The organism is Novosphingobium sp. GV079 (assembly GCF_003058045.1).
Taxonomy (GTDB): domain Bacteria; phylum Pseudomonadota; class Alphaproteobacteria; order Sphingomonadales; family Sphingomonadaceae; genus Novosphingobium; species Novosphingobium capsulatum.
Genome location: NZ_QBUE01000001.1, coordinates 288,358 through 403,700, shown reverse-complemented (window position 1 = coordinate 403,700; position 115,343 = coordinate 288,358). Strand labels below are relative to the sequence as shown.

The 115,343-nt window shown below is 66.9% G+C and carries 81 protein-coding genes (2 of these 81 only partly in view); 32 read left to right on the top strand and 49 right to left on the bottom strand.

Going from position 1 to position 115,343, the window contains the following annotated elements:
- The 3 genes from uca to C8K14_RS01550 all read left to right on the top strand — a co-directional run.
- Positions 1–2,463 carry the 3' portion of an urea carboxylase gene (gene uca / locus C8K14_RS01560; protein ID WP_107715410.1) on the top strand. The gene continues 1,137 nt to the left of window position 1, outside the view, so 2,463 of the gene's 3,600 nt are visible here — the last part of the coding sequence; its start codon lies beyond the left edge, outside the window; its stop codon occupies positions 2,461–2,463.
- Positions 2,460–4,235, top strand: coding sequence for an allophanate hydrolase (gene atzF, locus C8K14_RS01555; RefSeq protein ID WP_107715409.1), 1,776 nt, complete (start codon positions 2,460–2,462; stop codon positions 4,233–4,235). Before uca ends, atzF begins: the two co-directional genes overlap by 4 nt.
- Positions 4,236–4,353: 118 nt before the next feature.
- Positions 4,354–5,286, top strand: coding sequence for a YncE family protein (locus C8K14_RS01550; RefSeq protein WP_107715408.1), 933 nt, complete (start codon positions 4,354–4,356; stop codon positions 5,284–5,286).
- A 122-nt stretch (positions 5,287–5,408) separates the two neighbouring features.
- Here the strand turns inward: C8K14_RS01550 and C8K14_RS01545 are convergent, their stop codons facing one another.
- From C8K14_RS01545 to C8K14_RS01535, 3 genes are read right to left on the bottom strand one after another with little or no spacing between them, the layout of a single operon-like run.
- On the bottom strand, positions 5,409–6,866 hold the full coding sequence (locus tag C8K14_RS01545) for an efflux transporter outer membrane subunit (RefSeq protein ID WP_107715407.1): 1,458 nt from the start codon (positions 6,864–6,866) through the stop codon (positions 5,409–5,411).
- A 3-nt stretch (positions 6,867–6,869) separates the two neighbouring features.
- Positions 6,870–8,399 carry a DHA2 family efflux MFS transporter permease subunit gene (locus tag C8K14_RS01540; RefSeq protein ID WP_054131538.1) on the bottom strand — a complete coding sequence of 510 codons (1,530 nt, stop codon included), beginning with the start codon at positions 8,397–8,399 and terminating at the stop codon, positions 6,870–6,872.
- Positions 8,399–9,490, bottom strand: coding sequence for an HlyD family secretion protein (locus C8K14_RS01535; RefSeq protein WP_107715406.1), 1,092 nt, complete (start codon positions 9,488–9,490; stop codon positions 8,399–8,401). Before C8K14_RS01535 ends, C8K14_RS01540 begins: the two co-directional genes overlap by 1 nt.
- 112 nt (positions 9,491–9,602) lie before the next feature.
- Here C8K14_RS01535 and C8K14_RS01530 point away from each other — a divergent pair, with 112 nt between their 5' ends.
- Positions 9,603–10,517, top strand: a complete 915-nt coding sequence (locus tag C8K14_RS01530; RefSeq protein WP_107715405.1) for a LysR family transcriptional regulator — start codon at positions 9,603–9,605, stop codon at positions 10,515–10,517.
- 1 nt (position 10,518) lies between these two features.
- On the opposite strand, the gene C8K14_RS01525 is transcribed toward C8K14_RS01530, so the two are convergent.
- The 4 genes from C8K14_RS01525 to C8K14_RS01510 all read right to left on the bottom strand — a co-directional run bounded on the left by C8K14_RS01525 (position 10,519) and on the right by C8K14_RS01510 (position 14,608).
- Positions 10,519–11,682 carry an acetyl-CoA C-acetyltransferase gene (locus C8K14_RS01525; protein ID WP_054131314.1) on the bottom strand — a complete coding sequence of 388 codons (1,164 nt, stop codon included), beginning with the start codon at positions 11,680–11,682 and terminating at the stop codon, positions 10,519–10,521.
- Positions 11,683–11,724: 42 nt separating this feature from the next.
- The gene (locus tag C8K14_RS01520) at positions 11,725–12,507 is read right to left on the bottom strand and encodes an SDR family NAD(P)-dependent oxidoreductase (RefSeq protein WP_107715404.1); all 783 of its coding nucleotides are present in this window, start codon (positions 12,505–12,507) and stop codon (positions 11,725–11,727) included.
- 19 nt (positions 12,508–12,526) lie between these two features.
- The gene (locus C8K14_RS01515; protein ID WP_107715403.1) at positions 12,527–13,792 is read right to left on the bottom strand and encodes an acetyl-CoA C-acetyltransferase; all 1,266 of its coding nucleotides are present in this window, start codon (positions 13,790–13,792) and stop codon (positions 12,527–12,529) included.
- Positions 13,793–13,951: 159 nt separating this feature from the next.
- Positions 13,952–14,608, bottom strand: a complete 657-nt coding sequence (locus C8K14_RS01510) for a TetR family transcriptional regulator (RefSeq protein WP_158271847.1) — start codon at positions 14,606–14,608, stop codon at positions 13,952–13,954.
- A gap of 262 nt (positions 14,609–14,870) precedes the next feature.
- Here C8K14_RS01510 and C8K14_RS01505 point away from each other — a divergent pair, with 262 nt between their 5' ends.
- Together C8K14_RS01505 and C8K14_RS01500 are read left to right on the top strand one after the other, a co-directional pair.
- A complete protein-coding gene (locus C8K14_RS01505) occupies positions 14,871–17,054 on the top strand; it encodes a TonB-dependent receptor (RefSeq protein ID WP_233250844.1) in 2,184 nt (727 codons plus the stop codon).
- Positions 17,055–17,074: 20 nt separating this feature from the next.
- Positions 17,075–18,217: an acyl-CoA dehydrogenase family protein gene (locus tag C8K14_RS01500; RefSeq protein ID WP_107715400.1), complete on the top strand. Its 1,143-nt coding sequence runs from the start codon at positions 17,075–17,077 to the stop codon at positions 18,215–18,217.
- 66 nt (positions 18,218–18,283) lie between these two features.
- On the opposite strand, the gene C8K14_RS01495 is transcribed toward C8K14_RS01500, so the two are convergent.
- Positions 18,284–20,344, bottom strand: coding sequence for a 3-hydroxyacyl-CoA dehydrogenase NAD-binding domain-containing protein (locus C8K14_RS01495; protein WP_107715399.1), 2,061 nt, complete (start codon positions 20,342–20,344; stop codon positions 18,284–18,286).
- Positions 20,345–20,570: 226 nt separating this feature from the next.
- Here C8K14_RS01495 and C8K14_RS01490 point away from each other — a divergent pair, with 226 nt between their 5' ends.
- Genes C8K14_RS01490 through C8K14_RS01480 form a run of 3 tightly spaced genes read left to right on the top strand, consistent with a single transcriptional unit; the run spans position 20,571 to position 24,298 of the window.
- A complete protein-coding gene (locus C8K14_RS01490; protein WP_107715398.1) occupies positions 20,571–22,115 on the top strand; it encodes an acyl-CoA synthetase in 1,545 nt (514 codons plus the stop codon).
- A 42-nt stretch (positions 22,116–22,157) separates the two neighbouring features.
- Complete coding sequence (locus tag C8K14_RS01485; RefSeq protein WP_107715397.1) at positions 22,158–23,423, top strand: cytochrome P450; 1,266 nt, start codon at positions 22,158–22,160, stop codon at positions 23,421–23,423.
- Positions 23,420–24,298: a crotonase/enoyl-CoA hydratase family protein gene (locus C8K14_RS01480; RefSeq protein WP_107715396.1), complete on the top strand. Its 879-nt coding sequence runs from the start codon at positions 23,420–23,422 to the stop codon at positions 24,296–24,298. Before C8K14_RS01485 ends, C8K14_RS01480 begins: the two co-directional genes overlap by 4 nt.
- Here C8K14_RS01480 and C8K14_RS01475 read toward each other — a convergent pair.
- The 6 genes from C8K14_RS01475 to C8K14_RS01450 are packed head-to-tail and all read right to left on the bottom strand — an operon-like array spanning position 24,289 to position 31,714.
- Complete coding sequence (locus C8K14_RS01475) at positions 24,289–24,924, bottom strand: N-carbamoylsarcosine amidohydrolase (protein ID WP_107715395.1); 636 nt, start codon at positions 24,922–24,924, stop codon at positions 24,289–24,291. The genes C8K14_RS01480 and C8K14_RS01475 overlap by 10 nt on opposite strands.
- 4 nt (positions 24,925–24,928) lie before the next feature.
- Complete coding sequence (locus C8K14_RS01470; protein WP_107715394.1) at positions 24,929–26,116, bottom strand: CaiB/BaiF CoA-transferase family protein; 1,188 nt, start codon at positions 26,114–26,116, stop codon at positions 24,929–24,931.
- 2 nt (positions 26,117–26,118) lie between these two features.
- The gene (locus C8K14_RS01465; RefSeq protein ID WP_107715393.1) at positions 26,119–28,008 is read right to left on the bottom strand and encodes a hydantoinase B/oxoprolinase family protein; all 1,890 of its coding nucleotides are present in this window, start codon (positions 28,006–28,008) and stop codon (positions 26,119–26,121) included.
- A 15-nt stretch (positions 28,009–28,023) separates the two neighbouring features.
- A complete protein-coding gene (locus tag C8K14_RS01460; protein WP_107715392.1) occupies positions 28,024–30,072 on the bottom strand; it encodes a hydantoinase/oxoprolinase family protein in 2,049 nt (682 codons plus the stop codon).
- Positions 30,073–30,125: 53 nt separating this feature from the next.
- The gene (locus tag C8K14_RS01455) at positions 30,126–31,040 is read right to left on the bottom strand and encodes a hydroxymethylglutaryl-CoA lyase (RefSeq protein ID WP_107715391.1); all 915 of its coding nucleotides are present in this window, start codon (positions 31,038–31,040) and stop codon (positions 30,126–30,128) included.
- Complete coding sequence (locus C8K14_RS01450) at positions 31,040–31,714, bottom strand: GntR family transcriptional regulator (RefSeq protein WP_054131539.1); 675 nt, start codon at positions 31,712–31,714, stop codon at positions 31,040–31,042. The genes C8K14_RS01455 and C8K14_RS01450 overlap by 1 nt, the downstream gene beginning before the upstream one ends.
- Before the next feature lie 150 nt (positions 31,715–31,864).
- Between C8K14_RS01450 and C8K14_RS01445 the strand changes: the two genes are divergently transcribed.
- A complete protein-coding gene (locus C8K14_RS01445) occupies positions 31,865–34,375 on the top strand; it encodes a TonB-dependent receptor (protein ID WP_233250843.1) in 2,511 nt (836 codons plus the stop codon).
- Between the two features lie 79 nt (positions 34,376–34,454).
- Here the strand turns inward: C8K14_RS01445 and C8K14_RS01440 are convergent, their stop codons facing one another.
- The 5 genes from C8K14_RS01440 to C8K14_RS01420 form a co-directional block, all read right to left on the bottom strand.
- On the bottom strand, positions 34,455–35,951 hold the full coding sequence (locus C8K14_RS01440; RefSeq protein WP_233250842.1) for a diguanylate cyclase domain-containing protein: 1,497 nt from the start codon (positions 35,949–35,951) through the stop codon (positions 34,455–34,457).
- A 215-nt stretch (positions 35,952–36,166) separates the two neighbouring features.
- Complete coding sequence (locus C8K14_RS01435) at positions 36,167–37,666, bottom strand: MDR family MFS transporter (protein ID WP_054131323.1); 1,500 nt, start codon at positions 37,664–37,666, stop codon at positions 36,167–36,169.
- Positions 37,667–37,884: 218 nt separating this feature from the next.
- Entirely contained in the window at positions 37,885–39,543 is a 1,659-nt protein-coding gene (locus tag C8K14_RS01430; RefSeq protein ID WP_107715390.1) for a M20/M25/M40 family metallo-hydrolase, read from the bottom strand.
- An 87-nt stretch (positions 39,544–39,630) separates the two neighbouring features.
- Positions 39,631–41,115: an alginate export family protein gene (locus tag C8K14_RS01425; RefSeq protein ID WP_107715389.1), complete on the bottom strand. Its 1,485-nt coding sequence runs from the start codon at positions 41,113–41,115 to the stop codon at positions 39,631–39,633.
- 30 nt (positions 41,116–41,145) lie between these two features.
- Positions 41,146–42,489: a dicarboxylate/amino acid:cation symporter gene (locus C8K14_RS01420; protein WP_107715388.1), complete on the bottom strand. Its 1,344-nt coding sequence runs from the start codon at positions 42,487–42,489 to the stop codon at positions 41,146–41,148.
- Between the two features lie 229 nt (positions 42,490–42,718).
- On the opposite strand from C8K14_RS01420, the gene C8K14_RS01415 reads away from it, so the two are divergent.
- Together C8K14_RS01415 and C8K14_RS01410 are read left to right on the top strand one after the other, a co-directional pair.
- Positions 42,719–44,452 (top strand): ATP-binding protein, encoded by a 1,734-nt coding sequence (locus C8K14_RS01415; protein WP_369974024.1) that lies wholly within the window; start codon positions 42,719–42,721, stop codon positions 44,450–44,452.
- A 3-nt stretch (positions 44,453–44,455) separates the two neighbouring features.
- Positions 44,456–45,760: a sigma-54 dependent transcriptional regulator gene (locus tag C8K14_RS01410; RefSeq protein WP_107715387.1), complete on the top strand. Its 1,305-nt coding sequence runs from the start codon at positions 44,456–44,458 to the stop codon at positions 45,758–45,760.
- A gap of 30 nt (positions 45,761–45,790) precedes the next feature.
- Here the strand turns inward: C8K14_RS01410 and C8K14_RS01405 are convergent, their stop codons facing one another.
- Positions 45,791–47,692, bottom strand: a complete 1,902-nt coding sequence (locus C8K14_RS01405) for an NPCBM/NEW2 domain-containing protein (protein ID WP_107715386.1) — start codon at positions 47,690–47,692, stop codon at positions 45,791–45,793.
- A gap of 107 nt (positions 47,693–47,799) precedes the next feature.
- Positions 47,800–49,749 carry a methyl-accepting chemotaxis protein gene (locus C8K14_RS01400; protein ID WP_107715385.1) on the bottom strand — a complete coding sequence of 650 codons (1,950 nt, stop codon included), beginning with the start codon at positions 49,747–49,749 and terminating at the stop codon, positions 47,800–47,802.
- Between the two features lie 744 nt (positions 49,750–50,493).
- On the opposite strand from C8K14_RS01400, the gene C8K14_RS01395 reads away from it, so the two are divergent.
- The 4 genes from C8K14_RS01395 to nagE all read left to right on the top strand — a co-directional run bounded on the left by C8K14_RS01395 (position 50,494) and on the right by nagE (position 57,028).
- The gene (locus C8K14_RS01395; RefSeq protein WP_107715485.1) at positions 50,494–51,528 is read left to right on the top strand and encodes an SIS domain-containing protein; all 1,035 of its coding nucleotides are present in this window, start codon (positions 50,494–50,496) and stop codon (positions 51,526–51,528) included.
- A complete protein-coding gene (gene nagA / locus C8K14_RS01390) occupies positions 51,525–52,661 on the top strand; it encodes an N-acetylglucosamine-6-phosphate deacetylase (RefSeq protein WP_107715384.1) in 1,137 nt (378 codons plus the stop codon). Before C8K14_RS01395 ends, nagA begins: the two co-directional genes overlap by 4 nt.
- Positions 52,662–52,748: 87 nt before the next feature.
- Positions 52,749–55,298 (top strand): phosphoenolpyruvate--protein phosphotransferase, encoded by a 2,550-nt coding sequence (gene ptsP, locus C8K14_RS01385; RefSeq protein ID WP_107715484.1) that lies wholly within the window; start codon positions 52,749–52,751, stop codon positions 55,296–55,298.
- Entirely contained in the window at positions 55,295–57,028 is a 1,734-nt protein-coding gene (gene nagE, locus C8K14_RS01380) for an N-acetylglucosamine-specific PTS transporter subunit IIBC (RefSeq protein WP_199223633.1), read from the top strand. The genes ptsP and nagE overlap by 4 nt, the downstream gene beginning before the upstream one ends.
- 6 nt (positions 57,029–57,034) lie before the next feature.
- On the opposite strand, the gene C8K14_RS01375 is transcribed toward nagE, so the two are convergent.
- The 9 genes from C8K14_RS01375 to C8K14_RS01335 form a co-directional block, all read right to left on the bottom strand.
- Positions 57,035–57,766 carry a YoaK family protein gene (locus tag C8K14_RS01375; RefSeq protein WP_054131333.1) on the bottom strand — a complete coding sequence of 244 codons (732 nt, stop codon included), beginning with the start codon at positions 57,764–57,766 and terminating at the stop codon, positions 57,035–57,037.
- 13 nt (positions 57,767–57,779) lie between these two features.
- Positions 57,780–59,225 carry an alginate export family protein gene (locus tag C8K14_RS01370; protein ID WP_107715383.1) on the bottom strand — a complete coding sequence of 482 codons (1,446 nt, stop codon included), beginning with the start codon at positions 59,223–59,225 and terminating at the stop codon, positions 57,780–57,782.
- Positions 59,222–59,677: a DoxX family protein gene (locus tag C8K14_RS01365; RefSeq protein WP_107715382.1), complete on the bottom strand. Its 456-nt coding sequence runs from the start codon at positions 59,675–59,677 to the stop codon at positions 59,222–59,224. The genes C8K14_RS01370 and C8K14_RS01365 overlap by 4 nt, the downstream gene beginning before the upstream one ends.
- Positions 59,678–59,682: 5 nt before the next feature.
- The gene (locus C8K14_RS01360) at positions 59,683–60,573 is read right to left on the bottom strand and encodes a glyoxalase (protein WP_107715381.1); all 891 of its coding nucleotides are present in this window, start codon (positions 60,571–60,573) and stop codon (positions 59,683–59,685) included.
- A 14-nt stretch (positions 60,574–60,587) separates the two neighbouring features.
- Complete coding sequence (locus C8K14_RS01355; RefSeq protein WP_107715380.1) at positions 60,588–62,435, bottom strand: amidohydrolase; 1,848 nt, start codon at positions 62,433–62,435, stop codon at positions 60,588–60,590.
- A gap of 4 nt (positions 62,436–62,439) precedes the next feature.
- Positions 62,440–62,694 carry a XapX domain-containing protein gene (locus C8K14_RS01350; protein WP_022677548.1) on the bottom strand — a complete coding sequence of 85 codons (255 nt, stop codon included), beginning with the start codon at positions 62,692–62,694 and terminating at the stop codon, positions 62,440–62,442.
- 190 nt (positions 62,695–62,884) lie between these two features.
- A complete protein-coding gene (locus C8K14_RS01345) occupies positions 62,885–63,562 on the bottom strand; it encodes a hydrolase (RefSeq protein WP_107715379.1) in 678 nt (225 codons plus the stop codon).
- A 32-nt stretch (positions 63,563–63,594) separates the two neighbouring features.
- On the bottom strand, positions 63,595–64,077 hold the full coding sequence (dps, locus tag C8K14_RS01340) for a DNA starvation/stationary phase protection protein Dps (protein WP_107715378.1): 483 nt from the start codon (positions 64,075–64,077) through the stop codon (positions 63,595–63,597).
- Between the two features lie 4 nt (positions 64,078–64,081).
- A complete protein-coding gene (locus tag C8K14_RS01335) occupies positions 64,082–64,912 on the bottom strand; it encodes an alpha/beta fold hydrolase (RefSeq protein ID WP_107715377.1) in 831 nt (276 codons plus the stop codon).
- 183 nt (positions 64,913–65,095) lie between these two features.
- On the opposite strand from C8K14_RS01335, the gene C8K14_RS01330 reads away from it, so the two are divergent.
- Positions 65,096–65,731 (top strand): response regulator transcription factor, encoded by a 636-nt coding sequence (locus C8K14_RS01330; protein WP_054131341.1) that lies wholly within the window; start codon positions 65,096–65,098, stop codon positions 65,729–65,731.
- Positions 65,721–68,780 (top strand): sensor histidine kinase, encoded by a 3,060-nt coding sequence (locus tag C8K14_RS01325; RefSeq protein WP_133726739.1) that lies wholly within the window; start codon positions 65,721–65,723, stop codon positions 68,778–68,780. Before C8K14_RS01330 ends, C8K14_RS01325 begins: the two co-directional genes overlap by 11 nt.
- Positions 68,781–68,786: 6 nt before the next feature.
- Here C8K14_RS01325 and C8K14_RS01320 read toward each other — a convergent pair whose 3' ends face one another.
- Positions 68,787–69,782 (bottom strand): VacJ family lipoprotein, encoded by a 996-nt coding sequence (locus C8K14_RS01320; RefSeq protein WP_158271846.1) that lies wholly within the window; start codon positions 69,780–69,782, stop codon positions 68,787–68,789.
- Positions 69,783–70,073: 291 nt separating this feature from the next.
- Between C8K14_RS01320 and C8K14_RS01310 the strand changes: the two genes are divergently transcribed.
- A complete protein-coding gene (locus C8K14_RS01310) occupies positions 70,074–71,894 on the top strand; it encodes a bifunctional diguanylate cyclase/phosphodiesterase (protein WP_107715374.1) in 1,821 nt (606 codons plus the stop codon).
- 7 nt (positions 71,895–71,901) lie between these two features.
- On the opposite strand, the gene C8K14_RS01305 is transcribed toward C8K14_RS01310, so the two are convergent.
- The 3 genes from C8K14_RS01305 to C8K14_RS01295 are packed head-to-tail and all read right to left on the bottom strand — an operon-like array spanning position 71,902 to position 76,400.
- Positions 71,902–73,476, bottom strand: a complete 1,575-nt coding sequence (locus tag C8K14_RS01305; RefSeq protein ID WP_107715373.1) for a carboxylesterase/lipase family protein — start codon at positions 73,474–73,476, stop codon at positions 71,902–71,904.
- Positions 73,473–74,459 carry an alpha/beta hydrolase gene (locus C8K14_RS01300; protein ID WP_107715372.1) on the bottom strand — a complete coding sequence of 329 codons (987 nt, stop codon included), beginning with the start codon at positions 74,457–74,459 and terminating at the stop codon, positions 73,473–73,475. Before C8K14_RS01300 ends, C8K14_RS01305 begins: the two co-directional genes overlap by 4 nt.
- A gap of 57 nt (positions 74,460–74,516) precedes the next feature.
- Entirely contained in the window at positions 74,517–76,400 is a 1,884-nt protein-coding gene (locus C8K14_RS01295; protein ID WP_107715482.1) for a bifunctional sugar phosphate isomerase/epimerase/4-hydroxyphenylpyruvate dioxygenase family protein, read from the bottom strand.
- A 209-nt stretch (positions 76,401–76,609) separates the two neighbouring features.
- Between C8K14_RS01295 and C8K14_RS01290 the strand changes: the two genes are divergently transcribed.
- From C8K14_RS01290 to C8K14_RS01275, 4 genes are all read left to right on the top strand, one after another.
- Entirely contained in the window at positions 76,610–77,344 is a 735-nt protein-coding gene (locus C8K14_RS01290; RefSeq protein WP_233250840.1) for a TetR/AcrR family transcriptional regulator, read from the top strand.
- A 77-nt stretch (positions 77,345–77,421) separates the two neighbouring features.
- Complete coding sequence (locus tag C8K14_RS01285) at positions 77,422–78,660, top strand: MFS transporter (protein WP_107715371.1); 1,239 nt, start codon at positions 77,422–77,424, stop codon at positions 78,658–78,660.
- A gap of 76 nt (positions 78,661–78,736) precedes the next feature.
- The gene (locus tag C8K14_RS01280; RefSeq protein ID WP_233250839.1) at positions 78,737–81,697 is read left to right on the top strand and encodes a TonB-dependent receptor domain-containing protein; all 2,961 of its coding nucleotides are present in this window, start codon (positions 78,737–78,739) and stop codon (positions 81,695–81,697) included.
- Positions 81,698–81,767: 70 nt separating this feature from the next.
- On the top strand, positions 81,768–82,595 hold the full coding sequence (locus C8K14_RS01275; protein WP_107715369.1) for a shikimate dehydrogenase: 828 nt from the start codon (positions 81,768–81,770) through the stop codon (positions 82,593–82,595).
- 8 nt (positions 82,596–82,603) lie between these two features.
- Here the strand turns inward: C8K14_RS01275 and C8K14_RS01270 are convergent, their stop codons facing one another.
- The 10 genes from C8K14_RS01270 to C8K14_RS01225 all read right to left on the bottom strand — a co-directional run bounded on the left by C8K14_RS01270 (position 82,604) and on the right by C8K14_RS01225 (position 96,278).
- Complete coding sequence (locus C8K14_RS01270) at positions 82,604–85,051, bottom strand: MHYT domain-containing protein (protein ID WP_158271845.1); 2,448 nt, start codon at positions 85,049–85,051, stop codon at positions 82,604–82,606.
- A gap of 119 nt (positions 85,052–85,170) precedes the next feature.
- Positions 85,171–86,250, bottom strand: coding sequence for a sulfotransferase (locus C8K14_RS01265; RefSeq protein ID WP_107715367.1), 1,080 nt, complete (start codon positions 86,248–86,250; stop codon positions 85,171–85,173).
- On the bottom strand, positions 86,195–86,614 hold the full coding sequence (locus C8K14_RS01260; RefSeq protein ID WP_107715366.1) for a hypothetical protein: 420 nt from the start codon (positions 86,612–86,614) through the stop codon (positions 86,195–86,197). Before C8K14_RS01260 ends, C8K14_RS01265 begins: the two co-directional genes overlap by 56 nt.
- Positions 86,611–86,862, bottom strand: coding sequence for a hypothetical protein (locus C8K14_RS01255; RefSeq protein ID WP_199223629.1), 252 nt, complete (start codon positions 86,860–86,862; stop codon positions 86,611–86,613). The genes C8K14_RS01260 and C8K14_RS01255 overlap by 4 nt, the downstream gene beginning before the upstream one ends.
- On the bottom strand, positions 86,853–88,178 hold the full coding sequence (locus C8K14_RS01250) for an arylsulfotransferase family protein (RefSeq protein WP_022675177.1): 1,326 nt from the start codon (positions 88,176–88,178) through the stop codon (positions 86,853–86,855). Before C8K14_RS01250 ends, C8K14_RS01255 begins: the two co-directional genes overlap by 10 nt.
- 313 nt (positions 88,179–88,491) lie before the next feature.
- Positions 88,492–89,907 (bottom strand): aldehyde dehydrogenase family protein, encoded by a 1,416-nt coding sequence (locus tag C8K14_RS01245; protein WP_107715365.1) that lies wholly within the window; start codon positions 89,905–89,907, stop codon positions 88,492–88,494.
- A 41-nt stretch (positions 89,908–89,948) separates the two neighbouring features.
- Entirely contained in the window at positions 89,949–91,058 is a 1,110-nt protein-coding gene (locus C8K14_RS01240; RefSeq protein WP_022675175.1) for an NAD(P)-dependent alcohol dehydrogenase, read from the bottom strand.
- Positions 91,059–91,163: 105 nt separating this feature from the next.
- The gene (locus C8K14_RS01235) at positions 91,164–93,776 is read right to left on the bottom strand and encodes a TonB-dependent receptor (protein ID WP_107715364.1); all 2,613 of its coding nucleotides are present in this window, start codon (positions 93,774–93,776) and stop codon (positions 91,164–91,166) included.
- Between the two features lie 134 nt (positions 93,777–93,910).
- Positions 93,911–94,840: a helix-turn-helix domain-containing protein gene (locus C8K14_RS01230; protein WP_158271844.1), complete on the bottom strand. Its 930-nt coding sequence runs from the start codon at positions 94,838–94,840 to the stop codon at positions 93,911–93,913.
- 142 nt (positions 94,841–94,982) lie between these two features.
- On the bottom strand, positions 94,983–96,278 hold the full coding sequence (locus C8K14_RS01225) for a glycerate kinase (RefSeq protein WP_166643323.1): 1,296 nt from the start codon (positions 96,276–96,278) through the stop codon (positions 94,983–94,985).
- Between the two features lie 94 nt (positions 96,279–96,372).
- Here C8K14_RS01225 and C8K14_RS01220 point away from each other — a divergent pair, with 94 nt between their 5' ends.
- Positions 96,373–96,891 carry a hypothetical protein gene (locus C8K14_RS01220; RefSeq protein WP_107715362.1) on the top strand — a complete coding sequence of 173 codons (519 nt, stop codon included), beginning with the start codon at positions 96,373–96,375 and terminating at the stop codon, positions 96,889–96,891.
- Between the two features lie 34 nt (positions 96,892–96,925).
- Positions 96,926–97,474, top strand: a complete 549-nt coding sequence (locus C8K14_RS01215; RefSeq protein WP_233250838.1) for a DUF3237 domain-containing protein — start codon at positions 96,926–96,928, stop codon at positions 97,472–97,474.
- An 11-nt stretch (positions 97,475–97,485) separates the two neighbouring features.
- Here the strand turns inward: C8K14_RS01215 and C8K14_RS01210 are convergent, their stop codons facing one another.
- The 5 genes from C8K14_RS01210 to C8K14_RS01190 form a co-directional block, all read right to left on the bottom strand.
- A complete protein-coding gene (locus C8K14_RS01210) occupies positions 97,486–98,169 on the bottom strand; it encodes a LamG domain-containing protein (protein WP_233250837.1) in 684 nt (227 codons plus the stop codon).
- Complete coding sequence (locus C8K14_RS01205; RefSeq protein ID WP_233250836.1) at positions 98,166–101,996, bottom strand: LamG domain-containing protein; 3,831 nt, start codon at positions 101,994–101,996, stop codon at positions 98,166–98,168. Before C8K14_RS01205 ends, C8K14_RS01210 begins: the two co-directional genes overlap by 4 nt.
- Before the next feature lie 89 nt (positions 101,997–102,085).
- On the bottom strand, positions 102,086–103,684 hold the full coding sequence (locus C8K14_RS01200; protein ID WP_107715359.1) for a family 43 glycosylhydrolase: 1,599 nt from the start codon (positions 103,682–103,684) through the stop codon (positions 102,086–102,088).
- A complete protein-coding gene (locus C8K14_RS01195; RefSeq protein ID WP_107715358.1) occupies positions 103,681–104,979 on the bottom strand; it encodes an MFS transporter in 1,299 nt (432 codons plus the stop codon). Before C8K14_RS01195 ends, C8K14_RS01200 begins: the two co-directional genes overlap by 4 nt.
- Positions 104,980–105,053: 74 nt before the next feature.
- Positions 105,054–105,878 carry a 2-keto-4-pentenoate hydratase gene (locus C8K14_RS01190; protein ID WP_107715357.1) on the bottom strand — a complete coding sequence of 275 codons (825 nt, stop codon included), beginning with the start codon at positions 105,876–105,878 and terminating at the stop codon, positions 105,054–105,056.
- Between the two features lie 213 nt (positions 105,879–106,091).
- Here C8K14_RS01190 and C8K14_RS01185 point away from each other — a divergent pair, with 213 nt between their 5' ends.
- The 7 genes from C8K14_RS01185 to C8K14_RS01155 all read left to right on the top strand — a co-directional run.
- Positions 106,092–107,108, top strand: coding sequence for a LacI family DNA-binding transcriptional regulator (locus C8K14_RS01185; RefSeq protein WP_022677926.1), 1,017 nt, complete (start codon positions 106,092–106,094; stop codon positions 107,106–107,108).
- Between the two features lie 104 nt (positions 107,109–107,212).
- Positions 107,213–108,049, top strand: coding sequence for a 5-dehydro-4-deoxy-D-glucuronate isomerase (gene kduI, locus C8K14_RS01180; RefSeq protein ID WP_062784042.1), 837 nt, complete (start codon positions 107,213–107,215; stop codon positions 108,047–108,049).
- A 6-nt stretch (positions 108,050–108,055) separates the two neighbouring features.
- Positions 108,056–108,811, top strand: a complete 756-nt coding sequence (gene kduD / locus C8K14_RS01175; protein ID WP_062784047.1) for a 2-dehydro-3-deoxy-D-gluconate 5-dehydrogenase KduD — start codon at positions 108,056–108,058, stop codon at positions 108,809–108,811.
- 71 nt (positions 108,812–108,882) lie between these two features.
- Positions 108,883–109,827: a sugar kinase gene (locus tag C8K14_RS01170; RefSeq protein WP_062784300.1), complete on the top strand. Its 945-nt coding sequence runs from the start codon at positions 108,883–108,885 to the stop codon at positions 109,825–109,827.
- Between the two features lie 44 nt (positions 109,828–109,871).
- A complete protein-coding gene (locus C8K14_RS01165; protein WP_062784049.1) occupies positions 109,872–111,434 on the top strand; it encodes a carboxylesterase/lipase family protein in 1,563 nt (520 codons plus the stop codon).
- A gap of 359 nt (positions 111,435–111,793) precedes the next feature.
- Positions 111,794–114,691: a TonB-dependent receptor gene (locus C8K14_RS01160; RefSeq protein ID WP_062784051.1), complete on the top strand. Its 2,898-nt coding sequence runs from the start codon at positions 111,794–111,796 to the stop codon at positions 114,689–114,691.
- 100 nt (positions 114,692–114,791) lie between these two features.
- A protein-coding gene (locus tag C8K14_RS01155; RefSeq protein ID WP_107715356.1) for an alpha/beta hydrolase crosses the window boundary here: on the top strand, positions 114,792–115,343 show its 5' portion. Its footprint extends 465 nt past the window's final position; 552 of the gene's 1,017 nt are visible here — the first part of the coding sequence; the start codon lies at positions 114,792–114,794; its stop codon lies beyond the right edge, outside the window.

The window sequence follows — 115,343 nt, the reverse complement described above, 5'->3', positions numbered from 1 at the left end:
TGGTACGATCCGATGCTGGCCAAGCTGATCGTGCATGCCCCCACGCGCGAGGCGGCGGTGGCAGCGATGCAGCAGGCGCTGGCCGCCACGCGCATCGACGGCATCGAAACCAACCTGCGCTGGCTGCGCCAGGTGGTGGCGAGCCCCGCGTTTACCAGCGGCGAGGTTTCCACCCGCGTGCTCGACACGATCAGCTTCGTGCCCGCCAGCCTGCGCGTGATCGCCGGCGGCACGGCCACCACGGTGCAGGACTGGCCCGGCCGCCAGCATCTGTGGGCCGTGGGCGTGCCGCCGTCGGGGCCGATGGACGATCAATCGTTCCGCCTGGGCAACCGCCTGCTCGGCAATCCCGAAGGCATGGCTGGCCTCGAAATGACGCACACCGGGCCCACCCTGGCGTTCACCGCGCCGGCGCGCATCTGCCTGACCGGGGCCGATTTTGGCGCGACGCTCGATGGCGTGGCGGTGCCGCTGGGCGAAGTTATTGCCGTGGCTGCGGGGCAAACCCTGGCCACCGGACGCACGCGGGGCGGCGGCATGCGCGGCTATCTGCTGATCGGCGGTGGTCTCGATATCGCGCCCTACCTGGGCAGCCGCGCCACGTTCGAACTGGGCCAGTTCGGCGGCCATGCCGCGCGGCGCCTGGTGGCGGGCGATGTGCTGCACCTGGGCGACGAGGAAACCGCTGCGCCACTTCCCGCCGTGGCCTTGCCCGCGATGGGCAGCGAATGGACGCTGCGCGTGCTCTATGGCCCGCACGGCGCTCCCGATTTCTTCACCGATGAAGACATCGCCATGGTGGTCGGCGCCGATTGGCAGGTGCACTACAACTCCAACCGCACCGGGGTGCGCCTGATCGGCCCCAAGCCGCAATGGGCGCGCGCCGATGGGGGCGAAGCCGGACTGCATCCCTCGAACATCCACGACAATCCTTATGCCATCGGCGCGGTGGATTTCACCGGCGACATGCCGATCATCCTTGGCCCTGATGGCCCCTCGCTCGGCGGCTTCGTCTGCCCCTTCGTGGTGATCGCGGCCGATCGCTGGAAGATCGGGCAACTCGTGCCGGGCGATCGCCTGCGCTTCGTGCCGGTATCCATCGCCGATGCGCAAGCGGCCGATGCGGCGCAGCGCGCGCTGGTGGCAGACGGCACGCCGCCGGCGCCGCGCCCCGCGCGCGAGATCGAGACGCTTTCGCCGATCCTGGCGGAGATCGCCGGCCACGGCACGCGCCCGCGCACGGTCTATCGCCAGCAGGGCGATCGCAATATCCTGGTCGAATACGGCCCGATCACGCTGGATATCGAGCTGCGCATCCGTGTGCACGCCTTGATGACCGAGCTGGAACGCATGGCGCTGCCCGGCGTGATCGACGTTGTGCCGGGCATCCGCTCGCTGCAGGTCCATTTCGACGGGCAAAGCCTTGATCAGCAGGCCATGCTCGCCGCGCTGGTAGAGGCGGAGGAGCGCCTGGGCGATCTGGAAGATTTCACCATCCCCTCACGCATCGTCCACCTGCCGTTGAGCTGGCGCGATCCGGCCACGCTCGAAACCATCCAGAAGTACATGGGCGCGGTGCGCGATGATGCGCCGTGGTGCCCTGACAACATCGAGTTCATCCGCCGCGTCAACGGCTTGCCCGATGCCGCCGCGGTGGAGAACCTGATCTTCGAGGCCAACTACCTCGTCATGGGCCTGGGTGACGTGTACCTGGGCGCGCCGGTTGCCACGCCGGTCGATCCGCGCCACCGCCTGGTCACCACCAAGTACAATCCCGCCCGCACCTGGACCCCGCCCAACGTGGTCGGCATCGGCGGCGCTTATATGTGCATCTATGGCATGGAAGGGCCGGGCGGATACCAGCTGTTTGGCCGCACCATCCAGGTGTGGAACACCCACCGCCAGACCGACGCCTTTATCGAGGGCAAGCCCTGGCTGCTGCGCTTCTTCGACCAGATCCGCTTCTATCCGGTGAGTGCCGAGGAACTGGTGGAATGGCGCCGCGATTTTCCCACCGGGCGCCGGTCGATCCGGATCGAACCATCGGAGTTTCGCCTGGCCGATTATCGCCAGTTCCTGGCCGACAATGCCGCTGAAATCGCGGCGTTCGAAGCCCAGCGCGTGGCCGCGTTCGACGCGGAACGCGCCGAGTGGCAGCGCCGTGGCGAGTTTGACCGGGTAACCGACCTGGCCGATGCCGATGCCCCCGTGGCCGGCACGGTAGACGTGCCCGATGGCGCCGATCTGGTGGAAGCGCCCTTTGGCGGCAGCGTGTGGAAGCTGCTCGTGGCCGAAGGGGACGAGGTCAAGGCTGGCGATACCATCGCCGTGCTGGAGGCCATGAAGATGGAGTGCGCGGTGGAAAGCCCCGGCAGCGGCGTGGTCGCCGCGCTCTACATGCAAGAGAAACAGGCCCTGCAACCCGGCGCGCCGATGCTCGCCCTGCGCCGGCACGCGGCATGAGCGGGGCGGCACCGCGCCTGCCGGCAGCCGCATTGGCCCACGCGGTCAGCAGTGGGCAGAGCACCGCCGTTGCGGCCATGGAGCAGGCGCTGGCGCGCATCGCGGCCTATGATGCCGTGCAGCCGCAGATCTGGATCAGCCGCCCGGCCGATGCCGCCCTGCTGGACGCTGCCCGCGCCGTCGATGCGCGCGTGGCGGCGGGCGAACATCTGCCGCTGGCCGGCGTGCCCTTTGCGGTGAAAGACAATATCGACGTGGCGGGGCTCGATACCACCGCCGCCTGCCCGGCCTTTGCCTATAGCCCGCCAGGATCGGCGACAGTCGTGGCGCGGCTTGAGGCGGCCGGCGCGATCTGCGTGGGCAAGACCAACCTCGATCAGTTTGCCACCGGCCTGGTCGGCACGCGCAGCCCCTATGGCATTCCGCGCAATGCCAGCAACCTGGCTTATGTGTCCGGGGGGTCCAGTTCGGGCTCGTCGATCGCAGTGGCCGCCGGCCTGGTGCCGTTCGCGCTCGGCACCGATACCGCCGGATCGGGCCGCGTGCCCGCCGCGTTCAACCATCTCGTCGGCATGAAGCCCAGCAAGGGGCGCTGGTCCACCTCTGGCCTGGTGCCAGCCTGCCGCTCGCTCGATTGCATCTCGGTGTTCACCGGCGATACCGCCGATGCGCGGCTGATCGATCATGTCGTCGCCGGCTATGACGCCGCCGATCCATGGTCTAAATCGCTGGCCGACAAGCCGATCGCCGGCCGCGTGATCGGCGTGCCCAGGCGCGCTCAGCGCCAGTGGTTTGGTGACGCGGAATCCGAATATTTCTATGACCGTGCGCTGGCCCAGCTGGCCGAAATCGGCACCTTGGTCGAAATCGACTATGCCCCGCTGCAAGAGGCAGCGCTGCTGCTCTATGGCGGGCCGTGGGTGGCGGAACGCACCGCCGCGCTGGCGCCGCTACTGGCCAGCAACCCCGGCGCGATCGATCCCACCGTGCGCGCCGTGGTCGAACCCGGCCTGGAAAAAAGCGCGGTCGAGCTGTTCAACGGCATCTATCGCCTGGCCGAATTGAAACGCCATGCCGACCAGCTGTGGGATGAGATCGACGCGCTGGCGTTCCCCACCACCGGCACGGCCTATCGCGTCGCCGAATTGCAGGCGGCGCCGATCGCGCTCAACAGCAACCTTGGCGCCTATACCAATTTCGTCAATCTGCTCGACATGGCCGCGCTCGCCGTGCCGGCCGGGGTGCGCCACAACGCCACCGGCTTTGGCATCACGCTGATCGGCCCGGCCGACAGCGACCGCGCGCTGCTCGATCTGGCCGATGCCTATCTTTCGGTGGCGCAGCTGCCACCCCCACCCCCGCTCGATCTGGAGGGCAAGATGCAGACCGTGAAACTCGCCGTGGTTGGCGCCCATTTGAAGGACATGCCGCTGCACTGGCAGCTGACCAGCCGCAACGCCACGTTCGTGGAAGCGACCACCACCGCGCCCAGCTATCGCCTTTATGCCATGGCCGACAGCGTGCCGCCCAAGCCCGCGCTGATCCATGCCGGAGACGAAGGCGCGGCGATTGCGGTGGAAGTCTACGAGTTGGGCGTGGCCGAGTTCGGCAGCTTTACGGTGGAAGTGCCCGCGCCGCTGGCGATCGGCACGGTGACCCTGGCCGATGGCAGCAGCGTCAAAGGCTTCGTCGCCGAACCACGCGCGATCACCGGCGCGCAAGACATTACCGACCTCGGTGGCTGGCGCGCCTTCATTGCGCAGAAGGCCTGACCACCATCATATTTCGTCACCCCGGGCTTGATCCGGGGTCCCGCTTCCTTTGAGCGGCGGGAGAGCAAGCAAGCTGGACCCCGGACCAAGTCCGGGGTGACGAAGAGGAGGAAAGCCGATGAAGCGCTTTGTTGCCGCCACGCTCTTGGCGCTCGCCCCATTTGCGGCCCCAATTGCCGCCCACGCCGCTCCCAAGCCCAAGGTTATCGCCGTGCCCGGCTTTGCCGATTTTCTTGCGGTTGACGGCGACACCGTCTGGGCCACCAATCGCGGCCGAGTGGAGCAATGGTCGCTCACCGGCATGAAGGCGACAGTGCCGCTGGCCCATCCGTGCGGGGGGATGGCTGTTGCCGATGGCGCACTGTGGGTGGCCAATTGCGCCGATCGCACCGTCAACCGCATCGACACCGCCACCGGCAAGCTTGTCGCCACGATTGCCAGCGGCATCGCCAACGACAAGGAAGGCGAACTCAATGTCGTGGCGGGCGCTGGCTCGATCTGGGTGGCGAGCGATGCCAAGGGCGTGGTCTCGCGCATCGATCCGGCGACCAACGCGGTGATCGCCACCGTGCCGGTCGATCCCGGCAGCTGGTACATGGCCGCTGGCGAAGGCGCGATCTGGGTGGTCAGCGCCGCCCAGCAGAGCCTGCAACGCATCGACCCGGCCACCAACACCGTCACCGCGCGCACCCCGCTGGGCAAGGCGCCGGGTTTCCTCGCCGCGGGCGAAGGCAGTGTCTGGGTGCAGGAACAGGGCGATGGCACGCTCGCGCGCATCGACCCCAAAAGCGGCGCGCTGCTTGGCCGGGTAAAGGTGGGCGAAAACCTCAAGTGGGGGGATATCGATACCGGCGCGGGCAAAGTCTGGCTGCGCACCACCGATGACCAGGTCTTTGCCGTGATCGACGCCCAGACCATGGTGATCGACGCGCGCGTGGGCAAGCCCGCTGGCAGTGGCGGCCTGCGATTCAGCCCAGCCGGCATCTGGACCTCGGCGCATGATGCCCACACGCTGACATGGTGGCCAGAGCCGGGTAGTTATGGGAAGTAGGCGCTAGGGTTCCACCACCCCCCGCCCCCCTCCTCTGAAGAGGAGGGGGAGTTAACATCCTGTTTTTAAGCCCCATCCTCTTTAGAGGAGGGGGTTTGGGGGTGGTGGAAGCCTGACACCCATCACTCCGTCACCCACCCCCCAGCCGTCGCCACATAAAGCCGCGCGACATTCAGAAACTGCTGCGCGCGCGCCTGCACCAGCGCGGTGCTGGCGCGTTGCCAGGTGCGCTGGCTGTCGATCACCTGCAACACGCCGCTGTTGCCCACGTCAAAGCTCTTGCGCGACAGCGTGCGGGCGCGATCGGCCACGGCCAGGGCATCCTGCTGCATCGCGACGCCTTGCGCATCGTTGTCGAGCGCGTGGAGCAGTTCGGCCACTTGGGCAAAGGCGGTGAGGACGGTCTGGCGATAGGTGTGGTCGGCCGCCCGCGCCCGCGCCACGGCCGCCTCGCGCTGCGCCTTGAGCGTGCCGCCGTGAAAGATCGGCGCAGTCAGCCCGGCGAAGATATCATATCCGCGAAAGGCATTGGCGGTAAGATCGCCCAGCCCCGGCGCCGCTTGTTCCAGCGTCGCGCCCAGGGTGATGTTGGGATAGAGCCGCGCCGTGGCCACCCCAATCTCGGCCGTCGCGGCATGCAACTGCGCCTCGGCCGCGAGGATATCGGGCCGCTTGTGCACCAGTGCCGATGGCAGCGAGACCGGCACTTGCGCGGGCAGGGCAAACTGTTCCAGCGTGAAATCGGTCTTCCCCAGCGTATCGGGCGTCATGCCCAACAGCGTGGCGAGCGTCGCCCGCGCCTGGGCCAGTTGCTGCTGCAAGGCAGGCAAGGCCGGCCGGTCTGCGGCAAGCTGCGCCTGCGCGCTCAGGACTTCTACCGCCGTGCCCTCGCCGCCCTGCTGCCGCTTTTGCATGAGGTCGAGATTGCGCGCGTCATCGCTGAGCAGCGCCTGCTGCGCGGCCATCTGGCTGCGGATCGCGGCAATCGTCAGCACCTGGTTCACCACCTGGCCGGCCAGCGCCAGATGCGCGGCCTCGGTCTGGCGCTGCTGCGCCAGGGCCAGCGAGCCGCTTTGTTCGGCCTGGCGCTTGAGGCCGCCGAACAGATCGAGATCATAGCTGATCCCGCCGCCCACCGAATAGAGATGGAAATCGGGATTGCCATCCAGCCCCAGCGCGGGCGACGCGCCAAAACCGAAGGCCGCCAGGTTCACCTGCTGCTGTTCCGCGCGGGCATTGGCATCGATTTGCGGCGCGCGGCGGCCCAGCACGGCGCGCCATTGCGCCTGCGCCGCCGCCAATGTGGCATCGCTGGCGGCAAGGCTCTCGTTATGGGCCAGCGCCTGATCGACCAGTTGGTCGAGCGCATCCGAACCAAACGCGCGCCACCATTGCGCCTGCGGCCCTTCGCCCAGGCTGGCCTGCGGCGCGGCGCCCGCAGCAGGCGCGACATCGTCGGCCGCGCGGTAGGTCGGGGCCACAGGGGCGGCCGGGCGATGGAAATCGGGGCCGACCGTGCATCCGGCAACCAGTGCAGCCGGGAAGAAAGCCAACGGAACAAGGCATCGTCTGGCGCGCATCGGTCAATCCATGTGCAGATGAAGATCGTCACCATCCCGGCTGCGGCGTGGCCCACGCAGGAACAGCAGCAGCGGAATGGCCAGCAGCGTGACCAGGAACAGTGCCCAGAACGCATCGATATAGCCGACCATGGCCGCCTGGTTGGTGATTGCCGCGTTGATCCGCGCCACCTGGTCTGCGGCATGGAAATCCAGCCCCGGCGCTGTCCAGGCCAGCACGGGATTGTCGGGCCGCACGCCTTCGATCAGGCGGGCATGCACCGTGGCGGTGTTGCGCACGGTCATCGCCTGCAGCACCGAAATGCCGATGGCCGAGCCGATGTTGCGGATCAGCGTGAACATCGCCGCGCCTTCGTTGCGGAACCGGGGATCGAGCGTGGCAAACGTGATGGTGGACAGCGGCACAAAGATCATGCCGGTCCCCAGACCCTGGATGAAGCCCGACCAGATCATCAGGCTTTCATCCATGCCCAGCGAAAACGCGCTCATCCGATACATCGACCAGGCGCTCAGGATAAACCCGATCAGGATCAGCAGCCGCGCATCGACACGCTTGATCAGCCGGCCGGCCAGCATCATCGCGATCAGCGAACCCACCCCGCGCGGCGCGGTGACGAGGCCGGTCAGCACCACCGGATAGTGCATCAGCCCTTCCAGCATGGGCGGCAGCAGGGCGAGCACCGAAAAGATCAGCACGCCCAGGAAAAAACCGAAGATCGAACCCAGCGTGAAATTGCGGTTGGCAAACAAGGCCAGATCGATGAACGGGCGCCGCGCTGTCAGGATGTGCACCACGAACAGATAGGCAAAGAGCAGCGCGAGCATGGCCTCGACCACGATCTCGGTGGCGCTGAACCAGTCCTTGGTCTGTCCGCGATCGAGCATCAGTTGCAGCGAACCTACCGCCAAGCCCAGCATGGCAAAGCCGAACAGGTCGAGCCGGGTCTGCGTACGTTGCGGGCTTTCCTTGAGGAACAGCGACAAGCCGGCAAAGGCCAGCGCGCCGATCGGCAGGTTGATGAAAAACACCCATCGCCACGTCAGGTTATCGGTCAGCCAGCCACCCAGCGCCGGGCCCACGATCGGCCCCAGCACCGCGCCCATCGACCACACCGACATGGCCGGGCCATGGCGTTCGGGCGGGTTGATATCGAGCAGGATGGCCTGGCTCATCGGCACCAGCGCCGCGCCGAACACGCCCTGCAACAGGCGGAATCCCACGATTTCGGTAAGATTGGTGGCCATGCCACACAGGCCCGAGGCGATGGTGAACCCCACGATCGACCACAGCATCAGCCGCCGCCGGCCAAACCGCCCGGCCAGCCACCCGGTCAGCGGCGTGCAGATCGCGGCGGCGACGATGTACGAGGTCAGGACCCAGGTGATCTCGTCGGCCGAGGCCGAGACGCTGCCCTGGATATGCGGCAGGGCGACGTTGGCGATCGTGCTGTCGAGCGAGTTCATCACCGTCGCGGCCATGACCGAGGCGGTGACCATGCGCCGCACCCCGGCCGGCGGATAGCCCGCGGTCATCAGTGCGCCGCCTGCCCGCTGCCGGCACCCCTGGTATTGACCGTCACTTCCGCGCTCAAACCGGCATGGAGCGGCACCCCGGCGGGCGGGTTCTCGATCTCGAACTCCACCGGCAGGCGCTGCACCACCTTTACCCAGTTGCCCGTGGCGTTTTCGGCCGGCAGCAGGGCAAAGCTGTTGCCCGTGCCAGGGCTGAAGCTGGCCAGGCGCGCGCGCAGGTGGAGCGAGGGAAAGGCATCGAGCCGGACCGTCGCCCGCTGCCCGATGCGCATCTGATCAAGCTGGTTTTCCTTGAAATTCGCCTCGATCCATAGATGCGTGCCGGCCAGGGTAAACACCGGCTTGGCCGCCGTGACATAGCTGCCCACCTGCAATTGCGGCACCTTGGTCACCACGCCATCCTGCGCGGCGCGCACCACCGTGTAAGACAGGTTGAGCCGCGCTTGATCGAGGGCCGCCTGCGCGCGGCGGACGGCAGGTTGGTCGGCGATCGGCGCATCGACCTTGCCCGAAAGCGCGGCCGCCAGGCTGGCATTGTGCTGTTGCGCGGCGGCCACGGCGGCGCGCGCGGTGCGCTCGGCCAGCACGGCCTGATCGGCCTGGTTCTGCGAGGAAATGCTCTGCGCCAGCAAGGCCTTCTGCCGCGCCGCCTCGCGCATGGCATAGTCCAGCTGGGCGCGCGCCGTCGTCAGTTCCGATTGGCCTTGGGCATAGGTGGCGCGCTGCGCCTCTACCTGGGTGCGGGCATTGGCCAGGTCTGCCTCGGCCGCCGCCACGGCCACCTGGAACGGCGCGGGATCGATGCGGAACAGCACGTCGCCTTTCTTGACGCGGCTGTTTTCGTGCACCTCCACCGCGATCACCGGCCCGCTGACATTGGCGCTGACGGCGACAAGGCCGGCCTGGATATAGGCGTTGTCGGTGGTTTCGTGCCCCTGGCTGCCCAGATAGAGCCAGGTTCCCACCGCCGCTGTGATTACCACCCCGCCGATCAACAGGGGCAGGCGCCACCGCTGCCGCCGTGCCGGCGGTGCCGGATCTGCCACCACGCTGGCGTTCGGGCCACTGCCCGCCACATCATCTCGTGCCATTCTTTTGCCCACATCGCGCCCCGGCGCGCAAAGACGCCGTTTCGGGGCTCTCGTATCGCTGCATGCCCATAAGTCGAATGATTATTTGGCGATTTAGATATAAACAGTGTGCATGATTGCCCTCGACCTCAACCTGCTGCGCGTGTTCGATGCGCTGATGGAAACCCGCAGCGTGACCCGCGCCGCGCGCCAGCTCGGGCTGACCCAGCCCGCGGTCAGCCATGCCCTGGCGCGCCTGCGCCGCGCGATGGACGATCCGCTGTTCCTGCGTCAGCAAAGCGGCTTGCAACCCACTGCGCGCGCAGAGGAAATTGCCGGCGGCGTGCGGCGCGGCCTGGTCCAGTTCCAGGCCGCCCTGGCCCCCACTGCGTTCGAACCGGCGCGCGCCGATCGCACGTTCACCTTGGCGGCCAGCCCCTATTTCTGCCACCTGATGGTGCCGGCCCTGGTGGCGCATGTGCGGCAGGTCGCGCCCGGCGTCAGCCTGCGGATCGTCCCTTCCGGGGAGGCGGTGGTCACCCTGCTGGACCACGGCACGGCTGATCTGGCCCTGGGCGCCGCGATGAGCCTGCCCGAACGGATCGTGGTCGAACCGTTTTACGAAGAACAGATGGTGTGGATCGCCGCGCCGGATAATCCCGTGGTGACCCAGCGCCTGCCACTGGCCGCGATCGATCCGGCGGCGCGGATCACCATTACGCCCGGCGGCCCGGCGCCGCTGCCAGGCTTTCCCGCCGGGATCGGCGCCACGGCGCAGGCGGATCTGGGCGATTGGCGCACCACCCCCACCGTACCCAGCCGCATCACCGTCTATGAATCGCAGACCGCCGTGGCCCTGGTGGCACGCACCGATCTGGTCGCGCGCGTTTCCGCGCGCATCGCCGCGCCGGCGGTGGCGCGCGGCGATGTCGTCGTGCTCGATGGTGTGGATGAGGAAGTGCGCATTCCCATCGCGCTGATCTGGCACGCCCGCCAGCGCGCAGACCAGGGCCTCGCCTGGCTGCGCGCGACGATCCGCGCCTTATAGCTTAGACCAGGCGCTCCACGATGGTGACGTTTGCCACCCCGCCCCCTTCGCACATGGTCTGAAGGCCATAGCGGCCACCCGTGGCCGACAGGGCGTGCAGCAGCGTGGTCATCAGCTTGGTGCCCGACGCCCCCAGCGGATGGCCCAGGGCAATCGCGCCGCCGCGCACGTTGAGGCGCGCCGGATCGGCCCCGAGCGCGGCCAGCCAGGCCATCGGGATGGAGGCAAACGCCTCGTTCACCTCGAACAGGTCGATATCGCCCAGCGCCATGCCGGCGCGTTGCAGGGCGCGGCGCGTGGCCGGGATCGGTTCTTCCAGCATGATCACCGGATCGCCGGCGGTCACCGTCAGGTTGACGATCCGCGCGATAGGCGAAAGGTTGTAGCGCTTGAGCGCCGCCTCGCTTGCCACCAGCACACCCGATGCGCCATCGGTCATCTGGCTGGCATTGCCCGCCGTGAGCGAGCCGCCTTCGGTCAAGGGCTTGAGGCCGGCCAGCGCATCCAGCGAGGCATCGGCGCGGACGCCTTCATCGCGTGCAAACGGGCCCTCTGCCGTCATCACCGGCACGATTTCAGCGTCGAAATGCCCTGCCGCGATCGCGGCGGCGGCCTTCTCGTGGCTGGCCAGGGCATAGGCGTCCATCGCCTCGCGGCTGAAGCCATACTTGTCGGCAATCGCCTGGGCGCCATGGAACTGGTTGAAGGCCGGCACGCCAAAGCGGGTCTGCACCGATTCCGGCCAGGGGCCCTGGCCCAGCCCCGCCGCTGTGTGCAGCGCCACGTTCGACCCCATCGGCACGCGCGTCATGCTTTCCACGCCGGCGGCGATGACCACGTCCTGGGTTCCGCTCATCACCGCCTGCGCGGCAAAGTGCAGTGCCTGTTGCGACGATCCGCACTGGCGATCGATCGTCACGCCCGGCACCGATTGCGGCAGGTTGGATGCCAGCACCACGTTGCGGCCCAGGGCCGAACCCTGCTCGCCCGCCTGGGTAACGCAGCCCAGGATCACGTCATCCACGCCGGCCGGGTCCATCCCCGCGCGCGCGATCAGGGCATTGAGCACCACGGCGCCAAGATCGGCCGGATGCACGCCAGACAGCGCGCCCTTGCGCCGGCCGCCGGCAGTGCGCGCGGCGGCCACGATATAGGCTTCAGGCATAAGTCATCTGTCCTTGTTGCTCGGGAAAAGGCACGCCGCCACTCAGCGCGGCGCCATGCGGATGCCGCCATCGAGGCGCACATCCTCACCATTGAAATAGCTGTTTTCGATCAGCCCGATCGCCGCCGCGGCGTATTCGGCCGGCAGGCCAAAGCGCTTGGGAAACGGCACCGATGCCGCCAGCGTTTCCTTCACCGCGTCGGGCGCGGCATTCATCAGCGGGGTATCGAAAATGCCCGGCAGGATAGTGTTGATCCGCACGCCATCGCCCATAAGATCGCGTGCAATGGGTAGGGTCATGCCGACGATGCCACCCTTGGACGCGGAATAGGCGGCCTGGCCCACCTGGCCATCCTCGGCCGCGACCGAGGCGGTCATCACGATTGCGCCGCGCTCGCCATCCTCGCCAGGTTCCAGCGTAAGCATGCCGGCTGCCGCCTTGGCAACGCAGCGGAACGTGCCGACCAGGTTTACCTGAATAACCGAATTGAACGCATCGAGCGGGAAATGCCCGATCGTGCCATCCTTGCGCGATCGTGCGGCGGTCTTGGCGGGAAAGCCGATGCCGGCGCAGCACACCAGCACGTTTTCCTGGCCATGGGCGGCGCGTGCGGCGGCAAACCCGGCATCGACCGATGCTTCGTTGGTCACGTCAACCTGCGCGAAATGGCCGTCGATTTCCGCCGCCAGGCTGCTGCCCAGGGTTGCATTGAGATCGAACAGCGTCACCTTGGCGCCGCGTGCTGCCAAGGCGCGCGCAGTCGCGGCGCCCAGGCCCGATGCGCCGCCGGTGACCACGGCAACAGTGGATGGTCCAATTTTCATCTGATCGACTTCCTCTCGATTAGGCGTAAGCGGTAATGCGCTCGATGATGATCGCCGGGGCCATGCCGCCGGCCGCGCACATCGTGGCGAGGCCCAGGCGCTGGCCGGTGCGCTCCAGTTCGTCCAGCAACGTGCCCACCAGGATAGCGCCGGTCGCGCCGATTGGGTGGCCCAGCGCGATCGCCCCGCCGTTGACGTTGACCTTGTCGCGATCGAGCCCCAGGTCGCGGATGACCTTTTCCGGCACCACGGCAAACGCCTCGTTGATTTCCCACAGATCGATGTCCGCCACGCCCAGGCCGGCACGGGCCAGGGCCTTGCGGGCTGCGGGCACCGGCGCGTTGAGCATCAGCGTGGGATCATCGCCCGCGTTCACTGCCGCCACCACCCGGGCGCGGGGCACCAGGCCATGACGCTCGCCAAATTCGCGCGAGCCGACCAGAACGGCTGCGGCGCCATCGACCACGCCCGAACTGCTACCGGCGTGATGCACCGGCACGATCTCAAGGTCGGGATAGCGCCGCGCGATCTGCCGGCGAAAGGTATCGCCGGCCTCATTGTAGGGCATGTCCATCAAGTCGGCGAAGGCAGGCTTGAGCTGTGCCAGGCTTTCGGCCGTGGTCTGCGGGCGGGGAAACTCCTCGTGGTCGAGCACCATAGCCCCGGCGTCGTCGAGCACGGACACGACCGAACGGGCAAAGCGCTTTTCGGCGATGGCAATCGCCGCGCGACGCTGGCTTTCGGCAGCAAATGCGTCAAGCGCCTCGCGCGTGATCCCCTCCATGCTGGCGACCGCATCGGCACACACGCCCTGGTGTGATTGCGGATGCCGCTGGTCGAGCCGGTCATTACCCGCCCCCATCATCGTCGGGCCAAGCCCGGCCGCCACTTCGGCGCGCTCGCGATCGGCGGTGAAGCTCATCATTTCGGTGCCGCCGGCGATCACCGCGTCTTCCAGACCGGCCATCACCTGCCCGGCGGCGAGCGCGATGGCGGTGATCCCCCCACCGCAGAACCGATCGAGCGTCATGCCCGAGGTCTGCACGTCCATCCCGGCGTCGAGCAGGGCCATGCGGGCAAGGTCGCCGCCCTGCTTGCCGCGCTGCGAGGAGGTGGACCAGATCACGTCGTCGATCACGGCGCCCGCGAGACCGTTGCGGGCGACGAGAGCCTCAAGCACGGTTGCCGCGAGGTGCTGCGGGTGAAGATGGGCGAGTGCGCCCTTGCCCGACTTACCGATGCCGCGCGGCGTCCGCACCGCGTCAAAGATATACGCATTGCCCATGGCGAGTCGGTCTCCTCTGGCTGCATCGATCTTTATTAATCGATTGATTGGTTTTGTAGAGCGCCTTTTACGCAAACCGCGTCGCTTGTAAACCGCCTTGACGCGCGCATTCGCTCCCGACGCGCGCAGTCGAGGAAAAAAGATCAACTTCTCAGCGGTTCAGTCTTTGTCCGGGCGCAGTCCGCGCAGGAACAGGTCGCGCAGCAGCGTGGCGTAGGCCTGCTTGATTTCCACGTCTACCTTGGCCACACCCAGCGTGGTGGGCACCGAATAAGCGGCGAAGAAGATATGATCGGCCGCGCCGACCAGCGCGTAATAGAGCAAGGCCGGATCGACATCGACCATTGTGCCTTCGCGCACGCCCTGGGCCACGATCTGGCGATAGGCGGCCATCATCGGCATGATGAACATGTCCGACACGCGCGCGCTGGCTTCCGGGCCGCCGGCTTCGACCATGTAATGCACCAGCCGATTGAGATAGGGCGAGCGGTAATAGGCATTGACGATCCCCTCGACGTGGATCGTCATCTTGCGCTCGGCCGAGACATCCATCGCCACCAGTGCGTCGAGACCGCTCATCTCCCGTTCGGCCTCGCGCTCCAGCAAGGCCATCAGCAGTCCCTGCTTGTCGCCGAAATAATACTTGATCATCGCGGAGTTGACGCCGGATCGCCGCGAGATTTCGCTCAGCGAGGCTTCGATCTGGGTGGCTTCGGACAGGATTTCTGCCGTGGCATTGAGCAGCGCGGTACGTGCCGTCTCGCGCCGGGCGGCACGCAGGGTTCCTTCGCGGGCGATTTCGGATGCCGTCGTCATTCCAGCAGTCATAAACCGATCAATTAACATCGCAAGGGGGGATGCAGGCGGGCGCGGCGGAGAATTCTCCGAAGCAGGCGTATTGACACCGCCGCGCGACCACCGATAGAAGTTAGCCAATCGATCGATTAACTTTGACGAACGGGCGCGCCGGACTTCCTGCCGATCAGACGCCCGCCATACCGAGAGAGGATACCCCATGAGGCTTCAGGTGGTTACTGCGCGACTCGCATTCCTGCTAGGATGTGCATGGTCCCCCGCTTTGGTTCACGCGCAAGCTACGCCTGATGCGTCGGCCGAAGCCACGCCCGCAGCCGCGCCCGGCGACATTATCGTCACCGCGCAGCGGCGCTCGCAGTCGATCCAGACCGTGCCGATTGCGATCACTGCGCTCAGCGGCGACCAGTTGGGCAACAAGGGCGTGACCAACGCCAACCAGCTTGGCCAGATCGTGCCCAACCTGCAGATCAACAGCGCCATGGGCGATACCCAGCCCAACTTTGCGCTGCGCGGGGTCAGCGTGGCCAACGAATATAACCCGAACCAGGTCTCGCCGATTGGCGTCTATATCGATGACGTCAACATGGTGAACCGCGTGGGCCAGGGCGGCGGGCTCTATGATCTTCAGCGCGTGGAAGTGTTGCGCGGGCCACAGGGCACGCTGTTTGGCCGCAATACCACAGGTGGTGCGATCAACTTCATCACCAACACCCCGACGCTGTCGGGCAATCGCGGCTATGCCGAAGCCGGATATGGCAATTTCAACACGTTCACGGCGCAAGGCGCGCTCGAAACCACGATGGTGGAAGACGAACTCGGCTTCCGCGTGGCCGCCACTTATGAAAAGGGCGACGGCAAGTTCCGCAACATCTATCCCGGCCAGCCCGACGCCGGCTCGGTCGATAGCCTTCAGGTGCGCGGCACGCTGCACATCCGCCCCGGCGCAGGCCCGCTGGATATCGTGATCAAGGCCTATGCCAGCCGCGCCAACGGCACGCAGCAGCCGATCAAGGGCCTTGCCGCCACCGCCGCGCCCGGTTTCTTTGAAATCAACGAAAATCGCATCGGTCAAAACCGCACGCGGCAATACGGCACCTCGGCCAAGATGTCCTACGAACTGTCGCCGCGCCTCTCGTTCACGTCGATCACCGCCATCGGCAATGGCCTGCTCGACGCCGCATTCGATGCCGACGGTTCGCCACTCGATATCCTCGATCTTCAACAGAAGGCCAAGTTCGACCAGTTCAGCGAGGAAGCCCGCTTCAACTACGAAGGCAAGGCGGTCAAGGCCGTGGCCGGCGTGTTCTATGGCTGGGACAAAACCGTCTCTGACAACGGCTTCGATATCGGCAGCGCCATCGCGCCAGGCGTGGACGGTGGGTTCTTCCAGCATTTCCGCCAGGTGCGGCGTACTTATGCGGTGTTCGGGCAGACCGACGTGAACCTGACGCCCAGGCTCGTGGCTACGATCGGCCTGCGCTACAGCGCCGATCGCTCGGCCTATGACGATGGCTATGCCTATCTCTTCATGGGCGCTTTCGGCGGCGCCCGGACGCCGCTGTTCACCACGGTGCCCTGCACCACCGGCGTCGGCACCTGCCCTTATGACGCCAACGCGCGCTATGCCATCAAGGGGCGCAACAACGCGCTCACCGGCCGCGCCGCGCTGACCTATACGTTCGACAGCGGTACGCTGCTCTATGCCAGCTATAACCGCGGCTATCGTTCCGGCGCGTTCAACGGCGGTGGCTACACCAATTCGGCCGGGATTACCTATATCAAGCCGGAATACGTCAACGCCTATGAAATCGGCGCCAAGGGGCGTTTCCTCGATCGCCGGCTGTCCCTCGCCCTCGCCGCCTTCTATTACGATTACCAGAACCAGCAGTTGCAGGATACGCGGCCCGGTCCGGTCTCGTTCCTGCTCAACGCGCCCAAGTCGGAAAGCTATGGCTTCGAAGGCGAGGCGACCTATCGCGCCTCTTCGCGCTTCTCGGTCAATGCGTCGGTCGGCCATCTCCACGCCACCTACAAGGAACTCACGCTTTCCGGCACGAACCTTGCCGGCAACGACCTGCCTTTCGCGCCGCGCTGGACCGCGCAGGGTGGGTTCGACTGGGCACCGTTCGACATTGCCGGCGGGCCGCTGACCTTCTCTCCCAACCTCAACTACGTCAGCCGCCAGTTCTTCTCGCCGTTCAACGCCGTCAACGCCGCTGGCGGTGCCCAGGTCAATTCCGAATTGCAGCAAGGCGCCTACATCAAGGTCAACGGCGCGATCACCTGGACGCGCGGCAACGTCACGCTGCGGGCTTGGGTGCAGAACCTGTTACAGGAAAAAACCCTGGCCTACGGCCTCGATCTGCGCGGCGCCGGCTTCCCGTTCAACTATCTCGTCCCGGCCCAGCCCCGTACCTATGGCGGGTCGGTTCGTTTCACGTTCTGATCCCGGCACCAGGAGCCTTCATGATCCCTATCGAGACCCGGCCCACCGCCAGCGACGAACTCGCGCTGTTCCGTGATGCCGTGCGCAAGTTCTTCGCCGCCCACTTGCTGCCCAACCTTGACCGTTGGGAGGAGCAGGGCATTGTCGACCGCGCCTTCTGGCACGCTGCCGGGGAAGCGGGCCTGCTCTGCCCCACCGCGCCCGAGGACCATGGCGGGCTGGGTCTCGATTACCGCTACAACGCCGTCATCGGCGAGGAACTGGCCTATACCGGCAGTTCGGCGGGCCTGGTCCTGCAATCGGACATCGTGCTGGACTACATCGTCCACTATGCATCCGACGAGCTCAAGGCACGCTGGCTGCCGCGCATGATCACCGGAGAGGCGATCGTCGCCATCGCCATGACCGAGCCGGGCACGGGCAGCGATCTTCAGGGCATCCGCACCACGGCGGTGCGGGATGGCGACGCCTATGTGATCAACGGCAACAAGACCTACATCACCAACGGTCAGCTCGCCGATCTGGTAATCGTGGTGGCCAAGACCGATCCGGCTGCCGGGGGCAAGGGCATTTCCCTGATCCTGGTGGAGGCCGATCGGCCCGGTTTTGCCCGTGGGCGCAATCTCGACAAGATCGGCCAGCACTCGGCCGATACCTCGGAACTGTTCTTCAGCGATGTGCGTGTGCCGATCGAAAACCGGCTGGGCGAGGAAGGCGCCGGCTTTGTCTATCTCATGGCACAATTGCCGCAGGAACGCCTGTCGATCGCCATCAGCGCGCAGGCCCTGGCGCAGCGCGCGTTTGACGAGGCCGTGGCGTTCACCAAGGATCGCAAGGCTTTCGGCAAGACGGTGTTCGATTTCCAGAACACCCGGTTTCAGCTGGCAGCGCTTCAGGCAGAGCTGCAGGTGGGCTGGAGCCATATCGACTGGGCGCTGGAACGCCACGTGGCGGGGAAGCTGACCACTGCCGAGGCTTCTGCGGCCAAGCTCTATCACACCGAATTGCTCGGCCGCGTCGCGGACGAGGCGCTGCAACTGCATGGCGGCGCCGGCTACATGAACGAGTATCCGATCGCCCGGATCTGGCGCGACGCGCGCGTGATGCGGATCTACGGCGGCACGTCGGAAATCATGAAGGAAGTGATTGCCCGCAGTCTCTGACGGCTGTTCGGCAATCCAGGAAACTGGCGCCGCCCGATCGTTGGATCGGGCGGCGCCTTATTGCGTTCAGAGGAAAGTTTCGCCGGCCGCCGCCTTGGTGCGCAGCAGGTTGGACACCGTGATCGGCGCGCCTTGGGCAATCTGCTCATCCAGCGCGGCCACGATCCGCACCAGGCCGCAGTGGTCGCCCCAGATCATCGGCCCACCGGTATAGACCGGCCAGGCATAGCCCGCGACGAGCGCCATATCGATGTCTGACGCACGCAGCGCGATGCCTTCTTCCAGCAGCTTGGCCCCTTCGTTTACCACCGGGAAGAGCAGGCTCTCGATGATATCCTGCGCCGACAGCGTGGGTACAGGCTGGCCCGAGCGCGCGGCAAAATCGCGGATCGTGGCTTCGGCGAAAGCCGAGGGCGTGCCACGCCGCTGCGCGTCATAGTCGTAATAGCCGCTGCCCGATTTCTGGCCCAGGCGTCCGGCTTCGCACAGCACTTCCTGCACCGTGCGCCCGGCGGTGTTTTCCTTGTCCCAGCCGATCACATCCAGGCCAACAAGGTCCATCATCTGGAACGGCCCCATCGGAAAGCCATAGCCGACCATGGCCGCGTCCACGTCCCACGGCATCACGCCCTGCTCCAGCAGGCGATCGGCCGCTTCGCTGCGCCGCGCCATCGCCCGGTTGGCAATGAAGCCATCACACACACCCGACAGCACCGCCACCTTGCCCAGCTTGCGGCCCAGGGTCATGGCGGTCTGGATCACGCGGTCGCTGGTCCCGGCCCCGCGCACCACTTCGAGCAGGCGCATGATGTTCGCCGGCGCAAAGAAGTGCAGCCCGATCACGTCCGCGGGGCGGGCGGTGACAGCGGCAATCGCGTCAAGATCGAGGAACGAGGTGTTGGAGGCCAGCACCGCGCCCGGCTTGGCCAGCGTATCGATCTGGCGGAACACCTGCTGTTTGAGATCGAGCCGTTCGAACACGGCTTCCACCACCAGATCGGCCTGCGCCACGGCATCGAGCGCGGCGGCCGTGGCAAAGGCGGCCAGGCGCGCGTCGCGCACGCTTGGCGTGATCCGGCCCTTGCTGGCCAGCGCCTCCAGCGTGGAGCGCACATGCGCGGCGCCGCGCTCCAGCGCTGCCGGGTTCACGTCGATCATCGTCACCGGAAAGCCGGCGTTGAGGAACGCCAGGGTGATGCCGCTGCCCATCGTGCCCGCGCCCACCACCGCGACCGAAGCGATCGCCACTTCGCCGCAATCGCGCGCCACCGGCACTTTGGCGGCGGCGCGTTCGGCGAAGAAGATGTGGCGCTGTGCGGCCGATTCCGGGCTGGCCATCAGTTCATCAAACAGTTCCCATTCGCGGGTCAGCCCAGCCTCGAATGGGCGGTCGGTGGCCGCCTCGATCGCGCGCACGATGTTGCCTGGCGCCTTGAAGCCGACGAAACTCTTCGCATTTCGGGCGCGATAGTCGGCGATCGTGGCGGCGGCCTCCTGCGGGGTAAGGTCGGCCGGCAAGTCGCGCGTGCGGCGCAGCGGGGCGCCGCTTGCCACCAGTTCGCGGGCATAGGCCACGGCCTCGGCGCGCATGTCCTGGCCTTCCAGCACGCGATCGATCAAGCCGATGCGCAAGGCCTGCGCCGCACCGACCGGTTTGCCCCCCACGATCAGGTCCAGCGCATGGGCCACGCCGACCAGGCGCGGGGCGCGCTGCGTGCCGCCGGCGCCAGGCAACAGGCCCAGCGCCACTTCGGGCAGCCCGAGCTTGGCGGTGGGCACGGCGACGCGATAATGGCAGGCCAGCGCCAGTTCCAGCCCGCCACCCAGCGCCGTGCCATGGATCGCGGCGACGATCGGCTTGCTCGCGCCGTCAAACCGATCGAACATGTCATGCAGGCCAGGCGCGGCAAAGGGCTTGCCGAACTCGGTGATATCGGCCCCGGCAAAGAACGTGCGCGCCGCACACAGGATCACCACGGCGGTCACTGCCGGATCGGCCAGAGCCTTGCCCATGGTTTCGTGGATCGCCTGGCGCACCGCCTGGCCCAGCGCATTGACCGGGGGCGAATCGATGGCGAGCACGGCCACGCCGTCCTCGTGCGTCAGGGTGCAAAGCGGATTGGTCATCGATCGGAAAGCCTCTCACCATGGCGCCCGGAAACAGCCCCGGCCTGCCTTGATGGCTGGCTTAAAAACTCCACATGACGAAGTCAATTGATCGATCAGTTAAGTTCAGTGTTGCGCCGCGCGTCCGGTCGTGGCTATGCTGCTGGCCAGACGATCGCCGGCCACGGCGCGCGTCCGCAACGGCGCTCCTGCAAGAAACCGCGCCGCCCGAAACGAGAGGTTGTCGATGCACCCCAGCGAGTTTGCCCGCGCCACGCCGGACAAGGCAGCCATCATCATGGCCGGCTCGGGCCAGACCATCACCTTCGCGCAGCTGGAAGCCCGTTCCAACCAGGGCGCGCATCTGTTGCGCGGCGCCGGGCTGCAACCGGGCGCGGTGGTGGCGATCATGCTGGAAAACGACGCGCGCTATCTCGAGATAACCTGTGCGGCCCATCGCGCCGGGCTCTATTTCGTGTGCCTGTCCACCCGCCTCGCCCCTGCCGAGATTGCCTATATCCTGCAGGACAGCGGCGCCCAGCTGCTGATCGCCTCAGGCACGCTGGCGCCGCTACTGCAGACGCTGGATGATGCCGCGCCGGCCTTGCGCTATACGCTCGGCCCGGCCGTTCCCGGCTGGCAGGCGTGGGAAGACGCTACCGCCTCGCTGCCGACCACGCCGATCGCGGACGAGCGCGCCGGGATCGACATGCTCTATTCCTCGGGCACCACCGGCCGTCCCAAGGGCATCAAGCCGCCCCTGCCGAGCGATCCCGCCATCACCACGCCCTCTCCGCTGGGCACCGTCTGCGCGCGGCTGGGGTTCGGGGCCGAGACGATCTATCTCAATCCCGCGCCGCTCTATCATGCCGCGCCGCTGCGCTGGTGCCGCGAAGTGCTCGCGCTGGGCGGCACGGTGGTGATCATGGAAAAGTTCGATCCCGAAGCGGCCCTGGCGCTGATCGCGCGCTATCGCGTCACGCACAGCCAGTGGGTGCCCACCCATTTCGTGCGCATGCTCAAGCTGCCGGATGAAGCACGCGCGCGCCACGATTGCTCGGCGCTGCGCCTCGCGATCCACGCCGCTGCGCCCTGCCCGGTGCCGGTCAAGCAGGCGATGATCGACTGGTGGGGCCCGATCCTGATGGAATACTATTCCGGCACCGAGGCGATCGGCATGACACTGATCACCGCGCCCGAATGGCTGGCCCATCCCGGTTCGGTGGGACGCGCGATGATCGGCACGCTGCACATCTGCGATGAGGACGACACCCCCCTGCCCCCGCGCCAAGAAGGGCTGGTGTGCTTTGCCGATGGCCCGGCCTTTTCCTATCACAACGATCCCGAAAAGACCGCCGCAGCCCACAATCGCCATGGCTGGGCCACGTTTGGCGACGTGGGCTGGCTTGACGAGCACGGCTATCTCTATCTCACCGATCGCAAGAGCTTCATGATCATCTCGGGCGGGGTCAACATCTATCCGCAGGAAATCGAGAACGCCCTGGTGGTCCACCCGCGCATCGCCGATGCTGCCGTGGTTGGCGCGCCCGATGCGGAAATGGGCGAATGCGTGGTCGCGGTGATCCAGCCCATGGACATGGCCGATGCCACCCCGGCTTTTGCCCGCGCGCTGATCGACTGGCTGCGGCCACAGCTTTCCGGGGTCAAGATCCCGCGCCGCGTGGAATTCATGGCCGAACTGCCGCGCCATCCCACCGGCAAGCTCTACAAGCGCCTGCTACACGATCGCTATCGCCAGCCTGACGCCGCACTGCCGGCGCTGCTGGCATAGCGCCTGCCAATTTGACCAGACACAAGACCGGAGAGTGCCAAGATGAGCGGGTTTGTCGTCAACCAGATCGCCGATCCCACGTTGTATGGAGACCCGCAGCGGCTGCACCGGTTCTATGACTGGCTGCGCAGCGAACATCCGGTCGCCTGGGCCGATCCCGAGGGGTTCCGCCCGTTCTGGGTGGTCTCGCGCCACGCCGATATCCGCGAACTGGAACGCCAGCCCGAAATCTTCAACGCCGGCCCGCGCATGACTCTGCTGCCGATCCCGGTGGAGCAGGCCAACGTCGCGATCTTCGGCGTCGAATCCGGGGTTTTCCCACTCACCGCGATGGACGGCGCCCACCACCAGGCGATGCGCGCGCTGACCCAGGATTTCTTCCTGCCCAAGAACATCCGCAAGCTGGAAAGCGCCATCGCGCAGCATGCTGCCGCGTTTGTGGCGCGCATGGCGCAGGATGAAGGGCAATGCGACCTCGCCACCGATATCGCCTTCTGGTATCCGCTGCGCGTCGCCATGGCGATCCTGGGCATCGACGAACAAGACGAAGCGCGCATGCTGCGCCTCACCCACGAGTTGTTCGGCGCGTCCGATCCTGCAGTACGCCGTCCCGGCCTGACCGAGGCGGAGCATATCGTCGCGGTCAAGCAGGACTACATCGCCTTCTTCGATGCGATCACGCGCGATCGCCAGGCCAACCCGCGCGAAGACGTGGCGACGCTGATCGCCACCGGCATGCCCGGCGGCGCCGAGATGAGCGCGGAAGAGCGCTTGGGCTATTACGTGATCGTTGCCACGGCCGGGCACGATACCACCGCTGCCTCGATCGTGGGCGGCATGCAGGCGCTGCTCGACAACTCCGAACAGATGGCCCTGCTCAAGGCCCATCCCGAACTGTTGAAGACTTTCGTCAACGAGGCGATCCGCTGGACCGCGCCGGTCAAGCATTTCATGCGCAATGTGACGCAGGACTATACGCTGCACGGCCAAACCTTGCGCGCGGGCGATCACGTCTTGCTCTCGTTCGGCGCGGCAACGCGCGATCCCGAGGCCTTTGGCGACGCCGACCAGTTCCGCATCGATCGCGCGCTCAACAACCACCTCGCTTTCGGACACGGCCCGCACACCTGCCTTGGCCAATATCTTGCCAAGCTGGAGATCGAGGCGTTCTTCACCGCCTTCTTCGCGCAGATCGCCACGATCGAGCCGGCCGGCCCGCCGATCTATACCGAGGGCTCGTTCGTCAGCGGCATCCGCGCCATGCCGGTGCGCTATTCCCGCCTGCCGCAGCCGGTGGAACCGGCATGACCGCCGCCGCATTCCAACAGATCACGCTCGAGGTTGACCAGGGCGTCGCCACGCTGGCCTTGCACCGGCCAGACAAGCTCAACGCCTTCACCACGCAGATGATGCGCGAGATGGTGGCGGCGTTCGACGCGATCGATGCCGATGACGCGATCCGCGCGGTGATCGTCACCGGCAGCGGCCGCGCATTCTGCGCCGGGGCAGACATTTCCGGCGGTGCCGCCAACTTCCGGGTCGACACCAGCGCGCCCAGCGCGCCCGACTACAGCGATCCAGCCACGCGCGATGGCGGCGGCATCCTCGCCCTGCGCATCTTTCAACTGAAGAAGCCGATCATCGCCGCGATCAACGGCCCGGCGATCGGCATTGGCGCCACCATGCTGCTGCCGATGGACCTGCGCATTGCCAGCGACACTGCGCGCTTCGGTTTCGTCTTTGCGCGGCGTGGCATCGTACCCGAAGCGGCATCGAGCTATTTCCTCCCCCGCTTGGTCGGCATCAGCCGCGCGCTGCGCTGGTGCTATACCGGCGCGGTGTTCGGCGCTGATGAGGCGCTGGCAGGCGGCTTGGTGGAACGGGTCGTCCCGCCCGCAGACCTCTTGCCCACGGCCCAGGCCCTGGCGCGCGAGATTGCCGACAACGCCGCGCCGGTCTCGGTCGCGCTCACCCGGCAGATGCTATGGCGTGGCCTGGGGATGAGCGATCCGATGGAAGCCCATCGCATCGAAAGCCGTGGCATTCTCACCCGTAGCCAGAGCGCCGACGCCCAGGAGGGTGTCGCCGCCTTCCTCGAAAAGCGCCCGGCCCGCTTCCCCGATCGCGTCTCGGCCGACATGCCGGACTATTTTCCGTGGTGGGAAGAAATGCCCTATGGCTGAGGCGCGATAAGCGCGAGCGCCTGCGCTTCGTTCACCACCTCGGCATACTTCGCCTGCAGATCGAACAGGTTGGCTTCGTGCGGCGCGGGGTGGCGGTCGCCGCAGGCATCGGCCACCACAAACGGCAGGAAACCATGCTGGCACGCATCGAGCGCCGTGGCGCGGATGCAGCCGGAGGTGGAGGTGCCGCAGATCAGCACCGTATCCACGCCCATCGCCGTCAGCGTGGCGGCAAGATGGGTGGCGAAAAACGCCGAGGCATAGCGCTTGGTGATCACCACATCGCCCGCCTGAGGCGACAGCACGGCGGGAAAGGCGCCCAGCGGAGAGCCCTTTTCGAACACCTTGAGCGCGGGCACCTTGCGATAGAAGACCCCGCCATCGGCCCCGCCGGGCTGATATTCCACATTGGTGAAAATCACCGGCAGCCCGGCAGCGCGCGCGGCGGCGGTGATCCGCACGGCGCTGGCCAGTGCTGCCTCGATCCCGGCATAGAGCGGTGATCCAGGCTGGAGATAGGCCTCCACCAGATCGACCAGCAGCAGCGCCGGGCGCTGCCCGAACGGCAGGCGCCCATCAAACGCGCCGGCATAGTTGGCATCGAGATCGCCGGCGTCGTGGGCCATCGCCTCAGATCACCCCGCGCGCGGCCAGGTCAGCCAGGTCATCAGTGCCCAGGCCCAGCAATTCGCCATAGATTTCCGCATTGTGCTGCCCCACCGCCGATGGCGCGGGGCGGCGCACGCCGCCCGGCGTGGCGGAAAACTTGGGGAACGTCGATTGCATCTTGAGCGGGCCGAACCGCTCGGTCTCCACCTCGATGATCGCCTCGCGCGCCTGGAAATGCGGGTCTGCCAGCATGTCGGGCGCGCGATAGACGCGGCCGGCCGGGATCGAATGGGCAATCATCAGCGCGTCGACCTCGTCCATGGTCAGCGTGCTGGTCCAGGCGTTGATCAGCGCGTCCAGCTCGGTCTGGTTCTCGCCCCGCGCCAGATGCGTGGCATAGCGCGGGTCATCGCCCAATTCTGGTCGGTCCATCGCCGTGGCCAGCCGCTTCCACAGCGAATCCTTGTTGGCGCCGATCATGAACTCGCCGTCCTTGCAGGAATAGACGTTGGACGGCGCAATGCCCTTGAGGATGGAGCCCGAGCGTTCGCGGATCAGGCCCATGCGATCGTATTCTGGCACCAGGCCTTCCATCACCTGCAGCACGCTTTCATAGAGCGCGGTGTCGATCACCTGGCCCTGCCCGGTCTTGTCCTTCACGTGCAGCGCGGCCAGCACGCCCATGCAGCCATACGTGGCGGTCAGCGTATCGCCAATCGACACGCCCATGCGGCTGGGCGGCCGATCGGGTTCACCCACGATATAGCGCCACCCGCCCATCGCCTCGCCAATCCCGCCAAAACCGGCGCGATCGGAATAGGGGCCGGTCTGGCCATAGCCAGACATGCGCGCGATGATCAGATGCGGAAATTCGGCCAGCAGCACGTCAGGCCCCATGCCCCACTTTTCCAGCGTGCCGGGCTTGAAGTTCTCGATCACGACATCGGCATGGGCGATCAGCCGCCTGACCAGCGCCTGGCCTTCGGGCACGCGCAAGTTGGCGCTGACCGAGCGCTTGTTGCGCGCGATCACTTCCCACTGCACCTTTTCGTTGCCCTGGCCCCACTCGCGCATGGGATCGCCGGTGACCGGCGGTTCCACCTTGATCACGTCTGCGCCCATGTCGCCCAGCAACTGGCCGCAGAACGGCCCGGCCAGGAGCTGGCCCAGTTCGACAACGCGGATATCCTGCAAAGCACCTTTGGTCATGTTCACTCCGCCGCTTCTGCTTGCGGCCACACCGGCGGGATGGGCGCCGGCAGCCCGGTTTCCGCCTGGCAGGCCGCGCGCAGGGCATCAAGCCCCGGCCCGGTGTTGAACACCGGCAAGGCGCCGCCACGGTCGGCCATCATCGCGTCACGCAGGGCTTGGGTCGCTGCCGCGTCAACCACGCCGGCGTCATCGGCCACCACGCCATAGGCGCGCGCGCCCTGCGGCGTGACCAGCCCCTGGACGATCTCCTTGCCCACCAGCGCCGGATCGCGCGCCAGCGGATCGCCCCAGCCACCGCCGCCCCAGGTGATGAAGTGCAACTGGTCGCCTTCCTCCACCGCCAGGTCTTCCACCTTGTTGCCCACGATCACCTGGCTGCCATCGGCCTTTTCCAGGATCTTGCGCGCGCGCTTGCCCGGATCGCCGCCGTTCACGCCCCAGGGTGGCACGAACCAGCGATCGTCATGGATGGCGATCGTGCCCGCGCTCAGGAAACGGTAGGTCATGTGAATGCCATTGCCGCCGCGATGCAGCCCCGCCCCGCCCGAATCCGGTTCGGTGGAATAGCGCTCGATCATCATCGGGAAATAGCGTTCGAGGAACTCGTTGGGCACGTTGGTAAAGCCCGGCCACAGCGAATGGCCATCCGGCCCATCGCCCAGCGGCCGGCCCGGAATGCCGCCAAAGCCGATCTGGAACAGCTGAAACCAGGCATGCCCCTTGCCCGGCCGCGTATCGTTGCCAGCATAGAACAGGTGCGGCGACGAAGAAAACCCGGCGGCGTTGAGAAACTCCGGCGTCTTCTGCCCCAGCAGACCGCCGAGGATATCGAAAATCCGGCCCAGCGCATGGGTGCGGCCCGATAGCGCGGCGGGAAAGCGCGGCTTGAGCAGGCTGCCTTCGGGAATGCGCACATCGATCAGGTCATAGAACCCGTCGTTGAACAGGATCTGCGGATCGAACACCATGATCATGTAGATGCCGAAGAACATCTTGAACATGTTTTCATTGAGATAGAAATTGATCGAGGCCACGCTCTGCGGATCGGTGCCATCGAAATCGAGCACCACGGTTTCGCCCTCGCGCCACATCGTGCACTTGATGCGGTAGGGGCCAAAGCCCATGCCATCGTCGCAGATATAGTCTTCAAAGCTGACCGGCTCTTCGCTCACCGCCTGGCCCAGCAGGGTCTTCATCGCGCGGTGGTTGCGGGCCAAGAGTTCCTGCGTCGCCGAAACATAGACATCGTCGCCAAACCGCTCGGCCATTTCCACCACGCGGCGCGCGGCCACGCGGCAACTGGCGATCAAGGCATTGAGATCGGCCGCGCACCAATCGGGCTTGCGCGTCTGGTGCATCACCAGCTTCATCAGGTCGGCGTTGTATTCGCCTTTCTTCCAGATCTTGACCGGCGGAATGCGCACCCCTTCTTCATAGATGGAGCGGGCGTTGATCGGCATCGATCCCACCACTTTGCCGCCGATGTCGCTCTGGTGCCCGAACATCGAGGTATAGGCGATTAGGCGCCCGTCCTTGAACACCGGCAGCAGCACCAGCCAATCGTTGGAATGGCTGATCGCGCCATCCACCGAATAGGGATCGGACAGAAAGATCATGTCGCCATCTTCCAGCGTCCCGTCATAGTTGGACAGGAACCCGCCGATGAAGCTGCCGAACTGGCCCACGATCATCTTGCCGGTATGATCGGCAGTCAGCGGAAAGGCATCGCCCTGCTCGCGAATGCCCGGTGACATCGCGGTGCGCACCAGGGTGGCATCCATTTCCACGCGGGCATTGCGCAGCGCGTTCTCGATGATGTCGAGCGTGACCGGATCGATCGCCACCTTGGCAAACGGGGTGTGGTTGGTCTGGACGATTGTTGCAGGCATCGGGCTTCCCTTTCGTCAGGCCAGGGTGATGAGGATATTGCCGACGGTATCGACCGTGGCGATGCAGCCGGTCTCGATCAGCGTGGTCGAATCCATTTCGCACACGATCGCCGGGCCAGGGATCACGTCACCGGCCTTGAGCCGCGCGCGGTCATAGATCACCGCGGCCTGCTCGGCCCCGTCCATCCACAGCACGTGGTCGCGGATCTTGGCCGCGGCGGGATCGCCATTGCCCTGCTCGAGCGGCGCTGCCGGCAGATCGAGCGCGCGGCCCAGCGCCACGGCGCGCAGGTTCACGATCTCGTGCGGGGTATCCATGTTGAACGTGAACAGTCGCTTGTGCTCTTCGTCAAAGCGGGCGAGCACGCCGGCAATGCCATCATCGGCCAGGGTCTGCGCGGTGATCGACAGCGGCACTTCAAAGGCCTGGCCGGCATAGCGCACGTCGATTTCAAAGCTGGTGGTGATTTCCGCCTCGGGCACGCCATCGGCCAGCAGTTCGCCGCGCACGTGGGTGGCCATTTCTTCCAGCACGGCCACGAGATCGGCCGGCGCGGTATCGCGCGCCAGGCGCGACCACGATCGCGCGGTTTCGGTGCGCATCCGCGTGGTGGCATCGCCCAGCGCGCACAGCACGCCGGGGCTGACCGGCGAGACGGCGGGCCACGATCCCATCAGCCGCGCCACGGCATTGACATGCAGCGGCCCCGCCCCGCCAAAGCCCATCAGCGCAAAATCGCGCGGGTCATAGCCCTGCTGCACCGAAATCATGCGCAATGCGCCAAACATGTTCTCGTTGACGATATCGATGATGCCGCGCGCCGCTTCCATCAGGCCGATGCCCAGCGCATCGGCAATGGTCTGCACCGCTGCCTTGGCGCCTTCCCGATCGAGCTGAAACGTGCCGCCCAACAGGTTTTCCGGCAGATAGCCCAGCACCACGTTGGCATCGGTTACGGTGGGGGCCGTGCCGCCTTTTCCATAGGCGACCGGCCCCGGCACCGCTCCTGCGCTCTGTGGCCCGACCCGAAGGGCTCTGGTCAGCGCGGGAACATAAGCGATCGAGCCACCCCCGGCGCCCACCGTCTTGACGTCCAGCGCCGAGGCGCGGACGGACAGGTGGCCCACTTCGGTGGTCCGCTGGCGGCGCGGCTCGAGGTTTTCGATCAGGGCAACGTCGGTGCTGGTGCCGCCCACATCGAGCGTTAGGATATTGCGGATGCCGGCATTGCGCCCCACCCAGATCGCCCCGGTCACGCCGCCCGCCGGGCCGGACATGAGAATGTTGACCGGATGCTCCTCGGCCTTTTGCGCGCTCATCAGCCCGCCGTCCGAGCGCAGCAGCGAGAGCTTGCCGGTCATCCCCTCGGCCGCCAGACGATTGCGCAGGTTGGACACATACTTGCCCACCACCGGGCGCACGCTGGCATTGGCCACCGTGGTCAGCGTGCGTTCGTACTCCTGCATTTCGGGCAGCACTTCGTGGCTGAGCGACACCGGCACGCCGGGCAGCACCTGCGCGGCCAGTTCGCCGATCCGCGCCTCGTGCGCGCCATTGGCATAGGCGTTGATCAGGCTGACCGTCACCGCCTCCACGCCTTGCGCCTTGAGTCTGGCCAGCTGCGTGCGCACGTCGGCCTCATCCAGCGGGCGCACTTCGTGGCCCTCTGCGTTCATGCGGCCTTTCACCGTCACGGTGTCTTCCAGCGCGGCGAGCGGCTGTGGCTTGGGCCAGATGATCCAGCCCGCCAGGCCGCCGGGCACATAGCTGCGCGCGATCTGCATGATATCGCGATAGCCTTCGGTGGTGACCAGGCCGACGCGGGCGCCCTTGCCTTCCAGCACGGCATTGGTGGCAACAGTGGTGCCGTGCAGGAAATAGTCGATCGCCCCGGCGGTGATCCCCGCCTTGGCGCACACTGCCGTCACACCGTTGAGAATGCCTTCGGAACTGTCGTGCGGGGTCGATGGCGTCTTGTGCCGCCAGAACGCGCCGCTGTCGGTGTCGAACAGCAAGAGGTCGGTAAACGTGCCGCCAACGTCGACGCCAAGCCGGTAACCCATCGATCAACCACCCTTTCCAAAAAGCGTTCGTGCGTGCCAGTGCATCCTGCGGTTCAGGCTTGCGCCGGCCGGGGGAACGGCGGCGCCTTGGCCACCATGCCCGGAAGCGTGCGATCCATCACCGAGCCCAGCCAGTGATTGGCCTCGACCAGCGCGGCCAGGTCCAGCCCCGTGCGCACTCCGGCGCGTTCGAGCATATAGACCACGTCCTCGGTCGAAACGTTGCCGGCCGCGCCGGGCGCAAACGGGCAACCGCCCAGGCCACCGATCGCGGCATCGACCGTCACGGCGCCCGCGCCGATCGCCGCCCAGACATTGGCCAGGCCGGTGCCGCGCGTATTGTGGAAATGCACCCGCACCGGAATGGCCGGCACCGCCGCGCGCACTTTGCCCACCAGCGTGGCGACATGCGCCGGGTTGGCCACGCCGATCGTATCGGCCAAGCCGATTTCAACGGGATTGGCCTGGGCCAGTGCCACGGCCATGGCCACCACGCGGTCCTCGCTCACTTCGCCTTCGAACGGGCAGCCGAATGCCGCGGCAATGGTCACCTGGCCCGTCTTGCCCGCCTGGCGTGCCATGGCGATGATCTCGCTGGCGGCCGCCACCGAGCCGTCGCTGGTCTGGCCCTGGTTGGCCTTGGCAAAGGTGTCGGTCGCCACCGAGACCGCGCCCAGCTGGTCGATCCGCCCAGTCTCGATCGCGCGGGCCGCGCCGCGCGCGTTCATCACCAGGCCGATGTAGGTCACGTCGTCGCGGCGCGGCAGGCCGGCGCAGACCGCCTCGGCATCGGCCATTTGCGGCACCGCCTTGGGATTGACGAAACTGGTCACCTCGATCCGCCGCGCGCCGGCGGCAATGGCGCGCTCCACCAGCGCGATCTTGTCGGCGGTGGAAATCATGGTCTTTTCGTTCTGCAACCCGTCGCGCGGGGCAACCTCGACCATTTCGATGGATTCTGTATACATTACTCGGCAGCCTCCCGCTGGCTCTGCTCGGCCAGCCCGCGGTGTGCATCGGCATAGGCGTGATAAGCGCGCAGGATGTGGCCGGTCATGATCGCTTCGGCCCAGGCGCCGTCCCGCCGGGCAAAGGCGGCGATCAGTTCCTCGTGCTCGCCATAAGAGCGGTGCAGCGCCTCGCGCCCGTAATGGTGCGCCGTGCGCCACACCACCGGCTGCTCGATCAGCGTGGCGAGAAGCGCGGCCAGACGGCGCGATCCGGCCACGTCCAGGATCGCCGCGTGGAAATCGCGATTGCCTTCGAGGAACCCGGCGACATCGGGCACGGGCTTGCGAATCGCCTCGCCCAGCCGGCGATTCGCGGCGCGGATGCGCTCCAGCGCTTCATCGCTCATCCGCTCGGCGGCGCGGCGCGCGGCCTTGCCTTCCAGCATCGCGCGCAGTTCGAACGCATCGGCCACATCGTCGATCGACCAATCCGCCACAAAGCTGCGCTGGGTATCGGTGCGCGTCACCAAAAGGTCGGATTCCAGCCGGCGCAGCGCCTCGCGCACCGGGGTGCGCGATACGCCGCAGCGTTCGGCCAGCGCCTCTTCCGCCAATTGCGCGCCGGCGGGCAGTTCGCCCGACAGGATCATGCTGCGGATCGCCTCATAGGCGCGGTCAGAAGCGCGTGACACATCCTTCTCCAAAGACCTTGACCTGAGATTTGTATACAATACTATTTGTATCCATCAAGCCGCGTCAGCCATGGGGGCACGAAAAAGACCGGCGGGTGATATCGGCGCCAGGCCCTGGGTGGGGCCGCGCCAGCGAACAGGGAGAATGCAATGCGACTTTCCCACTCGAGCTTCCTTGCCACTGTTTCGGTGCTGGCCGCCATGGCCACCACAACGCCCGCTTTTGCGCAAGAGGCGCCACAGTCTGGCGCCGCGTCTGGCGACGATAGCAGCATCATCGTCACCGCACGCCGCCAGAACGAGCGGTTGCAGGATGTGCCCGCCTCGGTCGCCGTGCTCACCGCCGATGCCCTGCAACGCACCGGCGCGGTCAAGGCAGAGGATTTCGTCAAGCTGACGCCCGGCGTCACCATCGTCACCGGCACGGCCGAGGCCGGCGATACCCAGATCAACATCCGCGGCATGAACGGCGCACGCGACGCGGAAAGCTCGGTCGCGCTGGTGGTCGATGGCATTCTCAAGACCAATACCGCCCATCTCAACCAGCCGCAGGGCACATTGCAGCAGGTCGAACTGCTCAAGGGCCCGCAAGGCGCGCTCTATGGCCGCAATGCCGCCGCCGGCGCCATCGTGATCCAGTCGCTTAAGCCCACCGACACGATGACCGGCGCGGCCAAGCTGTCTTATGCCGATTACAACACCTGGGAAGCGAGCGCGCACATCGCCGGCCCGGTGGCAGACAATGTCGGCTTCGTGCTGGCAGGCTATTACTACAAGACCGACGGGTTCTACAAAAACACCTTCACCAATTCCAAGACGGTGGACGACAAGGAAAACTGGGCCGTCGATGGCCGCGTGATGGTGGGCCAGGGCGGCCCCACCCAGCTGGATATCAAGGCGCGCTACAGCGAGTTTCACGGCGCCTCCCTGCCCTTCAACGCCGCGTTCCACCTGCCCAATTTCGGTGGGGCGTTCTATGAGAACGTCAACACCCACCCGTTCCATTTCTACAACAACATCCGCCCCACCAATGACCAGACCAGCTTTGACGCCTCGATCAAGCTGGACCACCAGCTGACCGACAAGATCAAGCTGGTGGGCTGGGCGCTCTATTCCAACGTAAACCAGGATCTGGTCGCCGATGGCACCTCGGCCGATTTCGGCCGCTTCCTCAGCGCCGCCAACCCCCAGGCGCAGGCCGCAGTCAATTCCTGCTTTTCCAGCACGGCGGCGCTCACCGGCTATCCGGTCAACCCGCCCGGCTTCATCGGGCAGACCCCGGTGCCGTTCATCTTTGCGCCGACCACCGGCTCCACGTTTGGTCCCTACAGCCCGACCACCTGCGATGGCACGCAGTACCAGGTGCGCAAGCAGCAGGATTTCAGCACCGAATGGCGCCTGATCGGCGATGCCGGCGCGATCAACTGGCAGCTCGGCGGCTATTACCTGCACATCAAGCGCACGGTCGGCGTCAGCCTGGGTGCCGATACCGGCAACGGCGTGATCAAGCAGCTCTACAACGCGCCCAATTCCACTAACCCCACCACGCTGCTGCTGGCCGATCGCTTCAAGACCAATGTCTATGCCGCATTCGGCTCGGTGGAGTGGAAGCCCAATGACAAGTTCGATGCCGGCCTCGCGCTGCGCTATGATATCGAGGATCGCAAGTCGTCCTCGCTGGTGCCCACCGCCACCGATCCCTTCACCGGCGGCCCGATCAACCCCGGCCAGGCGTTCGGCCCGTTGACCGACAAGCATGCCCGCTTCGAACAGTTCGAGCCCAAGGTCACGCTCAGCTACAAGCCCACCCGCGAATTCAACCTCTATGCCAACTGGGGCATCGGCTTCAAATCGGGCGGCTTCAACAACCAGGGTTCGGCGCAGATCATCAAGGACAACTTCGTCAACGCCTTTGGCGCCAATGTCACGGTCAACGACCAGTATCGCAAGGAATGGTCGAGCGCGTGGGAAGCCGGCCTCAAGGGCAACCTGCTCAATGGCGCGCTCACGTTCGACCTCGCCGGGTATTACACCCAGGTCCACGACATGCAGTTCTTTGAATTCTTCGTCGGCAGCTTCGGTCTGCTGCGTGTGGTCTCGAATATCGATCGGGTGGACCTGAAAGGCATCGAGGCGAGCGTTACGGTCAAGCCGGTCAAGGGCGTCAAGCTGTTCGGATCGTTCAACTATACCGACAGCGAGATCAAGAAAAACTCCTCGCGGCCCTATACCGTGGGCAACAAGTCTCCCTATACCGCCGATTACACGCTCAACGTGGGGGGAGAGTTCGAGCAGGCAATCAGCGGTGACCTGCGCTTCTTTACCCGCGCCGATTATCGCCTGACCGGGCCCACCTGGTTCCACACCGTGCAGAACCAGTCGGTGCCCACGGTGTTTTCGGGGCTGCTGCCGATTTCGGCGCTGCAGCTGCCGGCCTTTGTCGGCGATGGCAAGTATGACGTGGCGCGGCGCGATGCCTTTGGCATCGTCAACCTGCGCGCCGGCATCCAGACCGATCGCTTCAGCCTGGCGGTCTTCGCCAACAACCTGCTCGACAAGCAATATCTCAATGAAGTGATCACGGCGGTGGAATTTGGCGGGTCGTTCATCACGCCCGGCACCCGCCGCCTGGTCGGCGTGGAAGGCAGCGTGAAGTTCTAAGGTTTCCCCAACCCTTCATGCCTGCCAACCATGAACCCGGCCGCATCCGGATCGGTGCGGCCGGGTTTTTCCTGCATGATCAGCCCTGGCGCGCGATGGCGACCGGCGCGACATCGCTTTGGCCCGGCGCGATCGGCACGGCCTGGCCGGCAATCACCGCCGTTCCGCGCTCGCGGCGCTTGGCGGCATAGAGCGCGGCATCGGCATTGCGCAGCAGGTCACTGCGGCTCGCGGTCTGCGCATCGAGCCAGGCAGCACCGATCGTTGCGGAAACACGGAATGTCTGCTTGTCGGCGCGGATCGAATAGCGCAGGTCAAGCAACAGGCGGCGCAACAGACCGCGCAGATCGCGCAGCAGGGCCTGGTCGGTGATCAGCAGCACGAATTCATCGCCGCCCAGCCGCGCGGCAAAGCTGCCGGCCAGATAGGGCGCCTGCAGGCGCGAGGCGATCACGCGCAGCACATCGTCACCCGCCTGGTGGCCCAGGCGATCGTTCACCGCCTTGAAGTGATCGAGATCGATCAGCAGCAGCGCACAGCGTTGCCCGGCGGCCGCAGTCGTCTTGATGCTGTCATCGATCACCTGGTTGCACCGCCCACGGCTGGCGATCCGGGTCAGATCGTCGGTATGGGCGGCGTGGCGCAGCGCCTCTTCCATCTTGTGGCGCTCGGTAATGTCCTGGAAAACGCCAATCAGCGCAACCGGCTTGCCGTTTTCCAGTTCCAATTCACCCATGCTGCGCACGCGGCGATAGTTGCCACGTGCGGTGGTGAAATCGGCTTCGACATCGAATGGCTCGCCCGTCACCAGCGTCTGCTCGATCGTGCTCACCAGGATTTCACGCGACTTTTCGGCATAAAAATCGAGTGCGGCTTTCAGCGATATCTCCGCGCCACACTCCATCTCATGAATGGCATAGGTCTGGTCGGACCATTCCAGCTGGTTGTCCCCCAGCGTCAGCCGCCACGAGCCGATGTTGGCAATGCGCTCGGCCTGGCGCAGTTGCCGGTGCTTGCGGCTCAGATCGCGCAAGTTGTGCCCGCGCTCTTCGGCCATCTGTACGGCCAGCGCGGCCGTGCGCCGCGCCGAAATGAGCGTTTCCACCAAGGTGGCCAAATGCCCAAGCATCTTGAGTGAGGCCGGATCGATCGTGCGCGGCTGGTCATCGATCACGCACAACGTGCCCAGCGGCAGGCGCGGCGATGTGTCATCGCTTGCGTCCTCGGCGGCATGGATCGGCACGCCCGCGTAGAACCGGATATCGGGCGCACCGGTGACCAGCGGATTGTCCGCAAAGCGGTCATCCTGCCGCGCATCGGGAACGACAAGCACGTCGTCAGCAGCCACGGCGTGGGCGCAAAAGGCGATGTCGCGCGGGGTTTCGTTCACGTCCAGGCCGGCCTTGGCCTTGAACCACTGCCGGTGTGCATCGACCAACGAAACCAGCGCGATCTTGCAGCCCGTCAGCTGCTGCGCCAGTTGCACCACCGCGTCGAATTCCTGCTCTGGCGCGCTGTCGAGCAGTTCCAGGCGTTCCAGCAGCGCAAGCCGTGCCTCTTCCGATGTGTCTACCACATCCCGTCCCTTTCCTGTCCCGACCCTTTGCCAAGAAATTAACGAACCAGGGTAAACTTTTCCCTAATCCCTGCACTTCGGGTGACAGCATAGGGCCGGTCGTATTGCTATTTATTGTTATAAGTCAAAGCGTTGTGGCAAAGGGGAAAATCTGTCCGCCTGGCCGGGCAAAACCCGATATCTTAAGGTGCGCGCCTAACCCCAACCGGTTCGGCTCATTCGGAATGTCCGCTGATTTCCGCCCCGGCATCGGGCGCGAAGCGGCGGTTCCAGATCGTGGCGCACAGCGATATGGCGGTCACCGTCCAGAACGCCGCGGCAAAATCGTCGAGCAGCGGCCGCGCATGGCCGTGCAGCAGCATCGCCACGTGCAGCGCTGCCGCCGCCAGGCAGATGCCCAAGGACAGCATCAGCTGCTGGAACGTGGCATAGAACGCGGTGGCGCTGCTCATCTGCTGCGGGGCGATGCCGTCATAGGCGATGGTGTTATAGGCGGTGAACTGCAACGACATGAAAAAGCCCGAGAGCACCAGCACGCCAAACATCGCCCATACCGGCCAGCCCGGCCCGAACAGCCCGCAGATGGCATAACCCGCCGTGCCGATCACGCCATTCCACACCAGGGTGCGGCGAAAGCCCAGCGCCCGCAGCACGCGCGGGGCAGCGGCCTTCATCGCCAGCGAGCCGATCGCCGTCGCCACCGTGATCATCCCGCTGCGCGCTGCGGAAAAGCCGAAACCCACCTGCATCATCAAGGGCAACAAAAATGGCTGCGCCCCTTGCGTGATCCGCGTGACCGAGCCGGCAATCACCGACAGGCGGAATGTGCGATCCTGCAACAGCGCGAGGTTGAGGATCGCCCCTTCCCGCCCGCGCGCATGGCGGACATAGAACACACCGGCGACGGCGCCGACCGCGAGCAGGCTGCCGGCCAGTGTCCCCTGGCCAGCACGGCTGGCCATTTCGAAGCCGAATAGCAGGCAACCCAGCGATACGCCGCTGAGCACGAAGCCGGCCCAATCGATCGTGGCCGGCACGTCTTCGCGAAAGTTGGCGATATAACGGCCAACCAGCCAGAGGCCGAGCACGCCGACCGGCAGGTTAAGGTAGAAAATCCAGCGCCAATCGAGATAGGTCACGATGAAACCGCCCAGCGGCGGCCCGATCACCGGCCCGATCAAGGCCGGCACCAGCAGCCACGACATGGCATTGACCATATCCTGCTTGGCCACGCTGCGCAGCAGCACGAGCCGGCCAACCGGGATCATCATCGCCCCGCCCATCCCCTGGAGAAAGCGCGCGGCGACCATCAAGGAAAGGCTGGGTGCCTGGCCACAGGCAAAGCTGCCCGCCATGAACAACGCGATCGCGGCGCGAAACACGGTGCGCGATCCGAACCGGTCTGCCAGCAGGCCCGACGCGGGAATGAACACCGCCAGCGCCAAGAGGTACGAGGTCAGCGCAATGCTCATTTCCGCCGGCCGCACGCCGAAATCGCGCGCCATTGTCGGCAGCGCGGTGGCGAGCACGGTGGCGTCGACGAATTCCATGAACAACGCCGAAGCGACGATCAGCGCAACCAGGCGATAGTTTGCGCCCGATGCCTCCGGCCCGCCAGGATCGCGCGCCGGGGTGAGCGCGTGGGCGGCCGGCACGATGCCATCGCGGATCTCGGCGTTGACAGTGGCAATCCCCCGGCGGCGCGGCGCTAGCATGGGCAGCCCCACGGGCCGAGCCGGGTGCAGGCAGGAAAGATCATGGGCAAACGTTCACTTCTGGTCTGACGAGACAGCGCACCACCATCGCCGGGAAGCGGGGCGCGCAGCAACGGGAAAGGCCACGGGCAACCCCGCCAGCCTTATGCTTGCCCGCGATATAGGCACCATGGCCGGATTTGAAACCCCGCCCCTTTGGCTGGCTTTGGGCTTGCCGATCAACGCTTGCCGGGCGGATCGGCGACGAAGGCGGGCGGCGTCGCCTCGTCGGCAAAACGCCAGGCAGAAAGATAGGTCAGCTTGAGGATGCGCGTCATTTTGCCGTAGTTGATCTTGTCGGCCGTGTCAGTGGTGTGGTGATAATCGGGATGGAAACCGGTGAAGAACCAGAACGCGGGAATGTTGTTGAGCACGAAGGGAAACTGGTCGCTGCGGAAAAACACGTTGAGCGCGTTTTCGTGGTCGAACCGATCATCGAGCACCAGCCCGACACTGCGGTTGGCCTCGGCCACGGTGCGGGCGTAATCCGGGCTATAGGCCGCGCCGATCAGGTTGAGGCGGTTGGTGGTATCGGCGGGAATGTCGATCAGCCCGGTAGTCTGGTCGCTTGGCGCCTCGTTGCGGCCGATCATGTCGAAATTGATCATCGCGCGCGTCGTCGCCAGCGGGCGCAGCGGATGGGCGGCCATGTAATAGGCACCAAGCAGCCCGCGCTCTTCGGCGGCAAACACCGTGAACAGGATCGATCGGCGCGGCCGCGCGCCATTGGCCATGAACGCGCGCGCCAGTTCGACCACGCCCACCGTGCCCGAGCCGTTGTCATCGGCGCCGTGCCAGATTTCCGGACCGCTGGACCCGTCGTGATCGTGATGCGCGCTGATGATCACGGTTTCGGGCGCCAGCGTGGGGTCCGATCCCTTGAGCAGCCCGGCCACGTTCCAGGTGGTCCCACGCGAGCGCACGGTGTTTTCCAGGTGGAGCGTTACCTCAGCCCCGGGCACGGCGCGCGATTGCGGCACCAGCGCGCGGTCGATCGCGGCCTGCAGCGCACTGGCACTTTGCCCCGTGCCGGCCAGCAGCGCGGCCCCGGCCTCATCATCCACGGTGATCACCGGAATATGCAGCGCGTCGTCAACCAGGGCCTGCGCCGGGATCGGCGGCGTGCGCTTGGCGCTGCCGCCAATGCGCATCATGCGGTCGAAATTCGAGGGATGCTTGCGGTTGGGCTCGGCCATCACGACCAGCGCCAGCGCGCCATGGGCCTGGGCGTTCAAGGCCTTGACCCGGTTGGTGGCATAGCGGGTGTTGCCCGTGCCGCCAAAGCGCGAGGCCGGATCGTTTTCCTGCGGCTCGTGCTCGAACACCACCACGATCCGCCCCTTGGCGTCAATCCCGCGATAATCGTCATAGCTCACGCCAGGGGCGGTGATGCCATAGCCGGCAAAAACCAGGGGCGCGGTGATATCGACGTCATCGCGATAGCCGCCCACCAGATGCGGCGCCTGCCAGCGGCGCGTGGCATTGCCGCTGCGCAGCGCCACGAAATTGGCCGCCGCATTGGGCCGGTATTCCACCAGCGGCACGCTTTGCAGGAAGCTCGGCGCGCCAGCGGCGTCCTGCGCCGCCGGTTCGAGGCCCGCCTTGGCAAATTCGGCCGCGACCCACTGCACCGTGGCATCGTCACCGGGCTGCAACGACATGCGCCCCTGCAATGCATCCGACGCCACCAGGCCCAGATCGGCGCGCAGATCGCCCTCGCGAATGCGGTCAAACCCGGCGGCCTGGTTGGCCGGAACCGGCACGCCGGCGCCATCCTGGGCCAGGGCGGCAGCGGGCAGGGCCACTGACAGCAAAAGGGTGAGTGCGGCCTGTTTCATGGGGGGCATGCTCCACGAAGATTGGGGAATATGGCCCAGCTATACCCCCTGATCATCGCTGGCAATCATGCCCGCCAACGCAGCGGTTCAAAACCGGTAGCTGATCCAGCCAGCAATGAAATCCGAACTGCGATAGCCGGCATCGGTCAATGCCGCGCGCGCCATCAGGTGCTCATAGCGGCCGGTCAGCGTCAGGCGCGGCGTGGCGTTCCACACCATCTGCGCGCGCACCACATCGGCAATCTTGCGCCCGCGCCCGTTCTGCGTGCCGGCAAAGGGCTGGCCATTGGCGCGATAGACCGCGTCGTGCACATCATCGCGCCAGGCCAGTTCGTATTCCGCGCTGATCCGCGCATTGCGAAACGGGGTGAAGCTGGCGTTCGGCGTCACCGCCACCAGGTTCGACGGGGTGAGATAGAGCTGATAGCTGAAATAGATGTTGTTGCCGAACGGGGCATAGGCATTGCGCAGCTTGCCCTGGCCATAGCCACCGCCGCCGCTGGCATAGTCGACATGCACGCCAATGCGCGGCGCGGTCTTGGCCGGGCCGTTGCCGATCCGCCAGGTCTGCGCCAGGAACGCCTGCCAGGCATCGATGCCCTGGTTCATGAACGTGCCCCACTGGTGGTTGACCGACCAGTCCAGCCCCAGCCGCCCGACATCGCCGCGCAGCTGCGCCCCGGCGTAATAGCGCGTGGCCGGGCCGATCCGCCCGCCCCAGGTGCCCACCAGGTTGCGCCGCCGCCAGGCAAACAGATCGAGATAGAGCTGCGAGCCGCCCAGCGTGGTCTTGGGCAGGACAAACCCCGCCGTCACCCCGGAGAAACGCCGCGCGGGATCGATCACGTCATCATCGGTGCCCAGGTCGCCATAGGCCGTGGGCTTGAGATCGAACACCGTCAGCCGCGCCTTGGCCCCGCGCACCCAGCCGCGAAAGCCGTTGAGGGTATAGCGGATGGTGTTGTTGTCGCGCTGGGAAACCAGGATATTGGGCCCGTCGGTAAATTCCTGCCGGCCATAGCGCGCGCCAACCTCGGCGCTGCCGATGTCTGCCCCCACTTCGACGAAATGCTGGAGCAGAACCAGGTCGTTGCGCAGCGTGGCCGCCGGAACGCCCAGGTTACGCCCACCGATGCCGCCATGCGAAATCTCGCCATAGAAGCGCAGGTGTGGCCCGATATGCAGATCGGCGCCCAGCGTTTCGCGGTTGATATCCTGCCGCTGCGCCTGGGCATCGCGCAAGTTGGGGTTCGTCGTCAGGTTCATGCGCAGGCGCAATTCGCCCGAGACCGTGAGATAGACATCGCCATCGTCATCGAGCGGGATGAACTTGAGCCGGTCGAGCGGATCGTCGCGCTTGGCTGGGTTCTGCATCACCCGCCAATCCTCTGCCCAGCGTGACAGGGCATAGCCGCCCGGTGCCGCCGCCGCATCGCCATTATAGGCGGCCGGGTAGCTCTTGCGCTGGGCTTCGCCAGCCGGTTCGGCGGTGGTTTCGGCCAGGGCCGGGGTGCCGGAAAGCAGGCAAAGCGGGGCCGTGGCGGCTCGCAGCCGCGAAAAACGCAGGTCCATGATGGTTTCTCTCCCTAGATGCGCCGCTGCTTAGGCAGCGTGCGCCTGTTCCACCGCGGCAGGCAGCGAACGGCCATGCAGCGCGGCGTCGAGGCGTTCATGATCGAGCGCGTTTTCCCAGCGCGAGACGACCACGGTGGCCACGGCATTGCCGATGAAGTTGGTCAGGCTGCGGCATTCCGACATGAAGCGGTCGATGCCCAGGATCAGCGCCATGCCCGCCACCGGCACGCTCGGCACGATCGACAGCGTGGCGGCCAGCGTGATGAAGCCCGCGCCGGTAACCCCGGCCGCGCCCTTGGACGAGAGCATCGCCACGCCCAGCAGCAGCAGTTGCTGCCCCAGCGTCAATTCCACGTTGCACGCCTGCGCGATGAACAGCGCGGCTAGCGTCATGTAGATATTGGTGCCATCGAGATTGAAGCTGTAGCCGGTCGGCACGACCAGGCCGACGACGGTCTTGGAACAGCCGGCCCGCTCCATCTTCTCGATCAGCGCGGGCAGCGCGCTTTCCGAAGACGAGGTGCCCAGCACCAGCAGCAGCTCTTCGCGCAGATAGGCAATCAGGCGCAGGATCGAAAAGCCCGCCAGCCGCGCCACCACGCCCAGCACCACGAGCACGAACAGCGCGGAAGTGACATAGAACGCCGCCACCAGCTGCGCGAGATTGGCCAGGCTGCCCACGCCATACTTGCCGATGGTGAATGCCATGGCGCCAAAGGCACCGATCGGCGCCGCCTTCATCACGATGGACACCAGCTTGAACACCACGCCCGAAACGTCTTCGAGCAGATCGAGCACGCGCTGCCCGCGATCGCCGACCGAGGCCAGGGCAATGCCGAACAGCACTGCCACCACCAGCACTTGCAGGATATTGCCCTGCGTCAGCGCCGAAAGGAACGTGTCCGGGATCATCGCGCCCAGAAAGCCCACGATCGTGCTTTCGTGCGCCTTGGCGGCATAATCCGCCACCTTGCCGGCATCGAGCGTGGCGGGGTTGATATTCAGCCCCGCCCCCGGCCGCAGCACATTGGCCACGATGAGGCCCACGATCAGCGCCAGCGTCGAAAAGAACAGGAAATAGGCAAAGGCCTTGGCCGCCACGCGGCCCACTGCCGCCAGATCGCGCATGCCGGCAATCCCGGTGACGATGGTGAGAAAGATCACCGGGGCGATCACCATCTTGACCAGCTTGATGAACATATCGCCCAGCGGCTTGAGCGCTTCGCCCGCCGCCGGATAGAAATGCCCCAGCAGCACACCCGCGGCAATCGCGGTCAAGACCTGGACATAGAGGTGGCGATACCACTTGCGAGGCCGCTGTGGCCCCTGCCCGGCCACGGGCGCAGACGGAGTGGTGACAGCGAGGTTCATCGTGGGAAAGCCTTTCGTCCTCTCGGCAGGGCGCGCTGCTCGGTCCTGCTCGGCCATTACCATAGGCGGCGGCCCTGCCCACCGAAAGCTTTTGCTACGGCCCATATAAGTGACGCTTTTTCAGAATCTTGCCAAATCGCGATGGCATTCTTTGTCCAGAAATCGGCACACTCGAAAATCCCGATGTGCAGATTTTGACACATCATGCTATGCGTCTGGCGTGGGTAGTTTGAACCGATTCCGCGCCGTGGCGATGGCGCTGGTGGCCGCCGTGCTGGTGGCCATGGCGGCGGCCGGGGTGGCCGGCGCGATCACGCGCCATGTCATGCTGGCCCGGCTGGAAACGCGCGCCGGGCAAGACCTGCGGCTGCGCCAGGCGCTGCTCACCAGCGAAATCGCGCGGTTCCGCCTGCTGCCGCGCGCGCTGGCTGATGACCGGGACCTGGTGGCCGCCACGCCTGTCGCTGGCCATGCGCCCGCCCCGGCAGCGCAAGCCGCGCTCAACCGCAAGCTGGAGGCACTGGCCCAGGAATTCGGCGCGGCGGCGATCTATGTGATCGATCGCCAGGGCATGGCCTTTGGCGCCAGCAACTGGCGCCAGCCGCACAGCTTCATGGGGCGCGACTACACCTTCCGCCCCTATTTCCAGCAGGCCCTGCAAACCGGGCAGGCACAGCAGTTTGCCCTGGGCACTGCCAGCCACCGGCCTGGGCTCTACCTCGCCACCCGCGCCGCCGGCGGGGCGGCGGTGGTGGTGGTCAAGCTGGAGTTCGACGGCATCGAAAGCGCGTGGCGCCGCGCGGGCGGCATTACGTATGTCACCGATCGCGCCGGCGTGATCGTGGTGGCGAGCCGCCCGGCCTGGCGCTTTGCCGCAACAGCCCCGCTCGATCCTGGCCTGGCGCGGGTCGAACGGCTGTCGCTGGGTGTGGCAGCCCTGCCCACGGCGCCCTTTGCCCTGGCCCGCGACGGCATGGTGGTGCCCGCCGGCACCGATACGCCGCACCTTGCGGTCGCGACGGCGCCAGATGCGGCGGGCTGGCGGGTCAACCTGGCGCTGCCCTTGGCCGGCGCGGTCTATCCCGCCGTGCGCGTGGCCCAGGCGATCACCGCGCTGATCGTGCTGCTGATCGGCGCCGTGGCCGCCGCGCTGGTGGAGCGCGCCCGTCAACGGCGCCGCCGCACTGCCCAGTTGGAAAGCGCGGTGGCCCAGGCGACAGCTGAACTGCGCAGCGAAATACACGAGCGCGCCGCGGCCGAAGCCCGCGCCGCCACACTGCGCGAAGGGCTGCGCCAGGCCAACCGCCTGGCCACGCTGGGCCAGGTTACTGCCAGTGTCGCCCACGAAACCGCGCAACCTGTCGCCGCGATCCGCAACTATGCCGCCAGCGCCACGCTGCTGCTCAACCGCGGCGAGAGCGCCGAAGTTGCGCACAACCTGGCGGCGATCACCCGCCTGGCCGATCGCATCGGCGCCGTGACCGAGCATCTGCGCGGCTTTGCCCGCAAGGGCAGCCGGGGCGATGGCGCAGTGCCCCTGGCCGAGGCGATCGATGGCGCGCGGCTGATCCTGAAAGAACAACTGGGCCGCGTGGCGCTGTCCCTTCCCGCGCCCGATCCGGCCTGGCAGGTACGGGCGGAAAAGACCCGGCTGGAACAGGTGCTGGTGATCGTGCTGCAAAACGCGATCGAGGCGCTGGCCGGCACCGCCGATCCGGCGATCCGCCTGGATATCCGCCGCGATGGCGCGATGGTCGACGTGGACATCGCCGACAATGGCCCCGGCCTTGCCCCCGATATCGCCGCGCGGCTGTTCACCCCCTTTGCCACCAGCCGGCCGATGGGCCTTGGCCTGGGGCTGGTGATCGCCAAGGACATCATGGAAGAATTCGGCGGCAGCCTGGTCCACGTGCCCGGCCCTGCAGGCGCCTGTTTCCGCATCAGTCTGGCCGTGGCGGAATAGCCGGTGGCAGAACCTGCCCGCCTGATCGCCCTGGTCGAAGACGACGAGGATCTGCGCGCCTCCACCGCGCAACTGCTGCGCCTGGCCGACTTTACCGTGGAAGCCTTTGCCGACGCGCCCGCAGCGCTGGCGGCGGTGGGTGCTGCCTGGCCCGGCCTGGTGATCAGCGACGTGCGCATGCCCGGCCTTTCGGGCATAGACCTGTTCCGCGCGCTGCATGCCCGCGATGCCGAACTGCCGGTGATCCTCATCACCGGGCATGGCGACGTTGGCATGGCGGTCGATGCGCTAAAGGCAGGCGTTTGGGATTTCCTGACCAAGCCTTTTGCCGCAGAGGCCCTGATCGCGGCGGCAGAGCGCGCCGCCCATGCCCGCGCCCTGGCCCTGGAAAACCGCCGGCTTCAGGCCCTGGCGCAAGACAGCGGCGGCAGCGCGCTGATCGGCGCCTCCCCGGCCATCCGGCGCCTGCGCGACATGATTCCGACGCTCGCCGATGCCGATCTCGACCTGCTGATCGAGGGTGAAACCGGCACCGGCAAGGAACTGCTGGCGCGGTTGATCCACCAGGGCGGCAAGCGCCGACGCCACCGCCTGGCCACGATCAACTGCGCCGGTCTGGCACCCGCGCTCGAGGACGAGATATTCTCGCTGTCGGGCGGGGCCAGCCTGATTCACGCCAGCTATGGCACCGTGCTGCTCGACGATATCGACGGCGCCAGCAGCCGCTTTCACAACCTGCTCGTGCCCGTGCTGGAAGAGCGTGCCCTGGCCGTGCCGGGCAAGGCGCCGGTGCCGCTTGACCTGCGCGTGATTGCCACGGCCGGCGCGGGCGGCCAAGGCAGCGAGGCGGCCGCCCCCCTGCCCCCGGCCCTGCTGCACCGCATTGCCGGCATGCGCATCGCCATCCCGCCGCTGCGTGCCCGGCGCGAGGATATTCCGCTATTGTTTGCCCACTTCGCGCAAGAGGCCGCTGCCCGCGCCCGGCTGCCAGTGCCACGCCTGGTGCCCGCCGTGCAGGATCGGCTCGATCATCACGCATGGCCCGGCAACGCCCACGAACTGGCCCGCTTTGCCCAGCAGTTCGTGCTGGGCCTGGTCACGCCCGACAGCAGTGACAATGCTGCGCCTGCCCCGCAACCCTTGGCAGACCGCGTCGATGCGTTCGAGCGCGAGGCGATCATCGCCGCCGTGCGCGCCGCCCAAGGACGCATTGCCACGGCGATCGCCACGCTAGGCCTGCCGCGCAAGACCTTTTACTATAAGATCAACAAGCTGGGCATCGATCTTCAGGCTCTGCGGCAAGAATGACAGCCCCACGCGAAAACGGAACGATGCCGTTCAATTGAGCAGGGCAGCTTCTCCCCACACCACCGGATCGGACGCCACGCTGGCATTTTCCGGGCGGGCGATCAGCTCGATCAGATGCACGCCGCGCACATCGGCCGCAAGCGGCACCAGCGCATGGCCCGCGTGCAGCGGTGCGGACTGCGCCAGCAAGCGTCCATCGCCATAGACCAGGAACGTCACCGCGCCGCTGTTGCCCCAGGCCGCATCATCCACCCCGACGCGCGCGGTGAAGCGGGCATGGCCGGCGTTGCGCACTTCCAGGCGCGATCCAGCCAGGATGCCGATCCCGGTATCGAGCTTTTCGTGGCCGGCCTGCAACTCCTGGCCATAGGGGCCGGTATCGACCGCCGCCCCGCCCCAGCCGCCATAGCGCGGATGCTCGCCGCCCCCGCGCGTATCGTTCCACGGCAGCAAGCCGCGATGAACCAGCGGATCGGGCTGGGGCTGCACCACGCCATCGATCGCCGGATTCACACTGCCCGGCATTTCCGAAAGATAGAGACCATTGGCCAGGCGATGGCGGCCCACCAGCTTGAGCAGCACGGTTTCATGCGGGCCAAGCGGCACAGTGATTTCGCCGGTGAAGCTGCCGGTCTTGCCGGTCCACAGGTCGGTCGTGGCGATCGTTCCGGTCAGCTTGGCATGCTCGGCCGTCAAGGTGGCGTGGGTCGGCGCATCGCTGCGGTTGAGCAGGGCCACCGCCTTGGTGCCATCGGCCAGCGTCTTGACGTAAATCTGCACTTCCGCGCTGTCATAGGCGAGCACGGCCTGGTTGCCGGCGCGATCCTGGTTGAGCGCAATCGCCTGGGCCCAGCCGAGCAGCGCGATCTGGTCGGGCGTGGCCTGGCGCAGGTCCATCCCGATCAGCAGCGGGGCATTGAGCATGGCCCACAGCGCCAGGTGCGAGCGCGCCTCCACCATATGCGCGGCATCGAATTCGCCCTTGCCGATGAACAGCATGTCGGGATCGTTCCAGCTGCCGGGATGGGCATAGAGCGCGCGCCGCGCCGTGGTATCGAGGTTGTGCAACATCCGCGCCCAGGTGGGCGAAATGTCCTCGCTGGTGCGGCTCATGTTGCCGATGTCCTTGCCCCAACTGCGCACGTCGGCCGATCCCCAAAGGCACAGCGACAGGACATAGTCGCCCGCCGGGCGGGTGCGCGCCAGGGCATCGGCCACCGCGCCATAAAGCCGGCGCACTTCGGCAATGTCGGTGCGTGGCAGGTCATCGAAATCGATCACCGGCCCGAGCGGGCGATAGAGCCCGGCCTTGACCCGCGGATTGTCTGGCCCAAGCCCGCGGATGCCGCAGCCATCCACCTTGATCAGGTCGAAATTCCACTCGTGGAAATAGAGCGCGATATCCTGCTCGACGTGGCCATAGAGGCCGGTTTCGCGCTCGGCCTGGGTGCCTTCGGGCAGATTGGGCGCATCCGCGCCGCCGAACACCTGGCTGCAGGTGTTGCGGCCAATGTCGGAATAGATTCCGGCCTTCAGGCCCATGGCATGCAGCCGATCGGTCAACGGGCGCAAGGAGGTGCCGCCATCGGCCGTTGTGGCAGACGGGAAGTTGGCCGTGCGCACCAGCATGCGGCCATCGGGCATGCGCCGCTTGAGCCACCAGCCATCGTCGATATCGACATAGCGATAGCCCTTGGCCGCCAGGCCACTGTCGACCAGCAAGCGGGCCGAGGCCATCAGCTTGGTTTCATCGACCGCCGCGCCAAAGGCATTCCAGCTGTTCCACCCCATCGGCGGCTTGGCGGCTTGCCCGCGCGTGTTGGCGCTCCACCGGCCAGTGGGCGCCAGCGGATCGGGCGCCGCTGCGGCGTGGCAGCCCGGCATCAGGCAGGCAAGCACGGCAAGAAACGACGCAAGAGGCAGCTTGGTCATGGGGCGGTCCGATCGGCAGGGGCAATTGCGCTGATATCGCTACCATGCAACGCGGCGCGATTGGGCGCAACCATCCGCTACGCCCCCGCCCTAAATCGAACCGCAGGTCAGCCGAACGCGGCGTCATCCTCGTCCATGCCGCCAGCCGACAGATCAAGTGCAAAGCCTTGGAGCCGGGCCTGCTGATCACCCAGCGATCCCGCCGCGGCGGTCAGCCGTGGCATGCGCGCCGGGGGCGCTGGCCGCGCGCGCGGGGCGGCCGGGTTGGCGATGGGCGGCTTAGCCCGTGCCTTGCCGCCGCGCGCGCCGCCGGCCGGGCGTGCCGCGCGCGGGATGGCATCAAGCGTGAAATACCCAAGGCTGGCCTGCAATTCGTCCGCCTGCTCGGCCAGTTGTTCCGAGGTGGCCGAAACCTGTTCCGAAGCGCCGGCATTCTGCTGGGTCACCTGGTCAAGCTGCTGGATCGCCTGGTTGATCTGCGCCGCGCCGATATCCTGTTCGCGGCAGGCGGCGCTGATCTCGCTGATCAGTTCGGCGGTGCGGCGGATATCGGGCACCAGGCGGCCGAGCATGTCGCCCGCCTCGGTCGCGGCCTTGACGGTATCGGCAGAAACCGCGCCGATTTCCGAAGCGGCAGTCTGGCTGCGTTCGGCCAGCTTGCGCACTTCGCTTGCCACCACGGCAAAGCCCTTGCCATGCTCGCCGGCCCGTGCGGCCTCGACCGCAGCATTCAACGCCAAGAGGTCGGTCTGCCGGGCGATTTCCTGGACGATGCCGATCTTGTCGGCAATGGTGCGCATGGCTTCGACCGCGCGGCTGACCACCACGCCCGAGCTTTCGGCATCCTTGGACGATTGCCGAGCGATCTTTTCGGTCTGGGCGGCATTGTCGGCGTTCTGCTTGATGTTGGCAGCCATCTCTTCCATCGCGGAAGAAGCCTGCTCGCTCGCGGCCGCCTGCTCTGCCGCGCCTTGGGAAACCTGTTGCGAACTCGCGGCGAGTTCCTGGCTGCTCGACGAGACGGTTTCGCTGGCGTCACTGATCTGGCCGGCAAAAGTGCGCAGATTGTCCACCAGGGCGTTGATGGCGTTCTTCATGCGCTGGTGATCGCCTTCGCAGGCGATGTCCACCTTTTCGCGCAGATCACCCTCGCTGACATTGGCGAGCACGCGGTTGCCTTCGGCGATGGGCAGCAGGATCGCGTCGAGCATGCTGTTGATGCCCTGGATCAGCCCGGCAAAATCGCCGGAAAAGCGCTGCGCCTCGCCACGCCGGGTCAGCTCGCCCACGGTGGAGGCCTTGATCAACTGCCCGATCTCGCCGGTGATCGCGCGCAGGTTGCGGCGCAGCCCTTCGATATTGTCGTTGATGAAGGCCTTCTTGCCGGGGAACTGCTCGATCGGCGCATCGAAATCGCCTTCGCCAAACGCCTTGATACAGGCCATGGCCTTTCTCTTGACGGCAATATGTTCGCCCACCATCGTATTGATGCCCTGCGCCATCGTGGCGAAATCGCCGTGATACCGCTCCATCGGCAGGACCACATCGATATCGCCCTGGTCGTGCGCTGCGCTCATCGCGTTCATGTCGCGGATCAGACCAATAAGGTTGCCGCGCAGGGTTTCGATCACCTCGTTGATGAAGGCTTTCTTGCCGGGGAAGGCTTCGAGCGGCGCGTTGAAATCGCCCACGCCGATCGCCTGGACGCAGGCCATGGCCTTTTTCTTCACGGCGATATGTTCGCCCACCATGGCGTTGATCGCGCCGGCAACCTGGTGCAATTCGCCCTTGAAGCGATCGGCAGCGATGGTCGCGTCGATATCGCCGCGTGCATGCTCGCTGGCCATGGCCTGTACCGCCGCGCCCAGATCGCGCGCAGGGGCAGTGGCGCTGTCGAGCAGCTGGTTGATCGCCTCGGCCAGGGCGGCGGAGCGGCGATTGCCGAACGGAACCGCCAACCGGGCACCGAGATCACCGCTGGCGAGCGCAGCCTCGACCCGGGCGATGTCGCGATAGGTGGGGTCGAGCGACCCGATGAAGAATGTTGAGCCGGCCATAAATCCTCGCCTTTACCATGCCTGGGCAGGCCCGCTGATCTAGCCGGGCGCGCTGAAGGCGGCGTAAAGCGGCGATGCGCCGGACTACGCAGCCAGGCGGCACGCCGTTATTAGGCATCGCCCAGGCCCATGATTCTGGCGGCAAATTGGTATCGTTTCCACACCCGCACAGCGCGCGGGCGAGAGCTGCGGAAAGCCACGCGGAACGGCGCCTCAGACTCCGCTGGCCGACACGACAGGCAAATTGCATGTGATACCATTGCAGGGCCGATTGCACGGCTGGGTCGGCGCATGATGGCTCCTTTCGTCCCGCAGGACCGCGCTGGCGATCCGCTGACCGTATGCGGGACGACGCCAGCCCCCATGCTCATTTGTCATGGTATTTATATAAATCAGTTATGTAAGTTCGCACGCCTTCCCACAAAATGCCGCTTGTGCCGCTGCGCTTTGCAGAGTTTCGACAACGCATGCGAAAGCGGCTTGGCCCCACCCCTTTGCAGCGAAACCAAGGCTTTCGCCATATAGTGCGGGAGACGGCGCAAGGACAAAAAAATACCTATTTGCTACCATTGCACTCATTTGCCTGGCATGTATAACAAACCTGTCTTGCACGGTGCTGCCGGTAGGGCACGCGACAGACCACGATCCCATCGTTCAACCAACCCGAAAGGTTATTGCGTGGAGGCCAAGTTGATCACGCCCACAAGTTCCCCTGAACCGGGCGCAGGCGCCACGGCCACCTGGATGCACCGCGAAGCGGCCGAGGCCGGCGCGGCGGTTGCCCGCTTCATGGCCCACAATGCGCAGGCCCTGGCAGACCTGGGCGCGCGGCTGCGCCAGGCGCCGCCGTCTTTGGTGCTGACCTGTGCGCGCGGATCGTCGGACCATGCCGCAACCTATGCCAAGTACATGATCGAAACGCTGCTCGGCGTGCCGACTGCCTCGGCGGCGTTCTCCACCGTGTCGCTCTATGATGCGCCGATGCGCGCCGCGGCCGGCAACGCGCCGCTGTGCATCGCCATTTCGCAGTCGGGCCACAGCCCCGACATGCTCGCCACCGTAGAGCGCTATCAAGCCGCTGGCGCCCTGGTGGTGGCCCTGGTCAACAACGATCAATCACCCCTGGCGCAGATGGCCGACGTGGCCCTGCCGCTGTGCGCCGGGCCGGAAATCTCGGTGGCGGCGACCAAGTCGTTCATCACCTCGCTGGCCGGCATTGCCGCGCTGGTTGCCGCGTGGAGCCAGGACGAAGCGCTGAATGCGGCCCTGGCCACCCTGCCCGCCGCGCTCGATGAAAGCTTTGCCCTGGATTGGGACGCCGCCCGCGCCGGCCTGCAGGATGCCACCAACCTGTTCCTGATCAGCCGCGGCTATGGCCTGTCGATCGCGCAGGAAGCCGCGCTCAAGCTCAAGGAAACCAGCGGCCTGCATGGCGAAGCGTTCAGCTCTGCCGAAGTGCGCCATGGCCCGATGGCGATCGTGCGCGATGGTTTCCCGGTGCTGGGTTTCGACATCGGCGGCCAGGCCGGGGCCGACGTGCGCCAGGTCTGCGCCGATTTCGCCGAACGCGGTGCGCAGGTATTCCTGGCCACGCCCGAGCCTGAAGCCGTTCCCGCCGGGCCGAACCTGACCGTGCTGCCCGCCGTGGCTGCCGACGAGGCGATCGCGCCGCTGCTGCGCATTGCGAGCTTTTATCGCATGGTCAATGCGCTATCCATCAGCCGGGGCTTCAATCCCGACGAGCCTCCGTTTCTGGCGAAAGTGACCCGCACGCGATGACCGTTCTGGCGTTTACCAACGGCCATATCCTGCTGGGTGATCGCATCGTTCCTTCGGCTACGGTGCAGATCGAGGCCGGGCGCATCGCGGATATTGCGGCCGATGTGCCGGTTGATGGCACCGTGGTTGATCTCGACGGCGGCTGGTTGCTGCCTGGCTTTGTCGATAGCCAGGTCAATGGCGGTGGCGGCGCGCTGCTCAACAACGATATCACGGTTGAAGGGCTGGCGACGATTGCCCAGGCGCACGCGCGTTTTGGCACCACGGCCCTGATGCCCACGCTGATCACCGATACGCCGGCGGCGATTTCCGCAGCGCTCGACGTGGTCGATGCCGCCATTGCCCAGGGCCTGCCCGGCATCGTCGGCCTGCACATTGAAGGGCCGTTCATCAATGCCGTGCGCAAGGGCGTGCACGATCCGGCGCTGATCCGCCATCTGGATGAAGACCTGCTGGTCGAACTGTGCCGCCCGCGGCGCGGCAAGGTCATGCTGACCATCGCGCCCGAACAGGTGGAACCGCAGGCGCTGGAACGTCTGCGCGCGGCCGGCGTGATCATCAGCGCGGGCCATACCAACGCCACCTTTGCCGAGGCGCAGGCCGGCTTTGCCGCCGGGCTGACCGGGGTGACGCACCTTTATAACGCCATGTCACCCTTGCTGCACCGGGCGCCGGGCATGGTGGGCGCCGCGCTGCTCAACGATGCGGTGTGGTGCGGCATCATTGCCGATGGCGTGCACGTGGCCGGGCCGGCGCTGGAAATCGCGCTGCGCATGAAAGGCACCGAGCGGCTGATGCTGGTGACCGACGCCATGCCCAGCGTGGGGATGAGCGCCGGTTCGTTCGAGTTGAACGGCCGTACCATCACCGTGACCGATGGCGTGTGCCAGGACGAGAACGGCACGCTGGCCGGCTCCAGCCTCGACATGGCGGGCGCGGTGCGCACGATGGTGGCTCTGACCAGCGCTGACGTGCCGATGGCCAGCCGCATGGCCAGCGCGACGCCGGCCGCGTTCCTGGGCCTGGCCGACGAGATCGGCACCCTGGCCACCGGGCAGCGCGCCGATATGGTGTGGCTGGACGCCGCCCTGCAGCCGGTGCAGTGCTGGATCGGCGGCGGCGCCGTGATCTGATCTGCGTGGCAGGTGGCGCGCCAGCGATGCTGCCCCCCCTGCCACGGCCTGCCTGAACAAAGCCCCAGAAGAAAGCTGATGCAGCCCATGTCCAGCCTGATCCTTGCCGCGCCGTTCGATGGCTGGCTCTCTCCGCTCGACGATGTGCCCGATCCAGTCTTTGCGCAAAGGCTGCTGGGCGATGGCATGGCGATCGATCCGCTCGATGGCACGCTGCATGCCCCCGCCGATGGCACGGTGGTGTCGGTTCACGCCGCCCGCCACGCCATCACGCTGCGCCTGGCCGGCGGGGTCGAAGTGCTGATGCACATCGGGCTGGAAACCGTGCGCCTTAATGGCGAGGGCTTTGTCGCCCATGTCGAGGCCGGCGATACCGTGGCTGCCGGTGACCGGCTGATCAGCGTGGACCTGGGGACGGTGGCGCCGCGCGTCAAAGGCATGATCACCCCGATCGTGATCACCGAAACCGCCGGCCACGCCGTGATCGAGCGCGCCGCGCCCGGCCGCATCGCCCGTGGCGCGCCGCTGTTGGTGCTGGGTTCCGCGCAAGCTGAAAGCGCCGCGCCCGCTGCTGCCTTTGCCGCCACGGCGCAGGCCACGCTGCGCCTGCCGCTGGCGCATGGCCTGCACGCCCGCCCTGCCGCGCGGCTGGCTGAACTGGCGAAGAGCTATGACGCCGATGTGCGCATCGTGCCGGCCGCCACGCCAAACGCCACACCGTGCCGGTTGCGCAGCCCCAGCGCGGTGATGGCCCTGGGCCTGCGCCATGGCGATGCATTGACGCTTCTGGCCAGCGGCCCGGCCGCAGCGGCCGTGATCGAGGCCCTGGCCGACCTGATCGCCACCGGCATGGGCGAATTGCGCCCGCTGGGCCAATCCGCGCCCGCGCCGGCACAAGCGGTGGCCGAAAGCACCGACACCAGCCCGATCGCGCCGGGCGAGCGGCTGATGGCAGTAACTGCTGCGGCCGGCTATGCCATTGGCCAGGCGGCCTGGCTGGAACGCCCCGAACCGCCGCGCACCGCCCGTGCCAGCGGCGATGCCGGCGCCGAAATCGCCCGCTTCACCCAGGCCCTCGCTGCGTTTCGCGCGGCCCTGGAACAGCGCGCGCAGGAACAGGCCGGCAGCGAGCAGGCCGCGATCCTGACCGCCCATCGCCACTTGCTGGACGACGAAGACATCCTGGAAAGCGTCGGCGATGCCATGGCGCGTGGTGACAGCGCCAGCCTGGCCTGGCAGCGCACGATGCAGGCCCGCGCCGCCACGCTGCGCGCCGCGCCCGATCCGCATATCGCCCAACGCGCCGACGATTTCATCGATCTGGAATGGCAACTGCAATGGCACCTGGCTGGCCAGGAACCGCCCGCCGTATCGCTGCCCGAGGCGGCGATCGTGATCGCGCGCGATCTCGTGCCTTCGCAAGTCGCGGTGCTTTCACCCGCGCAAGTGGCTGGCCTGGTTACTGCGCAGGGCGGGCCTACCTCGCATGTGGCGATCATCGCCGCCAGCAAGGGCATCCCCGCGCTGGTCGCGGCCGGGCCGCGCGTGCTGTCGATCGCGCCGGGCACGCCGCTGCTGCTCGATGCCACGGGCGCCACGCTGACGGTCGATCCCGATGCCACCACCTGGGCCACGGCCCAGGCCGAAGCGGCGCGGCGCCAGGCACGCAAGGCTGCCGCGCAGGCCGCGTCGGGTCTCGAGGGTCGCACCAGCGATGGCCTGCGGATCGAGGTCTGCGCCAACCTCGGCAAGCGCAGCGAGGCCGCCCCGGCCGTAGCCAGTGGCGCCGAAGGCTGCGGCTTGCTGCGCACCGAATTCCTGTTCCTCGATCGCGCCAGCGCGCCCGATGAAGAGGAGCAGACCGCCGATTACACCGCCATTGCCCAGGCACTGGACGGGCGGCCGCTGATCATCCGCCTGCTCGATATCGGCGGAGACAAGCCGGCGCCCTATCTGCCAATGGCGGCAGAGGAAAACCCCGCGCTGGGCCTGCGCGGCATCCGCGTGGGGCTGGCCCAGCGCGAGATGCTGGTGCCGCAGTTGCGCGCCGTGCTGCGCGCCGGCGCCGGGGCAGCGGCAGGCGCGGTCAAGGTCATGGCGCCGATGATCGCGCGGGTCGAGGAACTGCGCGCCGTGCGCGCTGCCCTTGATGCCGAGGCCGCCAAGCTGGGCGTGGCCGCAGTGCCGCTGGGCGTGATGGTAGAAACACCCGCCGCTGCCGTGATGGCCGATGCCCTGGCCGCCGAATGCGATTTCCTGTCGATCGGCACCAACGACCTGACGCAATATGCGCTGGCCATGGACCGCGGCAATCCCGCGGTTGCGGGCAGCATCGACGGGCTCGATCCCGCCGTGCTGCGCCTGATCGGGCTGTGCTGCGAAGGCGCGCAAAGCCACGGCAAGTGGGTGGGCGTGTGCGGCGGCCTGGCATCCGATCCACTCGCCGTGCCGATCCTGATCGGGTTGGGCGTAACCGAACTTTCCGCCGCGCCAGCGATGGTGCCGGAAATCAAGGCGCTGGTGCGCGCCCTGTCTGCCCAGGATTGCCGGGGCCTGGCCAGTGCCGTGCTCCAGGCCTCGAGCGCCGCGCAAGTGCGCGTGCTGGCCACACAGATGATCGAAGGGGTTACCCAATGAGCCAAGCCGTGAACAACGCGCTGCAACATCTGCAAAGCCTGGGCCGTGCGCTGATGCTGCCGATCGCCGTGCTGCCGGTGGCGGCGCTGCTTCTGCGGCTGGGCCAGCCCGATCTGCTGGGCCTCGATTTCGTCAGCGCGGCGGGCAATGCCATGTTTGCCAATCTCGGTCTGCTGTTTGCCATTGGCGTGGCCACCGGCTTTGCCAAGGATGGCAACGGCGCCGCGCCGCTGGCCGGCGTGGTGTGCTTCCTGGTGGCGAGCGAAGGCGCCAAGGCGCTGCTGGCCGTGCCGGCCGATGTGGTGGCGGGCGTTGCCAAGGCGGCGCTCCCGGCGGTGACGGCGGCCTGGCGCAGCGCGCAGGTCGATCATGTTGCCGTGCCGCTGGGTATTGTTTCAGGCATCATCGGCGGGATCGGCTACAACCGCTTTTCTACGGTCAAGCCGCCCGAATACCTCGCCTTCTTCGGCGGCCGGCGGTTCGTGCCGATCATCAGTGGGGTGGCCGGCGTGGCGCTGGCCGGGCTGCTGGGCGCCAGCCTTGCCAGCATCAACGCCGGCGCCAATGCCGCGAGCGAGGCGGCGCTGGCCAGCGGCGGCATCGGGCTGTTCATCTTCGGCACGCTCAACCGCCTGCTGCTGGTGACGGGCTTGCACCACATTCTCAACAACATCGCCTGGTTCGTGCTGGGCGATTACCACGGCACCACCGGCGATCTGCGCCGCTTCTTTGCCGGCGATCCGACTGCTGGCGCGTTCATGAGCGGGTTCTTCCCGGTGATGATGTTTGGCCTGCCTGCCGCGTGCCTGGCGATGTATCACACCGCGCGGCCCGAACGGCGCAAGGCCACCGGCGGCATGCTGCTGAGCCTTGCCGCCACCTCGTTCCTGACCGGGGTGACCGAGCCGATCGAGTTCAGCTTCATGTTCCTGGCGCCGGTGCTCTATGCGTTCCACGCGGTGCTGACCGGGATTGCGATGGCGCTGATGGCGGCGCTGGGCGTGCACATGGGCTTTGGCTTTTCGGCCGGGCTGCTCGACTACGTGCTCAATTTCTCCAAGGCGCAGAAGCCCTTGCTGCTGATCCCGGTGGGGCTGGTCTATGCCAGCGTCTATTACGGGGTGTTCCGCTGGGCGATCCTGCGCTTTGACCTCAAGACGCCGGGCCGCGATGACATGCCCATGGGCACCAGCGTCGCGCCGGTGCTGGCGGGCGAACGCGGCCAGGCCTTTGTCGCGGCGCTGGGCGGTGCGGCCAATCTGGTGGAAGTGGGCGCCTGCACCACGCGGCTGCGCCTGGTGGTGGCCGATCAGGCCGGCGTTGACGAAGCCGCGCTGCGTGGGCTTGGCGCCAAAGGCCTGATCCGCCCCTCTCCGCGCGCCTTGCAGGTCGTGCTCGGCCCGCAGGCCGATCAGGTGGCGGTGGAAATCCGCGCCGCCATGGGCGCGCCTGCACCCAGCGCGGCACCGGCCAAGGCCCCGATTACCGAGGCCGGCAGCTTTGCCAGCGCGATCGATCCCGCCAGCGTTCCGGCCGAGTTGGCGCAGGCGCTGGGCGGTACGGCGGCCCTGGCCCAGGCTCGCAGCGTGCATGGGCGCCTGCTGCTGCCGGCCGGCACGGTGGTGGATGAAAGCGCCCTTGCCGCGCTGGGCGCGCGCGGCGTGGTGGCCACGCCCACCGGCCCGCAGGTGCTCTTTGCCGAGGCCGCGATCGCTCCCTGGCGCGCCTGAGCTACGTCAGGGACGATGCGGCAGCGCCATCAGGGGATGGCGCAGGCACAGCAGCGTTCCGCCCAGCACCACGAAGGCGGTCAACGCCAGCGGCAGCGCCAGCCCGGTGTGCAGCACCAGCACGGCGCCGGCCGCCGCGCCAATAAAGATCATGGTGATCGCCAAAAGGCGCGTGCGCAGGTTGGGCCCGCCCGCGTCAGAGGCAATGCCGGTGATCGTCAGGGTCAACACGGTGGTGGTCAGATCGGGCACTTTGAGCTGGCGCACCGTGGCATTGCGAAAACCCATGGCCCCTGCCGTCAGCCCGATCATCACCAGCACGGCCCAGGCGGGATGCGCCACGATGCCGTCGGTGCCGGGCACTAGCGCCACGGCCGCCGCCGCCAGGAACAGCACGGCTTCGAGCAAGGCCGCGCGCAGCAGCCAATAGCGCAGCGGATGGCTCGACGCGTGGCGCCACAGCCGCCCCGCCACGCTGGCGCCCACCATGAACAGGCCCAGCGCCACCAAGTAGGGCAATGGTGTGAAACCCGGCGCGCGGGCCAGCGCAAAGGCCAGGAACACCACGTTGCCGGTCATGTTCGCAGTAAACACCTTGCCCAGGCCAAGGACGCTGACCGCGTCGACAAAGCCGGTCGTGGCTGACAGCAACAGCAGCAGGCGTGGCAGCGGCGATGGCGTGCGCACCGCCACAGGCGCGCCGGCGACGGGGGGCGATGGGGGCGGATGAGAGTCCATGGCACTTTCCCTTTCAGAACCGGAACGAAGCTTCACCGGCAAACAGATCGATCGGCCGGCCGGCGCCGGCCTGGACCAGAAAGCCGCCGGGCACGAAATGGCTGGCAGAGGCAGTCAGCGCCAGTTCGCGCGTGGCCTGCCAGGTTACCACCGCCTCTGCCTGCTTGCCGAGAAAGCGCGCCTGGCCGGCCGTGGCGGGGTGCAGCTGGCGGCCGGGCACATCATAGACGCCGTCGCCCCGGCTTTGCCGCCAATAGGCCATGCCCGTAACACCCAGTTGCACCGCGCCGCCGTTCAGCTTACCCAGCGCGAGCGTGAGCGCGGGGTGCACATCGATCAGGTTGCGCGGGCCCAGCGGCGAAAGCTCGCCAAAATACTTGCCTTTGGGAAACAGCGGGTTGAAGCCGTTGACCCGGCCATCGGCGGGCGCCTTGTCGCCACTCGCGAGATCGACATGGAGCGACAGATCGGGCGTGGCCGGCAAGGCCGGAAAGCGGCGCCCGGCGCGCAGCGCCACCGACCAGGCATGGATCGGCGCGCCGGCCAGGCGCCCGCCCTGGGCCATCGCCTCGATATCCCAATAGGCAGACCCGGCACGCCCGGCGCTGCGCAGGCCCAGGGTAATGCGCCGTTCGTCACCCAGGCCGCCGGCAAATCCGGCCTGTTGCAGGCTGGCGGCGCGATCGTGATAGACCATGGCATAGGCATCGATCCGCGCGGCATGCCCGCTGCCCAGCCAGCGCGTGGCATAGATCCCCCACAGCGCCTTTTGCCGTGAACGGCGATCATCCATGCTGTGCGGCCCGGCCGCGACCGGCACCAGGTAGAACAGGCTGGCAGTATAAGAGCCGGAATCGAGCAGCGCCCGCGTGCCATCGAACGGCAGCGGCGTATTGGGGCCATAGCGCGTGCCGACCAGCCGCTCGCTGCCCAGGCTGACCAGCTGGCGCCCGCCTTCCAGGCGCAGCGTGGTGCCCGGCGCGATCGGCACGGTCACATCGGCAAAGGCCTGCAACAGATCAACACCGGTGCGATCGACCGGCGATGGCCCGCCGACCACGCCCTGCGCGGCATTGGCCAGCCCTTGAACAAACACGCGAAAGCGGCCGACGTGCAGATCGGCATGGGGCATCGCCCGCCAATAGCGCGCGGTCTGCCCCTGGGTTGCCTCAACCCGCGCGCGCAGTTCCAGGCCGGTCGACAGCCACACCTGCGGCGCCGCCACGGGAATGTATTTCAGCGGCGCGGTCCACCGCGCGCGGCGGGCGGCCGGGTCTGCCAGGCTCGACCAGTCTTCGGTATAGCGCGTGATGGTCAAGGTGGGCGGGCGCCAGGCCTCGATCACGCTGCGTGGCAAGGCATCCTGGTCCGCCGACTGCTGCGCGTGCGCAACCCCCTGCGGCAAAAGCGCCGCCAGCATGGCCGTGACGACGGCCCGGCCGGCGCGGGGCACGCTCACATGCGCCCCTCGCGCCGCGCATGTTCGGCCACCAATGCCGCCAGGACAAAGCCGCCGGCAAGACCGAGATGCTCGAAAAACGCGTTGGTGGCGGCAAAGCGCGCTGCCCCCTGCAGCGCCCAGAACGGATTGGCGAGGCAGGCCGCCAGCACCGTGAACACGCCCAGCATCCCCGCACCCAGCCACACCAGCCGGCCGACCAGGATCAGCGCCGGGCCGATCAGTTCCACCGCAATGGTCACGCCGGCCCACAGCGCCGGCGGCGCCATGCCGAAATGCGCCTGTTCGGCAACGGCGCCGGGCCAGTCACCCAGCTTGGCCAGCGCCCCCACCAGATAGGCGCCAACCAGCAGCAGCCGGGCAACAAACCAGGTGGGCGGCCAATCGAGAATGGCATCGACAAAGCGCGGATCGGCCGGGGCAGCGAGACGACCAGGCGTGGGTTTTACCATGATGCTTAACGCATCGCGTTCTGGTGGATTTCGGCGATGTAGCCGCCCGGGAAGCGCACCAGCGCGGCACGGCGGCCGCCCACTTCGCGCGCCGGCACCAGGGTTTCCACGCCAGCGGCGGTCGCCTTGGCCAGAGTGGCGGCCAGATCGGGCACGGCATAACCGGTCATGTCGCGGCCCCAGGGCCAGGGCAACTGGCCATTGGACACCAGCACCGTCAATTTGCCATAGCCGCTGTCGATCATCACGCGGCGGATCGGGGCCGGCAGCCCCGCCTCGGCGCCCGGCGCGGTCTTGTCGTCAGACACCACGTGGCCATGGGCAAAGCGGGTCCATGCCGCGATGAACGCGTCGGCGGCATCGGCGGTCAGGTACACGCGGTTTTCCGGCACCGTGGCCAGCGGCGCATAGTGCGGCGTGGCTGTGTGCCAATAGAGCTGCATGTTCACGCCGCCCGGCCACTGCACCACCACGTCGCGGCCGATCGGATCGGGAAAGGTTTCAATCAGGCGCGTGGCACCGGCGGCGCGTGCGGCCTGCACCGCCGCGTCCATGTCCGTGACCAGATAGCCGGTGCGTTCGGCGCCAAACGGATAGGGGATCGGCGTCTTGAACCCGAACACCGAAACCGTGCCTGCTGGCGTGAGCACGAGTTGCGACTTGGTCAGGCTGGGCGTGGGGGTAACCTGGAATTCGCCCTGCTTGCTGGTGGTGCCGCCAAACGTGGCCTGGAACGCGGTGACGAACGCGTCGAACTGCTCCTGCGGCACATAGACGTGGGTGGTATCGTATTGCGGGCCCACGGCATAATCGGCCATCGGCACCGGCTTGGCCGCCAGCGGGGCCGAGGCCGTCAACAGCGCGGTCGCAAGGGCGAGGGAAAGGCGCAGCTTCATCATCGTTTCTCCTGTCAAACCGCCCAGCAGCCGCAGCCCAGTGCGCCCCAGAACGTTTGCACATCGGCAACCGGCGCGGCCTGGCCCAGCGCAGCGGCATGGTCGTGGCCATGGACACCGCAGGCGCTGGCGCAGCCGCAGGCATTGGCCAGCATGTTCCGTGCCTGGTCGGTCTGGTAATAGCCGCCGAACGTGTTGACCGGCGACCAATCGGGCATGGCCGGCGGCAGATCCGGGGCCAGCGGGGCAAAGTCCCCCTGCCCGTGCACCACTTCGCCGCCCAGCAGCGTCAGCACGCTGCGGATATGGGCGATATCTTGCTCGGGCACGGCGAAGTAATCGGCGCTCAAGAGCGCGCAATCGGCCAGCTGGCCGGCCATGATCTGGCCTTTCTTGCCCACCTCGTTGGAAAACCAGGTGTTCTCGTGCGTCCACATCGCCAGCGCCTTTTCGCGGGAAACGCGGTTGGCGCCGGGATAGAGCGCCATGCCGCCCACCGTACGGCCGGTGACCAGCCACGAGAGCGATACCCACGGGTTGTAGCTCGCCACGCGGGTGGCATCGGTGCCGGCGCCCACGGGAATGCCCGCCGCGATCATCCGCGCGATCGGCGGCGTGCGCTCTGCCGCGCGGTGGCCATAGCGTTCGACGAAGTATTCGCCCTGGTAGGCCATGCGGTGCTGCACGGCGATGCCGCCGCCCAGCGCGGCGATGCGATCGATGTTGCGGTCGCTGATCGTCTCGGCATGGTCGAAGAACCAGTTGATGCCCGTCAGCGGGATATCGCGGTTGACCTTTTCATAGACATCGAGCGCGCGCGAAATCGTCTGGTCATAGGTGGCGTGCAACCGCCAGGGCCAGCGATGCTCGGCCAGGAGGCGGATGACCGGCTCCAGATCGCCTTCCATGCTTGGCGGCATGTCGGGGCGCTCCACCCGGAAGTCCTCGAAATCGGCGGCCGAATAGACCAGCATCTCGCCCGCGCCGTTGTGGCGATAGGTATCATCGCCTTGCCCCGGTGAAACCTGCTTCACCCAGCCGGCAAAATCAGCCAGCTCTTCCTTGGGCTTTTGCGTGAACAGGTTGTAGCTGATGCGCACGGTAAGCTGGTTGTCGGCGTGCAGCTTTTCGATGATGGCGTAATCATCGGGATAGTTCTGGAAACCGCCCCCGGCATCGATCACCCCGGTCACGCCCAGGCTGTTGACCTCGCGCATGAAATGGCGGGTGGAATTGATCTGGTAATCCTCGGGCAGCTTGGGCCCCTTGGCCAGCGTGGAATAGAGGATCGTGGCATTGGGCTGAGCCAGCAGCAGCCCGGTAGGATTGCCAGCGGCATCGCGCACGATCTCGCCGCCGGGCGGATTGGGCGTGTCCTTGCCATAGCCCACCACCCGCAGCGCGGCGGCATTGAGCAGCGCGCGATCATAGAGATGCAGGATGAACACCGGCGTATCGGGCGCCACGGCGTTGAGTTCGGCCAGCGTCGGCAGGCGTTTTTCGGCAAACTGGTGCTCGGTAAAGCCGCCGACCACGCGCACCCATTGCGGCGCGGGGGTGCGATCGACCTGCGCTTTCAACATCGCCATAGCATCGGCCAGGCTGGGTACGCCGTCCCAGCGCAGCTCCATGTTGTAATTGAGGCCGCCCCGGATGATGTGCATGTGGCTGTCGATCAGGCCGGGGATCAGGCGGCGGCCACCGGCATCGATCACGCGCGCCTGGGGCGCGGCAGCGGCGCGTACTTCGGCTTCGCTGCCCACCGCCAGGAAGCGCCCGTCGCGGATGGCCACGGCCTGCGCCTGGGGATTGGCGCGATCCAGCGTGGTGACCTTGGCGTTGACGATCAGGGTATCGGCCATAGCCTTACGCGTCCTTTTCCGGCGCGGAGCCATCGGGCAGGCGCCCGAACACGTGGCTGCGGCAATCGGTGCGGACAAAGGCAGTGATCGAATGGCCGGCGGCAGCATGGCGCACCAGCGGCACCACCTGTTCGCCCACCAGGATGCCCAGCAGCCCGACCAGCGCGATGACCGGCGGCGCGGGGGAACGCACCCCGATCAGCGAATAGACAATGCCGACCAGTAGGCCGGCCGCCAGCGACGCGAGATATGCCTTCATGGCGCAGTTTCCTTGGGGAAACGGCCCGCCCCGCAAGAGGGATGGGACGGGCCGCCGGGGGGATTGGTAACAAAGTCTGCAATTTCGCCTGATCGTCACCCCGGGCTTGGCCCGGGGCCCCGCTTCCCTGTCAGCGCACGGCCAGAAGCGAACGGGATCCCGGATCAAGTCCGGGATGACGGAGACAGGATCAATGCTCGGCGCCGCCCACCACTTCGTGCGCGAACTGGCCGCGCTGCGGCGCGCCGTGCAGCATGGTATAGGCATAATCGACGCCCATGCCGTAGGCACCGAAATGCTCGCGCGCGATGGCCATGACGCCGTCATAGGTTCCGCGCCGCGCCCAGTCGCGCTGCAGTTCCAGCACGGCGTTGATCGTGGTCAGCGAGTGGGCGCCGGCCTGCTCCATGCGGCGGATCGCCACATCGTGCGCTTCGAGCGAGGTGCCGCCCGAGGCGTCGGTGATGATATAGACCTCGAACCCTTCCTCGATCGCGCTGAGCGTGGGGAAGAGCAGGCAGGCTTCGGTCCACAGCGCGGCGATTACCAGCTTCTTGCGGCCGGTGGCCTTGACGGTGGCGACCAGTTCATCGCTGTCCCAGCTGTTCATCGAGGTACGTTCGATCGGGGTCTGCTGCACCACGTCGAGCAGTTCGGGCCAGATATAGCCGGAGAACGACTTGGTCTCCACCGCCGTCAGGATGATCGGCGCGCCGAACAGCTTGGCCGCCTTGGCCAGGGCCACGGTGTTGTTCTTGAGCTGCTGGCGATCGATGCTGGTGACGCCAAAGGCCATCTGCGGCTGGTGATCGACGAAGATGAACACGGTGTCGTCAGGATTGATCAGCGACTTGGCATGAAAGGTCATGGGATCTGTCCTTGAAGGAGAAAGGGTGTGGGTCAGTCGGCCAGCAGATGCGCTTCGAGCAGCCACAGCTGCTTGTCGCTCTCGCGCGAGATCTGGGTGAACAGGTCGGCCGTGGTGGCATCGCCCTCAGCCGCCGCGCTGTCGATCGCGGCGCGCACGGCCTTGCCGAACAGCGCAAGGCTGGCCGCCAGCGCGCGGATATGCGCGTCACCGCCATGGGCGGCGAGCGGATATTCATAGAGCGTGGTGGCGCCGGCGGTGGTCTGCACCCGGCCATCGGCAACATGGCCCAGCGTGGTGATGCGTTCGGCCAGAAGATCGACGAATTCCTCTACCTGGCCATGCACGGCATCGAACAGGCCGTGCAATTGCAGGAAATGGCGGCCGCGCACGTTCCAGTGCGCCTGCTTGGCCTGCGCTTCCAGGTCGAGCGCATCGGACAGCCGGGCCTGGAGCAGCGCCACCGATGCCTTGCGAACGTGGGCGGAAAGATCGATGCTGGTTTCGTAGGTCATCGGCTCAGGCCTTGAAGAAGCTGAGCAGATCGGCGTTGATCACCTCGGGATGGGTCGAGGCCATGCCGTGGGGGAAGCCGGCATAGGCCTTGAGCGTGCCGTGCTTGACCAGCTTGATCGCCAAGTGCGCCGAATCCGCGATCGGCACGATCTGATCGTCTTCGCCGTGCATGATCAGCACGGGCACGTCGATCGCCTTCAGGTCGTCGGTGAAATCGGTTTCGGAAAAGGCCTTGATGCAATCATAGTGGGCCTTGGCCCCGCCCATCATGCCCTGGCGCCACCAGTTGTCGATCAGACCTTGCGAAACCTTGGCATCGGGGCGGTTGAAGCCGAAGAACGGGCCTTCGGGCACATCGCGGAAGAACTGCGCGCGGTTGGCAAGCAGTGCCGAACGGAACCCGTCGAACACGTCCATCGGCAGGCCGCCGGGGTTGGCCGGGGTTTGCAGCATGATCGGCGGCACCGCGCCGATCAGCACGGCCTTGGCGACGCGGCCGGGCTTGGCCCGCGCCACATAGTGCGCCACTTCGCCGCCGCCGGTGGAATGGCCAACGTGGATCGCATCCTTGAGATCAAGATGATCGGCCAGCTCCGCGACGTCGGCGGCATAGGTATCCATCTCGTTGCCGTCGCCGGTCTGGGTGGACCGGCCATGGCCGCGCCGATCGTGCGCGATCACGCGATAACCCTGCCCCAAGAAGAACATCATCTGGGCATCCCAATCGTCGGCAGAAAGCGGCCAGCCATGGTGGAAAACCACCGGCTGCGCGGTCTTGCTGCCCCAGTCCTTGTAGAAGATTTCGGTGCCATCGGCGGTGGTGATCGTGGGCATGACGTGAAGGCTCCCATTCCGGCCGCAACACCAGGGGCAACCTTTGCCCGGTGCGGCCAGCTTTGTGTTCCAGCCCAAGTGTGCGCCCTCGCGCCTGCCCTGCCAGCCCCAGCATGGGGGCTGGGCGCACCCCCATTTCGGGTGGCTACCCAGGCCGCGACGCGCGTGGTATCGCCTTCCTCCATGCCCGCGCGCACCGATACCACGATAGGCATCCTGATTGCCGACGATCACCCGATGCTGCGCGAAGGGGTGGCCGCCGTTATCGCGATGCAGCCCGACATGGCCGTGGTGGGCGAGGCAGCGACCGGCGATGAAGCCGTGGCGATGTACGATGCCCTGCGCCCGGCGGTGGTGCTGATGGACCTGCGCATGCCGGGGATGACAGGGCTGCAGGCGATCGAGGCGATCCGCGCCCGCCATCCCCAGGCGCGCATCCTGGTCTTGACCACCTATTCCGGCGATGCGCAGGCGCTGCAGGCGCTGCGCGCGGGGGCGGCGGGTTTCCTGCTCAAAAGCAGCCTGCGCCGCGAACTTCTCGGCGCGATCCGCACCGTCCACGAAGGCCAGCGTCACCTGGCGCCCGATGTGGCGCAGGAAATCGCGCTGCACGCGATCGACGAGCCGCTGACCCCGCGCGAAACCCAGATCCTGCAACTGATCGCCTCGGGCCATGCCAACAAACAGATCGCCTGGACGCTCAACCTGGCCGAGGAAACGGTCAAGTCCGGCATCAAGAACATCTTTGGCAAGCTGCATGTCAACGATCGGACCCACGCCGTGACCAAGGCGGCGCGGCGGGGCATCATTGAACTCTAGGCGCGGCATTGCCGTGCTGGCGGCCGGCGGGCTGGCGCTCATGGCCAGTGCGCCGATGGCCCAGCGGCAGGGCCAGGCCCAAGCGCCAGTTCAGGCGCCGGTTCAGGCGCAAGCGGGTGTGCTGGCGGGATACAAGCACGAACACTGGACCCTGGAAGAAGGCGCGCCGGGCCGGATCAACGCGCTGACGCAATCGCGCGACGGGTTCCTGTGGATCGGCAGCGTGGAAGGACTGTTCCGCTTTGACGGGTTGACGTTCGAACCCGTGCCCCAGCCCGGCGGCCAGGGCGCGCGGCTGGTGGTGTCGCAACTGGCCGGCGCGCAGGACGGCACCGTGTGGGTCGGGCTGGGCCGTGGGCGCGGAGTGATGGCCTGGCGCGATGGGCGGCTGGTCGACATGGCAATGCCGCATCCCTCGCGCCAGGTCACCGACATGGCCCAGGCGCCCGACGGCGCGATGTGGGTGGTGCGCGGCGGCCGCAGTGATGGCACCTTGGCCCGTTATGCCGATGGGCGCTGGCAGGAATTCGGCCAGGACGCCGGCTTGCCCGCCGAACAGGCGTGGAGCACGGCGTTTTCCGCCGATGGCACGCAATGGCTGGTAACCGAACGCCAGGTGCTGATCCGCCCGCGCGGCAGCCAGCGCTTTGCCGCAACCGGCATCGCGGTTACCCCGCGCGCCAGCCTTGCCGCCGGGCCCAATGGGGCGATGTGGCTGTCAGACGCGGCCGGCACCCGCCTGCTGACCCTGGCGCAAGGCCGCGTCACGGCCGGGGCGCGGCTGGCGATCAACCCCGATCCGGTGGGCGGCACGCGCATGCTGTTCACTGCCGACGGCGCGCTGTGGGAAACCACCTGGAACAGCGGCGTGCAGCGCCTGACTATGCCCGACAAAGCCACCGGCAGTGCCCAGGCCGCGCCTGCGGCGATGCGCCGTTTCACCTTCGATGCCACGCAAGGGCTGACCTCTGACCAGACCCATGCCCTGTTGCAGGATCGCGAGGGGAACCTGTGGATCGGCACGGAAATGGGGCTGGACAAGCTGCGCCGTGTGCCGATCGTGGTGGAAACCGCGATCCCTGCCAATTCGCCCACCAGCTATCGCCTGGCCGGCGGCGATGATGGCGTGGTCTATGTTGGCGATGCCCGCGCCGCCTATGCCATTGCCCCTGGCCAGGCGGCGCGCACGATCCTGCGCTTGGCCAGCCCCGCTGGCGCATTGTGCACGGCGCGCGGGGGCGGCGCATGGCTGGTGACGGGTGAACGCCTGGTGCGGCTGAACCCGCGCGGCGCGGCTGGGCCGGCCATTGCCCTGCCGCGCGGCCTGATGCCGCTGGCCTGCGGGCAGGATGGCGCGGGTCGCATCTGGCTGGCGGCGCTGGACCAGGGGCTGTGGTGGCACGAAGGCGGCGCCTGGCACACCCTGGCGACACCCCGCGCGCTGCCCGCCAACATCGCGATCGGCGGCGATGGCCGAGCGATCGTGGCATTTCGCGGGCCGGCGCCGCGCGGGGCAGATCTGCCGTTCGTGGCGATTTCGCCCGCGCAGTTGCAGGTCGACGGGATCGAAGGCCTGCTGCCGAGCCCGCTTGACGATGGCCCGCTGATCAGCGGCGCGCGTGGTCTCCAGGCGCCACTCGCGCGGGGCAGCACACCCGTGCTGGCAAGCGCAAACCCCTGGGCAGCCTCGCTCAATGGCCTGGTGTGGACGCGCAGCGGCGATGGCTGGGGCATTGGCGATAGCGGCATCGTGCAGATCCACCGCGCGGATCTGGTGCAGGCGTTGACGCACCCCGGCCAGGCGGTGCCCTGGCGCCGGTTCGATTTTCGCGATGGCCTCAACAGCTTTGCCCAGAAGGCCGCCGGCGCCCAGGTGGCGCAGGGCGGCGACGGGCGTATCTGGTTCCTCACGCGCCGCAACTTGGTGTGGATCGATCCGGCCGCGCTGCGCCGCAATCTGCTGCCGCCCGCAGTCATGGTGCGCAGCCTGGTGGCTGGCGGCACGGCGCGGGCGCCGAGCGCCGGGCTGCGCCTGCCGCCGGGCACGCGATCGGTGCGGATCGATTTCACCGCCACGAGCCTGACCGTGCCGCAACGCGTGCAGTTCCGCACCCGCCTGTCTGGCCCGGGCCTGCCAGGGCAATGGACCGCACCATCGACCGAGCGCAGCGTGACGTTCAGCGATCTGGGGCCGGGCCGCTATACGTTCCAGGTCATCGCTGCCAACGAGGACGGCGTGTGGAACGCGGGCGGCCAGACCATGCAGTTTGCCATCGCCCAGCGGTTCTACCAGACCTGGTGGTTCCCCCTGGCCGCGATCGTGGCGCTCTCGGCCATGCTCTATCTGCTCTACATCGCGCGGGTGCAGTATCTGGGCCGGTTGATCCGCGATCGCATGGCCGAACGCACCAGCGAGCGCGAACGCATTGCCCGCGAACTGCACGACACCTTGATCCAGGGAGTGCAGGGCCTGATCATGCGCTTTCAGTCGGTGGCCGATCACCTTTCGCACGATCCCGCCGCGCAAGCCGTGCTGACCCCGGCGCTGGATCGGGCCGAGGAAATGCTGATCGAGGGGCGCGACCGGGTGAAAGGCCTGCGCCGCCTGGAAGACCGCCACCTGCGCCGCGAACTGCAACGCCTGCTCGACAACCTGGTCACCGGCGCCAGCCTGACGCTGAACGTCAAAGGCGAAGTGCGGCCGCTGCACCCCGATATCGTCGATGAAATCCTCGCCATCGTCGGCGAGGCGCTGTGCAACGCGGCGCGCCATGCCCAGGCCGATGCGATCGATGTGAACGTGGAGTATGGCGCGCGGGCGCTGGCGGTGTTTGTCAGCGACGATGGCATCGGCATTGCCAGCATCGATGGCGAGGACGGCGCGAACGGCAGGGCGGTAAGCGCGGCGCTGATGAAGGGCCATTATGGCCTGATCGGCATGCGCGAGCGGGCGCGGCGCATCGGCGCATCGTTTTCCATCGAAAGCGGGCATCGCCTCGGCACGCTGGTGCGCCTGTCGGTGCCCGCGCGCCTGGCCTACGCCGCCTGAATAGCGTCAAGGCGCGGTGGGCAAGGCAGGTTCGGGCGTGGCGCTCTTGTGCGGATGGCGCAGGTTCTCGATCTCGGCAGCGCGGCGCTTGAGATAGAAATCGCGCGTGGCGTTGTAGGGATCGGCCGATTCCGCGCGGAACTTCTTGAGCTGGCCATCGATCGCCACGCGGTCATCCAGCCCGCCGATCACCGTGACGGCCAGGCCATACGGCACGGTATCGAGTGGCTCGCCCACAGCCAGCGGGAACCAGGAGCGATCGACCGTGGTGCCAATCAGATCGCGCAGCGTGGTCGGCCCGATCAGCGGCAGGAACAGGTATGGCCCCGATTTCACGCCGTAAAAGCCCAGCACATCGGCCAGGCCATTGGGCCGATAGGGTATCTTGAGCGGCTTGGCCTTGGCCACGTCGATCAGCCCGGCGAGGCCAATGGTGGAATTGACGGTAAAGCGCACCAGCACCTGCCCCGCCTTGCCGAACTTGTGTTCGAGCAGGAACGCCACGAAGTTCGACGGCTCACGCAAGTTGTAGAGCACATTGTGCAGCCCGTGGCGCAGCGGCGAAGGCAGGCCGTGGACATAGAGCCGCGCCACCGGCGCCACCACCAGCTTGTCGCCCTTCTGGATCGCCTCGTAAGACTTTTCGTTGACGGCGTGGACCGGGTCCTGCCGCGAATAGGCATCGCCCTGCACCACGATACCGGGTTCTTCCTGCACATCTGCAGGTTCGGACGGGGGCATGGCGGCCGGCGGCGCCGTAGGCGCAGGCGTGGTGGGCCCAGGCGTGGTGGGCGCGGCCGCAGGCGGGGAGGCAGGTGGGACGGCAGATGGCGCAGCAGATGGGGCAGGCGTTGCGACGGGCGCTGCCTGCGCCACGGGGGGCTGGCTGGGCGGCACGGCGCTGGATGGCGCCTGGGCATGCGCGGTTCCGGCCAGCAGCAAGCCGGGCGCCGCCACCATGGCCGCCGCCCACTTGCAGCCGGCCGACTTTGCTTTTCCCATCGTCGTCATATCCTGCCACTTGGCCGGATTTCCTGTACGCCAGATGAACTGAAAGCCGCATTTCCGTAAATTACGGGCAGTCCCCGCAGGTGTAACAATGCTGCGTCAATACGCGACAAGTTGAGTGCAGAAAGCCGGTCCAAATCGCGGCAAAATGGGACAAGATGCCCCAGGTGCGCGCCCGGCCAGCGGCCCGCGCCATGCGGAAAACCCGTAGATTTCCATATAACAGAACCTTAAGCATGCGGCCGGCATGATCCATGGCTGCTGCAAAGGGCTGGCCTTGACGCGATGCGCGATTTTCAAAGCACCATTCTGGAAATGATCGCCCGCGGCGCGCCGCTGGCCGCCACCATCGACCGGCTGTGCCGCGAGGTGGAGCGCCGCGCGCCCGGCGTGGTCTGCTCGGTGGTAACAGTCGATGCCATGCGCCGCCTGCGCCCACTGGCTGCGCCGAGCCTGCCGCCTGCCATGCGCACGGCGTTCGACGGCATTGACATCGGCCCTGGTGTCGGCGCCTGCGGCACCGCGACGGCGCTGGGCATCGAGGTTGTCTCTGCCGATATTGCCACCGATCCCGCCTGGGCGCCCTATCGCGATCTGGTGCTGCCCCTGGGCATCAAGGCATGCTGGTCGCGGCCGATCATGGCAGGCAATGACCAGCCGGTGGGTGCCTTTGCCTTTTACTATCACGAAGCGCGCGGGCCTTCGGCGCTGGAGCGCGTGCTGGTGGACCGCTCCATCGCGCTGTGTGCCATCGCGCTCGACCGGCAACGGCGGGTGGAAGAGCGGGATCGCCGTGCCAATACCGATGGGCTGACCGGCCTGCCCAACCGCGCCGCGTTCAACACCGCGATGGCCACCGTCGATTGCAGCCAGCCCGGCAACTGGGCGCTGTTCCTGATCGACCTGGATGGCTTCAAGGCGGTGAACGATACCTATGGCCACCACGCCGGTGACCGCTTGCTGGTGCAGGTAGGGCAGCGGCTGGCACAAATGGCCGCGCCGGATACGGTGTTCCGCATCGGCGGCGACGAATTTGCCGTGCTGGTGCAGGATGACGAGCACCTGCGCACGCTCGATGCCCTGGCAGAGCGGCTGCTCGACGGCTTGAAAGTGCCCATCACCATACCCGGCCACGTGCTGCGCCCGGCCGGCACCATGGGCATCGCCATCTTCAACGCCGGCGATGTGACGCCCGAACGCGTGCAGCAGAACGCCGACTTTGCGCTCTATCACGCCAAGGACGTGGCGCGCGGTGGTTCTATCCGCTTTTGGCCGGGCATCGGCACGCGGATGACACGGCGCATTACCGCGGTGCGCGAGTTGGACGCCGCGCTGCGCGAGGGCCGCCTGGTGGCGCATTACCAGCCGGTCGTAGACCTTGCCACCGGCACGGTGAGCGGGCTGGAGGCGCTGTGCCGCATCCGCATGGGGCAGCGCCTGCTATCGGCCATGGCGTTTCACGATGCCACCAGCGATCCGCAGACCGCCAATACCCTGACGCGCGAGATGATCCGCCAAGTGGCGCGCGATGCCCGCACCTGGCTCGATCTAAATGTGCCCTTTGCCCGCGTGGGCATCAATGTCAGTTCAACCGACCTGCACAGCGCCGGCTTTTTCGACGCCACCGCCACCGCGTTCGAGGAACACGGCGTACCGCTGGACATGATCATCCTGGAAGTGACCGAGGCGGTCTATATGGATGATGATGGCGGCGTCATTCGCCGCTCGGTCGCGGCGCTGCGCGAACGTGGGCTGAAAGTCGCGCTCGATGATTTCGGCACCGGCTTTGCCTCGCTCACCCATCTGATGACCGTGCCAGTCGATTACATCAAGATCGACAAGTCGTTCGTGGATCGCATCGCCACGCACCGGCCCAGCCAGATCATCGTCGAAGGCGTGATCGACATCGCCACCAAGCTGGGTATCCAGGTGGTGGCCGAAGGCATCGAGGCGGCTGACCAGGCGCAGATCCTGCAAAGCCTCGGCTGCGTCCTGGGCCAAGGCTATCTCTATTCGCACGCGGTCGATTGCGATGCGATGACCGCGCTGCTGCGCGGCGGGCCGCTGCGGACCCTGCCAGCCCCGCGCGTGCAGCAGCAGGCCTGATCACCCGTCAATCGCGCGGGCGGGTGGCGCGCGGTGGCTCTGCCCCGGTTGTCCCCAACAGCGCCATATCGGCCCAATGGGGCCAGGCAATCACTGCCGGCTGCTCTCCCAGCCAGACCAGGCGCGGGCGACGCGGATCGAGCGCGGGCCAGGTGCCGATCGGCGCGCTGGCCGGAATGCCGCTGCGGGCAAAGGCCAGGAGCGCGCCGGCCATAGTGTCTTCCAGCGCCTGGTCCACCCCCTGCCAATCGCGCGTCACGCGAAACAAGTTGAGCGCGTCGCGCGTGCGCAGCCAATAGGGCACGTCACCGGTGTGATAGGCGCCGACAGTGGCCGGATCATGATCGGAAAAGACCACCCCTGGGGCATAGGGCTGCCGCCGGGCAAAGAGATAGGCATAGACCGGCTGCGTGCCAAAGCGGCGCTGCGCCGCCGCCCAGTCGGCCATCTGCCGCCCGACAGTGGCATCGCGGGCGATATCGGCCGCCGCGCGGGCGGGATCAGGCCCGGCATAGGCCGCCAGGATGGCATCGGCCTCGCCGCCAAACCGCGCCTTGACCGCTGCGGCCAGATCCTGCGCCGTGGTCACCGGCCCCAGCGGGCGAAAGCTTTCGTCGCGGGTATAGCCGATCAGCACGGGCACATCGTTTTGCCCATGGGCGGCAAACACCGCTTCCGCGCGGCCGGTGATCACCTGTCCATCGCGCACGATCGGGCTGCGCGGGCTGGCAGCGGCAATGATGCGGTCACCGGGCAAGGTACGCAGCTGCGCCAGCGAGGTCGCGCCCAGTTCCTGTTGCAGGGCCAGCCCTTGCGCCTCTCCCTCGGCCAGGGGTGCGGGGCCGAGCATGCCGCCAAACGGGCTACCGCTCATCGCCACGGCACGGGCAAACAGACCGCGCGCCATCGGGCTGATCTGCAACAGCGCCACTGACATGGCCCCGGCCGATTGGCCCACGATCGTGACGTTATCGGGATCGCCGCCAAAGCGGGCGATGTTGCGCTTCACCCATTGCAGCGCGGCGATCTGGTCCATCAGGCCATAGTTGCCCGATCCATGCCCGCTTTCGGCCGACAGCGCAGGATGCGCCAGGAAGCCGAGAGCCCCGACGCGGTAGGCGATATTGACGCGCACCACGCCCTCGCGCGCCATCGGCTCTCCCGAATAGTTGGCCATCGAGGCGGAACCGATGTTGAACCCGCCGCCATAGATCCACACCACCACGGGGGCTTTGCCCGCCGCCTTGGCCTGTGGCGCCGGCGCCCAGATGTTGAGGTAGAGGCAGTCCTCGCTCGTCGCCTCGTTGCCGAAATAGTGGTTCTGCAGCGATCCGCGCAGCGGTTGCAGGCATTCGGGGGCATAGCGATCGGTGTGCAACGTGCCGGCCCACGGGACAACCGGCTGCGGCGCGCGCCAGCGCAATTCGCGCAAGGGCGGCGCGGCAAACGGCACGCCCAGCCATGCCTGGATGCCCGAGGGTAGCGCGGTGCCCTCGATCATCCCGCCATCGACGGCGATGGGCGCAGCCTGCGCCGGGGCGGCGAGGCCCAGCGCAAGTGCCGCCAACAGGCGTCGGATCACTTGCCCGTCCCGGCCGGGCCCGGAACCTTGAGCACGCGGTGGAAGAAATCGAACGTGGCATTGAGCGCCTGCATCGATGCGGCGTGGGTTTCGGCCGGCGTGCGGCCGATGAAGCTGTGATCGACATGGGGGATGTAGATCGCCGTGACCGGCACGCCCGCTGCCTTCAACGCCGCCTCGCCCAGGTGCGATTGCGCCACGGGCACGGTCTTGTCTTCCTCGCCATGGATCAGCAGGAACGGCGGGTCTTTCGCGTCGATATAGGCGACCGGGCTGACACTGCGGAGCTTGTCGGCGCTGCACGGGCCATCGCAACCCAGCAGGCGGGCACCGGCCGAATTGCCATCGGGCGTGGCATTCATGCCGGCAAAGTCATAGACGCCGTACCACGTCACTGCGCCCTGCACGCAAGCATCGCCACCGGCGGCCGGATCGAGCGCGGTGTTCTTGCACGTCAGCGCGGTCAACGCGGTAAGGTGCCCGCCGGCAGAGCCACCCCACAGCGCCACGCGCGCCGGGTCGATGGCATATTGCGCGGCGTGCCCGCGCAGGAAGCGCAGCGCGGCATTGGCGTCCTGCAGCTGGGCGGGAAACTTCGCCTCACCCGACAGGCGGTATTCCAGGCTGGCCACGGTGAAGCCTTCAGCCGCGAGCGCAGCAAGCACCTTGGGCCAATCGGCAAAGGCACCGGAATGGCGGGTGTGCCCGGCCATCCAGCCACCGCCGTGGATATAGACGACCAGCGGATGCGGCCCCTTGGTGGCCGGCACATAGATATCCAGCGCCTGCGGGCGATAGCCGGGCAATTGCTGATAGGTCACATCGCGCCAGGCCTTGACCCCGCCGGGAAACGCCACCGGCACCTGGGGAAAGCGATCAGCCAGAACCGGCGCGGCTTCGGTGGGGAAATCGCGCGCGGGTGCCACGGCCGGCGTGGCGAGCAGGGCCAGCAGCCCCAGCGCAGCGGGAAGGCGTGCAAACATCAGGTCTCTCTCCATGGTCTTTGTTATCGTTGTGTCGTGCCGGGCGTGCCCGGCCGGTCAGTCGGGAAAATCGGGCTTGTGGCGGGCCTGGGCGGCCAGGCGGATCGGCGCGTTGACCGCGCCATAACCGGCATAGCCGCGCCGCTCGACCACCTCGAAAAACACCCGGCGGGCAAAGGCGCGGCTGTAGAATTGCAGATATTCGGCCTCGCCATCGCGGTCGTAGAGAATGTCGCGCGCGGCCATGGCCTCGATCAGGTCAGGCTCCAGCCCCCAGCGCGCTTCCAGATCGTCGAAATAGTTGCGCGGGATCGCCAGGCGCGGCAGGCCCTGGGCATGGGCGGCATCGGCCACGGCCACGATATCGTCGGTGGCAAAGGCGATGTGCTGCACCCCGGCGCCGAAATAGTTCTGGATGAAGCGCGAGGTGAGCGATTGCGCCGCCAGCGAGCCATTGAGCGTGAAGCGTACCGAGCGATCAGCGTTTTCCACCGCCTGGCTCTGGATCAGGCCCATCGGATCGGCAATGTCGAGCTGCGGCGTCTTGCCCACGTCGAACAGCGCGACGTAGAACAGCAGCCAGCTGAGGAATTCCTCGTACTGCATGGTCTGCGCAATGTGATCGATCGCCAGGCGCGGGCCGGGCACGGGATCTTCGAGCCGGTGGGGAAATTCGTGGGCCCACATCGCCGCGCGGGTGGCGGCATCGACGAAATAGATCAGGCTGCCACCCACGCCGCGCACGCTGGGGACCGGCCATTCATCGGGCGCCAGCGCCTGGGTGAAACGCGGCACGCGGAGGAAATCGGCCCGCGCCAGTGCGCCGGGCACATCGTCCACCGCCAGGCCCAGCGCGCAGACCGAGGCGCCATGAACCACGTCGAAACTGTGGGCGAGGCCTTCGGGTTCGCAGTTGATCACGATGTTGACCGGGTTTTCCAGCCCCTGCGTCCAGCGCGTCACGTCCTTGCTGCGATGGCGCGCGGTGGGGCGAAAGCCCAGGGGGCGCAGCATCGCCGCCAGATTTTCCGCCTCTTCATGGCTGGCGGCAAATTCGATGAATTCGACCCCGCTGGTCTTGACGCGCGGTGGCAGGCTGGTGGCGCTGGCCGAAGGGCGGGTGATCCCGCCTTCCAGCAGGCGCAGAGCACGATAGCCATCGAGCGCCACCCCGCTGGCCGATCCGGCGCGGAACCGGTCGTTGAAGATTTCCAGGCTCCAATAGCCCTGATAGCCGATCTTGCGGATCGCGGCGGCCCAGTCATCGAGCGGGAAATCGCCCTGGCCGGGCATGGAGCGGAAATGGCGGCTCCACCCCAGGTGATCCATGTCGAGTATGGGGGCGTCGGCCACCTGGACGATGAACAGCTTGTCGGCGCGGATATCGCCGATGCTGGACGAGGGAATCTTGCGCGACAGCGAGTGGAACGAATCCAGCACCAGGCCCAGCGCGGGATGATCGGCATCGCGCACGATGCCCCATGCCTCGCGGTGATCATGCACGTGCCGGCCCCAGGCCAGCGCTTCATAGCCGAGGCGCAGGCCGCGGGCGGCGGCGCGCTCGGCCGCCTCGGTTAGGTCGGCAATGGTCCGCTCGCGGTTGCCATCGGCGATCGGCGAACAGCTGGAGCAGACCAGCAGCAAGTCGGTGCCGAGTTCCTGCATCACGTCGAACTTGCGCTCCAGCCGGTCGAACGCGCGGGCGCGCTGCGGCTCGGGCAGGCCATCGAGATCGCGGAACGGCTGGAACATCGTGCAGGCGAGGCCCAGGTCACCCATCAGTGCGGCAATCTCGCGCGCGGAGAGATGCGTCGAGAGCAGGTCGTTCTCGAAGATTTCGGCGCCGTCATAGCCGGCCGCAGCGATCGCCTGCAGCTTGGCCTCGAGCGTGCCCGAAATCGATACGGTGGCGATGGATGTCTTGAATGCGGGATTCGTCATGGCCGCCTGCCGTTCATTGCCTTTGGTTTCCTGCCCCGACCACGGGCCTATCACGGGCCGCTGCTTGACAAAAGCAAAAATGTTAGGGACTAGTTCGTTACATAAATTGAACTGGCCCGGGGAGCGGAAACGAACCTGCCGGGCCTTGCAACGAGGGACAGGTGCGGCAAGGAAGGGCATACGGCGCAACCAGGATGGTGCCCGCAGCGATGCGGGGCCAGGCCGATGCGCGCGCGATTGCCCAGGAGAGTTCCTTGCCGGAAGACGACGCCCCCGCCCCGCTTGCCGAGGCTTCTGCCGCCACCGCCGCAAAGCCGCCCCGCCGCTCCCGCGCCGAAACGCGCGAGGCCGCGATCAACCAGATCGTGGACATCGCCACGCAGGAATTCGTGGAAAAAGGGCTGGCCGGCGCGCGGATCGACGAGATCGCCGGCAAGGCCACCAAGCGCAAGATCTACTACTATTTCGACGGCAAGGAAGAGCTTTACCGCGCCGTGCTGGAGCGCGCCTATCGCCGCGTGCGCGACAGCGAGGCGCAGGTGGATATCACCACCGGCACTGCCGAGCAGGCGCTGCGCCGCCTGATCGAGCATGACGTGCACTATCACGCGCGCCATCCCGAACTGGTGCGCCTGGTGATGAACGAAAACATCCACCACGCGCAGCATCTCAAGCAGATCACCGAACTGCCCAGCCGCAACCACAGCGTGATCGATATCCTGCGGCAACTGATCAGCCGGGGCGAGGCTGAGGGCAGCTTTCGCGTCGGGATCGACCCGGTCGATCTGCATTTCAACATGACGGCGCTGGCGTTCTACAACGTTTCCAACCAGTTCACCTTTGCCCACAATTTCGGCGTGGACATGACCAGCGATAGCGCGCTGGCCCACCGGGCACGCCAGGTGGCAGACATCATAATCGCCTGGGTGACGCGCAAGGATTGAGCGCCTGACCGTGGCCTGCAAAGGCTGCGGCCGCGCCAGCCTGCACCGTCATCCGCGCATGCGGGAGAGAGACAGGCATGGCCACACCCATCACAGCAAGCGCCGGCACGTGCCCGGCGCAATGGACCCGCACGGGCCTGGCCATCGTGGCCCTGTGCTTTGCCATCAACATGGCCGACGGCATCGACGTGACGATCCTGTCGTTCATCGCGCCGCGCATCCAGGCCGATTGGGCGATCGGTGCCGATACCATGGGCCTGCTGTTTGGCGCCGGCCTGGTCGGCATGGCGATCGGCGGCATGGGCATTGCCCCGCTGGCCGACCGGCTGGGTCGCCGCCGCATCATCCTGGCAGCACTGGGGCTGATGTCAGCCGGGATGGTTGCCAGCGGTTTTGCCGGCTCTGTGCCCATGCTCTATAGCTTGCGCGTGGTGGTGGGCATGGGCATCGGCACGGTGCTCGCAGCGATGGCCGCGCTGGCCGCTGAATCCGCGCCGGCCGCGCAGCGCAACCTGGCGGTGGGCATCGTCCAGGCGGGCTATCCCTTTGCCGCGGTGTTTACCGCGCTGCTGACCGCGCATCTCCTGCCGCTGTGGGGCTGGCACCGCCTGCTGCTGATGGCGGGCGGGTTGACGGTAGTGCTGTTTCCCGCCGCGCTGCTGATCCTGCCGCGCAGCGGTGCAGCGCGGACGGCCGATGGCCCGGCGCGCGAACCGGCAGGGCGGATCGGTGACCTGCTCTCTCCCGCCTTCCGTGCCCGCACGCTCACGCTGTGGGCGGCGGTGTTCTGCGGGCTGATGGTGCTCTATTTCATCGTCAGCTGGATCACCAAGCTGTCGATCGCGGCCGGCCTTTCCGAAACCGACGGCATCTATGCCGGGGCGCTCTACAATTTCGGGGCATTCGTCGGCACGGCGGGGATGAGCATGCTGGCCGTGCGCGTGCCACTGGGGCGCCTGGTGCCCGGCATGCTGGTCAGCGCTGGCGTTGCCATGCTGGTGTTCGGATCGCTCGCCATGCCGGTCGCGGCAACGCTCGCCCTGGCTTTCCTCATCGGGGTCACGCTGCAGGGTGGCTACAACGGCGTGTGGCCGCTCGCCGCCTCGGTCTATCCGGCGCGGATGCGCGCCACGGGCGTGGGCTGGGCGATCGGCCTGGGCCGCGCAGGCGCGGTGATCGGCCCGATGATGGGCGGTTGGCTGATGGCGGCCAAGGCGCCGCTGCCGCTGCTGTTTGCCGCCTATTGCCTGCCGCTGCTGGCCTGCGCCGCCGCCGCATTTGCCGTTGACCGGATGTCTCGGCGCGTTGCGGAATAATTTGACAGGAACTAGTTCGTAACATAAATGAGTCGTCGGAAGGCGAAACGGCAAACGTTCGCCAGGGAGGATGACCATGCGTTTGGAAGGCACTCGTCTCGTGCTGTCCGCGTCTGCGCTGAGCGTGGCCGTGGCCCTTGCAACCCCGGCTCTGGCGCAGGCTGCGCCGCAAGCAAATGCTGCGCCCGATACGGCGCCGGCGGCCGAAGCGGCCCAGCCCGATGTCAAGGAAATCGTGGTGACCGGCTCGCTGATCCAGCGGCCCAACAACACCGCGGTCAGCCCGATCGTGTCGGTCAGCAACGAAGCGATCAAGGCCAGCGGCAACGTCAACCTGCAGGATGCGCTCAACCAGTTTCCGGGCTTCACCCCCGCCGGCAATTCCGGCACCGGCGGCCAGGGCACCGGCGGGCGCGCCTCGGTCAACCTGCATGGCCTTGGCCCCAACCGCAACCTCGTGCTGCTCGATGGCAAGCGCCTGCCGCTCTCGGATATCTCGGGCACGGTCGATACCAACATCATCCCGGAATCGATCATCGGCGGGGTTGACGTGATCACCGGCGGCGCATCGGCCGTCTATGGTTCGGATGCCATGTCGGGCGTGGTCAATTTCAAGACCCTGCGCAGCTTTGACGGGGTCAAGGCCGACGTCCAGAACAGCCTGAGCGAAAAGGGCGACGCCTACAAGTTCTCGGGCTCGATCGCGTTCGGCAGCAGCTTTGCCCAGGATCGCGGCCATGTCATCGCCGCGTTCAGCTATACCGACCAGGACCCGATCAACGGCAAGGCGCGCAGCTTCTTTTCCGACAAGACGCCCTCGTCCTACATCGGCACCGGCACGTTCGTGCCAAACGCCACCAACGCGCCCAATGCTGCCGTCGTGCAATCGGTGTTCGCCGGCTATGGCGTGACCAGCACGATCAACCCGCTGCTCAACCTGGGCTTCAACAACGACGGCTCGCTGTTCGTGCAGACCGGCGCGGTCAACTACAAGGGCCAGACCAACAGCGGCGGCTATGCCCTGGTCGGCGGCAACGTGCGCATGCCGGTGGGCCAGCAGGTCGATTTCATGAACGGCCTCAAGCGCAAGACCGCCTTCATCAAGGCGGACTATGACCTGACGCCCAACCTGACCCTTTATGGCCAGTTCCTGTTCGTCGATCTCAACGTCCACACTGCCAGCGGCAACACGCTGACGCAGTTTGGCCAGCTGACCACCATTCCGGTCACCAACCCGTTCATTCCGCAAGACTTGCGCACGGTGCTGGCCTCGCGGCCCAATCCCACGGCCAATTTCCTGTGGAACGGGCGCTATGTCGGCCTGCCGTACAAGAGCTGGGATGAAGACTATACCGTCCAGCAATACATGGCGGGGCTGAAGGGCAATATTGCCCCGGGCTGGACCTTCGATGTCTATGCCTCGTACGATCAGTCGGTCCACAACCAGACGATGCACAATGCCGTGGTCAAGAGCCGCGTGCAGAACCTGCTGAGCGCGGCCGATGGCGGCAACTCGCTGTGCCAGGGCGGCTTCAATCCGTTTGGCGATGCTAACATGCGCTCGGTCTCGGCTGCCTGTGCCGCCTATATGACCAAGGACGCATTCAGCGCCGAGCGCCTGGGGCAGACCCAGTTCCAGGGCCAGATCAACGGCAAGCTGTTCGATCTGGGCGCAGGCCCGGCGCAGATCGCGCTGGTCGCCGGCTATCGCAAGAACACCTACAACTATCGCCCCGACAGCGACCTGCAGGCGCAGAACCTGGAAGCGGTGACCGCCTCGCAGCCGGCCTCGGGCCGTATCTCGGTCAAGGAACTGGCCGGGCAGATCGACATTCCTCTGGTGGCCGACAAGCCGTTCATCCGCGAACTGGGCATCGGCGCGGCCGCGCGCGTATCGAACTATTCGGTCAGCGGCACGGTGACCAGCTATGAAGCCGATATGCGCTGGCGCCCGACCGACACGATCATGCTGCGCGGCGGCTATCAGCGCGCGGTGCGTGCGCCCAATATCGGCGAGCTGTTCTCGCCGCAGCAGGGCACGCAGCTGGTGATCGGCACCCCGCCCGGCTCGCTCGGCGATCCGTGCGACTATCGCTCCACGGCGCGCACCGGTGCCAATGGCGCCCAGGTGGCCGCGCTCTGCGTGGCGCAGGGCGTACCGCAGGCGGCGATCGGTAGCTATTCGTTCCCCACCACCGCCACCGGGCAGCTGGTGTCGGGCAACATCGGCCTGCGCCCCGAACATGCCGATACGTTCAACGCCGGCGTGGTATTCAACGCCCCGCGCGGCGGCGGTCTGTTCGGCGATTTCTCGTTCTCGGTCGATTACTACAACATCTCGATCAAGAACGTGATTTCCACCGTGCCCGGCCTCACCGTGCTGTCCAAGTGCTACAACCTCGATGGCAGCAATCCGGGCTATGCCGCCAGCAACCCCTATTGCGCGCTGATCCAGCGTGACAGCAACGGGCAGCTGGTCAATGTCGCCACACCCTATCTCAACCTGGGCTCGCTCAAGACCGACGGCGTGGAAGCGCAAGTCAACTGGGCAACCCCGGCGCCGTTCCTGGGCCGCACCGGCAAGATCTATACCACCACCACGGTGGGCTGGCTCCATGCCTACAAGGTGCAGCTGCTGCCCGGCGCTGCGGAAATGAACTATACCAACATCAGCAATGGCGCAGCCAACCCCAGCTCCGTCCCGCCGCGCGCCACGCCGCGGTGGAAGGCGCTGACCACGCTGGGCTATCGCTCTGACAACATGGGCATCGGCCTGCGCTGGCGCTTCCAGAGCGCGATGCAGGATGTCAGTTCGGTGCTCACGCCCAACAACACGCAGGTGGGCATTGCCGCCTACAACCTCTACGACCTGTTCGGGAATGTGAAGGTCGGCAAGATGTTCGAGCTGCGCGCCGGCATCAACAACCTGCTCAACGCCAAGCTGCCCTACGTCGCCAGTTCGCAGAACGGCACCGACGTGGCGCTCTATGACCCCATCGGCCGCTCGTTCTATATCGGCGCGCGGGTTAGCTTCTGATCCACCCTGCCCCGGCGCTGCATCCCTGGTGGTGCAGCGCCGGAGCCTTTTTGCAAAGACACAGGTTTTGATGATCCGCTCCGGGCTTCTTGGTCGCGCCATCCTGGCATCCAGCTCTCCACGCCTGCACGAGGAAGAGGCCCGCGCCCTGGGGCTGGAGCTGACATATGAACTGTTCGATTTCACCCAGCGTGGCCTGACCGATGCCGACCTTGCCGGCGTGGTCGACAGCCTCAAGCGCCAGGGCTTTGCCGGCTTCAACGTGACCTATCCGTTCAAGCAGGCGATCATGCCGCTGATGGATGAACTCGCGCCCAGTGCCCAGGCGGCCGGCGCAGTCAACACCGTGGCGATCCGCGATGGCCGGCTCATCGGGCACAACACCGATATGCCCGGCTTTCGCGACAGCCTGCTGGCCGGGCTGCCCGGCGCGGCACTCGGCCATGTCATCCAGCTGGGCGCGGGCGGCGCCGGTTCGGCGGTGGCCAACGCGCTGCTTTCGCTTGGCGTGGCGCGGCTGGAACTGGTCGATCCCGATGCCGCACGCGCCGGCGCTCTCGCCACTGACTTGGCGGCACGCTATCCCAGCGCCCGCGTGCTGGTCACGCCGCTGGCCGATCTCGATACCGCGCCGGCCGATGGCATTGTCAACGCAACGCCGATCGGCATGGCGGCCAAGCCCGGCACGCCCATCCCCGCCGATGCCATCGCCGCGCACCACTGGCTGGCCGACATCATCTATTTCCCGCTGGAAACCGAGCTGCTTCGGGTCGCACGAAGCAAGGGCTGCCGCGCCATTAACGGCATCGGCATGGTCGTGGGCCAGGCCGCGCTGGCGCTTGGCATCATCACCGGCCACACGCCCGATGCCGAACGGATGAAGCGCAGTTTGGCCTGATCAGCAGCCTAGGCGCGGGCCACCGCGCTCATCAGCTGCTCGGTGGCGAACGGCTTGCGCAGCACTTGCGCATCCGGGCCGGCGACGGCCTCGATCGCGGCAAGATCGGCAAAGCCGCTCATGAACACCACGCGCAGGGCGGGGTGGTGGCGGGCGAGCTTGGCCGCCAGTTCTGCGCCGGTCATTCCCGGCATGGCGAAATCGATCGCGGCCACTTCGGGCAGCGCCTCGCCCGCCTGTTGCGCGCGTTCCAGCAGGGCCAGGGCCGCAGGACCATCGGCCGCCACGTCAACCACATGGCCGTGATCGGCGAGCGCCGCCACCAGCGCACGGCGCAGATCGGGATCATCGTCCACCAGCAAGACCCGCGCCAGGCTGGTGCCGGCGCCGGCGGGCGCGGCCGGCGTATCGTCATCCTGTGCGGCGCTGGCGGTGCGCGGCAGGAACAGGCGCACGGTGGTACCCTGGCCCGGCGCGCTGTCGATCCGCACCGCGCCGCCAATCTGGCGCATGCTGCCATAGATCTGTGCCAGGCCCAGCCCGGTGCCCTTGCCCACCGGCTTGGTGGTAAAGAACGGCTCCATCGCGCGGCGCAGGGTTTCCTCATCCATCCCCGCGCCGGTATCGGCCACTTCGACCATGACATAGCGACCATCAGCAAGATCGGCCGCGCCCTGCGCCAGATAGGGATGCAGCGCGATGGTCAGCGCGCCACCGGCGGGCATGGCATCGCGGCCGTTAACCGCCAGGTTGAGCACCGCCATTTCCAGCTGCGTGGGATCGGCCAGCACCGCCCAGCCCTCGCCAGCCGGATCGGCCAGATGGCAATCCAGGGTGATCAGCGGGCCCAGCGTGCGCATCAGCATCGGGCGCAGGCGCTCGATCACCAGCGCCGGATCGAGCGCCTGGGTGGCCAGCCGCTGCGTGCGGGAAAAGGCCAGCAGCTGCGCGATCAGGTTGGCCGCGCGCTGCGCTGCCTGGCGCCCTTCGCCGGCCAGACGCTCCACCCGCGCGGCATCGCCGCTGCGCCGAGCAATGAGATCGAACGACGCCAGGATCGCGCCCAGCACGTTATTGAAATCGTGCGAGAGGCCGGCAACGAGCTGGCCCATCGCCTCCATCTTCTGGCTTTGCACCAGGGCTTCCTGCGCGGCGCGCAATTCGCTGGTGCGCGCTTCCACGCGGGCCTCCAGCGTGGCGTTCAACTCGCGCAGCTGTTCGGCGATCGCCGCCCGCTCGCTCACCAGGCGGGTGCGCTCGGCGATCTCCTCCATGAAGGCAACGTCGTCGGGATGCCAATCGCGCGTCGTCCGGCTGTTGAGATATACGATCGTGCGCAGCCGCCCTTCGCGCAGGAATGGCACGACCAGGATGGCGCGGGTATCGACCGTGCGCGCGGTTTCCAGGCTGCGCGCGTCGACCCGCGGATCGGCGGCGAACAGATCGCCCACCACCACCGTCTCTCCCCGGTTGAGCGCGGCCACGATGCGGGCGCCGAAATCGGCCGCCGGCATGCGCCCCAGCAGCGGCGGGGCCGTGCCATCGGTCCAGCAGATATCGTAATCGAACACGTCCTCTTCGGCCAGCAGTTGGCCAAAGCCGGTGCGGCTCACCCCGAAATGCTCGCCCATCAGCGCGGCAATCTCGTCCAGCGCGGCGGTGGTATCGTAATCGCGCAAGACATCGGCGATCTTGAGCCGCAGCGCAATGCGCGCCTCGCGCCGGGCGATCTTGTGAAACACCCGCTCCAGCCAGGCTGCGCCCAGCGCGATGGCCAGAATCAGCAGCGTGATCGTGGCGATCAGCACGGCCAGAAACGTCTGGCCGATGCCGCTGGTGGCCATGTGCGCGTGCGCCGCGCTGTCCATGGTGATCACAGCAGCATGCATGCCGGCATAGTGCATTCCGGCAATCGCCAGGCCCATCAGCCCCGCCGCGCCCAGACGCATCCCCAGTGCCTGGTCCCGAGCGGCAAACCACAGCGCCGCCGTGGCCGCACCGATCGCGATCAGCACCGAAATGCCCACCCACAGCCGGTCATAATGCATGGTGCCGGGCATGCGCATCGCCGCCATGCCCACGTAATGCATCGCCACCACGCCCAGACCCATCAACAGCCCGGCCGAGGCGATGCGCCGCGATGACAGGCCGGTGCGGCCCAGCGCGGCAAAGCCCGCGCCGGTAAAGCCGATGGCGATGGCCAGCGACAGCAGCGTCAGCCCCAGGTCATAGCCCATTGCCATGCCCGGCACGCGAAACGCCAGCATGGCCACGAAATGCATCGACCAGATGCCGCCACCCAGCGCAATCGAGGCCGCCGCCAGCCACACCCGGCGCGCCCAACCCTGGCCCACGCGCACCCGGCCCGCCAGGCTCAACGCGGTGAACGAGGCGAACACCGCGATCAGAATCGAGAGAATGACCAGATTGGCCTCGTGCGTTCCGGTCGTGTTCATGGCCCCCCTGCTCCCACAGAACCGCGACCCCGGCAATCCCATCATGGTGGCCATAAAGGGACATGCCGCGGTGGCGGATCGGGGTGCGCAACGCACGGGCCGGGCTTTGGTGCCCGCAATCAATCCCGCGTGGTTGCGCGCGCCTTGAGCCGGGCATGGATCGCCTCGGCCTCGTTGCGATCAGCCAAGGGCACAGGCCCTTGCGCCAGGGCATGGGGTGGCGGCAAACGCAGGCCTTGCGCCGCGATGCCGCGCGCCAGCCCCAACCGCCGCGCCAGGGCGGCGCGCGGCGCGTCGTGGCCCTGCGCCAGGCGATCGTAATCGACAAAGCATTGGCGCGCCGCCACCGTGGCCGGCTGTTCCAGCAGATGGCGATAGACCCCGCACCAGGTGCGCAGCCAGAATACCAGCGTATCGGGATCGCCCGCAACCGGCGCACCGGTGGGCAGGCAGAACGGGCGCTGGTGCACGCCGAATTCGTGATGGCCCAGCCAGCGCATGTAATCGGCGCGAAAGCGGTCGCCCGCCGCCAGGGCGCAGGCGCGGCGGTGCTGGGCCAGCAGGCTGGCGGCCTGTTGCAGCGGATCACGAAACGGATGGACCAGCACCGCGCCGGGCAGCGGGGCCAGCGCGCCCACGCGCAGCACATTGGCGTTGTTCTTGGACAGGTAGCGCCCCTGCCCGCGTGCGAGGCAGACCAGCGCCATCATCTGCCCGAATGCAGCGAGCGTGGCGGCATCGGGCTGGTGCGCGCACAGCCCGCGATCGGTGTGGTAATCGGGCCCGCAGTGCAGGCGCCAGAACACCTCCTCGATCGCCTCTGCCGTATCGAGATCGTGTTCCAGCCCATCGCCATGGCCGCGCGGCGTGCGCGCCAGCCGGCGCCGATGGCGTGCCACCAGCCCGGCCCAGGTGTTGGGCGCCAGGGGAAACGGCATGTCGGCATAGCGCAGGCTGGCGAAGTGATCGGCCGCCTCCAGCCGCTGCATCAGCACGGTGGTGCCCGCCCGCGCGAGGCCCGCCACGAAGACCGGGGGGCGCAGTGTTAGTGAGCCGGCCGCACGCCCGAACCGCGCGCGTTCGAGGTCAAAGCTCAGGTCCAGCGCGGCTCGGCTGCCCAGGGCCAGCCGATGCAGCAGCCGGTCAAGCCGGCGATAGGCGGGCGCGCCGGCCGGCGGCACCGGCGCGGCTGCGGGCAAGGGCAAATCGGACGAAGGCAAAACATATCCCCGCAACAAGAATGGCCAGGCGCACCAGCGGATCAAGCAAGGCCGCAGTGGTCGGCACGCCCAGCTGCGGCCCCAGGCTCAGCGCCAGTGCCAGCGGCAGGGCGGCCAGGGCCAGTGCGCCCCCGGCCACGAGCGAACGGCCCATCAGGTGGATGGCCAGCAGCCGCGCGGCGCGTTCCTTCCAGCAGTCAGAAGCGCGGCGCCGCGCGAGGACACGCAGCGCACGCCGGCCCGCAAGGCCCAGCGCGGCAAAGCGGCGCAGCACGCCCCAGCGCCGCACCAGGTGCAGCGTGGCCAGCAGCGCGCCGGCCAGAACCAGCGCGGCGGCGATCACCGCCGGCCAGCTCCACCACCGCGCGCGGCCTTGCGCGCCAGGCGGATCAGCCGCTTGACCGGATACCACACGAAGGCCAGCAGCCCGAGCAGGATCGCCCCGACCACGCCCAGCGCGGTAGAGGCCGCGCCCAGGCCCAGGCCAGGGCCGACATAGGCCTGCGCGGGAACGGCGGTGGCGGCCAGCAACAGGATCGCCGGCAACAGCAGGCGCGACGCGGGGGCGATCGGCAGAACGGTCATTCGCATCGGGCATTCTCCGCAGCTTGGATGCCGATCTTGTCGGCGACGGGATCGATGTAACGGGTCCAGCGCAGCTCGAACCGGTTGCGGTCAGCGTCGGCGCTGATGAAGTTCCAGCGCACGGTGCCATCGGCGGCCAGGCGCACGACGCGGCCCAGTTCGGTCTCTTCCACCATGGTATCGCCACCGGGCAGCGGCGTGGCACGGCCCTGCGCGCGGGTGTGGATGTTCAAATCGCGAAAGGCGCGGGCCAGCGGTTCGCTCACCTGGTCGGTGGCGAAATCATAGACCAGCATGCGGTTGGTGCCGTCGGGTTCGGCCTGTTCGGGCTGGTCCCAGGCAAAGCGCCAGTGGTTGTCGAACACCGAGATGCGGTGATCATCGAGCACGCTGACATCGTGCTGAAACCGCCAGGGCAGGCCGCGGCTCCACACCACCTTGCCGGTGGATGGGCGATAGAGCAGCAACAGCGACAGGTTGCGCAGGCTGATCAGCAGATCGCCCGATCGCCAATAGGGGCCATCGCCCGGCACCGGCTGAATATCGTTGAGGTGGATGGGATCATCCGAATAGGGGCGGCCGCGCCAGAGCTGGCCCATATTGTTGGCATCGAGCAGGTCGATCACGGCAGTGCGGCCGAGCACCTTGCCCGCAGCGGTCAGGTGCATCAGACCTTCGTCGGCAAATTGCGGGCCAAGGCCGGGGCGCGTGGTGCGCGGCAGGCGATAGGATGCCCACAGCGTGCCATCTGGCGCACGTTCCAGCGAGTGGTGGAAGATGCCGTCGATCATCCATTCCGGCCGGCCGCAGGCATCGATCCGCACCAGGGGCGATGTATCGTGCACGATCAGCCCGCCATCGGGCATCAGCATCGGATGCATCGCCATGAAGCGCTGGTTGGTCTTGTCCCGCGCCAGATCGATCAGCGCCGAGCGGAACGTGGAATGCGCCAGGATCGCGGCGATGTCCGGGGCATAGGTGCGCACCACCTGGCCATCGCGCAGCCGCAACAGCTGCACCACCCAGCGCCGCCGCGCGGTATCGAACACGGTCAGCAGGATATAGCCGGGATCGACAAAGCCGGGCCGGCGCCACAGGCCGCCGGGCAGCGGCTCGTAAGGTTGGCCGATCGTGGGGTGATAGGGCAGCAAGGCGCCCGCGGCGCGCCCGACGGTATCGGGAATGCTGGCCACCTGTACCGCCAGTTCGCCCAGCGCGCCATGGCGGCGCGGCGCCAGCAGCACGAACCCGAAGCCCAGCAGCACCAGCGCGCCCAGCGCCAGGGTCAACCCCAATGCCCACAACGGCACCGGGCGGCTCATCAGGCGCTCCCACCGCGATGGCGCCGGGGCGCGCGGTGATGGGGCAACAGGATCAACAGGCAGTGCAGGTATTTGGGGCAACGCCGGGCGGTTCATGGCCACGGCATCTAGCGCGCAGTTGTATCACCGCAATTTCGCCGGGCTACAGGCCTGCAATCTTTACTGACACAGTGAAACATCAACAGCGACGGGCACATCCAATAGGGATGAAATAGTATTTTGTATCAAGGCAATGCCGCAGAAGAAAGGCCATGCTGCAGCCCGTGGGACTGCGGCATGGCCATACAACTTGTTACAAAATTGCCGTCCGGCGTCAGGCCGGCAGGCTGACCGCGTTGATGATGTGCGCCTGGGTATATTCGAGCAGGCCGGCCTCGCCCAGTTCACCGCCCAGCCCCGATTGCTTGACACCGCGGAACGGGATGGCGGGGTCGATCGCCAGGTGCTGGTTGACCCACACCGTGCCGGTATCGATCCGCCGCGCCACGTCCATCGCGCGGGCCACGTCCTTGCCCCAGACGGTGCCACCCAGGCCGTAATCGCTGTCGTTGGCGCGGGCGATCACATCGTCCACGTCAGAGAACTTGAGCACCGGCAACACGGGGCCGAACTGTTCTTCGCGCACCAGCGGCGCATCGTCATCGAGATCGGCGACGATGGTCGGCGCGATAAAATAGCCCGGCCGATCGAGCGGCGCGCCGCCGGCCAGCACGGTGCCGCGTTCGCGCGCATCGGCCAGCAGGGCGGAAACCTTGTCGAACTGCATCTTGTTCTGCACCGGGCCGATCGTCACGCCCTGGCGGGTGCCTTCGTCCACCACGGCGTCCTGCGCCAGGCGGGTGATCTCTTCCAGGAATTCGTCATAGACGGTTTCGTGCACATAGGCGCGCTTGATCGCCACGCAGACCTGCCCGGCATTGACCATGGCGCCCTGATAGACCTTTTCGGCGGCCAGCTTGGCCGGCATGTCATCCAGCACGATCGCGGCATCGTTGCCGCCCAGTTCCAACGTCACGCGCTTCACCCCGCTTGCGGCCGAGGCCATGACCTTCTTGCCGGTCGCGGTCGATCCGGTGAAGGCCACCTTGGCCACGTCGGCATGGGTGGACAGCGCGCCGCCCAGATCGTTGACATCGGCAATCACGTTGACCACGCCCGGCGGCAGGATCTGCGCGATCACCTCGCCCAGCAGCAGCGTGGTAAGCGGGGTGGTGGGCGCAGGCTTGGCCACCATGGTATTGCCAGTGAGCAGGCACGGGCCCAGCTTGTTGGCCAGCAGCACCACCGGGAAATTCCACGGCGTGATCGCGGCACACACGCCCAGCGGGGTGCGATGCTCGATCACCGTGTTGCCGCCATCCTCGCGCAGCACCTTGTCGGTCACGCGCATGCCGGCAAAGGCCTTGAGCACGAAATAGGTGGCCATCATCTCGCCACGCGCCTGGTCCAGCGGCTTGCCCTGCTCGGCAGTCAAGAGCTGCGCGAAATCCTCCAACCGGGCGTGCACCGCCTCGGCCAGCTGGTCGATCAGCGCGGCGCGATCATCCTGGCTGCGCGCCGCCCAGGCGGGAAACGCGCGCTTGGCAGCGGCGACCGCAGCATCGAGCTGGGCCATGTCAGCCCGTGGCGCCTGGGCCAGCACGGTTTCCGTCGCGGGGTTGATTACGTCGAACGTGGCCGCGCCGGGCACCAGCTGGCCATCGATCAACAGGCTGAATTGCTTGTCCATAGGGGGATTTCCTTTGCCGTTGAGGCTATAGTGGGACGCGCTCAGGGAATGCGCAAGATGGGCTTGACCACATGGCCGGCCTCGCCCTGGGCGATGGCATCGGCAATGTCGGCAAACGCGAAGAAGCGCACCAGGCGATCGAACGGAAAGCGCCCGGCGCGATAATGGGCCAGCAGTTCGGGGATGAACGTCTGCGGATCGGCGCCGCCTTCCACCACCCCGCGGATCACACGCCCGCCGCTCATCAGGAAAGTCGCATCGGCGGCGATGTCACCCGGGCCATAGGCGCCCACCAGCGCCATCTGCCCGCGCGGGGCCAGCGCTGCCATCGCGGCGTTGACCACGTCGGGCCGGCCGGTGGTGTCGATCACGCAGTCAAACCCCTGCGCCAGGCCAGCGCTGCGGGCATGATCGGCCAGGCTGCCGGCGCGCGCGTCAAAGCCATGGGTGGCGCCCAGTTCCTGCGCCAGGGCAATGCGCGCGGGGTTGATATCCACCGCCGCGACCACGCCCGCCCCGGCAATGCCGCAGGCCATGATCGCGGAAAGCCCGACCGCGCCGGTGCCGATCACCGCTACGCTGGCGCCGGGGCGCGGGCGCAATTCATTGAGCACGGCGCCAGCCCCGGTCTGGATGCCGCAGCCCAGCGGGCCAAGCAGATCGAGCGGCAGATCTGCATCGACCTTTACCGCATTGCGCGCATGCACGATGGCATGGGTGGCAAACGACGATTGCCCGAACACGTGGCTGTGGATCACCGCGCCTTCGGGCGTTGCCAGCGCCGTGGTGCCATCGCTGCGGCTGCCGCCAAAGTTATAGGCAAACCAGTCGTGGCAATAGGCCGGGGCATGATCATCGCACGAGGGGCAGTGGCCACACGAATCAAAGCTGAGCACGACATGATCGCCCGGTGCCAACCCGGTCACCGCCGTACCGACCTGCTCGACCACGCCAGACCCTTCGTGCCCCAGCACCACCGGAAACGGCAGCGGCAGGTGCCCATCGCGCAGCACCATGTCGGTGTGGCACACCCCCACGCCCACCAGGCGCACCACCACCTCGTCTTCGCGCGGATCATCGAGCACGACCGGCTCGATCACAGGCGGCGCGCCGGGCTGGCGGAAAACAGCGGCATGGGCAGCAGTGGGCATGGGGGCGTATCCTTGCAGTGAAACGGCAATCACGGGGTACAAAAAGAAGCGCCGGACCGGGGGATTTTCGTGGAGGAAGCGGCCCGGCGCCAGTGGGTGGATCGATCAGAACTTGAAGCCGGTGCGCAGATACCATTCGCGCGGACGGTTATAGCTGCCAAAGATCGCGCCGGCCGAAAGGTTGGTATTGCCGCTGACGAGATAGCGGGTGTCGGTCAGGTTGGTGCCACCCACGGTCAGCGACCAGCGATCGCCGGGCGTGTTGTAGGTGAGGCTGGCGTTGATCATGTCGTTCGTGGGCCGGCGCAGCAGCAGGGTGCGGGCAATGTCATTCCACACCGGCGTGGTGTGCGTCCAGTCGGCCAGCGCCACCACGTTGCCCCCGTTCGCCAGGTTGAATTGATAGCGCGGCGACAGGTTGATCTTCCAGTTGGCCGTCTTGGGCAGCGGCGCGCCCAGATAGATGCCCGCCTGGATGCCCGGGATCGTGCCGGCATTGACCAGCGCGGCGGGATCGATCTGGGTATAGTGCGCATCGATATAGCCGACCGAGCCATTGATGGTCAGGCCGGTAACCGGCGCCAGCACCATTTCGGCCTCAACCCCCTTGATCCGCGCGCGCCCGGCGTTGGCGATCGTGGGCGAGGTGCCGATCTGGATATTGAGCTGCACCCCTTCATAGTCGGTGGTGAAAGCGGCCAGGTTCAGCTGCAGCTTGCGATCGAGCAGGGTCGATTTCACCCCCACTTCCCAGGTCGTGGCCTTTTCCGGGCCAAAGCCGGGCGCCACATTGCCCTGCGGGTTGGTCAACCGCGTGGTCCAGCCGCCGGTCTTGTAGCCCTTGGACCACGAACCATAGACCATGACGCGCTCGGCGGGATAGAGCTGCACCCCGACCTTGGGCGAGAAGTTATTGAAGTTCTTGTGGTTTACCCCAGGGGCATAGACCTGCACGGGATTGGCCGGGTTGGGATAGCCGATGCCGTTCTGGCAAGAGACCGGCGCCAGCGGGAACGGCCCGTTCGGCGTGACATTGCCATTGGCATCGCTGCATCCGAACAGCTTGTAGTTGAAGCCGTTCAATTCCTGCTGGCCGCCTTCGAACTGCTTGGCTTCGTGCGTATAGCGGCCGCCCACTGTGATGCCCAGAATCTCTACCGGGCGATAATCGACCTGGCCAAAGAACGCATAGTTTTCGGTGTTGAAACGGTTGGGGCCATCCACCTGCACCAGGCCTTCGTCAAAGGTCACGTAATCGTGCAGGCTGCCCTTTTCCTTGAAGTAGTAGCCGCCCAGCACATAGTTCAGCTTCTTGTCGAGCGCCTTGCCCAGGATCTGCACTTCCTGGCTGAACTGCCACTGGTTCTGCTGGAACGACAGCTCGAGGAACGAGAGCGGCGAGCCATCGGCATCCAGCCCGGCGCGCCAGTGCGTGTTGCGATAGGCGGTGATGGACTTGATCGTCAGGTCATCGCTCACCTGCGCCTGCACCGTTGCGCCCAAGCCCCAGGTCGTCAGCTTGTTGAAGCTGGGCCCGGTGGCATAGCTGGTGTCGGGGTCTGCGGTGACGAAGCGGGAATCCCAGGGCAGGCGATCGTTGGTGGGATCGCCATCCACGTTCACGCTGGCCAGCGGGGAAAGCCGGCGGCCGAACTGCGTGCCGCGCGCGCCGCACAGCGCCTGGGCATTGCGCGCGGCGATCTGCTGCGCGGTTGAGCCGATGCAGAAGTTGTAGAGACCGGAAAACAGGAAGCCGGTGTTGCCCGAGGCCGACAGCGCCGTGCCGGGCAGGTTGTCGGTGCCGGCAAATGGCCCAGGCAGGTTGAGCGCCGCCAGAAGCTTGCTCGCCTGCGAGGAACTGTCCTGCCGCGTCCAGTCGCCGGTGAGCGTGGCCGTGATCGCGCCGCCATTGTCCCACTTGAGCTTGCCGCGCAGCGAGGCGGTATTGTCGCCGCCTTCGCGGCTGGAGCTGGCATAATCGGCGTGGTTGAAGTTCAGGAACGTGTCGGAATTGCTCGCGCGCTGATCGGGATAGGGAATGCGCTTCAGGAACCCCTCGCGGTTGGTGACGGCAAAGGTCACCGACGAAAACAGCGAGGGCGCCAGCGGCACGTCCACCGTGCCGCGCACCTTGACGAGGTTGTAGCTGCCGGTGGTGGCGTCGATCGAACCCTTGAATTCCTTGCCCGGCTCGTGCGTGACGATCGAGATCGCGCCGCCGATGGTATTGCGCCCGAATAGCGTGCCCTGTGGGCCCTTGAGCACTTCCACGCGTTCCACGTCGGGTAGGTCCTGGTTGGCGCCCACGGTGCGCGCCAGATAGACGCCGTCGAGGTAGATGCCCACGCCCGGATCGATGTTGAACGCAAAGTCATCCGAACCGATGCCACGGATCGTGGCCGACAGTACGGCCGAAGAACCCGAAAACGGCGTGCCGCCATCGAGGTTGACGTTGGGCGCCAGGGCCGAGAGCGACGCCACGCTGGTCACCGCGCGCTCCTTGAGCGAAGAGGCGGTGAACGCGGAAATCGCGATCGGCACGTTCTGGACGTTCTGCGCGCGCTTTTGCGCGGTGACGACGATTTCCTGAATGCCCCCCTGCGGCGCGGCGGCCGCAGTATCAGCCGGCGACGCGGCATCCTGGGCATGGGCCAGGCCGGGCACGGTGGTGGCCACGGCCAGGGCCACCAGGCTCGATCGAGTGAAAACCTGCGGCATCCTGCACTCCCTTGCGATGTGTTATCGCCATGGGAGCTACCGCCCTGTCCCGCCGCCATCTTGGACGATCGCGCGAAAAGCATGGACAAAAACGACGAGGCAACGACCGCTGTTTTGTACGGCGGCAGGCCGGATCAATGCATGGCGCGATAGCGGCGCGGGGTTTCGCCAAAGCGTTCCTGGAACCGCCGGCTGAAATAGGAACTGTCGGAAAAGCCGCAGTCGAACGCGATCTGGGTAATGCTGCGCTGGGGTTCCAGCGTCAGCTTCTGCGCGGCCAATGCCAGGCGGCGTTCATTGATATAGCCGCCCAGCGTCACGCCCTGGCCAGCGGCAGCGGCCTGCAAGCGGCGCAGCGACACGCCCATTTCCGCAGCGATCGTGGCCGGGGACAAGGTGTGATCGGCCAGCCGCGCCGCCACGATCGCCCGCGCGCGTTCCAGCAGGCCGTGGCGGCTGGGCTGCACCCTCGCCCCGCCCGGACGCAGGCTGGCGAGCAGCAGTGAGCAAAATACGCCGTCATAGCCGTCATCGGGCAAGCCCTGCGGGCTAGCCTCGCACTCACGCCACAGCGACAGCAGGAAATCGTGCAGCAGACGGGTCGACGGCGCCTCGCGCGGGATGCAGGTTGCCACGGCATCATCCACCCAGCCCGGCATATCGGCCAGCACCGCGCGGTCGAATTCGGCCACGATCAGTTCGTGATCGTTGCGCAGATCAAAGCGATAGACCTCTTCGCTGGCGCACAGCACCATGTCGCCGGCGCGCACGTCCATCTCGCGGCGGCGATGCACCACGCGCCCCTGCCCCGAACGGAACACGTGCAGCTTGAGCCGCGGGCCGCCGGCATGCCCAGCTTCCATCAGGCGCCGTTCCACCGAAACCGGCGTGGCGCGCGGGCGCGTCATGGTGATCCCGCCCATCTGCCAACGCGATACGGTCGCTTCGAAATGCGGGCTCAGCGGCTGGGTGGACAGGCCGGAATAGGTGCGCGCCATCAGGCTGCGCCAATAGCTCAGCTTGTCTGCCCCGGGCAGGCTGCGCGTCGAAAAATGCTCGATCATCTGCCTCGATCCACCACCCTCTGCCGCCATGTCACATGGCGCGTGCGGACTCGGTCTGGCGCCAAGTCTCTCCTGGTGAATTAGTCAGCAATACATACAAATGCAATGACACGTCCGATCGGGCAGCGTGATCGCCCACGTATCAGGCGACCAGCACCGCGCGGATATCGTTGACGTTGGTGTGGCTGGGGCCGGTGATCAGCAGATCATCGATCGCGGCAAAGAAGCTGTAGCTGTCATGCCCGGCCAGGGCCTGGGCCGCGCTGGCGCCGGCCGCGCCCGCACGTGCCAGCGTATCAGGTGCGACGAAAGCGCCGGCGGCATCATCGCTGCCATCGATCCCGTCGCTGTCGGCCGCCAGTGCCCAGATCCCCGGCGCGCCATCCAGCGCGACACCCATGGCCAGGGTAAATTCGCAATTGCGCCCGCCCCGGCCATAGGCGCCACCTGCCAGCGTGACCGTGGTTTCCCCGCCCGAGAGGATCACGCCCGGTGCGCGCAGCGGATCGCCCCAGGTCTGTGCCGAGCGGGCAATGCCGGCCATCGCCCTGCCCAGTTCGCGCGCCTCCCCCTCCAGCGCGTCGCCCAGGATCAGCGGAGTGAGCCCGGCCTGACGCGCGCAGTCAGCCGCCGCGGTCAGCGCCTGGCGGGGCGAGGCGATGATGCGATGCTCGCCACGCGTGGGCGGCAGCGGTGGCGCGGCGCGCAAGGCGGCCAGCGCGGCTTCGGGCACGGGCAGGCGGTGGCGCGCAATTATCGCCAGGGCATCGGCGGCACGCGTTGCATCGGCCAGCGTCGGGCCCGAGGCGATCGCTGCCGGGTCATCGCCCGGCACATCGCTGATCAACAGGGTCAGCACGGGCGCCGGCGCGGCCAGCGCCGCCAGGCGACCGCCCTTCACCCGCGAGAGATGGCGGCGCACCGTGTTGATCTCGGCAATGCTTGCGCCCGATTCCAGCATGGCGCGGGTCAAGGCCTGCAAGGCATCGAGGTCCATGCCCGCGACTGGCCATTCCATGCAGGCCGAACCGCCGCCCGATATCAGCGCGATGACCAGGTCTTGCGGCGTAAGACCATGCAACGCCGCCACGATCTGCTGCGCGGCCACCAGGCTGGATTGATCGGGCACGGGGTGCCCCGCTTCCACCACGGCGATGCGCGCGGGAGGAGGCAGGCCGGCGGCATGGCCGTGGCGCGTGGCAACCACGCCCGAAACCGGCACCCGCGCGCCCCATTGTGCCAAGAGCGCGGCATCGAGCGCGCTGGCCATGGCCGCGGCGGCCTTGCCCGCGCCGATCACCACGCAGCGCCCGGCGGGCGGCGGTGGCACATGCCGGTGCATGATCGCGGCCGGCTGGCTGGCGGCGATGGCGGCATCGTGGATCAGGCGCAACAGACGGCGGGCGGCGGCATCGTCGATGGCAATCCGGTCTGACATTTTCCCTCCCGCGGGCGGCCCGTTGCATTGGCGCATATACGGCCAGGATATTCCTGCCTATCATGCGCTTGAGCGATCGCGAAGGAGACACCGCGTGGGGGCATGGGGCGCGCTGATCATGGGCTTTTTCGGCGCGGTCTTTGCCGCGCTGACGCTGGCCTGGCACTGGCATGTGACGGGCGCGGCGCTGGCCCTGCCCTTCGTGCCGTTCGTGGCGATTGCGCTGGCGGCATGGGTGGTCATCCGCCGGCCGGGCAAAGGGATCAAGCCTGCCCCTCACGTGGAAAGAGCCATCATGTGGAGCAGCATCGGCGAAGGCCTGGGCCTGTTCCTGGCGGGCAACATCGTGATGAACCTGCACCGCCCCGATCTCTTGCTGCCGGCGATGGCGCTGGTGGTGGGGCTGCATTTCCTGCCAATCGCCCAGGCTGCGCGCTTCCCCCCGTTCCATCTGCTGGGCGGCGCGCTGATCGTGGCAGCACTGGCCGGATTTGCCCTGGCCGCACCCCTGGGCGGCAGCCTTGCCGGCTTTTCCGCCGCAGCGGCGCTGTCGCTGGCCGCGGCCATGGCGGTCCGCCGCGATCATCGCGCCAAGGCGCTGGGCGTCCACTGACGAACACAGACATACCACGGGAGAGGACAACAGGATGATCGGGCGGACATGGGCGATGGCCCTGGCCATGACAGTGGCCACCACCATTTCAAGCGTCGCGCCAGCCGCGCGGGCGGCCCCGGCGGCGCCAGCGCCCACCCTGGAATATGCGTTCACTGCCAAGGTCACGCTGGCCCCGGCGGTGGAGCAGGGCGAGATCGGCGGCGGGCGCAGACGGTTCATCGCCATCACCGGCGGTAGCGTGGATGGGCCGCTGTTCCACGGCCGCGTCCTGCCCGGCGGCGGTGATTGGCAGACCATCCTGCCCGATGGATTGACCCAGGTGGATGCCCGCTATTTCCTGCAGGCGGCCGATGGCACGGTGGTGGATGTCAACAACCCCGGCGTGCGCGTGGCCAGCACCGCGGTGACCGAGCGCATTGCACGGGGCGAAGACGTGCCGAGCGACGCCTATTACTTCCGCACCACACCCCGCCTGGCCGCCCGGGCGGGCCCGTTCGCATGGATGAACCGCGCCGTGTTCGTGGCGCGGGGCATCCGCAAGCCCGACCATGTGGAGATCGATTTCTACGTGGTGCGCTAAGCGCGGCGCGATCAGCGCGGTGATGGCGCGGGCAGAAACACCTGGGGATCAAGCGCCGCAGTGGTGAACCGCGCCAGGGCAATCGCGCCGTGGAAGTGGTTCACCCCATTGCGGCGCATGCCCACGCTGCTGCTGCCCGGCCCCTGCGGCGCAAAGGCCACGCGCGCCTCGCCTTCCAGCACGCCGTTGACATAGCTGCGATAGGTGGTGCCGTCATAGGTCTGCGCAACATGGTACCAGCGCCCCAGCGGATGCAGCCGGGCCGGATCGACTAGGACCTGGCTATAGCCGGCGCCTTTGACAAAGGTGTCGAGATACCACGAGGCGCCCACCACGCGGATTTCGAACAGCATGCGGGTTTCGCCGGGCGGACGGCCGGGCGTGTCGTCGCTGGCGAGGTGCAGCCAGCGCTGCTCGAACGCGCCGCCATCGGGGCGGAACACGGCCTCTGCGGTAAAGCGGGTGGCGCCCGCCAGCGGGTGGCGCGGCAGGATCAGCGCATCGTTCTGCCCGTCGAACGCCACGGCCTTGCCCACCGGGCTGCGCTCCACGCGGGGATGGCCCAGCACCTGCGGCGCCAAGTGGCCGATGCGGGCCAGATTGTCGAACCGCCACACCACCTGGCGCGCCATGGCCAGGCCCGGCGCCAATGCCAGCGCGGCCAAGGCCAGCGCACCCAGCCGCCGCGCGATCACGCTCCACCGTCCAGCATGACCACATTGTTGCGCTGGGTCACTTCGGCTGCGCCCATATCCACGCGCACACGCAGGCCGGTGGCTGGCGCACCAGGCGGGATCGCCAACGTGACGCTGCCCGTGCGCGGCGCCAGATCGGCGGGCGGCGCCAGGGGCGGCACCGGCGCGCTGGCCAGCACGCGGCCATAGGCGGTTTCCAGGCGCACCTGCCCGGCCGGCGCGGCAACACTGCCCAGGCTGTGCACGCGCACCGTCAGCTTGCGGCCCTGCCGCACCACGTCATCGGCCCCGATACCGAGGTCAGGGCGGTGTTCGGGCTGGATGGCGGCACGCCGCGCCAGACGGAAGGTCATCACCGTGGTCTGCCCCGGAGCCAGACGCACGGAAATGGAACCGCCGCGTTCCATTTCTACCTCATGGGTGGATACCGGCCCGCTCACCGCGTCGGCATCGCCCGCCGCGATGCCTTGCGTCATGGTCCAGGTGCCGGCCACCACGTTCCAGGTGCCCATATCGGCCAGCTGTTCGCGCGCGGTGGTGTTGTGGGCCAGCACGGTAAAGCCTTCGGGCGTGGCATCGCGCACCAGGATCGCCACCTGCACCGCTGCCTCGGGATCGGCAAAACGCCAGCTCACGGCATTGCCCGGCCAGGTCTGGTTGCGCTTGAGCGCAATGCCGCCCAGCCGCTCGCGCTGGAGCAGTTCGTTGGGCGCCTCCACCCGATCGGTCCACCAATGGCCCTGGGTATACATATACATGTGCTGCGCCTTGTCGGCGATGCCGGCGGCGTTGAGCGCTTCGAGCCAGGCGCGGTTTCCGGTGGTGTTCCATGCCTCGAACCGGGCGATATCGTTGCCGGCCTGCGCGGCTTTCAGCGTCGCCTCTTGCCATTCGCGGCGCTTGCCCAGCACGGTCAGCGCGTTTTCGTTGAGTTCTCCCAACGCCGAGAAATTGCCGGGCGCCAGCCGGCCCAGCACCGGGCGCAGGTATTTGTCATCGCCGGTAAAGCGCCAGGCCGCCCAGGCCGATTGCATCGGCAGGCTGGCCCCGCCACCATCGCCGGCCCGCTCCGCATCGCTGTTCCAGCTGATATCGTTGGGAAAACGCCACAGCCCATCGGCCCCCTGCTTGCCATGGGCGAGCAGGCCATCGATCAACCCGGTCACCAGATGGCGCGCGGTGGGATCGGCGTTGTACAGCCCCAGCAGCACCGGCGTGTGCATGATGACAAAGCCATAGGGCTTTTGCCAGGCCCAGGGCTCGTCGCGATAGATGTGCCGCCCGCCGTACCAGCTTGACGAGATGTGCATGTGCCCGGCCGGATTGGTGCGGATCAGGCCCCCCAGCGCCTTGACGGTGGCCATCATCCGCTCGACCGCCTTGGGCTCTCCCCAGTTGAGGTAGAGCCGCTCGGCATCGGAATTGATGCCTTCTTCATAGACGTGCAGTTCGTCGCTGGTGATATAGCTCAAGCCGTTGACGATCATGCCGTTCTTGTAAACCGCATCCGACAGCGCACGCAGCGAGGCGTTGATCTTGTCGGGATCGACCCCCATCAGCGCCAGCCCCGGCCATTGCTGGGTCAGGTCGGTATCGTCGGAAATGCCGCCGCCGAAATCGCCATAGGGCACCTGGCGGTTGTCAATCCACCAATTGACGAACTGCCGCGCCAGCTTGAGGTCTTCAAGCTGGCGGAACGCCCAGAGCGGCATGGCGGCCGGCGGCGTGGGCTGGACGAAGGGGGGCAACGGGTTGGCCGAATAGCCGATATCGGCCCAATAGCGCCGCGCCTCCAGGTTATCGGGATCGACCCGCAGCAGATCGCTGATATCGCCATAAAGCCGGCGATAGAGCGCTGCCCGCTTTGAGGCGGTATGCTCTTCCACCAGGAAGGCCCAGTTGTCTTTCACCTGGTTGAAGCGATCGGCCACGTGTTCCTTGATCGCCGCGGCGCGATCCTTGAACACCAGCCGCACGCCCATGCCATCGAGCGTATCGGCACCGAAATCGGGCGCGGCCGAAGCAACGGTGAGATAAAGGCTGTCACCAGTGAGGATGCGATCGCGCAGATCGAGCCACAGTGTGTGCGCCTCTCCCGGCTTTACCGACACCTGCACGTCGATCATGTCGCGCTCGGGCCAGATCGGGTCTTTGACGCGGATATCCAGCGGGATCAGCCCCTGCGCGTTGGGTGTGGCATGCAGCGCCGGCAGATCGAGCGCCACGCCATCCAGGCCATCGTGGCTGTTTTCCCAGCCATAGTTCCAGGCGCGGGCCAGCGGGCGCCCGGCCGGCGCGTCGCCAAAGTTCGACGGGATCAGCACGTGCACCAGCGGCAGATGCGCGCCCGCCTCGCGCCGCGCCGCCGGGCCGCCAGCCGCACTGCCCGCGCCCACTGCCGCGCGCACGCCCTCGCTCGGCAAGGCAACCACCGTTGCCCGCTCTGCCAAGGGATAGCGACCGGCGATGAAGGCATTGAGTGGCGCCAGCGCGCCCAGATCGGTGGCGGCCTGGCTGCGCACGGTATAGCGCAGCTGGAACGTGCCATCCGGCACTGCGCCGGGCTTGATGTCATAGGCCCAGATTTCCTGGATCGGCTGTTCCTGCATCACATTGGTAAAGCGCAGCACGCCGCCCTGGCGCGGCGCCAGGTCGGTGACCGAGCGCACCACGCCCTGTGGCCGGGCCGCCAGTTTCTGCCAGTTGCCCTGGCCATCGGCCGACCATTCCAGCGCGCCATAGGCCGCGCCGCGGATTTCCACGCGGTTGAAGGCCGCATCGGCCGGCACTGTCAGGCGATAGGCCTTGCCCCCTTCGACATAGACGTTCCAATCGGGCAGTTCGAAATAATCGTCACGGCCGGGCAGGCGCGAACGGTTGTAAACGCCCGGCCAGGTGGTTTCGGCAATGCCGTCCACCCCTTTCCACATCCACTCCTTGAGATCCTTGGCATCGGCAAATTCCACCTTGCGCACGGTGGTGACCGGCGCGGCCAACGGTGGTGGAGTCTGGCTGTCCCACCCGAAGCGGTGCAGCCAGGCGGTGCGCGGCGCGGAAGCCGCCGGAGAGGGGGCAGATGGCGGCGCATCGCCATGCGCGGCCAATGCGGCCACGCCGGCGCCATCGAGCATGTGGTCATAGACGCGGATATCGTCGAGATCAGACCCGCGCATGAAGTTGTAGCGGCTTTGCACCTGGTGCGGGGCGATCACCCGGCCCGCCAGGCCGAACTGATCGAGCCCCATGTCGAGATCGGCAGCCTGCGCCTTGGCCGCCACTTCGCGCCCGTCCCAGAACAGCTTGATGCCGCGCGCCTCGTCCCAGGCAAAGGCGATGTGGTGCCAGGCATCGGGCGCCGGGGTTTGCGGGATCGTCCAGCTGATCCGCACGCGCGAAAGATTGGCGTCGGTGACAAAGGCGTCGAACCCATGGCCGTTCCAATCGATGCGCAGGAACGCCATGTCCCAGCTGGAATGATCGGCAGCGCCGGCGCGGAAAATCACGAACGGCGCTTCGCCCACCGGGGTGTGGCTACGCCAGAAGAACGCCAGCGTGCCGCGCTGGGCATAGATATTGCCCGGCGCATTCCACGCGACATAGCCGCCATCGGCCCAGCGCCCCGCCCCGCCCTGCGCGCCATCGGGCACGATCGCCACGTCGCTCTGGAAATTGGGCACGGCATCGCCGCCAGCCTGGGCAGCGGTGAAATCGCGATCGAGCGGGGCGTGGAACAGCAGGCCATCGGCCGGTGCCGCACGCGCGGCAGTGGTGTTCGCCAGGCAAGCCAAGGCCAGCAACGAGGCACCACGCAAGAGCGGATGGGACACGGCAATTCTCCCGATAATTTCAACATTATCTTGTTACGTCACCCCGGACTTGATCCGGGGTGACGAAGGTGACGGGTTACTAACTTTGTTCATGATTCCAGCACACGAAACCGGAAATCGCGAAAGCGCGCCTCGCCCTTGCCGGCTGCATAGAGGCCGGGGCGCAGCATCAGGAAGCCGCCACGCACGTTGTGGTGATAGCCCGAAACCTCCATCCCCCGGTCAAAGCGCTGCCAGGTCTGGCCATCATCGCCGCTGGTGTGCAGCGAGACGATATGCCGATCGTTGCGCAAGCGCATGCGCAGGCGGCGACCATGCGGATTGGCGGGGCGGCCGCGCTCCATGCCATATTGGTGAGTGACGAACGCCTTGGCGTCAAAACCCAGCCCGCAATAGAGCGCCTGATCATAAAACAGCAGCAGGCCGGCGGTGGTTTCGGGATCGATCTCGATCGTGCAGGCAAATTCATAGGCCTGGTCACCGGCGATGAGCAGCAGCGGCGAGGAATCCGCCGGCGCCGTGCCCCGCGCGGCGAGGTGCAGGCAATGATCAGCGACGCGCACCCGGCCCGCTTCATCCGGCGCGGGTTTGAAGAAGTTCCACCGCTTGCCCAGAGCCAGCGTGGCGAAATCGTCTGACAGCGGCAGCCCGTGCGGGCCCGCCGGGCGCCCGCCGCGCGGGCTGGGCAAGGGTGTGGAGAGATCGCCGCCCTTCATGCGGAACCAGCCATCGGCGGTCCATTCCACCGGATCGAGCAGGGTCTGGCGGCCCAGCGTCCAGTAATCGCGTTCAAACCCGTGATAGACCGACCACCAATCGCCACCCGGCCCCGGAAACAGCGTGGCATGGCCGCGTGACCACCACGCCTCTTCCCGGCTGCGCGTGCGCACGATCGGGTTGTGCGGGCAGTTTTCCCAAGGCCCGTGGATGGAGCGGGAGCGCGCGGCGATGACCATGTGCCCGGTCGGCGGGCCGGCCGTGCCGCCTACCGCCGTGATCAGGTAGAACCAGCCGCCATGGGAAACGATCTTGGGCCCCTCGGGCGAAAAGCCTTCGACTGGCCAGCGCTCTGCCGAGGCATCGGAATAGCGCCAGGGATCATAGACATGCTGCACAGCGCCGATCGTCGACAGGCCATCGGCGGCCAGCGCCACGCGGTCTCCGCCCGACAGGAACAGCCAGCGCGAACCGTCTTCGCCCACGGCATGGCCAGGATCGATATGGTCGGGCAGGCCCAGATTGATCGGCGCGCTCCATGGCCCGGCGATCTGATCAGCCCAGATCACGTAGGTGGCGTTGGGCCGCGCCTTGGCAGCGAAATAGATGAAATAGCGCCCGGCATGGCGGCACAAGTCTGGCGCCCACACCGCGCCGACGTTCTGCGTCAGCGCGGCGGTGACAGGCTGCCAGTTGAGCAGGTCGCGCGAGTGCCAGATGACCAGGCCCGGATAGGAATCAAAGGTGGAAAAGGTCATGTAGTAATCATCGCCATCCTTCAGGATCGAAGGATCGGGATGATCGCCGGCCATGATCGGATTGCGATAGGTACCATTGCCCTGGTCGGCCACGCGCTGGCCATCGAACCCACGCGGGCGCGCGGCAGGCGCGGCCGTGGCGGGAAGGCTAGCCAGCCCGGCGAGCCCCGCCGCACCCACCAGCGCGCCGCGTCGATCGACGCCGCCACTCATGCTTCGATCCGCACCGGCGCCAGGCGCGGGCTGAGCGCGTGGACCACGGCCAGCGCCACCAGATAGGCGCTGGCGCAGATCGCGAACAGCACTTCATAGCTGTGCGTGGCATCGAGAATGTAGCCGGCAAAAAGCGCCATGCCCATGCCGCCGAATGCGCCCACGGTGCCACCGATGCCCACGACAGACCCCACCGCGCCGCGCGGAAACACGTCTGACGGCAGGGTGTAGAGATTGGCGGAAAAGGCCTGGTGCGCGGCCGTGGCCAGGCCGATGATCAAGACCGCCCACCACATGCTGTCCACCCCTTGCACGAACCAGATCGGCAGGACGCAGACCGCGCAGATCAGCATGGTCAGCTTGCGCGCCACATTGGGCGTGCGCCCGGCCTTGATCAGGCGCGAAGACAGCCAGCCACCGGCGATGCTGCCCAGATCGGAAATCAGGTAGATCGCCGCAAGCGGCAGGCCAAAGCTCTTGAGATCGAGGTTATAGCGCGTGAACAGATAGCCCGGCAGCCAGAACAGGAAGAACCACCAGATCGGGTCGATCAGGAACTTGCCCAGCGCATAGGCCCAGGTTTCCCGCACGGTCAGCAACCGCGCCCAACCGATCGGCTGCACCGGATCGGCCGGATCCTGGCGGATCCACGCGAGTTCGGCGGCACCAACGCGGGCGTGCTGCTGCGGGTGGCGATAGAGCAGCCACCACGCCGCCATCCAGGCGATGCCGAACAGGCCGGTGACGAAAAACGCCATGCGCCAATCGAACCACAGCACCAGCAACGGCACCAGCAGCGGCGTGATGATCGCGCCGACATTGGCGCCGGCGTTGAACACGCCGATGGCAAAGGCGCGCTCGCGCTGGGGAAACCAATCGGTGACGGCGCGGATGCCAGCGGGGAAATTGCCGGATTCGCCAATGCCCAGGCCGAACCGGGCCAGGGCAAAGGATACCAGCCCCGTGGCAAAGCCATGGGCGATATGGCTGATCGTCCAGATGACGATGGCGATGGTATAGCCCAGCCGCGCGCCCAGCGCATCGACCACTTTGCCGAACGAGAGATAGCCGATCGCATAGGCGACCTGGAACCAGAACACGATCGCGGCAAAATCGGTTTCGGACCAATGGAAATCGGCCGCCAGCGTGGGCTTGAGCACGCCGATCATCTGCCGGTCGATATAGTTGATCGCCGTGGCGGCAAACAGCAGCGCCACCACCACCCAGCGAACGCGACCCACCTTGGCCCCGACCTGGATATGCCCGGCCTGGTGTAGCCCAGTCTGCGCTTCCATTGCTTCAACTCCCGATAACGGCGGGCTTTTTGCCCTGCCGGTCTTGCCGCAGCGATCAGGCCCCTCGAAAGGGCTCAGGCCGCCACGATGGTGCAGGCCACGTCGCCATGGCCAACAAAGCTGGCGCGCACCTGCTGCCCCGGCACGACCGGATGCACGCCAGTGACCGCGCCAGTGGAAATCCACAGCCCCCCTGTCGCCGCAATGCCACGGGACGCCAGGTTGCCCAGCAGGAACCGCACCGCCCCCAGCGGGCCATCGAGCATGGTGGCGGTGGTCGCCGCGCCAACGCCGACGCCATCGATCGCCAGGCCCACGGGGATAGAGGCAAAATCAATATCTTGCCACCCAACCAGCGGCGCACCCACGACCAGCCCATAGTTGTTGCCATAGTCTGACACGGTGACCGGCGGGCCATCATCGTTGATGCCGGGATAGGGGGAGGACGCAACCTCGATCCCGATGTGCACGCGATCGAGCAGGGCGCGGGTGGCGGCGTCATCGTCCGGCACCGTGCCGTTCCAGCCCGCCGCCACATGCAGCAGGAATTCCGCCTCGGCCGCGGCAAAACCCTCGGCAAAGACCGGCATGGCGGGCACCTGCCCAGCGCCGGGCGTGACCACGCTATCGGCAAAGATCGGCCCGGCCAGGCGATTGCTCGCCAGCCGCGCATCGTCGGGCGGGTTGATCCGGCCCACTTTCCACCCCGCCACCGTGCGGCCATCGATGGCCAGCGCTGCGTCCTGGATGGCATAGGCCGTGGCCAGATCGGCCGGCATCTGCCCCGGATAGGTGGCCAGCGCGCGCTTTTCACGCCTGGCGGCCACGAATGCTGCGGCTACGGCGCCCGCCTGTGCCGGATCAGCCTGTGCCGCATCTGCCTGTTTCGTCAAACCCATCCCCAACCCATCCCGGGCGGATCGGGCCTTTCACGCGGCTGGAAACCGGTGTCAAAACCCGATACAACGCAATTGAACATGATCCGCCGCGCCCCGTTTATGGCGGGGCAGCATCAGCCTTGCGGCAAGGTAACCGGTGTCATCTTGCCTTTTGTCCCAGCCGAAGGCAAGTCTGAAAAATCGGCGCAGAGCGAGAGACAAGAAGGACACCGGATGGCCAAAGCGCAGAAACCCACGATCAACGATGTGGCGCGCCTGTCAGGGGTGTCGAAAAAGACCGTCAGCCGGGTGATCAACAAGTCTCCGCTGCTCAACCAGGCCACCCGCGAAAAGGTGGAAGCGGTGATCGCGCAGCTCGATTACGTGCCCAATCCCCAGGCGCGGGCACTGGCGCTGCGGCGCAATTTCCTGATCGGCCTGATCCATGACAACCCCAACGCGCAGATGGTGCTGGGGGTGCAGGAAGGCATTCTCGATACGATTCGCAGCACCGAATTTGCGCTGGTGGTGCGCCCGGTCGATCGCCATTCGCCCACCCTGCTCGATGATATTCACCGCTTTATCGAGCAGCAGCGCCTCTATGGCGTGATGCTGCTGCCGCCGCTTTCGGAAAATGACGAGCTGGCCCGGCTGTGCCGCGATCTGGGCTGCACCGTGGTGCGCATGGGCTCGGCCCGGCTGGACGACGAGGCCCACTTGGTGGCGTCCAACGACCAGGAAGCGGTGAGCGAGGCAGTGGCCTGGCTCGCCGAATTGGGCCACACGCGAATCGGCTTCATCGCCGGGCCCGATGGCTTCCGCTCTGCTCGCGAGCGCGAACTGGGCTTCATCGCCGGCATGGGCCGCGCCGGCCTGACGATCGACCCCGCCCTGCTGGCGCGCGGCAACTATCAGTTCGAATCGGGTCATGCCGCCGGGCAGCACCTGCTCGGCACCGCCACCCCGCCCACCGCGATCTTTGCCAGCAACGATGAAATGGCCGCCGGCGTCCTGCATGCGGCCTGCGAACGCGGCCTGCGCGTGCCGCACGACCTGTCGATCATCGGTTTCGACGATACCGCCATTGCCGCGCACATCTGGCCCCCGCTCACCACCGTACGCTGGCCGATCCGGGCCATGGCGCGCACCGCCGCGCTCAAGCTGACACGCCCCGAAACCGCCGCGCGCGACGCGGCTTTCTTCCCGTCCGAACTGGTGCGCCGCGCCTCGGCCGTGCGCGCGCCGAGCTGATCATGCGATCGCGGCGCGGGGCGCAAAAGACGTTTGGCACCCTATTGACACCGGTTACCTAAAGCCGATACCACACCTCTCGGCAGCGAAAGGGAGAGTGCGCCATGTATGCCAAGACCTATCACGCGACGCATCCGGACATGATGGATGGTGTTTCCAACGACGCGCTGCGCGATCGCTATCTGGTTTCGGGCATGTTCGTGGCCGGAGAGATCAATCTCAACTATTCGCACAACGAACGCTTCGTGATCGGCGGCGCCGTGCCGGGCGCGCAGCCCTTGCATCTGCCGCGCCAGACCGAGCCCAAGAGCGCGGCCGGGCACACGCTGCTGGAACGGCGCGAGATGGGTGTGGTCAACATCGGCGGCCCAGGGTTCGTCACGGTGGACGGGCAGCGCTTTGCCATGGCCAACAAGGAATGCCTCTATGTGCCCATGGGCAGCGAAGAGGTGGTGTTCGAAGGCGAAGGCGCGCGGTTCTACCTGGCCTCCACCCCGGCGCACAAGGCCTTGCCGATCAAGCATATCCCGCTGGACAAGGCCAATCCTCTGGCGCGTGGTGACCTGGCCAATTCCAACCAGCGGACGATCTACCAGCTGGTGATCCCCGGCGTGTGTGACAGCGCGCAGCTGCTGCTCGGCCTGACCGTGCTGGAAGAAGGCAGCGTGTGGAACACCATGCCGCCGCACCTGCATGACCGCCGCAGCGAGATCTATCTCTACTTCGACCTGGCCGAGGAAAACGACCGCATCTTCCATTACATGGGCGAGCCTGACAGCATGCGCCACATCGTCATCGCCAACGAAGAGGCGGTGATCAGCCCGCCCTGGTCGATCCATATGGGCGCGGGCACCAAGAAGTATGCGTTCATCTGGGCAATGGGCGGGGAAAACCTCGACTATACCGATATGAACGCGCTCGATATCTGCCAGCTGAAGTAAGCCGCGATGGCGATTTCCTTCAGCCTTGCGGGCAAGACCGCGCTCGTTACCGGGGCCAACACCGGTATCGGCCAGGCGATCGCCGTGGGCTTGGCCCAGGCCGGGGCCGACGTGGCCCTGGCCGGCCGCTCTCACCCCGCCGAAACGCTGGACCTGATCGCCCAGGCCGGGTGCAAGGCGGTGAACATCACCGCTGATCTGGCCAGCACCGCGCCGGTGACGCGCGTGGTGGACGAGGCCGTGGCGGCACTGGGGCGCATCGATATCCTGGTCAACAATGCCGGGATCATCCGCCGCGACGATCTGCTGCAGTTCAGCGAGGCAGACTGGGACGCGGTGATCGATACCAACCTCAAGACGCTGTTCTTCCTGAGCCAGGCCGCGGCGCGCGGCATGGTGGCGCAGGGCAGCGGCAAGATCATCAACATCGCCTCGCTGCTGACTTTCCAGGGCGGCATCCGCGTGCCGAGCTATGCCGCGGCCAAATCCGGCGTGGGCGGCGTGACCAAGGCCATGGCCAACGAACTGGCGCCGCACGGCGTACAGGTCAACGCCATCGCGCCCGGCTATATCGCCACCAACAATACCGCCGCCTTGCAGGCGGACGAGACGCGCAACCGCCAGATTCTGGAGCGGATTCCAGCCGGGCGCTGGGGCGATCCCAGCGATATTGCCGGGGCTGCGGTGTTCCTCGCTTCGCCTGCATCCAACTATGTCACGGGCCACGTGCTGGCCGTCGATGGCGGGTGGCTGGCACGGTGACCGGGCGTTCGGGCCATATCGTCTGCTTTGGCGAGGTCTTGCTGCGCCTGGCAACACCTGGCCACCGCCTGATGACGCAGGCCGAAAGCCTGGACCTGGTGGTGGGCGGGGCAGAGGCCAATGTCGCCGCCGGCCTTGCCGCGCTGGGCCATCATGCTGCGCTGCTGACCCGCCTGCCTGCCAGCCCGCTGGGCGACAAGGCGCGCGCGGCGCTGGGCGCGGCGGGGGTCGACACCCGCCATGTCGGGCGGGGCACGGGGCGCATGGGCCTCTATTTCCTAGAAAGTGGCGCAGGGCTGCGCCCGGCGACGATCACCTATGATCGCGCCGGCAGCGTGTTTGCCCAGTCCGCGCCCGGCGATTTCGATTTTGCCCGCGCGCTCGATGGTGCCGCCTTGCTGCACCTGTCGGGCATCACGCCCGCGCTGGGGCCAGGCGGCGTGGCGCTGGCGCAGGCGGCGGTGGCCGCGGCCGATGCGGCGGGCGTGCCAATCTGTTTTGACGGCAATTACCGCGCCATGTTGTGGGACGCGTGGGACAGTGACCCGCGCGCGATCCTGACCGATCTGATGCAATCGGCCAGCATCATGATCGGCAACCACCGCGATATCGCGCTGTTGCTGGCCCAGCCCTTTTCCGGCGACGGGGCGGAGCGGCGGCGCGAGGCAGCCCAGGCCGCCTTTTCCGCGTTCCCGCGCCTGGCGCTGATCGCATCGACCGCGCGGCACATCGCCGGCCCCGATCACCACCGCATTGCCGCGCGGGTGGACGCGCGCGACGGCGCGCACCAGACCGCCGAGGTGGATGTGACCGGCATTGTCGACCGGATCGGCACGGGCGACGCCTTTGCCGCCGGCGTGCTGCACCAGTGGCTCCAGGGCGGAAACGTGGCGGCGATGGCCCAAGCAGGCCTGGCCTATACCGCGCTCAAGCATAGCCAGCCCGGTGACATGTGCACAATCGGCCGTGCCGAACTCGAAGCGTTTTCCGCCAGTGGTGGCGATGTCAGGCGCTGAACGCGCCAAAGCTTAGTAACGACAAAACAAGCGGGAGTGGCAGGATGGACCGGATGACCCGGCGCGGCCTTATGCAGGGCGCGGGCGCCATGGCGATGATCACCACACCGCTGGGCGCACAGGGCCTGGCGCGGGCGCCCGCCCCGGCCCAGCCCCGCGTGGGGCGCTATCGCGGTCTGCGCGAGGGCGGCGTCATGGCGTTCAAGGGCATCCGCTATGGCCGGGCGGCGCGCTTTGCCCGCGCCGTGCCCGAACCGTTTAGCGGGCCAGAGCAAGACGCCACGCAATTTGGCCCGCTCTGCCCGCAGCGCGGCATGGCCGAGGCGCCGCAAAGCGAGGATTGTCTGTTCCTCAACGTGTGGACGCCCGATGCCCATGCCGCCGCGCGGCGGGCGGTGATGGTCTATTTCCACGGCGGTGCCTATGCCAATGGCTCGGTCACCGATCCGCTGACGCATGGTTCGCACCTGGCCGCTGGTGGCGATGTGGTGGTGGTGAGCGTCAACCATCGCCTGGGGCCGCTCGGCTATGCCTGGCTGCGCCCGCTGGACGCGCAGGCGGCCGATAGCGGCAACCTGGGGCAGTTGGACCTGATCCTGGCGCTGCAATGGGTGCGCGATCACATTGCCGCGTTTGGCGGCGATCCCGAGCGGGTGATGGTCTTTGGCCAATCGGGCGGGGGTGCCAAGATCGCCACGCTGATGGCGATGCCGGCCGCGCGCGGCCTGTTCCATGCCGCCGCGACCATGAGTGGACAGCAGGTGCAGGCCAGTGGCCCGGGCCATGCGCTGGCCCGCACGCGCGCATGGATGGCGCGCCTGGGATTGGGCGACGATGGGGTTGCGGCGCTGCGCGCCATGCCGATTGCGCGCCTGATCGACGCGCTCGACACCCCCGACCCGATCATGGGCGGCAGCCTCTATTTCGGGCCGGTGCTGGATATGACCAACCTGCCGCGCCATCCGTTCTGGCCCGATGCGGCGCCGCAATCGCTGGATATTCCGATGATCCTGGGCAACGTGCGCGATGAAACGCGCGCGTTTCTCGATCCACGTGGGCCAAAGCTTGCCGGCCTGAGCTGGGACAACCTGCCGCAACGCATCGCGGCCGAGGTCAAGATCGATCTCGACCCGCAATGGGTGGTGGCGCAATACCGCGCCAACGCCCCGGAGTGGAGCGCAGAGCAGATCTATTACGCGGCAACCACCGCCGGGCGATCGTGGCCCGGCCAGGTGATCGAGGCCGACGCGCGCGCCGCCGCCAGCGCGCAGGCCACCTGGGTCTACCAGCTTGACCGCCCCTCTCCGCGCGATCCGCTGCGCGGCGCGGCGCATACCGATGATATCCCTTATGTGTTCGGCACGCTGGATGCGCCGGGCAGCTATTCCGGCACCGACGCGCAGGCCCGTGCGCTGAGCGCGATGATGATGGCGGCCTTTTCCGGGCTGGCACGCAGCAGCCGGCCGGGCCTGGCAGATTGGGCGCCCTATCGCCTGCCGGCGCGCGCGACGATGGTGTTCGACGCGGCCCCGCACATGGCCGACGATCCGCGCGGCTGGCAACGCCGGCTATGGGCCACCGCGCCCTATGTGCAGCCGGGATCATAACCGGCGAATCAGCATCATGCTGCAGGCCCACGCGCGCAGCATGACGCGGCAAAATGCGCCGTGAGGCGGGCGGAATTTCAGTTTAGACTATTGAATTACCGTATTATTTTTTGATCGATAGCCAAGCAACCGGGTTCTTGACAGGGGAAAGATCGTGCTGCAAAACATATCGTAATGACACCGGTTACCTTTCGCGGCACATAAGGCCGGGAAGATAGCAAAAGACAACAAGCCCGCCCGATGGCGCGGGCGATCCGCCGTGTGCGGATGGGAGTAGTGTTGCCGGATCGATGCAAGCCATTGCGTGCATTGTTGACACCGGTATCATCCAGCCTCACGGGCTGAGAGGGGATGTGACGATGCGCAAGAATATTTCCCGAGTTTCCACGCTCAAGATCGCCCTGTTCACCGGCAGCGCGCTGGCCCTGCCGCATGGCGCGATGGCCCAGGCCGCCCCGCAGGATACCGCCACACCGGCCACCGACGCGGCTGCTGCGGCCCCGGGCACCGGCGATGACCAGACCCCGGCCATCATCGTGACCGGCTTCCGCCAGTCGCTTCAGGCCGCGCTCAACGTCAAGCGCAACTCGGTTTCGGCAGTCGATGCCGTGGTGGCCGAAGACATTGCCAAGTTCCCCGACCAGAACATTGCCGAATCCCTGCAGCGCATTCCCGGCATCTCGATCCAGAAGGACGGCGGCGAAGGCCGCGCGATCACCGTGCGCGGCTTGGGCGCCCAGTTCACCCGCGTGCGCGTCAACGGCCTGGAAACGATCACGACCTCGTCCGACGGCGCCTCGGCCAACCGTGATCGCTCGTTCGATTTCAACGTCTTCGCCTCGGAACTGTTCAGCAGCCTGGTGGTCCACAAGACCGCCGAGGCGAGCCTGGACGAAGGCTCGCTGGGCGCAGTGGTCGATCTCAACACCGGCAATCCGCTGGCCGGCAAGACCGGGCTGACCGCCGTGCTCAACGTGCAGGGTTCGTATAACGACCTGTCGAAGAATGTCGGGCCGCGCGTTGCCGGGCTGCTGTCGTGGAAGAACGATGCCGGCACGCTGGGCGTCAATCTCTCGGCCGCCTATTCGCACACCGATACGCTGGAAACCGGCAACAATACGGTGCGCTGGTCGCAGGCCTATTTCAATTCGGTGGGCGGCACGCCGTGCTTCTATTCGGTCGCCGGCGCCACTGGCGGCAATGCGGTGAACAGCGGCGGGTTCTATCGCCCCTCGGCCGCGTGCGATGCCGCTGCGCTCTCGTTCCACCCGCGCATTCCACGCTATGGCGTGGTCGAACACGATCGCCGCCGCCTGGGCCTGACCGGCTCGATCCAGTTCGAACCCAGCACCCACACCAAGATCTCGATCGACGCGCTCTATTCCTCGTTCAAGGAAGACCGCAAGGAAAAGTGGCTGGAAGTACTGGCCCGCTCCAACGAGCGCAGCTTCAACGTGGTCAATCCGGCGTACGACAGCAATGGCAACATGGTCAGCGGCACGTTCAACAATGCCTACATCCGCACCGAAAGCTATCTGCGCCAATCTAATACCAAGTTCTACCAGGTGGGCGCCACCTGGGACCAGGACGTGTCGGACAGCCTGCGCTTCACCCTGCTGGGCGGCATTTCGCAGTCTGACGCGGATATCCCGGTGGAAAGCACGATCGCCTACGACAGCAAGGGCGCCAACGGCTTCGCGTTCGATTACAGCAACATGAAAGCGCCGGTGCTGAGCTATGGCATCGACGTGACCAACCCGGCCAATTTCCAGCTGGCCGAAATCCGCGATCGCCCGTCCTATGTCACCAACAAGTTCAAGACAGTGCAACTGCGCACCGAATGGGATGTGACCAAGGGCTTTACCGTCAAGCTGGGCGGCGTGTGGCGCCGCTACAACTTCCAGACCCAGCTGTGGACGCGCGACACGGTGGCCTGTTCGGGTAACGGCAAGCCCGACCTGATCCTGGGCACCACCACCTGCTCGTCCAGCGTCTATGGCCTGCCTGTCACGTCGAGCATTTCCGATCTCGTCAGCCTGGGCGATGCCGGGCAACCGGGTGGGACCACCTCGCAGTTCCTGGCGGCCAACATCGGCTCGGCCGCTGCCTATACCAATCTCTATGGCCGCACCCAGGTGGAAGATCTCGGCTCCAACCGCCAGGTGCAGGAAACCACGTCGGGCGGCTATCTGCAGTTTGACGTGAAGGGTGATCTGTTCGGGCTGGAATATGCCGGCAACGCGGGCATCCGCTATGCCCACACCGATCAGCGTTCCACCGGCTATACCGCAGGCGTCGCCGCCACGGTGGGCCGCACCTACAACGACTGGCTGCCCTCGTTCAACATCGCGTTCTATCCGCACCGCGACGTGATCCTGCGCGGCGCCATTGCCAAGGTCATCACCCGGCCTTCGCTGGGCAATCTCAATCCCGGCGGCTCGGTCGACGGGTTCAACTATCGCGTTACCTTCGGCAACCCGTTCCTCAACCCCTATCGCGCCACCAATTTCGACGTGTCGGCCGAATGGTATTTCGCGCCGCAGGCGCTGCTGTCGGTGGCCGGCTTCATCAAGCAGATCCAGAGCTTCCCGGTCTCGGGCACTTATACCGCCACGCTGCCGCAGCTCGGGCTCGATCGCTCGGTGCTCACGCCCAGCTCGCCCGCCTACATCAACTATGACCCGACGCAGGAATATATCGTGTCCTCGCAGGTCAACGGCGCGGGGGCCACGCTCAAGGGCATCGAAGTGGCCTTGCAGCTGCCCTTCACGTTCCTGCCCAGCTTCCTCAGCCACACCGGGTTCCAGGGCAATGCCACGCTGATCAAGAGCGACGCTGATTACACCATCACTGGCCCGGCGGTGAGCGCCTGCACGCGCAATGCGTCCGGTGCCTGCACGCTGGCGGGGGTTTCGGCGATCTATAACCAGACCCTGCTCAACGTCTCGAAGCGGGCCTGGAACGCCACGCTCTATTATGACGATGGCAAGTTCAGCATTCGCGGCTCGGTCAGCTATCGCGGGCCGTTCGTCGATGGCACCAGCGCCACGGGCAACGTGTTCGAGGGCTATGGCGCCTATACCAGCGTGGATGCCGCCGTGCGCTACAAGATCCGGCCGTGGCTGGAACTGTCGATCGATGGCAACAACCTTACCGACGCCTATCGCTATCGCTTCACCGACGAGACGGCGCAGCGCAATTACGAGAACAACCACTTTGGCCGCACCATCCTGTTTGGCGCCCGCGCCAAGCTGTAAGGCCAGGGCCTGAACCACGCCTCCCCCCGCCCACGTCATCCCGGACTTTGATCCGGGGTGGCGTGGGCATCCCACTTCTGAAACTGAGGAAACTCTGCCCATGACTCTTGATCGTCGCGCTCTGGTGGCCCGGACGCTGGCGATCGGGGCTTGGGCAGCGGCCCGGCCGGCGCTGGGGCAAACCCCGCCACCGGCCGGGCCGCGTGGCACGGCGCCCGGATTGCCGCAGCCGGTCGAAACGATCGACCTGTGGCCGGGCGGCGCGCCTGGCCTGCCCAGCGGCACAGGGGCCCATGCGCTGGTCGAAACGGTCAACGAACGCTCCACCGACAGCCTGGTCAACGACCGTGCGGTGCTTGGCGTGACCCGCCCGCGCCTGGCGGTGTTCCGCCCCGATCGCCCCAATGGCGCGGCCGTGATGATCACGCCAGGCGGCGGCTATCGCTGGGTGGTGGTCGACAAGGAAGGCTATGAAATCGGCCGCTGGCTGGCCGCGCGCGGGTTCACCGCGTTCGTCCTGTTCTATCGCCTGCCGGGTGATGGCTGGGCATCGGGCGCCGATACCCCGCTGACCGATGCGCAGCGGGCGATGCGCCTGATCCGCCACCGCGCGCGCGATTACGCCCTCGATCCCGAACGCGTGGCGGCGATG

Bases quoted from the DNA above. Each gene is read 5' to 3' on its own strand.
- C8K14_RS01230 (WP_158271844.1), bottom strand. From the start codon at position 94,840: ATGATCGAGCATTTTTCGACGCGCAGCCTGCCCGGGGCAGACAAGCTG.
- C8K14_RS01350 (WP_022677548.1), bottom strand. From the start codon at position 62,694: ATGAAGGCATATCTCGCGTCGCTGGCGGCCGGCCTACTGGTCGGCATT.
- C8K14_RS01310 (WP_107715374.1), top strand. From the start codon at position 70,074: ATGCGCGATTTTCAAAGCACCATTCTGGAAATGATCGCCCGCGGCGCG.
- C8K14_RS01280 (WP_233250839.1), top strand. From the start codon at position 78,737: ATGCGTTTGGAAGGCACTCGTCTCGTGCTGTCCGCGTCTGCGCTGAGC.
- C8K14_RS01455 (WP_107715391.1), bottom strand. From the start codon at position 31,040: ATGTATACAGAATCCATCGAAATGGTCGAGGTTGCCCCGCGCGACGGG.
- C8K14_RS01510 (WP_158271847.1), bottom strand. From the start codon at position 14,608: ATGACGACGGCATCCGAAATCGCCCGCGAAGGAACCCTGCGTGCCGCC.
- C8K14_RS01330 (WP_054131341.1), top strand. From the start codon at position 65,096: ATGCCCGCGCGCACCGATACCACGATAGGCATCCTGATTGCCGACGAT.
- dps (WP_107715378.1), bottom strand. From the start codon at position 64,077: ATGACCTACGAAACCAGCATCGATCTTTCCGCCCACGTTCGCAAGGCA.
- nagE (WP_199223633.1), top strand. From the start codon at position 55,295: ATGAGCCAAGCCGTGAACAACGCGCTGCAACATCTGCAAAGCCTGGGC.
- C8K14_RS01535 (WP_107715406.1), bottom strand. From the start codon at position 9,490: ATGGCACGAGATGATGTGGCGGGCAGTGGCCCGAACGCCAGCGTGGTG.
- C8K14_RS01170 (WP_062784300.1), top strand. From the start codon at position 108,883: ATGACGCAGGCCGAAAGCCTGGACCTGGTGGTGGGCGGGGCAGAGGCC.
- nagA (WP_107715384.1), top strand. From the start codon at position 51,525: ATGACCGTTCTGGCGTTTACCAACGGCCATATCCTGCTGGGTGATCGC.
- C8K14_RS01400 (WP_107715385.1), bottom strand. From the start codon at position 49,749: ATGGCCGGCTCAACATTCTTCATCGGGTCGCTCGACCCCACCTATCGC.
- C8K14_RS01225 (WP_166643323.1), bottom strand. From the start codon at position 96,278: ATGTCAGACCGGATTGCCATCGACGATGCCGCCGCCCGCCGTCTGTTG.
- C8K14_RS01545 (WP_107715407.1), bottom strand. From the start codon at position 6,866: ATGCGCGCCAGACGATGCCTTGTTCCGTTGGCTTTCTTCCCGGCTGCA.
- C8K14_RS01215 (WP_233250838.1), top strand. From the start codon at position 96,926: ATGATCGGGCGGACATGGGCGATGGCCCTGGCCATGACAGTGGCCACC.
- C8K14_RS01165 (WP_062784049.1), top strand. From the start codon at position 109,872: ATGGACCGGATGACCCGGCGCGGCCTTATGCAGGGCGCGGGCGCCATG.
- C8K14_RS01270 (WP_158271845.1), bottom strand. From the start codon at position 85,051: ATGAACACGACCGGAACGCACGAGGCCAATCTGGTCATTCTCTCGATT.
- C8K14_RS01355 (WP_107715380.1), bottom strand. From the start codon at position 62,435: ATGGCCGATACCCTGATCGTCAACGCCAAGGTCACCACGCTGGATCGC.
- C8K14_RS01465 (WP_107715393.1), bottom strand. From the start codon at position 28,008: ATGCCTGCAACAATCGTCCAGACCAACCACACCCCGTTTGCCAAGGTG.
- kduI (WP_062784042.1), top strand. From the start codon at position 107,213: ATGTATGCCAAGACCTATCACGCGACGCATCCGGACATGATGGATGGT.
- C8K14_RS01185 (WP_022677926.1), top strand. From the start codon at position 106,092: ATGGCCAAAGCGCAGAAACCCACGATCAACGATGTGGCGCGCCTGTCA.
- C8K14_RS01335 (WP_107715377.1), bottom strand. From the start codon at position 64,912: ATGCCCACGATCACCACCGCCGATGGCACCGAAATCTTCTACAAGGAC.
- C8K14_RS01290 (WP_233250840.1), top strand. From the start codon at position 76,610: ATGCGGGGCCAGGCCGATGCGCGCGCGATTGCCCAGGAGAGTTCCTTG.
- C8K14_RS01320 (WP_158271846.1), bottom strand. From the start codon at position 69,782: ATGGGAAAAGCAAAGTCGGCCGGCTGCAAGTGGGCGGCGGCCATGGTG.
- C8K14_RS01445 (WP_233250843.1), top strand. From the start codon at position 31,865: ATGCGACTTTCCCACTCGAGCTTCCTTGCCACTGTTTCGGTGCTGGCC.
- C8K14_RS01520 (WP_107715404.1), bottom strand. From the start codon at position 12,507: ATGAAAATTGGACCATCCACTGTTGCCGTGGTCACCGGCGGCGCATCG.
- C8K14_RS01515 (WP_107715403.1), bottom strand. From the start codon at position 13,792: ATGGGCAATGCGTATATCTTTGACGCGGTGCGGACGCCGCGCGGCATC.
- C8K14_RS01430 (WP_107715390.1), bottom strand. From the start codon at position 39,543: ATGAAACAGGCCGCACTCACCCTTTTGCTGTCAGTGGCCCTGCCCGCT.
- C8K14_RS01300 (WP_107715372.1), bottom strand. From the start codon at position 74,459: ATGTTTGCACGCCTTCCCGCTGCGCTGGGGCTGCTGGCCCTGCTCGCC.
- C8K14_RS01530 (WP_107715405.1), top strand. From the start codon at position 9,603: ATGATTGCCCTCGACCTCAACCTGCTGCGCGTGTTCGATGCGCTGATG.
- C8K14_RS01435 (WP_054131323.1), bottom strand. From the start codon at position 37,666: ATGCTAGCGCCGCGCCGCCGGGGGATTGCCACTGTCAACGCCGAGATC.
- C8K14_RS01235 (WP_107715364.1), bottom strand. From the start codon at position 93,776: ATGCCGCAGGTTTTCACTCGATCGAGCCTGGTGGCCCTGGCCGTGGCC.
- C8K14_RS01420 (WP_107715388.1), bottom strand. From the start codon at position 42,489: ATGAACCTCGCTGTCACCACTCCGTCTGCGCCCGTGGCCGGGCAGGGG.
- C8K14_RS01475 (WP_107715395.1), bottom strand. From the start codon at position 24,924: ATGGCCCACGACGCCGGCGATCTCGATGCCAACTATGCCGGCGCGTTT.
- C8K14_RS01485 (WP_107715397.1), top strand. From the start codon at position 22,158: ATGAGCGGGTTTGTCGTCAACCAGATCGCCGATCCCACGTTGTATGGA.
- C8K14_RS01345 (WP_107715379.1), bottom strand. From the start codon at position 63,562: ATGACCTTTCATGCCAAGTCGCTGATCAATCCTGACGACACCGTGTTC.
- C8K14_RS01470 (WP_107715394.1), bottom strand. From the start codon at position 26,116: ATGACCAAAGGTGCTTTGCAGGATATCCGCGTTGTCGAACTGGGCCAG.
- C8K14_RS01460 (WP_107715392.1), bottom strand. From the start codon at position 30,072: ATGGGTTACCGGCTTGGCGTCGACGTTGGCGGCACGTTTACCGACCTC.
- C8K14_RS01375 (WP_054131333.1), bottom strand. From the start codon at position 57,766: ATGGACTCTCATCCGCCCCCATCGCCCCCCGTCGCCGGCGCGCCTGTG.
- kduD (WP_062784047.1), top strand. From the start codon at position 108,056: ATGGCGATTTCCTTCAGCCTTGCGGGCAAGACCGCGCTCGTTACCGGG.
- C8K14_RS01190 (WP_107715357.1), bottom strand. From the start codon at position 105,878: ATGGGTTTGACGAAACAGGCAGATGCGGCACAGGCTGATCCGGCACAG.
- C8K14_RS01275 (WP_107715369.1), top strand. From the start codon at position 81,768: ATGATCCGCTCCGGGCTTCTTGGTCGCGCCATCCTGGCATCCAGCTCT.
- C8K14_RS01360 (WP_107715381.1), bottom strand. From the start codon at position 60,573: ATGAAGCTGCGCCTTTCCCTCGCCCTTGCGACCGCGCTGTTGACGGCC.
- C8K14_RS01490 (WP_107715398.1), top strand. From the start codon at position 20,571: ATGCACCCCAGCGAGTTTGCCCGCGCCACGCCGGACAAGGCAGCCATC.
- ptsP (WP_107715484.1), top strand. From the start codon at position 52,749: ATGTCCAGCCTGATCCTTGCCGCGCCGTTCGATGGCTGGCTCTCTCCG.
- C8K14_RS01255 (WP_199223629.1), bottom strand. From the start codon at position 86,862: ATGCGAATGACCGTTCTGCCGATCGCCCCCGCGTCGCGCCTGCTGTTG.
- C8K14_RS01525 (WP_054131314.1), bottom strand. From the start codon at position 11,682: ATGCCTGAAGCCTATATCGTGGCCGCCGCGCGCACTGCCGGCGGCCGG.
- C8K14_RS01495 (WP_107715399.1), bottom strand. From the start codon at position 20,344: ATGACCAATCCGCTTTGCACCCTGACGCACGAGGACGGCGTGGCCGTG.
- C8K14_RS01425 (WP_107715389.1), bottom strand. From the start codon at position 41,115: ATGGACCTGCGTTTTTCGCGGCTGCGAGCCGCCACGGCCCCGCTTTGC.
- C8K14_RS01240 (WP_022675175.1), bottom strand. From the start codon at position 91,058: ATGCCCACTGCTGCCCATGCCGCTGTTTTCCGCCAGCCCGGCGCGCCG.
- atzF (WP_107715409.1), top strand. From the start codon at position 2,460: ATGAGCGGGGCGGCACCGCGCCTGCCGGCAGCCGCATTGGCCCACGCG.
- C8K14_RS01285 (WP_107715371.1), top strand. From the start codon at position 77,422: ATGGCCACACCCATCACAGCAAGCGCCGGCACGTGCCCGGCGCAATGG.
- C8K14_RS01200 (WP_107715359.1), bottom strand. From the start codon at position 103,684: ATGAGTGGCGGCGTCGATCGACGCGGCGCGCTGGTGGGTGCGGCGGGG.
- C8K14_RS01480 (WP_107715396.1), top strand. From the start codon at position 23,420: ATGACCGCCGCCGCATTCCAACAGATCACGCTCGAGGTTGACCAGGGC.
- C8K14_RS01500 (WP_107715400.1), top strand. From the start codon at position 17,075: ATGATCCCTATCGAGACCCGGCCCACCGCCAGCGACGAACTCGCGCTG.
- C8K14_RS01395 (WP_107715485.1), top strand. From the start codon at position 50,494: ATGCACCGCGAAGCGGCCGAGGCCGGCGCGGCGGTTGCCCGCTTCATG.
- C8K14_RS01365 (WP_107715382.1), bottom strand. From the start codon at position 59,677: ATGGTAAAACCCACGCCTGGTCGTCTCGCTGCCCCGGCCGATCCGCGC.
- C8K14_RS01160 (WP_062784051.1), top strand. From the start codon at position 111,794: ATGCGCAAGAATATTTCCCGAGTTTCCACGCTCAAGATCGCCCTGTTC.
- C8K14_RS01405 (WP_107715386.1), bottom strand. From the start codon at position 47,692: ATGACCAAGCTGCCTCTTGCGTCGTTTCTTGCCGTGCTTGCCTGCCTG.
- C8K14_RS01295 (WP_107715482.1), bottom strand. From the start codon at position 76,400: ATGACGAATCCCGCATTCAAGACATCCATCGCCACCGTATCGATTTCG.
- C8K14_RS01540 (WP_054131538.1), bottom strand. From the start codon at position 8,399: ATGACCGCGGGCTATCCGCCGGCCGGGGTGCGGCGCATGGTCACCGCC.
- C8K14_RS01250 (WP_022675177.1), bottom strand. From the start codon at position 88,178: ATGAGCCGCCCGGTGCCGTTGTGGGCATTGGGGTTGACCCTGGCGCTG.
- C8K14_RS01245 (WP_107715365.1), bottom strand. From the start codon at position 89,907: ATGGACAAGCAATTCAGCCTGTTGATCGATGGCCAGCTGGTGCCCGGC.
- C8K14_RS01550 (WP_107715408.1), top strand. From the start codon at position 4,354: ATGAAGCGCTTTGTTGCCGCCACGCTCTTGGCGCTCGCCCCATTTGCG.
- C8K14_RS01195 (WP_107715358.1), bottom strand. From the start codon at position 104,979: ATGGAAGCGCAGACTGGGCTACACCAGGCCGGGCATATCCAGGTCGGG.